The following is a 112,700-nucleotide window of genomic DNA, read 5'->3' on the forward strand; positions in this document are numbered from 1 at the left end:
GGCCACACCACGCACACCTCACAACCCCGTCCGAAACAGGCTGCCCTCGCAGCTACCCCGCCCGGAGACCGCCCTAATTCAGCAGTCTCCTAGGGCTGGTAGAGCCTGCGCTTGGTGATGTACTGCACCACCCCGTCGGGCACGAGGTACCAGACCGGGCGGCCCGCGGCGACGCGCTCGCGGCAGTCCGTGGAGGAGATCGCCATGGCGGGGACCTCGACGAGGGTGACCGAGCCCTTGGGCAGGTGACCGTCGACGAGCTCGTACCCCGGCCGCGTGACGCCGATGAAGTGCGCCAGCTCGAACATCTCCTCGACCTTGTGCCAGGACAGGATCTGGGACAGGGCGTCCGCGCCGGTGATGAAGTAGAACTCGGCGTCCGGCAGCCGGGAGTGCAGGTCGGTGAGGGTGTCGGCGGTATAGGTGGGCCCGCTGCGGTCGATGTCCACCCGGCTCGTGGAGAACCGCGGGTTCGACGCGGTGGCCACCACCGTCATCAGGTACCGGTCCTCGGCGGGGCTGACGTCCTTGCCGGACTTCTGCCAGGGGTCCCCGGTCGGAACGAAGATCACCTCGTCGAGTGCGAAGCGGTCCGCCACCTCGCTCGCGGCCACGAGGTGGCCGTGGTGGATGGGATCGAAGGTCCCGCCCATCACGCCGATCTTGCGCTGCATCCGCGCAGAATAGTGCCCCCGCAGGTAACACCGTCGTCACGACGAGGCCGTAGCGTCCATTGAACCAACTGGTTCAGATGGAGGTCACCATGTCCTACGGTTCCGCCGCCGTCGTCCCGCGCCGCGTGACGTCGCCCGAGGAGGCCCGCGAGGTCGTCGACGCCGAAGGGGCCGCCCTGGTCTCGGGCATCGACTCCGAGGACGCCGCCATGGACTTCGGCCGCGCGATGATCGGGGACGAGCTGGTCCGGATCGGCCGCCAGATCGAGGCGACCCGCGCCCGCTCGGAGGTCGAGGGCGCGAAGGTCGAGCGCCAGCCCGCCGACGCCCGCGGTCGCAAGCGCATGCTCAGCAGCGACACCACCGTGCCGATGCCGCCGCACAACGACGGGTTCGCCTTCGGGGACGAGGCCCCGGACCGCCTGTTCCTGCTCCAGGCCCGACCCGCGGCGGACGGCGGCGACAACTTCCTGATCGACGGTCTCGCCCTGATGGACCTGCTGCCCGCACCGGTGGCCGAGTTCCTCCGCACGGTCCCGATCGACCACTCCGAACCGGGTTTCCGGCAGTCCGCGTTCTCGCCGGTGCTCCGCACGACGCCGGCGGGCCGCCCGCAGGTGCGCCACCACCCCTACCTCGCCCCCGTCCTGGGCCCGGACGAGGCCGAGCAGTGGCCGCACGTCCGCGCCTGGCTGGACGCCGTGATCGAGGCCCGGGACACCGGCACCCGGTTCCGGATGGAGTCGGGCGAGATGGCCGTGGTCGACAACTACCGGATGTTCCACGGCAGGCACGGCTACTCCGACCCGGCCCGGCTGCTCTACTCGATCTGGGGCTGGACCCGGTCGGCGGTGGCGGTGCCGCACCGGGTGCTGGACATCCTCACTCCGACCGACCCGGCGGCTCAGCTCGCGGGCTGAGCGACCCGGGCGCAGCGTTCGGCGAACGTCGCGGCGGCCGCCGAATGGGTGGCGGCGACCCCCTCGGCGTCCCCGGTGCTGAGCAGGTCGAACTGCAGGCCGCGCCACAACGCCACGATCTCGCGGCCCAGCCGCGCGGCGTCCGGGTCGGGCACCCCCTCGGCCCGGAGCTGCGCGGCGAGCAGGTTGGCCCAGTCGTGCCCGACCCGGGCCAGGAACCCGTCGAAGCGGCCCGGCTGGTGCAGGGCCACCCCGTAGACCTCGAAGAAAAGGCGATGGAAGGGGTGGTTCTCGGCTGCCGCGATGCCCGCCCAGCAGCGCTCCAGGCGCTCCTGCAGCGGACCCGGGTCGTCCAGCCCCCGCATGGCGGCCGCGAACAGCGGGAACCGCCCGGACGCCGCCATCAGGGACTGCTCGACGAGCTGCTCCTTGGAACCGAAGTAGTACAGCAGCATCCGGTTGTTGGTCCCGATGGCCGCGCCGAGCCTGCGCAGGGTCAGCTCCGCGATCCCGTGTTCGAGCACGTAGTCGGCGACCAGCCCGAGCAGCCGATCGCGCTCGACACCCGTTCCCATGGCCCACACGGTACTCACGGCCCGGGCGGTTACCCGAGGGCGCCGCGCCGGCAACACCCTCGCAACGACAACTCCCTACCGTGGAGTGAACCGACTGATTCACCACGCACACGTCAGGGAGCCCGATGTCGCAACCTGCGATCGCTCTGCAGTCCGTCGTCAAGGAGTTCCCGTTGCGTCGCGGAACCGCGGTGCGCGCGTTGGACCGGTTCGACCTGCAGATCGCCGACGGCGAGTTCGTGGCCGTGCTCGGCCCCTCCGGATGCGGCAAGTCGACGGTCCTGAGGCTGGTCGCGGGACTGGACACCCCGTCCGAGGGGACCGTGACGATCGAGGGCGCCAGGCCCGCCGACCTGGTCCGCGGGCACCGCCTCGGCGTGGCGTTCCAGGAGCACGCGCTGCTGCCGTGGGCGAGCGCGCGGGCGAACGTGGAGCTGCCGTGGAAGGTGGCGGGCCGCCCCGTCGACACCGCGCGGGTCGACGAGCTGCTCGAGCTCGTCGGGCTGACCGGGTTCGCCGACGCGCGACCGCGCCAGCTCTCCGGCGGGATGCGCCAGCGGGTCGCGATCGCCAGGGCGCTCGCGCTCACCCCGGACGTCCTGCTGCTGGACGAGCCGTTCGGCGCCCTGGACGCGGTGACCCGGCGCCGGATGAACCTCGAGCTGGCCCGGATCTGGGCCGAGGAGCGGATCACCACCCTGCTGGTCACCCACGACGTCGACGAGGCCGTGCTGCTCGCCGACCGGGTCGTCGTGATGACCGGGCGCCCGGGTCGGGTGCGGCACACCGAATCGATCGACTTCCCGCGTCCCCGCCGCACGGAGGTCACCCGGGATCCGGCCTTCCACGAGATCGTCGACCGGCTCACCCGGCTGCTCGACGAGTCGGACGAGCCGGGCCACTCGGACGCGGCCGCATGAGCGCCCTGCTCGCCCGAGTACCCCGCCGGACCGTGCTGCCCGCGGTCGCGGGGATCGTCCTGCTGGTGGTCGCCGCGGACGCGATCGGCAGGCTGGGGCTCGCCGGGGCCGCGTGGCCCACGGTGACGGACGTCGTGGACTACCTCACGAGCCCGACCGCGCAGACCCTGCTCGGCCGCGCCCTGGCGGCGACCGGCACGGCCGCGGCGATCGGTTTCGTCGCGGGCGGGCTCGGCGCCCTGGCGCTCGCGCTGCTCGGCGCCCTGCTGCCCGCCGCGGGCCCCGGCCTGGACCGGCTGGCCGCCGTCGTCCACGCGGTGCCGCTGATCGCGCTGGCCCCGCTGCTGGTCACCACGGTCGGCCGGGAGGGGACGTCCACGGTGATCGCCGCCCTGGCCGCCGGGTTCGCCGTGTTCGTCGCGGCGACCTCCGCGCTGGCCTCCACGGCGCGGGCGGGCCGGGACGTCTTCGCGGTGCTCGGCGCCTCCCGGCTGAGCACGGTCCTGCGGCTGCAGCTGCCCGCGGGCCTGCCGACGATCGTCGACGGGCTGACCCTGGCCGCGCCCGCCGCCGTGCTGGGCGCGGTGATCGGCGAGTGGTTCGGCGCCCGCCGCGGGCTCGGGGTGCTGTTGGTCAGCGCGATGCAGAACGTCCAGATCCCGCTGCTGTGGTCGGCCGCGCTCAGCGCCGCGGCCCTGTCCCTCGCCGCCTACGTCCTGCTCGTCGCGCTGCGCGGGTGGGTCACCCGGAGGTTCACGTGACCCTCGCCGAGGAGTCCGAGCGGATCGTGCGCGCCCGGGCGGCCGCGCCCGTCCGCAGGCCCGCGCCCCGGACCGGCGGTGTCGTGCGCCGCGTGGTGTCGCGGTACTGGACGATCGCCGTGCTGCTGGTCGGCTGGCAGCTGTGGGCGTCGCTCAACGGCTACAACCGGATCGTGGTGCCGCAGCCGGGCGAGGTGGTGGCGGACGTCGTCGGGAACTCGGGGGCCTACCTGCCGGATCTCCTCGCCACACTCGGCATGTCCGCGGCCGGGCTGCTCACCGGGATGGCGGCGGGGGTGGCCCTGGCGGTCGCGGTGTGGACCTCGCCGCTGGTCTCCGGGATGACGACGCCGATCGCGCTGATCATGCGGTCCGTGCCGGTCGTGGCGATGATCCCGGTGCTCGCCAGGGTGTTCGGCTACGGATGGCAGACCGTCCTGGTCATCACGACGATCGTGTCCTTCTTCCCGGCCTTCGTGTTCGTCGCCGCCCGGCTGCGGGACGCGCCCCGCTCGACGTCGGACGTCTTCGCCGTGCTCGGCGCCTCCCGCGTCACCGTGTTGCGCAGGCTGCTGCTGCCGCACGCGGTGCCCGGGCTGCTGGTCGCGTTCCGGCTGACCGCCCCGTCCGCGGTGCTGGCCGCCATGCTCGCCGAGTACCTCATGGGCGGCCGCGGGCTCGGCGTGCTGTTCGCCCAGTCGGTGAGCTTCTACCAGCCCGAGCGGGCGTGGGGCACCGCGCTCGTCGCGACGGTGGTGTCGGTGGCCTGCTTCGTCGGGGCCCGCGCCGTCGAACGCCGCGGCCTCGCCCGGATGACCTGACCTCCCCCACCAGACAGGAGCTCCCTCATGGTCGACCTCATCGACCCGTCCCCCTGGTCGCGCCGCCGACTGCTGCGCACCGCCGGACTCGCCGGTCTCGGCCTCGCCCTCGGACCCTCGGTGCTCGCCGCCTGCGGCGGGGGCGACACCGCGGGCGGTGGGGGGACGACCTCGGTCCGGGTCGCCCTCGGCTGGATCACCAACGTCGAGTTCGCCGGGTTCTGGATCGCCCAGGACCGGGGGTACTACGCCGACGAGGGGCTCGAGATCGACTTCCTGCCCGGCGGCCCGAACGCCCCGCAGCCCACCGCCACCCTGGCCGCGGGCGGGGCCGACATCGCGGTCCCGGTGGCGATGCAGGCGTTCCTGTCCGCGGTGAACGAGGGCAACGACTTCGTGACCTACGGCGCCATGTTCCAGAGCGCCCCGTCCGCGGTGCTGTCGCTGGCCGCGCGGCCGGTCAGGTCGGCGGCCGACCTGGTCGGGGCCCGGGTCCTCGGCCAGCAGGGCGTCCAGCCCTACATCGAGGCCGCGATGCGGCTGGCGGGCGTCCCGCTCGACTACACCTTCATCCCGGCGGGGTTCGAGCCGAGCCCGCTGCTGGAGGGTCAGGGGGACGTCTACACCTGTTTCGCCACCAACCAGCCGATCTACCTGGAGCAGCAGGGCCTGGTCGCGGACCGGGACTTCTTCGTCACGACCTACGAGTCGATGGGGCTGCCGCAGTACGCCGGGATGCTCTGCAGCCAACGCTCGTGGCTGGACGCCAACCGGGACACCGTGGTGCGGTTCATGCGGGCCACCGTCCGCGGCTGGCAGGACAACGCCGCCGACCCGACCGTCGCGGCGAAGCTCGCCGTGAACGACTTCGGTGCCGACCTGGGCCTGAACCTCGACCAGCAGATCCGGGAGAACCAGCTGCAGATCGACTTCACCACCAGCGAGCTCACCCGATCCTCCGGGCTGATGCGCATCGACCCGGCGCGGGTGGCCGGGCCGATCTACACGGCGTTCCAGGCCGCGGGGGTCACGCCGCTGCCGGACGCAGGCCGGATCGTCGACACGTCCGTGCTCGACGACGTCTTCGCGGGAGGATCCACGGTATGAGCGCCGACCCTGCTGATCTCGCCGCGCTGCCGAAAGCGCACCTGCACGTCCACCTGGAGGGGGCGATGCGTCCCGCCACCCTCGCGGAGCTGGCCGCGTCCGCCGGGGTCGACGTGCCGCCGATCCGCGGCTACCGCGGCTTCACCGAGTTCGGCGACCGCTACAAGGCGGCGTCCGCCCTGGTCGACACCCCGCAGCAGCTGCGACGGCTGGTGACCGAGGTGGTCGAGGACGCGGCCGCCGACGGGGCCGCCTGGATCGAACCGCACTTCTACCCGCCGCGCTACGCGGGCCTGCCCAGCTTCGGCTCCGCCGAGGAGGCGCTGGAGCTGGTGATCGACGCCGGGCGCGCCGCGGCGGACCGGCTGGGCATCGGCTGCGGCATCATGGTCTCGGCGCTGCGGGAGTTCGATCCCGCCGAGGCCGTCGAGCTGGCGAAGCTGGCCGCGCGCTACGCCGACGCGGGGGTGGTCTCGTTCGGCCTGGCGGCGGACGAGTCCCTGTTCCCGCCCGAGCCTTTCGCCGAGGCGTTCGCCCTCGCGCGGGACGCCGGGTTGACCAGCGCCCCGCACGCGGGCGAGCTCGCCGGGCCCGCCTCGGTGCACGGTGCGATCGACGCGCTCGGCGCCCGGCGGATCTGCCACGGCGTGCGCGCCGTGGAGGACCCGGCCCTGGTGGAGCGGCTGGTCACCGAGGAGATCGTGCTGGACGTGTGCCCCACCTCCAACGTGATGCTCGACGTGGTGCCCGACCTCGACGCCCACCCCCTCGCCCGGCTGCTCGACGCCGGGGTGCGCTGCACGCTCAACGGCGACGACCCGCTGCTGTTCGGCCCCGGCGTGCTGGGCGAGTACGAGCTCGCGCGCACCGCGCTGGGCCTGTCGGACGCGCAGCTGGCGGGCATGGCCCGGACCTCGATCGAGGCGTCCGGCGCCCCGGCCGAGATCCGGGAGCCCGCGCTGGCGGCCGTCGCGGCGTGGGGTCAATAGAGGTGGCGGAACTGGACGCTGATCCGGGCCGCGGCGGTGCGCACCTTCGGCACGCCGTGCTGCCAGGTGCGCTGGCAGGTCCCGCCCATGACCAGCAGGTCCCCGGGGCCGGGGAGGAACCCGACGGACGCGCCGCCGCCGTGCGGGCGCAGCCGGAAGGGCCGCACCCCACCGAGTGAGACCAGGGCGACGACCGCGGTGTCCCGCTCCCGGGCCACCCGGTCGCCGTGGTAGGCCACGCTGTCCGCGCCGTCCCGGTAGAGGTTCGCCCCGACCTGGGTGAACTCCACCCCGTACCGGGCGGACAACAGGGCCGCGGCCTCCGCGAGCACCGGCTCCGGGGCCTCGCTCCAGCGGTGGGTCAGCCGGGGCTCGGGCAGCGTGCGGTCGTACATCCGCACCTCGCGCCGCCCCCAGGGGGTGTCGCGCAGGAGCCGGTCGAACAGCTCGTCCGCGCCCTGGAGCCAGCCGGGCGCGATGTCGACCCAGGCTCCGGCGCCGAGCTCGTGGCGGACCAGGCCGCCGAACGCCCGGTCCACGGCGACGGCGGGGCCGTCGAGCAGCGAGGGCTGCCACGCCAGATCCATGGGGCCGACCCTACGCGCACCGATCGAACATCAGTTCGATATTTCATGATCTGGGATTGATTTCCCGGATCCTGGTACGGCGCAGTACCGTGCCGACATGCCTCCCTCCTCGCGCCGCTGGGCGGTGCTGGCAGTCGGCGTGCTCGCCCAGACCGGCGCGTGCGCCTTCGTGTACGGCATCCCGTTCCTGGTACCGACCCTGCGGGACACCCTCGGCCTGTCGCTCGCCGGGGTCGGCGTCTACGTCGCGGCCCCGACGACCGGCCTGCTGCTCACCCTGATCGCCTGGGGCGCGACCGCGGACCGCTTCGGGGAACGCCGCGTGATGGGGACCGGCCTGCTGCTCACCGCGGCGGCGGTCGGCGCGGTCGCGATCGGGCCGACCTCCCCCGCCGCGGTGCTCACCCTGCTGGTGCTCGGGGGTGCGGCCGCCGCCTCGGTGTTCGCGGCGAACGGGCGCATGATCATGGGGTGGTTCCCGCGCTCCGAGCGCGGGCTCGCGATGGGCATCCGGCAGACCGCGCAGCCGCTGGGCGTCGCGGTCGCCGGGCTGGTGCTGCCGGGGCTCGCCATCCGGGTGGGGCCGTTCGCGGCGCTGATCGTGCCGGCCGCGGTGTGTCTGGTGGCCGCCGTGCTCGTCGGGGTGGTGGTCCGGGACCCGGCGCGCCCGCCGCAGGACGCCGCCCACCCCGTCGGCACGCCCTACCGCTCGCCCGTGCTGTGGCGGGTCCACGCCGCGAGCGCACTGCTCGTGGTGCCGCAGTTCGCCATCGCCGCGTTCGGGACCGAGTACCTCGTGCGCCAGCAGGGCTGGGGCGTCGCCGCGGCGGGGGCGTTCATGGCGGTGGTGCAGATCGCGGGCGCGGTGGGGCGCATCGCGACCGGCGTGTGGTCGGACCGCGCGCGGTCGCGGCTGCGGCCGATGCGACAGCTCGCCGTGGGGGCCACCCTGGTGCTGCTGGTCCTCGCCCTCGGAGACGCCGTCGCACCCTGGCTCGCCGTGGTCGCGCTGGCGGTCGGCGGCGTGGTCACGGTGGCGGACAACGGGTTGGCGTTCACCGCCGTCGCGGAGATCGCCGGTTCGGCCTGGTCGGGCAAGGCGCTCGGGATCCAGAACACGGGGCAGAACGTCGTGTCGTCGCTGACCCCGGTCGTGCTCGGCGGGCTGATCGGGGTGACGGGGTACGCCGCCGGGTTCGCGCTGGCGGCGGTGGCGCCGCTGCTCGCCGTCGGGATCACGCCGGTGCGGGACGAGACTCCGCCGACCTGGTGAGCGCGCGGGCCAGGAACCGCAGCTCGGGGGCCATGTCGACGCGCTGCGGGGCGTGCCGGTCGACGGAGTGCCGGTAGCTGACGGCCGAGGCCAGGAGCAGGGCCGCGCTGTCCACCTCGCCCGCGGCGCCCGCGTCGAGCAGGACGCCGCGGATCTCGCCGACGATCCGGTCGAACCGCTCGTGCAGGGCGTCCCGGACGGACGGGTGGGTGTCGGCCTCGCGCCAGAGCAGGTGGGACAGGACGGCGGAGGAGTCCAGCAGGTCGTCGAGCGCGGCGACGAGGCGGCACAGGCTCTGCTCCACGTCGCCCGCCACCACCACGGCCGCCCGGTCGACCCGCTCCACGGGAAGCCGCTCGACCAACGCGGACAGCAGGTCCACCTTGCGGGCGAAGTAGTAGTGCACGAGCCCCTTGGGCACCTCGGCCCGGGCGGCGATGCGCGAGGTGGGCGTGGCGTCGAAACCCTTGGCGGCGAAGAGCTCCTCCGCGGCGTCGAGGATCCGGTCCCGGGCGTCGGTCATCGCGCTCCCTGGAATGACGGAGGGATCCCGCCTCCGGTGTCACCGGAGGCGGGATCCTTCACTCGGTCGCCGGCACTCAGTGGGCGATCACGCCGCGGTGCGCGGCGGTGGCCGCGGGCAGCGCGGTGGCGGCGACGATCACCGCGAGCGCACCCCCGACCCAACTCGTCCACGACGCGCCCGCCAGGTCGCTGTAGCCCATCACCCACGGGGCGATGAACAGCAGCACGCCGAGCACGCCGTGCCCGTACTCACTGGCCACCGAGCCCGGCTGCGCGAGCGACCAGAGCCCGGTCAGCGCGAGCACCACGCCGAGCACGACGAGCGTCCACGCCGCCGCCGTGCTGACGGTCACCACGATGGGCGACAGCGCCACCAGGACACCGATCACCAGAGCGGCCCAGTCCTGCCACCGCGTCCACGCCTTCATCGCGATCACTTCCCTCCAGAGGTTCTTCCCTGATGACTCCGGTCTACGCCTGACTGGCCGCCCGGTCAAGAATCGTCGCAAGTTCGTGACAAGTGAGACCCAAGCGGGGTGCCGCACGCTTGCGACACCGACCACGAAGGAGCCCACCATGTCCTGCCCCACGACGACGCCGAACCTCCTGGGGCTGCGCGTGCTGCACCGGACGATGCGCGCCGACCTGCACCGGCTGACCGCCCTGGTGGAGCGGCTCGCGGACCTGCGGGCCGCGATCGGGACCAAGCGCGCCAAGGCGCTCGACGCCTGGATCCGGGGGCTGTGTGCGGAGATCCACCACCATCACCTGGCCGAGGACGAGATCGCCTGGCCGGTCATCGAGCGGCACGCGGGTGCGGCGGCCGACCTGACCGGGCTCTCCGACGACCACGCCGCCCTGGGCCCCCTGCTCGCGGACGTCCGGAAGGCGTCGACGGCGCTGGTCCGCGGCCCGTCGGCGGAGCTGCCCGCACAGGCGGGCGCGCTGGCGGGGCGGCTCGCTCGGCTGCGCGACACCCTCGACGAACACATCGCGGACGAGGAGCGCGAGATCTTCCCGATCATCGAGCGCTACGTGCCCGCCGCCGAGTGGGACGCGGTGACCAGGGGCGTCGCGCGGATGGCGGGCGGGCCCGGGCCCGCGTTCCAGGTCCCGCGGATCCTCGACGTCGCCACCCCGGAGGAGCTCGCCGCCCTCCGCGCGGAGGCGGGCCCGCTCCTGCCGATCATGGCCGCGGCCCTGCGCCCGGGCCACCGCCGCCGCGAACGCCTGGTCTTCGGCTGACCTGCGGCGCTCGTGCGTGGTAAGTGGTGCTCTGGCACCACTTACCACGCACGGGCGCCGGAGGCGCAGGTCAGCGGCGGGAGCGGGTGGCGGCCTCGGCGAGGATCGGCAGGTAGTCGTCGAGCACCCAGGGGATGGACAGGACCGAGGGGCTCGAGCTCGCCGCCACCCGGTCCGCCCCGACGATCGGCGCGTAGCCGTCCGCCCGTACCGCGGGCATGGTCGCGACGGCGGGCTCGGCCCGGAACGCGGCGTCGAGGTCCGGGGAGCCGAAGAAGCCGACGAGCAGGTCGGACTGCACGCGCGGGAGCAGCTCGCCGCTCACCGTGTAGTAGACCGCGTCCCCCGCGGGCGCGTTCTCCTCGACGAACGGGGCCGTCCGCAGGCCCATGTCCTCCAGCAGCCGCACCCGGACGTCGGTGGGCCGGAAGACACCGAGCTGCCCGGAGTCCATCCCGCCCGTGTAGACGAACGTGGCGCCCGCGAGCTGCGGGTACTCCCGGGTCGCGGCCGCGAGCCGGGCCTGGGTGGCGACGACGAGCTGCTCGGCCTCCGCCGTCCTCCCCAGGGCGCGGCCCGCGATCCGGGTCTGGTCCTGCCAGCTCGTGGCGTACGCCGCGTCCGGGTAGGCGACCACGGGTGCGATGCGGGACAGGGTGTCGTACTGGGCCCGGTCCAGCCCCGAGTAGGTGGCGAGGATGAGGTCCGGGGCCGCGGCGGCGGTCTCCTCGAACGCGACGGGCTCCAGCGCGCGGCCCGCGATCCGGGGCATCTCCTTGCCGCGCAACGCATCCCGCACCCAGGGCAACACGCCCTCGGCGTCCCCGCCGTACTCGAAGAACGGCATCACGACGGGGACCACGCCCAGCGCGATCGCCACGTCCTGGTTCGCCGCGCTCACCGTCGCGACGCGCTGCGGCGGCGACTGAATCGTCGTGGACCCGAAGGCGTGCGGGATCGTCACCGGGTAGCCGGCGCCACCGGGCCCGCCCCCGGTCGTCGACCCGCCGGAGCAGGCCGCGAGGGCGAGCGCCGACGCGGCCAACGCGCCGGTGCCGAGGAACGAGCGGCGGGACAGGACGGACACGAGCGACTCCCCGATCGACGACGAAGCAAGGAGACCCTAACTCGGACATCTCCCCCACCGGCCCACCCGGGTCCCCGCCCCGGCCATACTGGGGAGGTGTTCGGACGCGGCCGGGAACGTGGCAGAGAGCGCAAGGCCGTGCAGGAGGCGCTGGACCTGCTGGAGCAGCGTGCGCTGTTCGCCGAGAAGGTCGACTGGAGCACCGTGCGGGACGAGGTGACCGCCGTCGCCGAGGACCCCGAGCAGCTGGAGCTGAAGCTGTTCCACCTGGTCCGGGAGGTGGGCGGACCGCACAGCGGGGTCCGCAGGCCGCGGCGCGCGCCGGGTGACCCGGAGCTCCCTGCGGTCGAGATGCAGGGCGAGGCCGCGGTCGTCACGCTGCCCGCCTGTCACGAGCGGGACGCCGGGGTCTACCTCGAGGCGGGCCGGGCGGCGCTGGCCGAGGTCGAGCCGGAGCGGTGGATCGTGGACCTGAGCGGCGTCGGCTCCGGCTCGATGTGGCCGCTCCTCGCGGCCGCCGCGCCGCTGCTGCGCGGGGACGGGGAGATCGGCGCGTTCGTCGACCGGGCGGGCGGGTCGCAGCCGTGGGCGCTGGCCGAGGGCGTGCTCGCCCGCGGTCGGACCCCGGTGCTCCCGGTGGATCCCGTCCGGCGGCAGGGCGCGGTGTCGGTGCTGACCGACGGGTACACGGCGAGCGCGGGCGAGGGCGTCGCCGTCGCGTTCCGGGGGCTGCCGGACGTCCGCTCCTACGGCGCGCCCACGCTGGGTTTCAGCACCGGGACCGAGACCGCGCTCCTGCCGGACGGCCTGGTCCTCACCGTCGCCACCAGCCGCTTCGCCGATCGCACCGGCGAGGTCTACGGCGGCCGGATCGCCCCGGACGTGCAGACCGACGACCCGCTGAGCATGGCGCTCTGGGACCTCTGACCTCGGCGCATTATGGAGCCATAATGGCTGTTTCGGGGCCTCAGAACGGCATCATGGTTCCATAATGCCCCGGGTCAGACGGGGAGGAGCGCCTCCACCACGTCCGCGAGCTGGCCCGCGGTGCGGCACTCGTGCATGGGGATGACGTCGGCGTAGCGCGTGGCGGCCGAATCCCCTGTGCCCCATTGGCGTCTCGGCTCGGGGTTGAGCCAGTGCGCGTGCCGGGCCACACCGATCATCCGGCGCAGGGCGGTGAGGTTCGGGTCGCGGTAGTTCGTCCGCGCGTCGCCCAGGATCAGCAGCGAGGTCTTGGACGTGATCGCCTCGCCCCAGTGCTCGGCGAAGCTGCCGAGGGCGTGGCCGTAGTCGCTGTGCCCGTCGAAGGCCGTGAGGTCGGCCTCGCGCAGCACCCGCTGCATGACGCCGGACAGCTCGGCCCCCGGCTCGAACAGGTGCGTGACCTCGTCCGTCTTCTCCACGAACGCGAACACGCGCACCTTGGAGAACTGCTCGCGCAGCGCCTGGACCAGCAGCAACGTGAAGTGCGAGAACCCCGCGACCGAGCCCGAGACGTCACACAGGATGACCAGCTCGGGGCGCCCCGGGCGGCGGGTCCGGTAGGCGGGCTTCATCGGCACGCCGCCGGTGGACATGCTGCGCCGCAACGTGCGCCGCATGTCGAGCTGCCCGCGCTTGGCGTGCTTGCGGCGCACCGCGAGCCGGGCGGCGAGCCTGCGCGCCAACGGGTGCACGGTCCGGCGCAGCTGGGCGAGCTGCTCGGCGTAGGCGGACAGGAACTCCACCTGTTCGGCCTGCTTCGGGACGGCGGTCTTGGCCACCTGGTCCCGCCCGCGCTGCTCGGCGGTCCGGCGGCGGACCTCGTCCTGCACGAGCTGCCGGAACCGGGCGATCCGGTCCCGGATCTCGCGGCGGCGGACCTCGTCGGTGAACGCGTCGTCCCCCGGCTGCGACAGCGCCGCCATGATCTGCGCGAGCAGCGTCTCCGGCGACATCAGCCGCAGCGCCTGGTACGCCGACCAGCTCGGCTGCGTGTTCATGCCCTGCACGCCGGTGCCGGTGGCCCCCGCCGTGCCCAACGCGTCGACGGCGGCGCGGGCGAGCTCGCGCAGCCGCTCCTCGTCCCCGTCCCGGAGCAGGTCGGCCAGCAGGTCACGGAGCCGGTCGACGTCGACCGGGCCGCCCTCGCCGTCCCGCGGGACCTCGATCGAGCCGGTCGCTGCGCCGAGCGCGGGTGGGAAGTACAGGTCGAAGAGCGTGTCGAAGACCTGACGCTGTCCGGACCGGCGCAGCAGCGCGGCGGCGAGCCCCTCGCGGAACTCGGTGCGGCGCAGCAGGTCCAGGGCGGTGATCACCTCGGCGGCGTCCACGGTCTCCCCCGGTCCCACCGCGACCCCGTGGGTCCGCAGGGCCCCGACGAACGCGACCAGGTGGCCGGGGATGCCGTGTTCGGGCGCCTCGACGGTCATCAGTTCAGCCTCAGCTCCGCGGTCGCCTTGGTCTGGTCCGAGTGGTGCTTGAGCACGACGCCGAGGGTGGCCCGCACGGCCTCGTCGTCGAGGGTGTCCATGCCCAGGGCCAGCAGTGTCCGCCCCCAGTCGATGGTCTCCGCCACCGAGGGGACCTTGCGCAGCTCCATGGCCCGCAGCACGCGCACGGTGCGCACGAGGGAGTCGACCAGGGACTCCGGCAGCTCCGGGACGCGGGTGAGCACGATCCGGCGCTCGAGGTCCGGGTCCGGGAAGTCCAGGTGCAGGAACAGGCAGCGCCGCTTGAGGGCCTCGGACAGCTCCCGCGTGGAGTTGGAGGTGAGCAGCGCGAAGGGCTTGCGGGTCGCGGTCACCGTGCCCATCTCCGGGATGGAGACCTGGTAGTCCGACAGGACCTCCAACAGCAGGCCCTCGACCTCGACGTCCGCCTTGTCCATCTCGTCGATCAGCAGGACGGTCGGGTCCTCCCGGCGGATGGCCGTGAGCAGCGGGCGCGGGAGCAGGAACTCCTCGGAGAACACGTCGTCCCGCGTGGCGTCCCAGTCCTCGTTCCCCTGGCCCGCGGTGATGCGCAGCAGCTGCTTGGCGTGGTTCCACTCGTACAGTGCGCGGGCCTCGTCGATGCCCTCGTAGCACTGCAGCCGGACCAGCCCGGACTCGGTCGACGCGGCGACCGCCTTCGCGAGCTCGGTCTTCCCGACGCCCGCGGGGCCCTCCACGAGCAACGGCTTGCCGAGCCGGTCGGCGAGGTACACGGTCGTCGCCACGGCCGTCGAGGCCAGGTAGCCGACGCTCGCCAGGCGCTCGGTGACCTCGTCGACGGACCCGAACAGCGGTGACTGGGTGGCCTTCACCGTCTCATCGTGCCTGGTGCACCCCGACTTCGCCCAGAGGATCCGATCGAGCGTTCGGTAATGGGCGTCACACCTTGACGCAACCAACCGATTGCCATACTTTGAGTCGCAACCCTACAGTTGCTACCCGGAGGAGGTCCGATGGGTTTCCCGGACCGCATCGCCCGCACCGTCGACGTCGCCCGCCCGCCCGAGCGGGTCTGGACCGCGCTGACCACGCCCGAGGGGCTCGCGGCCTGGTTCGGCCGGCAGGCCCGGATCGACCTGCGTCCCGGCGGGGCGGGCAGCCTGAGCTGGGAGGACCACACCACCGACTTCCGGGTCGAGCGGATCGAGGAGCCGCACGTGTTCGGCTTCACCTGGCGCATCCACGGGCTGCCGGACGCCGATCCCCGCCGCACGTACGTCGAGTTCACCCTCGAGCCGACCGGCACGGGCACCCGGCTGACCGTCGTCGAGACCGGGTTCGCCCAGCTCTCCCCCGCCGAGTACGAGGTCTCCTACAGCGGGAACGTCAAGGGGTGGGCGGCCGAGCTGGACGAGCTGGTGTCCTACCTCGATGGTGTCTGACGAGGAGGTCGCGGAGCAGGTCTTCACCGCGCTCGCCGACCCCACCCGGCGGCAGCTGCTCGCCGAGCTCGCCGCGGGCGGGCCCGCCACCGCCACCGACCTCGCCGGTCGGCTGCCCATCAGCAGGCAGGCGATCGCCAAGCACCTGGGCCTGCTCACCGAGGCGGGCCTGCTCACCGCCGAACCCGGCGAACGCCGCCGGGTCCGGTACCGCGTGCGGTCCGCACCGATGCGGATCGCCCAGCGCTTCCTCGCGGCCCTCTCCCGGGACTGGGACGACCGCCTCGACGCGCTGACGAGGCACCTGGAGGAGTCATGATCGTCTCGACCCGGGAGTGGGAGACCGCTCGGCAGGAGGTGCTGGTGCGGGAGAAGGAGGTCATGCGCGCGCACGACGCGCTGGCCGCCGCCCGGCGCCGCATGCCCTGGCACGCCGTGGGCGACTACACCTTCGACGGACCGGAGGGACGGGTGTCGCTGGCGGACCTGTTCGCGGGGCGCTCGCAGCTCGTGCTCTACCGCGCGTTCTACGAGGAGGGGGTCTTCGGCTGGCCCGAGCGACCCTGCCGCGGCTGCTCGATGATCGCCGACCACATCGGGCACCTCGCGCACGTGCACGCCCGGGACACCACCGTCGTCTTCGCCTCGCGCGCCCCGCAGTCCGACATCGCGGCCATGAAGGCGCGCATGGGCTGGACGGTCCCCTGGTACACGATCACGGACTCCTTCGACCGGGACCACGGGGTGGACGAGTGGCACGGCACCAACGTCTTCGTGCGCGGCCCCGAGGGGGTGTTCCGCAGCTACTTCGTCCAGAACCGCGGCGACGAGTCGCTGGGCACCACCTGGAGCATCCTCGACCTGACCCCGACCGGGCGTCGGGAGGAGTGGGAGGACTCCCCCGCCGGGACGCCGCAGGGCAAGCCGTACGAGTGGTGGGACTGGCACGACGGCTACGTCGACGCGGCGCCGCCACCGGAGTGGCTGGAGAAGGTCGAGGGCGGGATCGCGGCGTTCCGAGGCTGTTCCTGTGGACGACCCGGGGGTTCCGGGACGGGCTGAGGCGGGACCGTCGGTGCCTGCGTGCACCATGGCGGGCATGACGGACCTACGGGAACGCGCCGAGGAGCTCCTGCAGACCCTGGCGGGCGAGGGCGCGCGGCTGCGCGAGGACCAGTGGACGGCCATCCACGCCCTCGTCGCCGAGCGCCGCCGCGCCCTGGTGGTGCAGCGCACCGGATGGGGCAAGTCCGCGGTGTACTTCCTGGCCACGGCCCTGCTGCGCGAGCAGGGCGCGGGCCCCACGGTCATCGTGTCGCCGCTGCTGGCGCTGATGCGCAACCAGATCGACGCGGCGACCCGGGCCGGGATCGTGGCCGTCACCGTCAACTCCGCGAACCTCGACGAGTGGGAGCAGACCTACGCCGACATCGCGGCGGGCGAGGTGGACGTGCTGCTCGTGAGCCCGGAGCGGCTGAACAACCCGGACTTCCGGGACCGGGTGCTCCCGTCGCTCACGGCGTCCGCGGGCATGCTCGTGGTGGACGAGGCGCACTGCGTCTCGGACTGGGGGCACGACTTCCGGCCGGACTACCGGCGGCTGCGGAACCTGATCGCGGAGCTGCCCGCGGGCATCCCCGTGCTGGCGACCACGGCCACGGCGAACGACCGGGTCGTCACCGACGTGACCGAGCAGCTGGGTCTGCAGTCCGGGCAGCCCCTGGTGCTGCGCGGCTCGCTGGACCGGTCGTCGCTGCGCCTCGCCGTGGTCGACATCAAGTCCCCGGCCGAGCGGCTGGGTTGGCTGGCCTCGCGGCTCGACGCGCTGCCCGGCGCCGGGATCGTCTACACGCTGACCGTGCAGGCCGCCGAGGAGGTGGCGGAGTTCCTGCGCTCGCGCGGGTTCGCGGTGCGGGCCTACACGGGCAAGACCGAGGCGGAGGAGCGGCTCGACGCGGAGGGCGACCTGCTCGCGAACCGGGTGAAGGCCCTGGTGGCCACCTCGGCACTGGGGATGGGGTTCGACAAGCCGGACCTGGGCTTCGTGGTCCACCTCGGGGCGCCGTCCTCGCCGGTGGCCTACTACCAGCAGATCGGGCGTGCGGGGCGGGCGCTCGACCGGGCCGAGGTGATCCTGCTGCCGGGCCAGGAGGACCGGGAGATCTGGGCGTACTTCGCCTCGCTCGCGTTCCCCCCGGAGCCGCTGGTGCGCCAGACCCTCGCGGCCCTGTCCGACCACCCGATCTCCACGGCGTCCCTGGAGACGCGGGTGGACCTCTCCCGCACCCGGCTGGAGATGCTGCTCAAGGTCCTGGACTCCGACGGCGCGGCCAAGCGGGTCAAGGGCGGCTGGATCGGCACGGGCGCGGAGTGGGTCTACGACGCCGAGCGCCACCAGCGCATCGCCGCGGCCCGCAAGGCCGAGCAGCAGGCGATGCTGGACTACCAGTCGACCGCCGAGTGCAGGCTGGTCTTCCTGCGCCGCCAGCTCGACGATCAGGACTCCACCCCGTGCGGGCGGTGCGACGTCTGCTCGGGCGCCGTCTGGTCCGCGGACGTGTCGGCGGAGGTCGCGGCCGCGGCGGCGGAGCAGCTGCAGGAGCCGGGCGTGGAGATCGCGCCGCGGAAGATGTGGCCCAGCGGGATGAAGGAGCTCGGGGTGCCGCTGTCGGGGCGGCTCAAGGCGGGCGAGCTCGCGGAGCCCGGCCGGGCCGTCGGGCGGCTGTCGGACATCGGGTGGGGCACGCGGCTGCGCGAGCTGCTCGCGGGTCCCGACCAGCCCGTCCCCGCCGACCTGCTGGACGCGGTGGTGCGCGTGCTGAAGGGGTGGAACTGGGCGGAGCGGCCGGTCGGGGTCGTCGGGATCGGATCGCGCACCCGCCCCGGGCAGCTCGAGCACCTGGCCCGGCGGATCGCGGAGATCGGCAGGCTGCCGCTGCTCGGCACGATCGAGCCGGTGGGCGAGCGGCCCGCGCGGGCGGAGAACTCGGCCCAGCGCCTCGCCGCGGTGTGGCCCGCGCTCGGCCCGGCGCCGGCCGTCGAGGGCCCGATCCTGCTGGTGGACGACGTCGTGGACTCGGGCTGGACGATGACCGTCGCCGCCCGCGCCCTCCGCGAGGCGGGGGCGAGCGCCGTACTCCCCCTCGCGCTGGCCCAGGCGGGCTGAGCGTCACAGGACCGCGGTCGCGACTGCGCTCCCGTCACGCTCGCCACGATCGGCACCGGGCGAGGGGCCGTATACCGGGCGGGGGTCGCGGCGTCGGGTACGGGGGGTGAGCGAGCGAATCACATCCGTGTACTACTTTCGCGCCGTTCCCCCCGTCGGACCGCGGCCCCGACCGCGGAGAGGAGAGACCCCGTGAGCCTCGAGACGATCCTGACCGACCCGGCCCGCCGCCCCGCCGTCGTCGCCGACCTGAACGAGCTGGTCGGGCAGGAGGTGAAGGACAAGGGCGGGATGTCCGGCGCCGCGGTCAAGCTCGGCTACCAGACCGTGTCCAAGATCCGCCCGGGTGTGGTCCCCGCCGCCGTCGACCGGATGCTGCCGCAGTTCGCGGGCGCGCTGCAGCCCTTCTACGCCGACTACCGGTCCGCGCCCGGCGCGGGCTTCGGCGCCTACCTGGTCTCGCGCGAGAGCGAGGCGGCGGACGCGCTGCTGGCCGTCACGGACCGGCGGGCCGAGGGCTCGTCGTCGGAGGCGCTGAAGAAGGCGTACGCGAAGCTGCGCCCGAACGCGCAGAAGAACGTCGCCGAGGCGCTCCCCCGCCTCGGCAGCCTGATCGAGAAGCACGCGGGCTGAGCCGGATCTCCGGAGCGTCGACGACGCCGCTCCGGAGCCCTGTCAGGCGGGGTCCGCCAGGAGCTCGGCGACCAGGCGCTCGCTGAGCCCGGCCGGGGCGCCCCGCCAGCCCTGGTCGGCGTAGGCCACCAGCGTGGCGGCGAGCAGGTGGCCGACCGGGCCGGGGTGGCGGTCCACCGCGACCGCCGCGGCCCGCCGCACCCGGGCGAGATGCTCGGACACCGCCGGCTCCGAGACCACCGGCTCGGAGCAGCCGGGCCGCAGGGCGCGCACGAAACCCGAGGTCCAGCCCTGCGCGGGCGGCTCCACCAGGGTCTCGGGGACAAGGCTCATGCCCGGGGGTCGGCACGTCCCGCACGGTCGTTAACCTGGCGCTCGTGCCGAGTGACCGATTCCTCAAGGCCATGAACGCGGTGCACCGGGCCGTGGTGCGGGTGAGCGGCGGTCGCGTCGGCTACTCGGCGGGCGCGATGCCCGTCCTGGAGCTCACCACGATCGGCCGCCGGTCCGGCGAGCCCCGCTCGGTCCTGCTGACCGCGCCCGTCGCCGAGGGCGACACCTTCGTGGTGGTCGCCTCCCGCGGCGGGGACGACCGGCACCCCGCCTGGTTCCTGAACCTCCAGGCCGACCCGACGGTCCAGGTCTCGGTGCGGGGCGGGTCCCCGCGCCCGATGCGGGCCGAGGTCGTCGGGCCGGACGAGCGGCCCGCGCTCTGGTCGGAGATCGCGGGCCGCTACCGGAACTACGCGGGCTATCAGAAGCGCACGGAGCGGGAGATCCCGCTGGTCAGGCTCACTCCTGCGTGATCGCCGCGGCGGCCGGGCCGAGCGGCGGCACCCACTCGCGGATCTCGACGTTCGCGATCACACCCGCCTCGGCGTACGGGTCGGCGTCGAGGATCTTCTGCACGGCGGACTTGTCCGCGGCCCGGAAGATCAGCAGCCCGCCCGCGGGCTCGCTCGGCGACCAGGCACCGGCGACCACCAGCTCGGGGAGCGCGGCGAGGTAGTCGCGGTGCTTCGGGCGGGCCTGCATCCGCGTGTCGGTGTCGTCGGTGTAGGTGTAGATCACGGCGAAAGTGCTCACCGCCGCACACCAGGCCGCACGGTCGTGCGTGGTAAGTGGTGCCAGAGCACCACTTACCACGCACGGGTGATGATGAGACGGGTGTGCTCCTTCTCCACGACCACACCGGGCCCGGGGAGGTCGGCGCCGCTGGGGACGGCGAGGATCCGCAGGTCCGACGCGTGCGGGCGACCGGCGGCCACCCAGCCGTCGAGACAGCCGACGAGACGGCGGGCGACGGCCGCGCCGCCGGGCCCGAACCCGCGGACACCCGGCGGGTCGACGACGAGCGCGGCGCACCCACCCGGCCCGGTGAGGGCGACGGTCGAGCGGCCCGGGCCGGTCGGCACGAACCAGGATCCCGGCGGGGCGTCGGCCCGGTCGGTGAGCAGCCGCACGGTTCCCGGCGCGGTCAGCATCAGCCACAGGCCGACGCCGTCCCAGACGTCCGCGCCGGTCAGCGGCTCGCCGATGGGCAGGAGGTCGCCGGGGTCGGTGAGGTGCCGGGCGAGCAGGCCGAGGTCCGGGGTCGCGCCCTCGGCGACCTGCGCGGTCCAGCCGGGCCCGATCTCCTCGGTCGCCGCGGGGCCCGCGCCGAGGCCGCGGAGCCGGATGAACGCGCAGCCGACCACGGAGTCGCTGCCCAGCACGCCGTCGGGCCCGAGGTCGAAGGCCACGGACAGCTGGCTGCCGCGGACGGTCAGCGGGAGCAGCAGCCGGCCTCCGGGGGCGAGCTGCGCGACCCACTCGGGGCGGACGTCCCAGCTCCCCACGGTGAGCACGATCCGGTCGTAGGGGGCCGCGTCCGGCACGCCGAGGGCGCCGTCGCCGACCCGCAGGTCCACCTCCGCGATCCCGGCGAGATGGTCGGCGGCGGACGCCACGAGCTCCTCGTCGATGTCGATCGAGGTCACCCGGGCGCCGAGGTGGGCGAGCAGGGCGGCGTTGTAGCCCGTGCCGGTCCCGATCTCCAGGACCCGCTGCCCGGGCCGCACGTCCAGCTGGTCGAGCATGATCGCCACCATCGTGGGCTGGGAGGCCGAGCTGGTCGCCGCGCCGTCGACGATGCGGGTGGGCACGGCGTCGTCGGCGTAGGCGACGGCGACCGGGTGGTCCGGCAGGAAGCGGTGCCGCGGGACCGCGGCGAAGGCGGCCAGCACGGCGTCCCCGCAGCCGGTGGCGCGCAGGGCCTCGACCAGCCCCGCCCGCGCCCGCACCGGATCCGTCATCCCGGCGAGTGTGTCACCGCCTCCCCAATGCCCGCGACGCCGAGTCCGCGGCCCGCCGCAGCAGGCCGAGGTGCTCGTCGCGCTCGGACTCGGGCAGGTGGACGGTGAGTCCGCTGATGCTCAGCGCCGCCACCGTGGCCCCGGTGTGGTCCCGGATCCCGACGCCGAGGGCGCTCACCCCGAGCTCGACGTCGTCCTGGCTGGTCGCGTACCCGACCTGCCGGATCCGTTCGAGCTCGTCCCGCAGCTGCTCGGCCGGGACCCGGGTCGGCGAGGAGCGGCGCTGCAGCGGACCCGCGAGGTAGGCCTCGACCTGCTCGTAGGGCATCGCGGCGAGCAGCAGCCGCGGCCCCGCGCCGAGGTGCAGCGGCAGGGTCCCGCCGACGCGCAGGGTGTGGGTGGAGGCGTACCGCCCGTCCAGCCGCTCGATGCAGACCGCCTCGTCCCCGCGCGGCACGAGCAGGAACACGGTCTCGCCGGTCGCGCGGTAGAGCTCCTGCATCGCGGGCAGGGCGCGCTCGCGCACCCCCATCCGCCGCGCCATCGCGCTGCCGATCCGGAACGCCCCGATGCCCAGCCGGTAGGTGCCCGGCGCGGGCCGCTCGACGAACTCGCCCGCCGCCAGCGTGGTGAGGATGCGGTGGCAGGTGCTCTTGTTCAGCTCGAGCCGGGCGGCGATGTCGCCGAGGCTCAGTTCCTCGGCCTCCGCCAGGAGGTCCAGCACCGCCATCGCCTTGACCAGCACGCGGACGGGCTCGGGCCCCGCCTTCTCGGTCATGTCGCCCCTCCCGGACCCGGTCACGCTACCGAGGCGTCCGCGCCGAGCAGCCGCAGCGTCGACGGCAGGTCGACGATCCCGGCGTCGGAGCCGAGCCCCTGGGCGACCAGGGACGCCGCCGCCGTGCCGAGCCGCGCCGCGTCCGCGAGGGTCCCGCCGCGGCCGAGCCCCACCAGGTAGCCGGCGGTGAAGGCGTCCCCGCAGCCGGTGGTGTCGACGACCGGGACCGGGCGGGCGGGCAGCGCCTCGGCGCCCGCCGCCGAGACGACGAGGCAGCCGTCGCCGCCCCGGGTCACCACGACGGTGCCGACGCCGCGCTCCCGCAGCACCGCGGCGGCCTCCCCCAGGTCCGAACCCGGGTCCGTCCGCCCGGTCAGGCTGCGGAGCTGGTCGTCGTTGGGCAGGAGGTGGTCGACCAGCGGCCACAGCGCGCCGAGCCGGTCGAGCAGCGCGGGGCGGGCGGTGCTGAGCAGGTCGACCGAGACGACCGTGCCGTGCGCGCGGGCGTGGCGGAGCAGGTCGGGCAGCACGTCGACGGCGAAGTCCCCCAGCACGTCCGGTCCGCCGACGTGCAGGACGTCCGCCCCCGCGACGAGGTCCGGGTCCAGGTCCCCGGCCGCCAGCAGCGGCATCGCCCCGGGCGCGTGCAGCGCGGGCCTGCTGCCGTCCGGGCGGATGGGCAGCATCGTGGTCGGGGTGGCGGCCGGCTTCACGACCAGCCCGGAGGTGTCGACGCCGTGGTCCTCCAGCAGCGCGCGCAGCATCCGGCCGCTCGCGTCCGCGCCGACCGGTCCCACGCTGACCACGTCGGCGCCGAGCTTGGCCAGGTCGACCTTGGTCCCGCCCGCGGTGCCCGCCGCGGTGATCCGGATCTCGTCGAGCACCCGGCGGCCCTGCCCGGCGGGGATGTCGACGACCGGCCTGCCCAGCACATCGAGGATGTGGGCCCCGAGGCAGACGACCCTCACGATCCCTCCATCCGCCGCACCACCGCGGCCAGCTCGTCGGGGCCGAGCACCCGGGGCGTGCCCAGGCGGGCCGCCTCGGCCCACATCGCGCACAGCCACTCGACGAGCTCGGCGCGGTCGTAGGCCTCCTCCGGGGTGGCGCCGTAGGCGACGGCGCCGTGGTTCTGCATCAGCGCGGCGCTGCGGCCCTCCAGCGCGGCCTGGACGGACGCGGCGAGCTCGGGGGTCCCGTAGGTGGCGTACCGCGCCACCCGGGGCGCCCCGCCGAGCTTCACCACGTAGTAGTGCACGGCGGGCAGGTCGTCGCACACGGTCGACACCGCCGCGCTGTGGAGCCCGTGGTGGTGGACCACCGCACCCGCGTCCGTGGTCGCGTACACCGCCAGGTGCAGCGGGGCCTCCGACGACGGCGGGTGCGGGCTGCCCCGGTCGGTGCCGTCGAGCCCGAGGACGGCCACGTCGTCCGGCGTGATGTCGGCGTAGGGCATGCCGGACGGGGACACGGCGACCAGCTCCCCGCTGCGCACGCTGACGTTGCCCGCCGTGCCCACGACGAGCCGGTCGGCGGCGAGCCTGCGCCCGAGGTCGACGACGGCCTGCTTGGCGGCGGCGAGGCTCATGCGGGCACCGGGTCGTCCAGGGACTGCGCGGCGGCGGCCCCGGGGGTGTCGGCGACGACCACCCCGGCCTCCGCGGCCCAGCCGACCTCGACCCGGTCCCCGGCCTGCACGGGGGTGGTGCCGGTGTCGCGGACCTGGCCGGTGCCGCCGGCGTCGAAGGCGACCAGGACGCGTCGGAACGCCCCCTGGTAGACGACGTCGGTGACCGTTGCGGACAGCGTGTTCTCCCCCTCCGCGCCGAGGTGCATCCGCTCCGGGCGCACCACCAGCGCGCACGCCCCGTCCGGCCCGGCGGCGCGCAGGTGCGCGGACCCGGTGTCCAGCAGCCCGCCGCGCAGGGTCCCGCTGAAGACCGTCGAGTCGCCGAGGAAGGTGGCGACGAACCGGCTCACCGGCGTCTCGTACAGCTCGGCCGGGGTGCCGACCTGCTCGATCCGCCCGTCCCGGAACACCGCGATGCGGTCGGACAGGGCGAGCGCCTCCTCCTGGTCGTGGGTCACGAACACGAACGTGATGCCCAGCTCGGAGTGCAGCCGGGCGATCTCCAGCTGCAGGGACTCGCGCAGCTTCTTGTCCAGCGCGCCGAGCGGCTCGTCGAGCAGCATGGCCCGCGGCGCGAAGACGAACGCGCGGGCGAGCGCGACGCGCTGTTGCTGGCCGCCGGACAGCTGGCTGGGCAACCGGTCGCCGTGTGCGTCGAGGTGCACGAGCTCGAGCGCCTCCCGGACCCGCCGGGCGGCCTCGGGTTTGGCGACCTTGCGCTGCCGCAGCGGGAACGCGACGTTCTCGGCCGCGGTCATGTGCGGGAACAGCGCGTAGCTCTGGAACACCATGCCGAGGTCTCGCCGGTGGGGCGGCAGGCGGGCGATGTCGGTGTCGTCGAGCAGGATGCGCCCGGAGGTGACCGCCTCGAAGCCCGCGATCATGTTCAGCGTCGTGGTCTTGCCCGAGCCGCTGGGGCCGAGCAGCGTCATGAACTCACCGGGCCGCACGTGCAGGTCCACGGCGTCGACGGCGGGCGCCGGGGCGCCCTTGAAGACCTTGGTCAGCGCCTCGGCGCGGATGCTCGCGCCGGTGGGGGTCTCAGGCATGGCGGCGGTTCCTCCGGGTGACGCTGGCGAGCCCGAGCAGGGCGGTGGACACGACGAGCACGACGGTGGAGGCCGCCGCGATGGTGGGGTCGACCTCGTTGGTCACCGAGGTGAACATCCGCACGGGCAGCGTCTGCAGGTTCGGGGACTGGAGGAACATCGAGACCACCACCTCGTCGAACGAGGTGACGAAGGCGAACAGGGCGCCGGCGAGCACGCCCGGGCGGATGATCGGCAGCGTCACCGAGCGGAAGGTGGCCCACGCCGACGCGCCGAGGCTCGCCGCCGCCCGCTCCAGGGTCCGGTCGAACCCGCTCAGCGCGGCGGTGACGTTCACGGTGACGAAGGGCAGGGCGAGGACGGTGTGCGCCACCACGAAACCCGTCGGAGTGCCGATCAGGCCCCAGCCCAGGAAGGCCGCGTACATCGCCACGGCCACCACGATGCCCGGCACGATCAACGGCGCCAGGAACAGCCCGTCGACGGCACCCTTGGCCCGGAACCGGCTGCGGGCCAGCGCGAACGCGGCCATGGTGCCCAGGACCGTCGCCACCACGGTGACGATCACGGCGAGCTGCAGCGAGACCAGCAGCGCGGTCAGCCAGCTCTGTTCGGTGAAGAACGTGACGTAGTGCTGCACGCCCCAGCTGCGGGGCGGGAAGGCGAAGCTGTCCTCGCCGGAGAAGCTCAGCGGCACCACGATCAGCGTGGGCACCACCAGCCAGACCCCGACGAGGACGCCGAGGACCGCGAGGGTGCGGCGCAGGACGGGCGAGCCGGTCACACCAGACCCCCCGCCACGCCGGCGCCCGCGGACGACCGGGTGCCCCGGGTCCGGGTCAGCAGCGCGACCCCGCCGAGCAGGACCAGCGTGACCACCAGCAGGGCGACGGCCAGCGCGCCCGCGGCGCCGAAGTTCACCAGCTGGTTGACCTGCACCGAGATGAACTGCGCGAGCATCGACTGCTGCGGGGAGCCCACCAGCGAGGGCGTGACGTAGAAGCCGAGGGACAGCACCATGACCAGCGTGGCCCCGGCGGCGACGCCCGGGAAGGACAGCGGCAGGTAGACCTGCCGGAACGCGGCGACGGGCCGGGCGCCGAGGCTCAGCGCGGCGTCCACCAGCTTGCGGTCGATGCCGCGCATGGTGGTGTAGACGGGCAGCACCACGAACGGCAGCATCACCTGCGCCATCGCGACGGTGACCCCCGCCGTCGTGCCGAGCATCCGCAGCGGCCCGATCCCGACCGCGCCGAGCACCGTGTTGACCAGGCCGTTGTCCTGCAGCAGGACCACCCAGGCGAAGGTGCGGGCCATCAGCGACGTCCAGAACGGGATCAGCACCACGGCCAGCAGGACCGCCCGCCAGCGCCCGGAGACGATCGTCATCAGGTAGGCGTAGGGGTAGGCGACGAGCAGGCAGACGACCGTCACGATCGCCGCCATGCCCAGCGTGCGGAGCACGACGGTCAGCGAGACCTCGTCGGTGAGGATGGCGGTGTAGTTCCCGAGCCCCGGCTCGGGCGTGGTCACCGACAGCCAGAGCAGCCGCAGCGCGGGCACCACGAAGAACACCACCAGCACGACGACGGCGGGCACCGCGAGCAGCAGCGTCGCCCGGGCGAGCAGTCCGCGGCCACGACCCGGTGGCCTCGCGGACCCGGGCTCCGTGGGAGCGCGGGACGCCCTCCGCGGCGGGGTGCTGACGGCCATGACCGTCCCCTTCCGTTCTCGCTATTCGACACGCATTTCACGAAGCGAAATCACACGGTGGCGCTGACGAGCCGTCCCTGTCAACCCGCGACGAGCAGGTGTAACACCCCGGAAATCGGACACGCGGCCGGTCGGGCCAGGGCTTGACGACACGGGAAACGAGTGTTCATGCTTTCTGCGATACGAAGTGCATTTCATATTCTGAAATCCTCCTCCCCTGAAGGTGGTCCCTGTGCGATTCCCGAGAGGTCTTCTGCACGCCGTCGCCCTGGCCGGTCTGGTGGGCTTCGGCGCCACCGCGTGCTTCGGCCCCGTCGGCGAGTCCGCGGGCGGTGGCGCCCAGTCGGTCGTGTTCGCCAACACCGGCGGCGCGCTCGCCGAGATCTTCAAGGCCAACGCCTACGCCGACCTGGCCGCCGAGGGCGTCACGGTCGCCGAGGAGTCCCCGAACAACGAGGCCAAGCTGACCGCCATGGTCCAGGCGGGCAACCCGACGTGGGACGTCTTCTACTCCACGCCGTACACGGCGATGGGCAAGTGCGACGTGCTCTTCGAGAAGATCGACTACAGCCGGATCCAGACCGCGGGGCTCGAGCAGAGCCAGCTGTCCGAGTGCGGCGTCCCGATGATCAACTCGTCCTTCCTGCTCGTGTACAACAAAGACAAGTACGGCGCGAACCCGCCGACGAGCTGGGCGGACTTCTACGACACCACGCGGTTCCCCGGCAACCGCGGGATCATGAACTACGCCAAGGACGCCGGCATGGAGACCGCCCTGCTGGCCGACGGCGTGCCCGGTGACCGGCTCTACCCGCTCGACTACGACCGCGCCTTCGCCACGCTCGACGGCATCCGCTCCTCGCTGCGCTTCTTCGACACCGGCGCCCAGCAGACCCAGGCCCTGCAGTCCGGCGAGGTCGACATGATGCTCGCCTGGCCCGGCCGCGCGTACGACGCGCTCAAGAGCGGCGCCCCGCTCGCGGTGGTGTGGAACCAGCCGCTGAAGTACTACGACGTGGTCGCGATCGTGAAGGGCGCCCCGCACCAGGAGCAGGCCTACCAGCTGATCAACAGCCTGATCGCCCAGAAGAACCAGGAGGCCATCGCGAACCGGCTGCCCTACGAGCCCGCCAACACCCAGGCCGCCAAGAGCTCCGACCCGCAGATCGCCGAGTTCGTCGACGGACCCCGGTCGCAGGGCACCACCGTCGTGCGCGACAACGCCTGGTGGGCGGCGAACCTCGACGAGGCCACCCAGCGCTGGACGGGCTGGGTCAACCGGTGAGGCTGGTCGGGTACGGCGACCGGCTGTCCGTCGCGGCGGGCGGCGAGGTCGCCTTCCGGATCTCCGCGGAGCACCCGCAGGTGCGTCCGGAGATCGTCCGGCTCCGGCGGGGCGGCGGGCCGCGACACGGCTCCGCCCTGGTCGAGGAGCCCGTCGCGGCGGACCTGCCGGACACCGTGCCCGGCCGCGTCCAGCACACCACCTCGGGCTCGTTCGTCGAGACCGACCCGGTCCCCGCGCGGGCGCGGGTGGGCCTGGCCCTGTGGTTCCGCCCGACCCTGCTCGCGGACGAGCGGCCGCTGATCGCGGTCGGTCCGCTGGTGCTCGCGGTGTCCGCGGCGGGGCTGGTCCTGCGCCACGGCGACACCGTGCTCGCCGCACCCGCCGCACCCGTCGTCGAGCGGCAGTGGGCCTTCGCGGCGGCGGTGGTGTCCGGGTCCGGCACCCGGCTCACCCTGCACCGCCCCGGGGCGGCGGTGGTCGAGGCGCTCGCCGAGACCGGGGCGGTGCCGGTCGGCGGCCCGCTGCGCGTCGGCTCGTCGGGCCCCTCCGGGCCCGGCCTCGGCCGGACGTTCAACGGCGGTGTGGCCCGTCCCGTCGTCGGGGACGCCTGGTCGCCCGACGTCACCGAGGCGTTGGCGGGCGGGGCCGACGCGCTCGCCCTCCTCGACCCCGCCACCACCTGCGCCCTGGACCTGGGCGCGGAGCCCGGGGGCACGCACGTCCCGGACCGCGGCGGCCTGACGACCGGCGGCACCGTCCACCACCTGCCCACCCGCGGTGTGCCGGGGCCGTTCTGGACCGGCGCGGAGCGGGACTTCCGCGCCTCCCCCGCCGAGTTCGACGCCCTGCACCTGCACGACGACGACCTCGCCGACGCCGGCTGGGACACCGACCTGACCTGGGCGGTCCCGGCCGCGCTGCCGAGCGGGGTGTACGCCCTCAAGATCACCGCGGGGGCGGACGTCGACCGGATCCCGGTCGTGGTCACCCCCGCGGAGCAGCCGGAGCACCCGGCGCACCCCGCCCCGGTGCTGGTCGTGTTGCCGACCTGGACCTACCTCGCCTACGCGAACTGGCGCACCTACGCCGAGTACGAGACCGAGCGGCTGACCCTCTACGGCGAGGACCGCGGCATCGACGAGCGGGACCGGTGGCTCGCGGCACACCCCGAGCTCGGCCGCTCCCTCTACGACGTGCACTCGGACGGCTCCGGGGTCTGCTACTCGACCCGGCTGCGCCCGATCGTCAACATCCGGCCGGACTACTACACCCCGACCACCCGCGGGTTCCGCCACTTCGCGCAGGACCTGCTCCTGCTCGACTGGCTGGACGGGCGCGGGGAGGACTACGCCGTCGTCACGGACGACGAGGTGGAACAGCAGGGTCTCGCGCTCCTGTCCCGCCACCGGGTCGTGCTCACCGGCGGGCATCCCGAGTACTGCTCGGCCGGGATGCTGGACTCCTACCTGGCGTACACGCGGACCGGCGGGCGCCTGATGTACCTGGGCGGCAACGGGTTCTACCAGGTCACGGCCCGGCACCCGGGGGTGCCGGACGCGCTGGAGATCCGCCGCGGGCACGCCGGGGTGGCCACCTGGGTCTCCGATCCCGGCGAGGAGCACCTCTCCGCGACCGGGGAGCCCGGCGGGCTCTGGCGGATGCGCGGGCGCGCGCCGAACGTGCTGGCGGGCGTCGGGTTCACCGCGCAGGGGTTCGACAAGGGCTCGGGCTACCGGCGCAGCGAGGCGAGCGCCGACCCCGCCGTGTCCTGGGTGTTCGACGGGGTGAAGGCCGGTGTCGGCGAGGTGTTCGGCGACGAGGGCCCCGGGCTCGGCGGCGCCGCGGGCGACGAGCTGGACCGCGCCGACCTCACCCTCGGCACCCCGGCGGACGCCGTCGTCCTCGCCTCGTCGGTCGGCCACTCGGCGAAGATCGCCCTGGTCCCCGAGGAGGTCGACCACGGCTACGCCGCTCCCCCGCCCGGGCTGCACCCGAAGATCCGTTCCGACGTCGTGCTGCTGCACCGCCCCGGCGGCGGCGCGGTGTTCTCCGTCGGGTCCATCGCCTGGTCCACGGCGATGAGCCACGCCGGCGGCGACAACGACACCGCCCGGGTGACCGGGAACGTCCTCGACCGCTTCAAGGAGTCCTGAGTGCCCACCACCCGCGAGCTCGCCGAGAAGGCGCGCTTCGTCCGCACCGAGACGGTCCGGCTCACCCGGATCGCCGGGGCGGGCCACTACAGCGCGGTGTTCTCCTGCGCGGAGATCCTCGCCGCCCTCTACTACGCCGAGCTGCGGCTCGACCCGGCCCGACCGGACTGGCCGGACCGGGACCGGTTCGTGATGAGCAAGGGCCACGCGGCGATCGGCCTCTACCCGGTGCTCGCCGACCTGGGCTACTTCGACCCGGCCGAGCTGGACTCCTACACCCGGCTCGGCAGCCCGTTCGGCGACCACCCGGACATGAAGCGGATCGCCGGCGTCGACTTCTCGTCGGGGTCGCTGGGCCACGGCCTGTCCGTCGGCGTCGGGATGGCGCTCGCGGGCAGGCTCGCCGGGCACGACCACCGCACCTGGGTGCTGCTCGGCGACGGCGAGCTGGCCGAGGGCCAGATCTGGGAGGCGGCGACGTCCGCGAGCCACTACGGCCTCGGGGACCTCGTCGCGGTCGTCGACGCGAACCAGCTGGGCATCGACGGGTTCGTCGCGGACGTCATGGGCGCCGAGCCGATCGACGCCCGGTTCGCCGCGTTCGGCTGGGGCGTCCAGCGGGTCGACGGGCACGACCTCCCGGCGCTGCTCGCCGCGTTCGCCGCGCTGCCCGCCCGCGGCGGAACGGTCCCGCAGGTGATCGTCGCGGACACGGTGAAGGGGAAGGGCGTGGCCCGGATGGAGCTGAGCCCGGACTGGCACGTCGGCAACCTCGCGGGCGCCGACTACGACGACGTCCTCACGGAGCTGGCCCGATGACCGAGACCCAGGCCCCGGCGGAGTTCTTCGGCTTCAAGGACTCCCGCTCGGTCGACGGCACCGACACCCGCGCGATCCCGGCCTTCGTCTTCGGCGAGGAGCTGGCCGACCTCGCCGAGCAGGACGACCGGATCGTCGTGCTCACCGCCGACCTCGGCCGGTCCAACCGGGCCACCGACTTCGGGGCGCGCCATCCCGAGCGGTTCGTGAACGTCGGGATCGCCGAGAAGAACATGATCACGACGGCGGCGGGGATGGCCGCGAGCGGGTTCGTGCCGTTCGCGGCGACGTTCGGCTCCTTCGCGGCGCTGCTGTGCGCCGAACAGATCCGCACCGACTGCGCCTACCCGAACCTCCCGGTGCGGGTGCTCGGGCACCACTCGGGCATGTCGATGGGCTTCTACGGCACCAGCCACCACAGCCTCGAAGACCTCGGCATGATGCGCTGCATCGCCGACCTCACGGTCGTGTGCGCCACGGACGCGAACCACCTCCGGGCCCTGCTGCGGCTCTCGCTCGACCATCCCGGCGCGATGTACCTGCGGCTGGGCCGCGGGCGCGACCCGCAGGTCTACGACGTGGTGCCGGACCTGGCGCTCGGCCGGGCGGAGACGCTGCGGGACGGCTCGGACCTCACGATCGTCGCGACGGGTTCCGAGGTCCACCCGGCCCTGCGGGCCGCCGAGGAGCTCGCCCGCGACGGGATCACCACCCGCGTGCTCGACATGTGGACGATCTCGCCACTGGACCGCGAGGCCGTCGTCGACGCCGCCCGCACCACCGGCGCCGTGCTGACCGTCGAGGAGGCCAACGTGACCGGCGGCCTGGGGTCCGCGGTCGCGGAGTGCCTGCTCGACGCGGGCCTCGCCCCCCGCTTCCGCCGCCACGGCGTCCCCGACGAGCACGTGCCCGTCGGACCGCCGGCCGCGCTCTACGCCCACTACCGGCTCGACGGCCCCGGAATCGCCGCCGTCGCCCGCGAGCTGCTCACGAAAGGCACGACGCCATGACCATCGCTGACACGACTCTCGGCGCCCGGGAACAGGCCCTGCGCGGCCGCGCGGACAAGGTGATCCCCGGCGGGATGTACGGGCACATGGCGGTCCGGGCGTTCAGCGGCGCGCACCCGCAGTTCACCGTCTCCGGTGCGGGTGCCCGGGTCAAGGACGCCGACGGCCGCGAGTACCTCGACCTCATGTGCGGCTGGGGGCCGGTCGTGCTCGGCCACCGGCACCCCGCGGTCACCGCCGCGATCGTCGACCAGCTCCAGCGCGGGGACTGCCTGGACGGGACCGCCCCCGTCGCCGTCGAGTACGCCGAGCTGCTGGTGGACACGATCCCGGCCGCCGACTGGGCGCTGTTCTGCAAGAACGGCACGGACGCCACGACCACCTGCGTCACGACCGCGCGCGCGGCCACCGGCAAGCGGAAGGTGCTGGTCGCCCACGGCGCCTACCACGGCGCGGTGCCGGGGTTCGCGTTGCGCGGGGCCGGGGTCACCGAGGCCGACCAGGCCCACCTCGTGCGCTACGAGTACAACGACCTGGCCTCCGCCGAGGCGGCCGCCGCCGAGGCCGGGGACGATCTCGCGGCGATCCTGGTGTGCCCCATGCGCCACGACATCAAGCAGGACCAGGAGCTCGTCGACCCGGCCTTCGCCCGCGGGCTGCGGGCGCTGGCGGACCGGACCGGTGCGGTGCTGATCCTCGACGACGTCCGGTGCGGGTTCCGGCTGGACATCGGCGGCAGCTGGGAGCCGCTCGGCGTGCGCCCCGACCTGGCGGCCTGGTCGAAGGCGATCGCCAACGGGCAGCCGCTGGGCGCCGTCACCGGGACCGACGCCCTGCGCGACGCCGTCCGGTCGATCTACGTGACCGGCTCGTTCTGGACGGGCGCCGTGCCCCTCGCCGCCGGTCTCGCCACGCTGACCGAGCTGCGCAAGGGCGAGGCACTGCCGCGGATGGCGCAGTCGGGGACCCGGCTGCGCGAGGGCCTGGCCGCGCAGGCCGCCGCCCACGGGTTCGCGATCGCCCAGACCGGCCCGGTGCAGATGCCGATGCTGTCCTTCGCCGGGGACACCGACTTCCGGCAGGTCACGGCCTGGGCGGAGGCCTGCGTCGAGCGCGGGGTGTACCTGCACCCCTGGCACAACTGGTTCCTCTCCGCCGCCCACACCGACGCCGAGATCGACGCGGTCCTGGAGCGGACGGACGAGGCGTTCGCCGCGCTGCGTTAGACGATCACCAGGTCGTCGGCGTGGACGATCTCGCGGCGGTAGGCCCGCGGGAGGTCCTCCGAGCGCTTGCCGATGATGCCCGGGAGCTCGGCGGCGTCGTAGTTCACGACGCCCCGGGCGACCACGACACCGCCGGGGCCGAGGAGGTCCACGACGTCTCCGGAGACGAAGTCGCCCTGCACGCCGTGCACGCCCGGGGCGAGCAGCGACCGGTGCCGGTCGACGACGGCGGCCACCGCGCCCGCGTCGAGGTCCAGGCTCCCCCGGACGTCCGCCGCGTGCTTCATCCAGAACCGGCGCGCGGACATCCGCCTGCCCGACGGCCGGAACGCCGTGCCGACCTTGGGCCCGTTCGGGTCGAGCGCGTCCGCGACGTCTTCCGCGGCCGCCAGCAGCACCGGGATGCCGGACGCGGTCGCCATCGCCGCGGCGGTGATCTTCGTGGCCATCCCGCCGGTGCCGAGGCTGCCCTGGCCGGGCTTCGCGACCGTGACCGCGGCCAGGTCCTCCGGCGCCGCCACCTCGGGGACCAGCGTCGACCCCGGCCGGCGGGGATCGCCGTCGTACAGCCCGTCGACGTCGCTGAGCAGCACCAGCGCGTCGGCGCCCACGATGTGCGCCACCAGCGCGGCGAGCCGGTCGTTGTCACCGACCCGGATCTCGTCGGTGGCCACGGTGTCGTTCTCGTTGACCACGGGCAGGACGTCCAGGCCGAGCAGCCGCTCCAGGGTGCGCTGCGCGTTCTTGTAGTGCGAGCGGCGGATCATGTCGTCCGCGGTGAGCAGGACCTGCCCGATCCGCTGGTCGTGGCGCAGGAAGCTGGCCGAGTAGGCGTGCGCCAACAGCAGCTGCCCGACGCTCGCCGCCGCCTGCTGGGTCGCCAGGTCCCGCGGCCGCCGGGCCAGCCCCAGCGGTGCCAACCCGGCCGCGATCGCCCCCGAGGACACCAGCACCACCTGCGAGCCCGACGTCCGGCGCGCGGCCAGGGCGTCCACCAGCCGGTGCAGCCGGGCCAGGTCGAGCCCCCCGGCCAACGAGCTCAACGACGACGACCCCACCTTGACGACGACCCGCCGCGCCCCCGCGATCGCCGCCCGCGTGTCACTCACCGCGCCACACCCACTGCGCCTCACTCACTGCGTCTCACTCACTGCGACCGTCCGACTCGCGTGTCCAGGACGAGTCCCCCACCTCACACACGCGAGTCCGACCGTCATCGGGCGCGGTCCTCGTCGGCCCAGACCTCCAGCTCGTCGTCGCCGAGCTCGAAGTCCTCGTCGGTCTCGGCGTCGTTCGTCCACTGCGCCTCGTGCGCGTAGCCGGCGCCCTCGGCGAGCTCGGCGTCGGACAGGTGCTTGCGGCGGGCGAGCTTGGCGAGCTTGCGGTCCGCGGCGCTGACCCGGGCGGTCTGGTTCTCCACCCGCGCGTCCGTGCCGCGACCGGACATCACGCGGGCGATGCCCGCCGGCGTGCTGGGCTGCCAGTCGAAGGTGATGTCCCCGATCGTCACCGGGCAGCCGGGCCGGGCGCCCGCCTCGGCCAGGCCCTCCTCCACCCCGAGCCGGGCGAGCCGGTCGGCCAGATAGCCGACGGCCTCGTCGTTGTCGAAGTTCGTCTGGCGGATCCAACGCTCGGGCCGCGAACCCTTGACCAGGAACCCGCCCTCGAGCAGGGGGTCCGGCTCGATGGTGAAGCCCTGGTCGTCCACGGCGGTGGGGCGCAGCACGATCCGCGTGGGCTCGAGGATCGGCTGGGCGGCGCGGTAGGCCGCCACCTGCTCGGCCATCGCGAACGACAGCTCGCGCAGCCCCCGGCGGGACGCGGTGGAGATCGGGTAGATCGGCCAGCCGAAACGCTCGGTGAGGTCCGCGGTGACGATCTCGACGAGGTCCGCGGCGTCCGGCACGTCGATCTTGTTCAGCGCGATGAGCCGCGGCCGGTCGGCGAGCTCGCCGCCGAGCGCGGGGACGTAGCGGGCGAGCTCCTCCTCGAGGGCCTCGACGTCCGCGACGGGGTCCCGGCCGGGCTCGAACGTCGCGCAGTCCACGACGTGGACCAGCACGGAGCAGCGCTCGATGTGCCGCAGGAAGTCCAGCCCCAGGCCCTTGCCCTGCGAGGCGCCCGGGATCAGGCCGGGGACGTCCGCGACGGTGAAGATCTCGTCCCCGGCGGTGACCACGCCGAGCTGCGGGACGAGCGTGGTGAACGGGTAGTCGGCGATCTTGGGGCGGGCCTCGGAGAGGGCCGCGACCAGGCTCGACTTGCCCGCGCTCGGGAACCCGACCAGCCCGACGTCCGCCAGCGAGCGGAGCTCCAGGGTCAGGTCCCGATGCTCCCCGGGCTCGCCGAGCAGCGCGAAACCGGGCGCCTTGCGCGCGGACGAGGACAGCGCGGCGTTGCCGAGCCCGCCGCGGCCGCCCTCGGCGGCGACGAACCGGGTGCCCGGCCCCACCAGGTCGGCGATGATCTCGCCACGCTGGTCGAAGACGACGGTGCCGTCCGGCACGCGCAGCTCCAGGTCCTCGGCGTTCGCGCCGGCCCGGAACCCGCCCTGCCCCTGCTTGCCGTTCTTCGCGTCCGCGTGCGGGCGGTGGTGGAAGTCGAGCAGGGTGTGCACGCCCGGATCCACCACCAGCACGACGGAACCGCCGCGGCCGCCGTTGCCGCCGTCCGGCCCGCCGAGCGGCTTGAACTTCTCCCGGTGGACCGACGCGCAACCGTTGCCGCCCGCCCCCGCGGTGGCGTGCACGACGACCCGGTCGACGAACCGCGACATGTCCCTACTCCTTCACACACGAACGGCGGACCCCGGAACCCGGGGCCCGCCGTGTCGTGAAACCGAGTGGTCGGGCCTCAGGCCTCGACCGGAACCACGTTGACGACCTTGCGGCCGCGTCGGTGGCCGAACTCGACAGCACCCTCGACCAGGGCGAACAGCGTGTCGTCGCCACCGCGACCCACGCCCTCACCCGGGTGGAACCTGGTGCCGCGCTGGCGGATCAGGATCTCGCCCGCGTTGACGGTCTGGCCGCCGAACCGCTTGACGCCCAGCCGCTGCGCGTTCGAGTCGCGCCCGTTACGGGAGCTGGACGCACCCTTCTTGTGAGCCATGGCGCAGGTCTCCTTACGCGCTGATGCCGGTGACCTGGACCTTCGTCAGCGGCTGACGGTGGCCCTGACGCTTGTGGTACCCGGTCTTGTTCTTGAACTTGTGGATGCGGATCTTCGGGCCCTTGGTGTGCTCGACGACCGTGGCGGTCACCGAGGCCTTGGCCAGCGCATCTGCATCCGTGGTCAGCTTGTCGCCGTCCACGAGCAGCACGGCGGGGAGGCTGATCTCGGCGCCGGGCTCACCGTCGATCTTCTCGACGGTGACCACGTCGTCCACAGCCACCTTGTACTGCTTACCGCCGGTCTTGACGATCGCGTACATCGTTGACGCACGACTCCTGAAACTCTCGGGGGACTCATGGGCGCGCTCCAGAGCACGCACGCCGAGGCATGAGCCACGGCTCCTTGACTCCCAGGGTACGGAAGGGGGATTCAGCGGGTCAAACCGGGTCCCCGGTCTGGTCCCCGCCCTGATCGGAGGCCTGTTCCGGCGCTCCGACGGTCACGGTGACGGCGGCGCCGTCACCCTCGGCGGGCGGGCCCGCGGGCCGGGACGCGGCCCGCCGCGACCGGCGCGGACGGCTCACGACGACGGTGTCCACCGCCGTGTCCGACTGCTCCGGCGCCGCCGGCACCAGCGGCTCGGCGGGCTCCACCGCGGGGGCGGTGAGCACGACCGGCTCGGCCGCCGCGCTCGGCGCACCCGCCGACCGGGTCACCCGGCCGCGGCGCCTGCGCGGGGCGGGCGCCTCCTCCGGGGTCTCGGCCGGCTCCGCCGGGGTCTCGACGGGGGCCGCCGAGTCCTCTGCGGTGTCCTCTGCCGTGTCCGTGGCCTCCGCCGTGTCCGTGGCCGTGTCCTCGGCGGTGTCCGCCGCGACCCGGTCCGCGGCCAGCGGCGGGGTGCCGTTCGCGGGCAGACCCGTGGCGGGCTCGCCCGTCACGGCGGCCTGCTCGATCTGCTCGGCCTGCTCCTCGACCGCCTCGGGGGCGATCTGCGGGGCGACCGCGTCCGCGACGACCTCGGTCGCCACGTCTTCTGCCGCCGCCTCGGTCGCCACGGCCTCGACCGCCACAGCCTCGGCGGGTGCCTCGGCAGCGCTCTCGGCCGGGCTCTCGGCAGCGGTGTCGACCGTGGTGGCCTCCGGCGCGGCCGGGGCGGTCCCGCCCTGCGGCGCGACCGCCTCCGCCACGACGCTCTCGGCGGCCTCCGTCGTCACGACCACCGGCTCGGCCGACCCGGTGCCCCCGGCGGGGCGCTCGACCCGCCGCCTGCCCCGGCGCCGGGCGGGACGGCCGGTGTCCGGCTCGTCCATCCCCACGGGGGCCTCGGGCGCGTCCGTGACCGGAACGGGGTCGGCGACCGCGGTGTGGCCCGCCGCCGCGGCGACCATGGCCAGGGCCGCGGCCGCGGAGGCCCGCTCGTCCGTCTCGGTCTCGACGGCGGACTTGTCGTCCCGGCCCCGCCGGTTGCGCCGACGTCCGCCGTTGTCCGCCTGGCCGCCCGCCTGCCCGTTGCCCTGGTGCCCGTTGCCGGAACCGTTCTGGCCGTGGTCGTGCTTCGGCTCGACCCCGTCGACGTTCACGATGACGCCGCGGCCGCGGCAGTGCTCACACGTCGTGGAGAAGTGCTCGAGCAGCCCGCCGCCGACCCGCTTGCGGGTCATCTGGACCAGGCCGAGCGAGGTCACCTCGGCGACCTGGTGGCGGGTGCGGTCCCGGGCCAGGCACTCGGTGAGCCTGCGCAACACCAGGTCCCGGTTCGCCTCGAGCACCATGTCGATGAAGTCGACGACGATGATCCCGCCGATGTCCCGCAGCCGGAGCTGGCGGACGACCTCCTCGGCCGCCTCCAGGTTGTTGCGGGTGACGGTCTCCTCGAGGTTCCCGCCGGAGCCGGTGAACTTGCCGGTGTTGACGTCAATGACCGTCATGGCCTCGGTGCGGTCGATCACCAGCGTGCCGCCCGAGGGCAGCCACACCTTGCGGTCCAGCGCCTTGAGCAGCTGCTCGTCGATCCGGTACTCGGCGAAGACGTCCTTCGGGCCGACGTGGCGGTGCATCCGCTCGGCGAGCTCGGGGGCCACGTGCGAGACGTAGTCCGACACCGTCTCCCACGCGGAGTCCCCGGACACCACGAGCGAGGCGAAGTCCTCGTTGAACTGGTCCCGGACGACCTTGACCAGCAGGTCCGGCTCCTCGTAGAGCAGCGTCGGCGCCTTGGGGGCCTTCGGACCGGTCTTCGCGGCCTTCTCCTTGACGACCTCCCACTGCGCCTGCAGCCGTCGGACGTCCCGCTCCAGGGCCTCGTGCGAGACCCCCTCGGAGGCGGTGCGGATGATCACCCCGGCGTCGCTGGGGACGATCTCCTTGAGCATGTCCTTGAGCCGCTTGCGCTCGACGTCCGGCAGCTTGCGGGAGATCCCCGCCGCGCCCCCGCTCGGCACGTAGACCAGGAAGCGGCCCGCGAGGCTGATCTGGGTGGTCAGCCGGGCGCCCTTGTGCCCGACCGGGTCCTTGGTGACCTGGACGAGCACGCTGTCGCCGCTGCTCAGGGCCTGCTCGATGCGGCGCGCCTTGCCGTTGAGACCGGCGGCGTCCCAGTCCACCTCGCCGGCGTAGAGCACGGCGTTGCGGCCGCGGCCGATGTCGACGAACGCGGCCTCCATGCTCGGCAGCACGTTCTGCACGCGGCCGAGGTAGATGTTGCCGACCATCGACTCGCTCTGCCCGGAGCCGCCCGCGATGAAGTGCTCCACGAGCACGCCGTCCTCGAGGACGCCGATCTCGTTGCGTTTGCCGGTCTGGCGGATGACCATCGTCCGCTCGACGGACTCCCGGCGGGCCAGGAACTCCGACTCGCTCAGGATCGGCGGGCGGCGGCGGCCCGCGTCCCGGCCGTCCCGGCGGCGCTGGCGCTTGGCCTCCAGGCGGGTGGAGCCGCGGACGGACTGGACGCCGTCGTCGCCGGTGTCCCGCTCACGGGGGGTGCGCACCCGCGTGACGGTGTTCGGCGGGTCGTCGTCGCTCCCGTCAGCGCTGGAGTCGCCGGCGTCTCCCGAGCCCTTGCGGCGCCGCCGGCGACGACGACGGCGCGAGCCGCCCTCGTCCGCGGAGTCCTGCTCCTCGTCGGAGTCGTCCGTGTCGTCCGACTCGTCGGTGTCGCTCGAGTCGTCGGCGCCACCGGCCTCGGCGGACTCGGTGTCCTCGCCGCCCTCGGCACCGTCCTCGCCGTTCTCCCCGCGGCCGCGGCCGCGACCACGGCGGCCCCGGCGACGGCGGCGGCGACCGCCCGCCTCGTCGTCCTCGTCGTCGTCGGAGTCCGCGTCGGTGGCGTCGGTGGCGTCGGCGCTCTCCGTGGCCTCGGTGGTCTCCGCCGTGTCGTCGGGCTGCTCGGTCTCGTCCTGGGCCGCGGCGCGCCCACGACGACGGCGGCGGGGCCGGTCGGGCTCCTCCGCGGGCTCGTCGGCGGTGCCGGTCGACTCCGCGGCGGCGGTGTCCTCGGCCTGGTCGCCGGCGCGGGCCCGGCGGCGGGTCCGGGTGGGCTCGGCCGGCTTGAACAGGGGCGCGGGCGGGGCGAACAGCGGCGAGAGGCCGGTGTCGGCGGGCGCGGTGGCGGAACCGGTGGCGGAACCGGTGGCGGAACCGGTGGCGGGCTCGGCGACGGACCCGGTGGCGGGCTCCGCCGGGGCGGACTCCGTGGCGGTGCCGGTCGGGGTGCCGGTGGTGGTGCCGGTGGTGGCGAGCTCGGCCTGCTCGTCCGGGGCGCCGGCCTTGCGGGTGGCCTTGCGGCGGGTGCGCTTGGCCGGGGCGGGGGCCGGGGTGTCCGTGACGGTCGCGTCCGCGGCGGTCGGGTCCGCGGCGGTCGGGTCCGCGGCGGTCGGGGCCTCCGTGCCGTCCGCGCCGTCCGCGGTGCTCGGGGCAGCGGCCGTGATGGGCGCCGGGGCGGACTCGGCCTGCTCGGCGGGCGCGCCCGCCTTCCGCGTCGCCTTGCGGCGGGTGCGCCGGGCCGGGGCCTCGGCCTGCTCCTGCGCGGGCTCGCCTGCGTCCGACTCGGCGGCCCCGGGCTCCGGGGTCTCCGCGGTCTCGGCAGGCGCGGGGGCGGCGGCCTTGCGGCGGCGGGTGCGCGCGGGCACGGGAGCCGGCGCTGCGGCCGCCTCCGCCTGGGACGGAACCGGGGACGCCGGGTCCTCCCCCGCCTCGGCGGCCGTGCCGGGCGCCGTCTCCGCACCCGTGCCCGCAGTCGTGCCCGCAGTCGTGCCCGCGGCCGTGCCGGGGGCCCCGAGCAGGCTCGTGACGACCTGCTCCGCGGTCTTGCGGTCGACGCCGGACTGGGCGCTGCCCACCGGGCTGCCGAGCTCCGCGAGGGCCGCGAGGACCTCCTTGCTGGTCCGGCCGATCAGCTTGGCGAGCGCGTGCACGCGCAGCTTCTCGGGCAGATCCGACACGGAGAACAGCCCGCCGGTCTCACCGGCGGGCGCATCGTTGACTGACATTCAACTCCTTCGCCCCCGGGCGCCCCGGGGAGGGGCGGCCGCGCAGGGGCCTGACTACGTCTCTCCCGTTCCACGGTGCGGAGCGGGCAATCCTGGTGCGCTGTGTGGCTCGGCGACGCGCTCTGCGAGGGTCCACAGGCCCCGCTCCGCGGCGGTCAGGCCCGGGTGGTGACCCGGTCGGATCCGAGCGGATCGGTGAGGCGACCCGAGTCGTCGAGCAGGCCCTGGGCCAGCCGGGTCGATTTCGCGGGCACCGGCGGCTTCAGCCCTGCGACAACGTCGAGCGCGCCCAACACGTCGTCGGGTCGAACAGCGGGTGTCGTCTGCCGTACGACCGCCGTCAGTATCGCACAGACTGCGGCGCCACCGGTCTCCTCCGGTGTGACACCGCCCGGCGAGTCCTCCCCCGCCTCGGCCCACGCCACCGCCGCCCGGACGTCGATCTGCCGCTTCCCCGAGGGCATGATGCGGTCCACGACCAGGGAGTCCTTCGCCATGAGCCCCTCGACGGCCGCCCTCAGATCGGCGCCCGAGACGCCCGGAAGCGCGATCCGCCACAGGCTCGCGTCCACCCGGTCGGCGAGCGCGGGCGGCGTGGCGACGACCGCGTCGAGGATGTCGAGACCGTCGGGGAGCACCGCGTCCAGCGCCGTTCGGACGACGTCCGGCTCCATCTCCCGGGTGAGCCCGATCTCGAAGTACTCGGCCTCGCTCGCGGTGCCCGTGGGCGCGGCGCCGATCCACGAGATCCGCGGGTGCGGGGAGAACCCGTGCGAGTGCGAGACGGGCACCCCGGAGCGCCGCACCGCCCGCTCGACGCTGCGCGCCACGTCCCGGTGGGAGAGGAACCGCAGCCGGCCCCGCTTGGCGAACCGCACCCGGATGCGCTGCACCGTCGGTGGAGCGGGGTTCGCAGCCTCGCCGGGGCGCACACGTGCCATGCCCCCAGCGTAGAACCCGTCCCCGACACCCCGAACGAGGCGGGCTACTCCGGCTCGAGGACCAGCAGCGTCTCGCCCGCGGGTCGGAAGCCCGCGCGGCGGTAGAAGGCGGTGCTGCGGGCGGTCGGGGCGAGGACCAGCCGCCGGAAGCGGCGCTCCCTGGCGTGCGCCACGACCGCCTCCAGCAGCGCCTGCGGCACCCCGCGGTCGGCGAAGGCGGCCAGGACGAACGCGTTCCCGACCTGCCCGATGCTCGCGGCGCGCGTCCCGGGCCGGGGCATCGGGACGATCTCGACGACGTTGATCGACCCGATCGGCGTCCAGCCGGCCCGTTCGCTGCCGATCTCGGCCAGCCAGAAGGTGCGCCGCGGCTGCTCGGTGCGCGCCCACTGTGCGAAGGCGGCCTCGAAGGCCGGGTCGTCCACCGGGCGCCCCGCCCGCTCCTCGGTCCAGGCGCGGCGGAGCCTGCCGAGTGCCTCGACGTCCCGCTCGTCGGCGACCCGGACGGTGATCTCGCGCGATCCCGCCGAGGAACCGGAGTCAGGCAAGCTCCCGCCCGACCGGGTTGACGACGGTGAGCGGGATCAGCGTCGTGCCGCTGGGGCCGACCTCGATGTCCGTGCCCGTCGAGGGGCACACACCGCAGTCGAAGCAGGGGGTCCAGCGGCAGTCGTCCTGCTCCTGCTCGGCCAGGGCGTCCTGCCAGTCCTGCCACAGCCAGTCGCGCTCGAGACCGGAGTCGAGGTGGTCCCAGGGCAGGATCTCGTCCTCGCCGCGCTCCCGCGTGGTGAACCACTCCAGCGACACGCCCTGCGGCTCCAGCACCTCGGCGGCGGCGGTGACCCAGCGGTCGTAGGAGAAGTGCTCGGACCAGCCGTCGAGCCTGCCGCCGTCTCGCCAGACCCGCTCGATCACGCCGCCGACGCGCCGGTCGCCCCGGGCGAGCAGGCCTTCGATCAGCGAGGGCTGGCCGTCGTGGTAGCGCATGCCGATGTTCTTGCCGAGCTTGCGGTTGCTGTTCACGGCCTCGCGCAGCTTGCGCAGCCGGGCGTCGACGACGTCCGGGTGGGCCTGGGCGGCCCACTGGAACGGCGTGTGGGGCTTGGGGACGAACCCGCCGATGGAGATCGTGCAGCGGACGTCGTTGCGCCCGGAGGCGGCCCGGCCCGCCTGGATCACCCGGTGCGCCATGCCCGCGATCTCCAGGACGTCCTCGTCCTCCTCGGTGGGCAGCCCGCACATGAAGTAGAGCTTGACCTGCCGCCAGCCCTGCGCGAACGCCTCGGAGACGGTGCGGATCAGGTCCTCCTCCGACACCATCTTGTTGATCACCTTGCGGATCCGCTCGGACCCGCCCTCCGGGGCGAAGGTGAGCCCGGAGCGGCGGCCGTTGCGGGAGATCTCGTTGGCGAGGTCGATGTTGAAGGCGTCCACGCGGGTGGAGGGCAGCGACAGCGAGGTGTTCGTGCCCTCGTACCGGTCGGCGAGGCCCTTGGTGATGTCCGCGATCTCGGAGTGGTCCGCGCTGCTCAGCGAGAGCAGCCCCACCTCGTCGAACCCGGAGGCCCGGACGGCGGAGTCGACCATCTCGCCGATCCCCTGCAACGACCGCTCCCGCACCGGGCGGGTGATCATGCCCGCCTGGCAGAACCGGCATCCCCGCGTGCAGCCGCGGAAGATCTCCACCGAGGCCCGCTCGTGCACGGTCTCGGCCAGCGGGACCAGCGGCGCCTTGGGGTAGGGCCACTCGTCGAGGTCCGACGTCGTGCGCTTCTGCACCCGCTCCGGCGCCCCGTCGACCGGGGTGACCGACCGGATCTCCGGCCCGTACTCCACCTCGTAGCAGGAGGGGACGTAGCAGCCGTCGGTGTGCGCGAGCCGACGCAGCAGCTCGCGGCGGGTGCCGCCGGCGGACTTCCACTCCCGCACGACGTCCGTGATGTCCCCGACGACCTCCTCGCCGTCGCCCAGCACGGCGACGTCGATGAAGTCGGCGATCGGCTCCGGGTTGAAGGCCGCGTGGCCGCCCGCGACGACGACGGGGTGCGTCTCGTCGCGGTCCGCGGCGTGCAGCGGGATCCCGGCCAGGTCCAGCGTGGTCAGCAGGTTCGTGTAGCCGAGCTCGGTGGAGAAGGACACCCCGAGCAGGTCGAACGCGCCCACCGGGTGGTGGGCGTCGACGGTGAAGGCGGGCACCCGGTGCTCGCGCATCAGCTTCTCGAGGTCGGGAAAGACGGCGTAGCACCGCTCGGCGAGCGCGTCGAGGCGCTCGTTGAGCACCTCGTAGAGGATCATGACGCCCTGGTTGGGCAGCCCGACCTCGTAGGCGTCCGGGTACATCAGCGCCCAGTGGACGTCCACGGACTCCCAGGGCTTGGCCTGCGCGTTCAGCTCGCCGCCGACGTACTGCACCGGTTTCGAGACGCGGGGCAGCAGGGGTTCCAGGGCGGGGAAGACGGACGCGGGGCTCACGCGGGTCAAGGGTAGGCCCTGTGCACCGGACCCGCGGCACAGGGCCGACGCACACGCTCCGGCACACGGTCGGCGCGCAGCCTTTCGGCATGACCACCACAGACCCCCTCCGCACCATCGGACCCAAGCACCGTGCCCTGTGGGCCTCGGGCTCCTACGCGACCGTCGCCGCGGACCTCATCCCCACCCTCGGCGCCCGGCTCGTCGAGGCGGCCGAGATCCGGCCCGGCGAGCGGGTGCTCGACATCGCCGCGGGCACGGGCAACGCGTCGGTGCCCGCGGCGGCCGCGGGGGCGTCCGTCGTCGCGTCGGACCTCACGCCGGAGCTGCTCGCCGTCGGCCGCGCCGCCCATCCCGAGATCGAGTGGGTGGAGGCGGACGCGCAGGCGCTGCCGTTCGAGACCGGGGAGTTCGACGTCGCGCTGTCCTGCGTCGGGATCATGTTCGCCCCGTTCCACGAGCGCGCCGCGGGCGAGCTGCGGCGCGTCGTGCGGCCCGGTGGGCGGATCGCGCTGCTCAACTGGACGCCGCAGGGTTTCGTCGGGCAGCTGTTCGCGACCATGAAGCCCTTCGCGCCGCCGCCCCCGCCCGGCGCCTCGCCCGCTCCGCTCTGGGGCACGGCCGACCACGTCCGGACGCTGCTGGGGACCGAGGTCGTCGCGACGACCGGCACGATCACGTTCGACGTCACCCGCGACCCGGTGGCGTTCCGGGAGTGGTGGAAGGCGAACTACGGCCCGACCATCGCCGCCTACCGCGCCCAGGAGGACCCGGCCGCGCTCGACGCGGCGTTCCTGGAGTTCCTGCGGCGCACCCAGGACCCCGCCGGGACCTGGACGGCGGAGTACCTGGTGGTGACGGCGGTGCGGCCCTGAGGAGCGCGGGAGCCGGCAGGAGGCACCGGGGCCCGAACGGACGTGTCCGGGCGTATCACCGGTGCCATCCTGGGCTCTCTCCGTGAGGAGGGGTGATGGGGACCGTCGTCCGCTTGTTGGGGCCGCCGCGCGTGCTGGGAGCCGACCTGCCCGGGCCCCGGGGCCGCAAGCCCTGGGCGCTGCTCGCGCTGCTGCTCACGAGCACCGGCCCGGTCCCCCGCAGCCGCGTGCTGGAGCTCCTGTTCCCGGACGCGGAGGACCCCCAGGCCGCCCTGCGCTGGACGCTCAGCCAGGCGCGGCGGGCCGTCGGGGCGGCCCTCACCCTCGGCGGTGACCCGCTGACCTGCGAGGTCGCTGCGGACGTGCGGGTCGACGTGCGGGACGTCCTCGCCGGGCGCGCGCCCGCCGGCTGGCCGCTCGGCGAGGCGACCCTGCCGTTGTTGGAGGGCGCCGAGCCGGACGTCCCGGAGTTCGCGGCGTGGCTGCACGGGCGCAGGCAGACCCTCGCGGTCGCCGGTGCCCGCCTGCAGCGGGCGCACCGACGGGGCACCCCGGCCAGCCGGGTGGCGGTGCGGGAGCTCGTCCGGGTGGGCGAGCAGGTCATGGACGCGGGGGCCGCGCGGGACGGGACGGCGATCCTGCGCGGCGCCGTCGAGCGGGCCCGGGGCCTGGGAGACGACGTGGTCCTGGCCGAGGCCCTCGCCCACTACGGCCGGGCGTACGTCCATGCCGTGGCCAGCACCGATCCCCGCGCGATCGCGGCGCTGCGCGAGGCCGACCGGCTCGCCACCCACGAGGGCCGCGCCGAGGTGGCCGGGCTGGCCCGGCGTGAGCTGGGCTTCGTCGCGACGGCGACCGGGGACCAGGCGGGCGCGCTGCGGATGTTGGCCCGGGCCGAGGCCGCCGCGGCGGACCTGCCCGACGACCTCGCCGCCGTCGCCTACGGGCGCGGGTTCGCGCTGGTGGACACGGACGGCTCGGCGCACGCCGAGGCGCAGCTGGACACCGCCGTGGCGATGACCGGCGGGCGGGACCGCCCGCGCGCGCACGCCGCGGCCCTGGCGATGCGGGGCCGCGCCCGGCTCGCCACCGGGGACGACGAGGGCGCGGCGACGGACGTCGACGCGGCGCGCGCCCTGGCCACCGAGCTCGACTGGACCCCGATGCGGCCGTGGATCGACTCGTTGCACGGCGAGGTGCTGCTCCGCGCGGGCCGGGCGCGGGAGGCGGCGACGGTCCTGGCGGACGCCCGCACCCTCGCCGAGGTCGTCGGCGACGCGTGCTGGGTCGCGCTGACCAGCCGCGGCCTGGCCGCCGCGCAGGCCCGGCTCGGCACCCCCCGCGAGGCCGCCGCCTCCCTCGCGACGGCCACCGAGACCCTCGTCGCCGACGCGGACGTCTGCTGCTGGATCGAGCTGCACCTGCGGGACACGCTCTGCAGCATCACCGCCGAGTTCGACCCCGCCCGGGCGAGCCGCCAGGCCGAGTACCTGCACGGCCGCGCGGTGGCGACGGGTCTGACGATGTACGCCTCCCGAGCCCGCCCCCGCATCATGTCGTGAGGGCGGAATCGCATTATGGAACCATATTGTCCGTTCAGCGGCCCGAAACGCGCATTATGGTTCCATAACGCCTGTTCAGGGGCTCGAAACCGGCGCGCTCAGTTCTCGAGCAGGCCCGCCATGCGCAGGGCGGCGCGGACGTCCTCGTGGTGCCACTCGTCGAGCTCGACGAGCGGCAGGCGGATGCCGCGCTCGATCAGCCCCATCTCGGCGAGCGCCCACTTCACCGGGATCGGGTTGGCCTCCACGAACAGGGCCCGGTGCAGGCCCGCGAGGTCCGCGTCGATCGTCGCGGCCTCCTCGGCGTCACCGGCGACGGCGGCCTTGCACATCCGCGCCATCTGCTCGGGCGCCACGTTCGCCGTGACCGAGATGTCGCCGTGGAACCCGGCGAGCATCGAGGCCCGGGCCGTGGCGTCGTCCCCGGAGTAGAGGGCGAAGTCCGGCAGTCCCAGCGCGACGAGGTCCCGCACCCGGTCCAGGTCGCCCTTCGCCTCCTTGAGCCCCACGATGTTCGGCACCTCGGCGAGCCGCTCCACGGTCGAGGGGAGCATGTCGCAGGCCGTACGGCCGGGCACGTTGTAGAGGTACTGGGGCAGGTCGACGGCCTCGGCCACCTTCGTGAAGTGCTGGAACAGGCCCTCCTGCGGGGGCTTGTTGTAGTAGGGCGTGACCAGCAGGGCCCCGTCCGCGCCCGCCGCGGCGGCGGCCTTGGTGAGGTGGATGGCCTCGTCGGTGTTGTTCGCGCCGGTGCCCGCGATGACCTGCACGCGCCCGCCCGCGGCGTCGATCGTCCGCCGGATGACGTCCGTGTGCTCGGCCACGGTCAGCGTGGACGACTCGCCGCTGGTCCCGACCGAGATGATCGCCGCGGTCCCCGCGAGCACCTGGCGCTCGACCAGGCGCTCGAGGGCCTCGAAGTCGATCGCGCCGTCCGCCTTCATCGGCGTGACGAGGGCGACGAGGCTTCCGGTGATCATGTTTCCGCCTTTCGGTGAGTGCCGACCGGAGACGGTAGCAAGTGTGGTGGTCGCACCACCCCGGTTTCGGATGCTCGCACGGGTCCGCCGCGGTCCGGCGGTCCCTAGCGTCGACCACCATGACACGTCCGCTGCAGGTCGGCCTCGGAGCGGTCCTCGTCGCCGTCGCGGCGCTGGGCCTGCCGTGGTGGTCGACGCCGGTCTCCGCCGTCCCGCTCGACGAGCTCGCGAGCTGGCACGCCTCCACCCTGCTCGGCGCGGACCTGATCGGCGGCGTTCCCGCGCTCGTCCTGGTACTGCTCGCGGTGGCCGCGCTCGCCACGGGTCTGCTGGCGGGCGCGGGCAGGCTGCCCTCCGGGGTGCACGCCGCCGTCCTCGCCGCCGCCGGTGGGGCGGCCGTGGCGGCGGGGGCGTCCGCCCTGCCGGGCGCCGGGCCGTGGCTCACCGCGGCGGGCGGCGCGCTCGCGGTGCTCAGCACGCTCACGGCGGTGACGCCCGGCAGGCGCGTGGCCCTGGCGCTGGTCGCCGCGCTGCCCGTCCCCCTGGTCCTCGCGCTGCTCGGCGCCGGTCCGCAGCCGCGCACCGCGGGCCCGTTCGTCCGACTCGCCCCGCTCACCTACACGGGATCCCTGCGGTCGGGTGCGGTCGCGCTCGCCGGACCCGCCGGGACGGCGCTGGCCGTGCCCCTTGCGGGAACGGTCGGCTACGCGGGCCCGGGCGGCCTCGCGACCGTCGACCCGGACGGGCGGGTGGTCGTGCGCGCCGCGACCGACGGCCGGGACCCCGGCCGGGACCCGTACCGGATCTCCGGGCTGTGGGACGGGCACGTCGTCTACTGGACCGGGCCCGACACCGTCACCGTCCGCGCCCTGGACCGCGACACGTCCGCGCAGGTCACCGGCGTCTCCCTGGTCACCCGCCCGGGACCCGACGGCTCGGTGTGGCTGCGCCCCACCGCCGACCCCGACGCGATGCGCCGCCTCGACCTGCGGACCGCGCACGGCACCGTGGACGCGGCGACCCTGCCCCGGCCCGCCTCCTCCCCCGCGCGCTCGGAGGTCGACCCGTTCGCGATGCTGCCGGTCGAGGGCGGCCTCCTGGCCCTCGGCGGGCTCGACGGGCAGTGGCGGCTGCGGCTCTACGGCCCGGCCACCCCGGTCGACCTGCCCGCCTGCGTGACGTCCGGTGGCCGGTTGGCCGCGGACGCGGACGGCGTCTGGTTCACCCAGGGCCGCGCAGACGGCAGCCGCCTCGTGCACCTCGCCCCGGACGGCACCCGCACCACGGTCGACGCCCGCCTGCCCGGCCAGGTGGAGTCCCTCGCTCTCGGCGCGGGCGGCACCCTCGGCCTGCTCGTCGGCCCGGTCGGCGGCGGCGCGGGCCTGTGGTCGCTGCCCGCACCCGAGACCCACCTGACGCCGGCGCCGTGCGCGTAGGTCATCGGAGCAGGAGGGCGTGCAGCCTGCGGGCTGCGAACACCACCCCGACCAGGGCCATCACGACGAAGTAGGCGAGGTGACCGAGCATCCCCCAGTGCACGGCCCCGGTGGTGAGTCCGCGCATCAGCTCCACCGCGTGGTAGAGCGGCAGGCACTCCACCACCACCTGCACCACGGGCGGGTAGACGCTGAGCGGGTAGAACGTGGTGCCGAACAGGAACATCGGCAGCACCGCGAGGGTGACGAAGTCGAAGTCCTGCCAGGAGCGCATGAACGACGTCGCCGCCATGCCCACGGCGGCGAACGCGAAGGCCACCAGCAGCGCCACCGGCAGCGCGAGCAGCGCCCACGGCGAGGTGACCAGCCCGGCGACCGCCATCACGCTGAGGAACCCGGTCGCGTAGAGCCCGCCGCGCAGCAGCGCCCAGCCGATCTCCCCGAGCGCGATGTCCACCGGGCCGAGCGGGGTGGCCAGCATCGCGTCGTACAGCTTGGAGTCCCGCAGCTTGAAGAAGACGTTGAACGTCGCGTCGAACACCGCGCCGTTCATGGCGCTGGCGGCCAGCAGCCCGGGCGCGATGAAGGCGGCGTAGCTCAGCTCCCGCCCGTCCGGGCCGGGGAGGGTGCCGACCAGCGCGCCGAGCCCGGTGCCCATCGCGAGCAGGTAGAACACCGGCTCGGCGAAGCCCGAGACCACGGCGGGCCACGTCCGCCGCGACGCCGTGGCCGAGCGGAGCAGCAGCATGCGGGCGCGGCCCGCGTAGCTCCCGGCGGGCAGCAGCCACGTGAGTCCCGAGATCGGGGCCGTCATGCCGTCAGCCTCCGGGTGAAGAACCGCATGGACAGCCCGCTCCCGATCCCGACCAACACCAGCAGGTAGGCGAGGTGCAGGAGCACCAGGTCGGACGCGCCGACGCCCGCCGCCCAGCGCGCGAGCTCGGTCCCGTGCCACAGCGGCGACACCCAGGCCAGCGGCTGCACCCACCCCGGCAGGGTCGCGATGGGGAAGAACGTGCCCGAGAACAGCGTCATCGGCAGCACGACGAAGCGGAACACCGCGTTGAACGCCGTGCCCTCGTCCTGCCGGGTCGCCGCGAACGCCATGACCAGCGCCGCCACGGCGGCCCCCGTGAGCACCGCCGCGACCAGCGACCCGAGCACCCCCACCGACCGCACCCCGCCGAACAGCGCGATCACCACCAGCGACACCGCGCCGGTGAGCAGGGACTTCGCGGTGACGAACGCCAGCTGGCCGAGCGCGACCTCCCCGGGCTCGACCGGGGTCGCCGTCATCGCCTCGTAGGTGCGCCGCCACTTGAACCCGGCGAGCACGGGATAGCTCATCTCGAACGCGCCGGTCTGCACCGCGGACATCGCCAGCAGCGCGGGCGCGAGCCACACCAGGTAGTCCGCCCCACCCGTCGCCTCCTGCGCCCGGGCGCCCACCAGGCTCCCGAACCCGAGCCCGAACGCGAGCAGGAACAGCAGCGGCTGCAGCACCGACGAGATCGCGGTGGCCCGCCAGTTCCGCCGGTACCAGCGCAGGTGGGCCTCCAGCACCCGCGCGACCCCGTGCACCCGGACCATCAGTCGACCAGCGTGCGGCCGGTGAGGCGGAGGAAGACGTCCTCCAGCGACGAGCGCCGCACCAGCGCCGACAGCGGCCGGACGCCCGCGGCGTGCACCGCCGCCTGCGCGCGCTCGCCGTGCGGCACGTAGAGCAGCACGCGGTCCGGCAGCAGCTCCACCCGCTCGGCGTGCGGCTGCAGCTCGGCGACCGGCGGGGCCGCGTCCGAGGGGAACCGCAGCTCCAGCACCTCGCGGGTGGACCAGCGCTCGATCAGGCCCGCGGGCGAGCCCTCCGCGACGATCACCCCGCCGTCCATCACCACGAGCCGGTCGCAGAGCTGCTCGGCCTCGTCCATGTAGTGCGTGGTGATGATCTGGGTGACGCCCTCGCGTTTGAGCCGGTAGAGCCGCTCCCACAGCAGGTGCCGGGCCTGCGGGTCCAACCCGGTGGTCGGCTCGTCGAGCAGGAGCAGGTCGGGGTCGTTGACCAGGGCGCGGGCGATGGTGAGCCTGCGCTTCATGCCGCCGGACAGCGCGTCCACCTTCGCGTCCGCCCGGTCGGTGAGCCGCGCGAACTCCAGCAGCTCGCCGGCCTTGGCGCGCACGTGCCGCCGCGACAGCCCGAAGTACCGGCCGTAGACCTCGAGGTTCTCCCGCACCGACAGCTCGATGTCCAGGTTGTCCAGCTGCGGCACCACACCCAGCCGGGCCCGGATCCGCGGGCCCTCCCGGTCGGGGTCTCGCCCCAGCACGCTCAGCTCCCCCGCCGAGCGCGGCGACACGCACGCGATCATCCGCATGGTCGAGGACTTGCCCGCGCCGTTCGGCCCGAGGAAGCCGAACACCTCGCCCTCGGCGACCTCGACCTCGATCCCCCGCACCGCCTCGAACGCGCCGAAGCTCTTGCGCAGCCCGCGCGCGACGACCAGTCCCTCCCCCATGCCCGGCACACTAACCACCTCCTCCGACACTTCCGGTGCCGTCAGAGGTCGAGCTGGAACCAGTGCTCGTCCCGCCAGTCCGCCGGGCCCAGGCGCAGGGCGCGGGGGAACCGGCCGACCTCCGTCCAGCCCAGGTGACGGTAGAACGCGGGCAGGCCGGTACCGCCCCGGGCGGAGAGCAGGAGCTGGGTCAGCCCCAGCGCGCGGGCCCGGTCGACGGCGGCCGCGAGCAGCAGCCTGCCCAGGCCGCGGCCCTGCCGTTCGGGGTGGACCATGAGGCGCAGCACCGTCGCCCGGTGCTCGACGACCGGTCCGCCGCCCGGCTGCAGGAACACCACGCCGTCGAGGTCTTCGGGGCCGCCGAGGGCGATCATGTGCAGCCGCCCGGCCCGGACCTCGTCCAGCGAGCGGGCGGCCAGGCCGCGGATCTCCGCCTCGGGCGCGTCCGGGGCGAAGCCGACCGCCCCGCCCGCCCGGATGACGGCGACCCACAGGTCGGCGAAGGGCGTGTCCAGCCCGGCCGGGTCGAGCACCGGCCGGGCGGTCACGTCAGAGATCGGGGAACCAGAGCTTGATCTCGCGGGCGGACGACTCGGGCGAGTCCGAACCGTGCACCAGGTTCGCCTGGGTCTCCAGGCCGAAGTCGCCGCGGATGCTGCCGGGCGCCGCCTTCTCGACGGGGTCGGTTCCACCGGCGAGCTGGCGCCACGCCGCGATCGCACGCGGCCCCTCGGCGACGGCCGCGAGGACCGGGCCGGAGGTGATGAACTCGAGCAGGGACTCGAAGAAGGGCTTGCCGTCGTGCTCCGCGTAGTGCTGCGCGGCGAGCGCCCGGTCGACGGTGCGCAGCTCCACGGCGACGAGCTTCAGGCCCTTGCGCTCGATGCGCGCCAGGCACTCCCCGATCAGGTTGCGGGCGACGCCGTCCGGCTTGACGAGGACGAGGGTGCGTTCAGTCACGCCACGCAGCGTATCGGCGGGCTCAGCGGGCGAGATCGGCAGCCCCGAACGAGACGGCGAACCGCTCGCACCAGATGCTGACGCTGGTCAGGCCGGTGAGGTCGGTCCCCGGCGGGACCGGATAGTTCGCGCTGCCGAGGTTGCCCTTCAGGTCCCCGAGGTCCAGCACGCGGCCGTCGTCGAACACGTGCCAGCCGGCGCGCCCGGGCAGGACGGGGGCGTCGGTCAGCCACACCTTGAGTTTCGGGCCGTTGCTGGTGACCAGGTCCGCCAGCCGCACCACGAAGGTGTCATCCGGCAGCCGCAGGAGCGTCGCCGTCCCCCTCGTCTCGTGCTCGTGGCTGATCAGCTCGCCGCGGGCGACGACGACGGGTTCAGCCGGTGCGGCGGGCGCGGCGGGCTGGGCGGGCCGGGCCGTGGGGGCGGGCTCCGCCACGGCCTCGTCGACCACGAGCTTCCACGGCTGGAACCAGAACGCCGCGGCCGCGAGCAGCACGACGACACCCGCCACCGCCGGGAGAACCACACGACGACGGCGCCACCAGGACCGGGGCGGAGAGGAGTGCACGCCGGTCAGCCTCGCGAACCGGACGGACCGCCGCCAGGGGCACGGACCTGACGAAACGCTTACGGCTCGCCGCGCTGCGCGGGCAGCTCGCCGCGCGACATCCTCCGTGCGACGTCCTGGCGCATCCACAGCAGGGTGCCCCAGACCAGCGCGAAGAGCGCACCGACGATGAACAGCGAGAAGTGCAGGAACCCGCACAGCAGCAGCGCCACCTGCAGCCCGACGGCGACCCGCAGCCCGTACGGCCGCCGCTGCACCCCGGAGGCGAGGATCATCAGCACCCCGAGGACCGAGACCACGGTCAGCGCCAGCGGGGTCGCGGCGGCCCCGTCGAACCGGGCGACCACCAGGAGCGCGAGCACCACCACGATCGCCTCGAGGATCAGCACCCCCGCGCAGATCCCGCGGAAGCCCTTCATGGGGTCGACCGGCGCGGGCCGGGCCGCGGGCTCGGTCATGCCGGTTCCTTCCCGTACAGGGTGCGGGTCTCCCCCGCGGTCACCACGGAGCCGGTGACGATCACGCCGACGCCGGAGTCCCCGGCCTCCTCGGCCAGCTCCACGGCCTGGTCGATCGCGGCCTGCAGGTGCGGCTCCACGCTCACCCGGTCCCGCCCGAACACCTCGACGGCGAGCTCGCCCAGCTCGTCGGGGTCCATCGCCCGCGGCGACGAGTTCCGGGTGATCACGACCTCGTGCAGGGCGGGCTCGAGGGCCTCGAGCAGCCCCTTCGCGTCCTTGTCCCGCATCACGCCGATCACGCCGACCAGCCGCGCGAACCGGAACTCCGACAGCAGCGCCGCTGCGAGCGCGCGGGCGCCGTGCGGGTTGTGCGCCGCGTCGATCAGCACCGTCGGCCGCCCGACGCCGCCGTCCATCGGCTCCAGCCTGCCGGGCGAACGCACCCCCGCGAACGCGGCGCGCACCGCCTCCGGGTCGAGTGGCTGCTGCGGGCCCGCACCGACGAGGGCCTCGGCCGCGGCGAGCGCGATCGCCGCGTTCGACGCCTGGTGCTCGCCGTGCAGCGGCAGGAAGATCTCGTCGTAGGTGCCGGACAGGCCCTGCAGGGACAGCCGCTGCCCGCCCACGGCCAGCTCCCGCTCCCGCACGCCGAACTCGGCGCCCTCGCGGGCCACCTGCGCGTCCACCTCGGCGCAGCGCTCGATGAGGACCTCGGCCACGTCCTTGTCCTGCGCGGCCAGCACCGCGACCGAACCGGGCTTGATGATCCCGACCTTCTCGCGGGCGATGCCCAGCAGGTCGGTGCCGAGGAACTCCGCGTGGTCCAGCCCGATCGGCGTGATCACCGCGACCGCGGCGTCGACGACGTTCGTGGCGTCCCACCGGCCACCCAGCCCGACCTCGACGATCCCGGCCTCGACCGGCGCGTCCGCGAAGGCCGAGTACGCCATGGCGGTGAGCACCTCGAACTTGCTCAGCGGCGTGGGCTGTTTCGCGTCGATCAGCTCAAGGAAGGGCTCGACGTCCCGGTACGTCGACACGTACTTCTCCGGCGTGATCGGCCGGTTGTCCAGGTTGATCCGCTCGGTGGCCCGCTGCAGGTGCGGGCTGGTGTAGCGGCCCGTGCGCAGCCCGATCTCGGACAGCAGCGCGTCCACCATGCGGGAGACGGACGTCTTGCCGTTGGTGCCGGTGATGTGGACGACCGGGTACCCCCGCTGGGGGTCGCCGAGCACGTCGACGAGGGCCTGGATCCGATCCAGCGACGGCTCCATGACCGTCTCCGGCCAGCGCCGGTCCAGCACCGCGTCCACGGCGAGGAACTCGGCATACCCCGCGACGGTGGACTGCGCGGGCACGACGTCCGGCGACTCGCCGCCGCGGATCTGCTCCAGGACCGCGGAGATCACCGCGTCCTCCGCGCTCTCCTCGGGCGAGCGGACCCCGCCCTCGCCCTCGGGCGGCTCCTCGGGGTGGTCGGGGTACTCCTCGGGGTACTCGCCCCGCTCGTCGTCCGGTCCCGTCATGACGCGGGCAACCCCGCCAACCGGGCCTCGACCCGCTCGATCTCCGCGACCGCGGCGGCCCGGCGCTCGCGGATCCCCGCGACCACCTTCTCCGGCGCCTTCTCGGTGAACTTGGGGTTCCCGAGCTTCTTGTCGGCCTGCTCCAGCTCCTTCTGCGCAGCCGCCAGGTCACGCCCCAGCCGGGCCCGCTCGGCGGCGACGTCGATCGCGCCGGAGGTGTCCAGCTCGACGTGGACGGTGCCCGACCCGAGCGCGACCTCGACCGTGGCCGTGGGCGCGAACTCCGCGCCCGCCGGGTCCAGCCGGGTGAGGAACCGCGCCGCCCGCTCGTGCGCGGACAGCCCCGCCGCGTCCAGCCCGACCAGCCTGGCCTCGACCGACTTGCGGTCCGGCAGGCCCTGCTCGGTGCGGAACCGGCGGACCTCGGTGATCAGCTTCTGCACGGCCTCGACCCGCGCGACCGCCGCGGGGTCGACCGGGCGGCCCGCGCCCGTCGGCCAGGCCGCGGTCACGACCGTCTCACCGCCGGTCAGCGCCGTCCACAGCACCTCGGTGACGAACGGGGTGATCGGGTGCAGCAGCCGCACCAGCGCGTCGAGGACGTGCCCCAGGACCGCCCGGGTGCCCTCCGCCGTGGCCGGGTCGTCCAGCTGCGGCTTGGCCAGCTCCAGGTACCAGTCGCACAGCTCGTCCCACGTGAAGTGGTAGAGCCCCTCGGTGGCCTTGGCGAACTGGAAGTCCTCCAGCAGCGCGTCCGTCTGCTCGCGGACCTCGCGCAGTCGGCCGAGGATCCACGTGTCGGCGTCCGTCGGCTCGGCCGGGAGCGGCAGGGCCGGGTTCGCGCCGTGGGCGAGGGCGAACCGGGTGGCGTTCCACAGCTTGGTGGTGAAGTTGCGGGAGGCCGCGACCCAGTCGGTGGACAGGGACATGTCCGTACCCGGGTTGGAGCCGCGCGCGATGGTGAACCGCAGGGCGTCCGCCCCGTAGGTGTCGATCAGCTCCAGCGGGTCGATGACGTTGCCCTTGGACTTCGACATCTTCTTGCCGTGCTCGTCCCGGATCAGGCCGTGCAGGTAGACGTCCCGGAACGGCGTCTCCCCCATCGCGTACGTGCCGAACATCATCATCCGGACGACCCAGAAGAAGAGGATGTCGTAGCCCGTGACCAGCACGGAGTTCGGGTAGTACCGCTCCAGGTCCGGCGTGCGGTCCGGCCACCCGAGCGTGGAGAACGGCCACAGGCCGGAGGAGAACCAGGTGTCGAGGACGTCCTCGTCCTGGTGCCAGCCCTCGCCCGTCGGCGGCTCCTCGTCCGGCCCGACGCAGACCATCTCCCCGTCGGGGCCGTACCAGACCGGGATCCGGTGGCCCCACCACAGCTGCCGCGAGATGCACCAGTCGTGCATGTTGTCGACCCAGTCGAAGAACCGGGACTCCATCTCGGCCGGGTGGATGCGGGTGTCCCCGTTGCGCACGGCGTCCCCCGAGGCCTTGGCCAGCGACTCGACCTTGACCCACCACTGCAGCGACAGCCGCGGCTCGATGATCACGCCGTTGCGCGAGTCGTGGCCGACCGAGTGCAGGTAGGGCCGCTTCTCCGCGACGATCCGGCCCTCGGCGCGCAGCGCCTCGGTGATCGCCTTCCGCGCCTCGAAGCGGTCCAGCCCGTCGAACCGCGTGCCCGAGCCCGCGATGACGCCGGACTCGTCCATGATCGTGGGCATGGGCAGGTCGTGGCGGCGGCCCATCTCGAAGTCGTTCGGGTCGTGCGCCGGGGTGATCTTGACGGCGCCGGTGCCGAACCCGGGGTCGACGTAGGGGTCCGCGATGACCGGGATGTCCCGCCCGGTGATCGGCATCCGGACGGTGCGCCCGACGAGGTGGGTGTAGCGCTCGTCGTCCGGGTGGACGGCGATCGCGGTGTCCCCGAGCATCGTCTCGACGCGGGTGGTGGCGACGACGACGGAGTCCTCCCCGTCCCCGTACCGCATGGAGACGAGCTCGCCCTCGATCTCCTTGTGGTCCACCTCGATGTCCGAGATGGCGCTCTGGACGGCCGGGGACCAGTTGACCAGGCGCTCGGCGCGGTAGATCAGCCCGTCGTCGAACATCTTCTTGAACACCGCGCGGACGGCGCGGGACAGCCCCTCGTCCAGGGTGAAGCGCTCGCGGGACCAGTCGACCCCGTCTCCGAGGCGGGTCATCTGGCCCAGGATCGCGCCGCCGGACTCGGCCTTCCACTCCCAGACGCGCTGGACGAACGCCTCGCGCCCCAGCTCGCGGCGGGTGGGCCCGCCCTCCTCGGCGAGCTGTCGCTCGACGACGGCCTGGGTCGCGATGCCGGCGTGGTCCATGCCGGGCAGCCACAACGCGTCGAACCCCTGCATGCGGCGCCGCCGCGTGAGGATGTCGATCAGCGTGTGGTCCATGGCGTGCCCCAGGTGGAGGCTGCCGGTGACGTTGGGCGGGGGGATGACGATGCAGTACGGGTCCTTGCCGGACTCCGGGTGCGCGGTGAAGTACCCCTTGTCGACCCAGCCCTGGTAGAGGGCACCCTCTACCTCCGCCGGGCTCCACTTGGTGGGGAGTTCGGCGCGGTGTTCAGGCAGGGTCTCGGTCACGCCGTCGAGTCTACGAGGCCCTGCCGACGGGATTCCGCCCGCCCGCGGCCCCTGTGGATGGCGGACCCGGGCTGGGGATGAACGCGACGTGCAGGCGGTCGAAACCGAGGACCGGTCCGAGCGTGCCGGTACGGATGAGCCCGGGATCGAGGGCGCGGACCTGCCCGCTGGTGGGCTCGTAGACGCGCCAGGTCCCGTCGTCCGCGATCCGGAGAGCGAGGGTGTAATGGCGGGGAACCAGCGTGCCGACCAGCAGGGGCACCGGCCGCCGCGCGGCCAGCGCCGCCTCGACCTGTCGGATCACCAGGTCGGTGTCGTCGACGGACGCGTCGTCCACCCAGCGGAGCCGGTAGCGGCCCGCGTCCGGAACGTGGCGGTGCAGCCAGCGCACGAAGCCCCACGGCGAGGTCCCCAGCGCCTGCGGCCACAGGCGGTTGGTCTGGCGGTGGATCTCCTTCTGCCGGGCGTCGAACCGGGCGGCGAACCCGCGGGTCAGCCCCGCCGCGTTCACCTCCCGCACCTCGAGCTCGGCGAGCCGGTCGGGGTCCGCCCAGGTCTGCATGGCCAGCAGCACCGCGGAGCCGCAGGTGGTGCCGTCCACCTGGTCCAGCCGGGCGCCCGCGTGCCGTTGCTCGCCGAGGGCCTCGGCGATGAGCGGGCGCCGCTCGCCGGAGAGCGCCGAGACCGCGGCCACCGGCACCACGACCCGCCGCGTCGTGAGCCGTTGCCAGGCCCGTCCGAGCGCCGAGACCGTCCGCATGGGGTCACCCTAGAGCGTGACGGCCCAGAGCTCCCGGCCGCGCTGGTCGCGCAGGGAGACCCGCGGGGATGTCGATGTCGCCCTCAGTGCTGGGAGCCCTCGGCGGGCGAGGTGGTCGGGGCGGCGGGGGCGCTCACGACCACCTGCTCGGGCCCGACGGTCGCGTCCAGCGGTCACCTCCACCCGTCCGGATGAACGGACCATGACGAAAGGCCCGACCCGTCGGCACTCGTGGGCGCGCTCACGCCACGATGGCTCTCATGAGCACCCCGAGCGCAGACCTGACCCCCGAGGTCGTCGAGTTCCTCAACCACGGCACCCGCACCGGCATCCTGTGCTGGACCGCCAAGGACGGACGGCCGCTGGCCGCGCCCGTCTGGTTCCTCGCCGAGGACGGCACCCTGGTCTTCAACACCGGCAGGGACACCGCGAAGGGGCGGGCGCTGACCCGCGACCCGCGGGTCGCGCTCGTCGTGGACCTCCCCGAGCCGCCGTACGCCTTCGTGCAGGTCCAGGGCACGGTGGAGCTGTCGGAGGATCCCGACGAGCTGCTGCGGACCGCAACCGAGCTGGGCGGCCGGTACATGGGTGCGGACCGTGCGGAGGAGTTCGGCCGCCGCAACGGGGTGCCGGGCGAGCTCGTGGTGCGGATCCGTCCCACGAAGGTGGTGTCCTCGCTCGACGTCAGCGGCTGAGGTTGCGTCGAAGTGTTACCGGCGGTAACGTTACCGCCGGTTACACCAGCGAGCGCAAGGGAGCGATCTCATGGACGCCGCAGTGCGGGGCGATGTGCGGAGCGATGTGCGGAGCGAGCGGCGAGACGGTGTCGTCGACACCGAGTCCGTCGCGGCGCGCCTGCTCCGCTCCTCCGAGCAGCTGTCGTACGACCCGGTCGTCGAGGTCGACTGGGAGACCCCGCTCGATCCGTCCCACCACGGGACCAGCCCGGAGTGGTCCACCCTCTACGGCACGGCCTACTGGGACGAGCTGACCGAGGAGCAGCGCCGCGAGCTGACCCGCCAGGAGTCGGCCTCGGTCGCGAGCACCGGGATCTGGTTCGAGATGATCCTGCAGCAGATGGTGCTGCGGGACTTCTACGCGAAGGACCCCACCGACCCCGCCTTCCAGTGGGCGCTGACCGAGATCGCGGACGAGTGCCGCCACTCGATCATGTTCGCCCGCGGCGCGGCCAAGCTGGGCGCTCCCGCGTACCGCCCGAAGCGGCACGTCGTCGAGCTCGGACGGGCCTTCAAGACCCTCGCCGCCGGGGAGGCCGCCTACGCGGCGATCCTCGTCGCCGAGGAGGTCCTGGACGTCATGCAGCGGGACTGGATGCGAGACGACCGGGTGGCCCCGTTCGTCCGCACGATCAACAACATCCACGTCGTCGAGGAGTCGCGCCACATGCGCTTCGCCCGCGACGAGGTGCTGGCGCGGATGAAGGGCAGCGGTCGGCTCTCCCGCGAGTGGAACGCCTTCGTGATCGCCGTGTCCGCCTACGCCATCGTGACCAGCATGGTCAGCCCGCAGGTGTACACCCACGTCGGTCTCGACCGGGCCCGGGCGCTGCGCGAGGCGAAGGCGAACGAGCAGCACCACGCGATGCTCCGGTCGAGCTGCACCGGGCTGATGGAGTTCCTCGGCTCGGCGGGCCTGCTCACCAAGGCCGCCCGCGCGATCTACCGCCGCGCGCACCTCCTCTGAGCCGAGCATGCCCTACGCGATCACGCAGACCTGTTGCACGGACGCCTCCTGCGTGGCGGCCTGCCCGGTCAACTGCATCCACCCCACGCCGGACGAGCCGGACTACGGCAAGACGGACATGCTCTACGTCGACCCGCGGACCTGCATCGACTGCGGGGCCTGTGCCGACGCCTGCCCCGTCGACGCGGTGTTCCCGGCCGAGACCCTGGTCGGCGGGCTGGCCGAGTACCCGAGGCTCAACGCGGACTACTTCGCGGACAAGCCGGTGGCGCCGCGCTCCGGCCCGACCTTCCACCAGTGGGGCCCGCCCCGGTTCGACCGGGTGCTGCCCGCGGACTTCCCCCGGCTGGACGTCGCGGTGGTCGGGACCGGGCCCGCGGGGATGTACACGGTGCAGGACCTGCTGCTGCACACCCCCGCCCGGGTCACGGTCTACGACCGGCTGGCCGAGCCCGGCGGGCTGATCCGCTACGGGGTCGCGCCCGACCACCAGGCCACGAAGCGGATCGGCGAGACCTTCGCCCGCCACCACGTGCACGAGCGGGTCCGGATGCGGCTCGGCGTCGAGGTGGGCCGGGACGTGAGCGCGGAGCAGCTCCGCGCCCGCCACGACGCGGTGGTCTACGCGACCGGTGCCTCCGAGTCCCGCACGCTCGGCATCCCCGGCGAGGAGCTGACGGTGCCCGCCACGACCGTCGTCGGCTGGTACAACGGCCATCCCGAGGTCCCCGCCGACGCGCTGGACGTCTCCGGCGAGCGGGTCGTGGTCGTGGGCAACGGGAACGTCGCGCTGGACATCGCGCGCATCCTCACCGCCGATCCGGCCGCTCTCACCGGGGTGCCGCCCGCGGTGCGGGCCCGGCTCGGCGCCGTACGCGAGGTCGTGCTGCTCGGCAGGCGCGGCCCGGAGTCCGCCGCCTACACGCGACCGGAGCTGATGGCGATCTGCAACCGCGCGGGCGTCGAGTTGGTCGTCGACGACGCCGACGAGCGGGTCGGGCAGGCCGTCGAGAACGGGGTCGCGCCGCTGCTCGCGGGCGTGCGGCGGGAGCGCCTCGACTGGGCCGCCCCCGTTCCGCCGGGCCGCCGGATCGTGCTGCGGTTCCACTCGGCCCCGGAGAAGTTCACCGGCTCGCTGCTGCACACCGGCGGCGCGGACATCCCCACGGACCTGGTGGTCAAGGCGATCGGGCACCGCGCCCGCCCGCTGCCCGGTCTGCCGTTCGACGAGGCCACCGGCACCGTCCCGAACGAGGCGGGACGGGTGGCGCCGGGGACCTACGTCGTCGGCTGGATCAAGCGCGGCTCCACCGGCGGGATCGGCGCCAACCGCCAGGACGCCGCCGAGACCGTCGCCACCCTCCTGCAGGACGTCCGGGCGGCAACAAGATAACCGCACTATGGAACCACAACGCGCTTCAGTACCCCCAGAAAGCGCATTATGGCTCCATAATGCCGGTTTGGGGGCCTCAGAACGGACGTTGTGGCTCCATAATGCGGGGTCAGGCGCGCTGGGACTGGTCGTTCGAGGCGACACCGCGTTCGGTGTCGGCGTTCCAGCCCTGGGCCAGCGCCGCGATCTTCCGCGCGTAGTCCGTCGCGGCCACCGACGGGTCGTCCGCCCGGCCCGCCGCGATCCCGATCAGGAACGCCGTCACGGGCGCGGCCGGGCGGCTGACGCCGTGCGCGACGTCCGACGTCAGGTCCAACACCGTGTCGACGACCGCATCGCCGCCGACCTCGATCCCCAGCTCCCGGGTCACGGCCGTGACCCACTCCGACATGGCCTTCGCGTCGTCACTCACGGCCGGAGGCTACCCACCGCTCTGCCTTATCCACCGAAGAGCGCGGGAATCTTCACGATCAGCTGCATCAGGCCGTAGAGGAACGGGATCCCCACCCACAGCCAGGCGACGACGACGAGGGCGACCGGCGCCTTCCCGGTCTCGTCCCGAGTGCTCATGCCGCCACCTCCTTCTCCTCGGCGGGCTCGTGCCAGCGATCGCTCACCGGGCGGACCAGCTCGTTCGCGACGAACCCGAGCACCAGCAGCACGATCATCACGATGAACGCGGGGGTGTACCGCGCGGGCCCGGCGACGTCGGCGCGGGAGTCCGCGATGGCGTTGACGATGATCGGGCCCAGCACGCCCGCCGTGGACCACGCCGTGAGCAGCCTGCCGTGGATGGCGCCGACCTGGTAGGTGCCGAACAGGTCCCGCAGGTAGGCGGGGATCGTGGCGAAGCCCGCGCCGTAGAAGGACAGGATCAGCATCGCGCAGATCAGGAAGACGGCCTTGTTGCCCTCGCCGATGAAGGTCAGGGCGATGTAGAGCAGCGCCCCGACGCCGAGGTAGATCCGGTAGATGTTCTTGCGCCCCACCACGTCCGACAGCGACGACCAGACGAACCGGCCGAGCATGTTCGCCAGCGACAGGATCGACACGAACGCCACGGCGGCGGAGGTCAGCGTCTCGGCCGTGGTGGAGTCGCGGAAGAAGTCCTGGTAGATCGGGTTGGCCCGCTCCAGGATCCCGATGCCGGCGGTCACGTTGAAGCACAGCACGATCCAGAGCAGCCAGAACTGCGGGGTCTTGATCGCGTTGGCCGCGGAGACGCCCGCAGTGGTGACCATCGCCCGCGTCTTCTGCACCGCCGGGTCCCACCCCGCGGGCTTCCACCCGTCGGCCGGGACGCGGATCAGCAGCCAGCCCATCGTCATGAACACCGCGTAGACCACGCCGTGGATGAGGAAGGCCAGCGCGATCCCGTTCGGGTCGGGGTCGTTCCCGCTCGCGCCGAACGCCGTCAGCATCGACGCCGTCCACGGGTTCGCGATGAGCGCGCCGCCGCCGAAACCCATGATGGCGATACCGGTCGAGAGGCCCGGGCGGTCCGGGAACCACTTGATGAGGGTGGACACCGGCGAGATGTAGCCGATCCCCAGCCCGATCCCGCCGACGCCGCCGTACCCCAGGACGACCAGCCAGTACTGGCCGAGCCAGATCCCGAGCGCGGAGATGAGGAAGCCCGCGACGAAGCAGGACGAGGACACGACCATCGCCCAGCGCGGACCGTTCGCGTCCACCTTCGTGCCGAACACCGCGGCCGAGAGCCCCAGCATCACGATGCCGAGGGTGAAGGGCAGTGCGGAGGCGACGCCCCCGATGTCCATGCCCTTCTCGAGCGCGCCCTTGAACGCGCTCCACGCGTAGACCTGACCGATCGCGAGGTGGATCGACAGCGCGGCCGGTGGGACGAGCCAACGGCTCCATCCCGGCGGCGCGACGATCCGTTCTCGCGAGAGGAATCCCGCCATGTGCTTACCTCCCCGACGTTCGCGGGGAACCTAAGCCGGGCCGGTCCGGTCCGCAATCGCTGGGTCGTCCGACTCGCGTGTCCGGACTGGGCGACTCGCGGGAACGCGACGGCGCCCGCCTCCCGGTCGGGAGACGGGCGCCGTCAGGGCCTTCTCAGGCGGAGCGTTCGCCGCGCTCCCGGCGCTGCGGGCGGCGCGGGACGATCGTGGGGTTGACGTTGTTGCGGACCGTCTCGCCCGTGACCACGACCCGTGCGACGTCGTCCCGGCTCGGGATGTCGTACATGACCGGGAGGAGGACCTCCTCCATGATCGCGCGCAGCCCTCGGGCGCCGGTGCCGCGCAGGATCGCCTGGTCGGCGACGGCCTCCATGGCGTCGTCGCTGAACTCCAGCTCGACCCCGTCCATCTCGAAGAGCTTGCGGTACTGCTTGACCAGCGCGTTCCGCGGCTCGGTGAGGATCTTGACCAGGGCCTCCTTGTCCAGCGAGGTCACCGAGGCCACCACGGGCAGACGCCCGATGAACTCCGGGATCAGGCCGAACTTGATCAAGTCCTCGGGCATGGTGTCCGCGAAGGACTCCGCACCCTCGAGCTCGTTCTTCGAGCGGATCTCCGCGCCGAAGCCCAGCCCACGGCGGCCCACCCGGTCCGAGATGATCTTCTCGAGACCCGCGAAGGCACCGGCCACGATGAACAGCACGTTCGTCGTGTCGATCTGGATGAACTCCTGGTGGGGGTGCTTGCGCCCGCCCTGCGGCGGCACCGAGGCGGTGGTGCCCTCCAGGATCTTCAGCAGCGCCTGCTGCACGCCCTCGCCGGAGACGTCCCGCGTGATCGACGGGTTCTCCGACTTGCGCGCGATCTTGTCGACCTCGTCGATGTAGATGATCCCGGTCTCGGCGCGCTTCACGTCGTAGTCCGCGGCCTGGATCAGCTTGAGGAGGATGTTCTCGACGTCCTCACCCACGTAGCCGGCCTCGGTGAGCGCCGTGGCGTCCGCGATCGCGAACGGCACGTTCAGCAGCTTCGCCAGGGTCTGCGCGAGGTAGGTCTTGCCACAGCCGGTCGGGCCGAGCATGAGGATGTTCGACTTGGCCAGCTCGACGCCGTCCCCGTCGCCCCGGGACCGGTCGCCCGCCTGGATGCGCTTGTAGTGGTTGTAGACGGCCACGGACAGCGTCCGCTTCGTCTGCGCCTGCCCGACGACGTACTGGTCGAGGAACTCGTGGATCTCGGCGGGCTTGGGCAGCTCGTCGAGCTTCACGTCGCCGGTCTCGGCGAGCTCCTCCTCGATGATCTCGTTGCAGAGATCGATGCACTCGTCGCAGATGTAGACGCCGGGACCGGCGATGAGCTTCTTGACCTGCTTCTGGCTCTTCCCGCAGAAAGAGCACTTGAGCAGGTCACCGCCGTCACCGATGCGTGCCATGGCCCCAGTCCCATCCGGCGCGCCCGGGTCGGGCGAGCCCACGTCGTCACAGACGGTACCTGCCGAGACCGGGCCCCGCGACGGATCGAAGGTCCTGTCGCGAATCCCGTCGGCAGACGGTCGTTATCGGTGCGCCTTGCAAGAGCTCCGCCGGTGGTCGGGCGAGGCCCGACCACCGGAGGGTGATCAGCCGACTGCGGACAGCTTCCGGCTCTGGATGATCTCGTCCACGATCCCGTACGCCTTGGCCTCGGTGGCCGTGAGGATCCGGTCCCGCTCGATGTCCTCGTGCACCTGCTCGGGCGTGCGCCCGGAGTGCGAGGCGAGGGTGGTCTCCAGCAGCTTGCGCATGCGGGTGATCTCCGCGGCCTGGATCTCCAGGTCGGACACCTGGCCGTAGAAGCCCTCGGTGGCGGGCTGGTGGATCAGGATCCGCGCGTTCTGCACCGCGAGCCGACGCCCGGGCGTGCCCGCGGCGAGCAGCACCGCCGCGGCCGACGCCGCCTGCCCGAGGCAGACGGTCTGGATGTCGGGGCGGATGAACTGCATGGTGTCGTAGATCGCCATCAGCGACGTGAACGAGCCGCCGGGCGAGTTGATGTACATCGAGATCTCGCGGTCCGGGTCCGCCGACTCGAGGCACAGCAGCTGCGCCATCACGTCGTTCGCCGACGCGTCGTCGATCTGCACGCCGAGGAAGATGATGCGCTCCTCGAACAGCTTGTTGTACGGGTTCGACTCCTTGACCCCGTACGAGGTGCGCTCCACGAAGGACGGCAGCACGTAGCGCGACTGGGCTCCCTCGTGGGCTCGCCCACCCGGCATCTGGAAACCACTCATCACGAGCTCCCGTTCTCACTCGGGTGCGGGAGGTCGCCCGCCCGCGACACGACGTGGTCGACGAAGCCGTACTCCAGGGCCTCCTGCGCGGAGAACCACCGGTCACGGTCGAAGTCCTGGGTGATCTTCTCGACGGTCTGGCCGGTGTGCCCGGCGATCAGGGCCGCCATCTCCTCCTTGTGGCGCCGGAACAGCTCCGCCTGGATGCGGATGTCCGACTCCGAACCGCCGACGCCCGCCGACGGCTGGTGCATGAGGATCTGCGTGTGCGGCAGCGCGTACCGCTTGCCGGGCGTGCCCGCCGACAGGAGGAACTGCCCCATCGACGCGGCCAGGCCCATGGCCGTGGTCGACACGTCGCAGGGGATGAACTCCATCGTGTCGAAGATCGCCATGCCCGCGGTGACGGAGCCGCCGGGCGAGTTGATGTACAGCGAGATGTCCGACTCGGCGTCCTCCGCGGCGAGCAGCAGCATCTGCGCGGCGATCCGGTTGGCGATCTCGTCGTCCACCTGCTGGCCGAGCACCACGATGCGCTGCTGCAGCAGCCGCTCGTAGACCGAGTCGGAGAGCGTCATGCTCGAGGGGCCCGAGCGCATCTGCAGCGCCCGGCGGTCCTCCACGAGACGGTCCGCGGTGGACCGCGGGCCGGTGTCCTGCTGGGTCACTTCACCCTGCCTTCGCATTGGTTGACTCGGGGTCTGGACCCGACCCTACGCGGACGCGGGGTCGGAGGACCCGCAACGGACGGCGTGTTCGCCGACAGCGCAGCGACCACCCGTCCGTGCAGGTCAGCGGGATGTGATCAGGACTTGGCGGGGGCGGGCTCGGCGGTCTCGTCGGCCGGCTCCGCGGCGGTCTCCTCGACCGTGCCCTCCACCGTGCCCTCGACGACGGCGCCGTCCTCCGGGGTCTCCGCCGAGTCGTCCTCACCCAGGAGGTCGGACAGGTCGACGGGCTCGCCCGCCTCGTCGGTCACCGTGGCCGCGCGCACCGCGACGATCAGCGCCTTGCTGCGCCGGACGTCCTGGTAGATGGAGCCGAGCTGGCCCGCCTGCTGGATGCGCTGGACGAACTCCTCCGGCGCCATGCCGTACTGCTGGGCCTGGTAGACGATCCGCTCGGTGAGCTCCTGGTCGCCGACCGAGACCTCCTCGGCGTCCGCGAGGGCGTCGAGCACGAGCCGGGTCTTGACCGACTTCTCGGCCTCCTCCTTGGTCTCGGTGTCGAACTCCTCGCGGGTCTTGCCCTGCGACTCGAGGTACTCGTTGAACTTCTCGTCGCTGTGGTCGAAGGCGTGCACCGCGTCGTGGTGGCGGGACTCGATCTCCGCCTCGACGATCGACTCGGGCAGCGGGACCTCGACGGCCTCGACGATCTCGTCGAGCACCTTGTCGCGGGCCTGCGTGACCTGCTCCATGCGGCGGACCCGGCCGAGGCGCTCGGTGAGGTCCGCGGTCAGCTCCTCGAGGGTGTCGAACTCCGACGCGAGCTGGGCGAACTCGTCGTCCGCCTCCGGGAGCTGGCGCTCCTTGACGGCGGTGACCTTGACGGTCACCTCGGCGTCCTTGTCCGCGTACTCGCCCGCGACGAGCTTCGAGGTGAAGGTGGCCTCCTCGCCCGCGGAGAGCCCGGTGATGGCCTCGTCGATGCCCTCGATCAGGCCGCCCTGGCCCACCTGGTAGCTGAACCCGGTGGTCTGGGCCTCCTCGACCTCCTCGCCGTCCACGGTGGCCGACAGGTCGATCTGGACGAAGTCGTCCGCGGCGGCGGGGCGGTCGACGCCGGTCAGCGTGCCGAACCGGGCGCGCAGCTGGTCGAGCTGCTCGGTGACCTGCTCGTCGGTGACCTCGACGTCGTCGACGGTCACGGTGATGCCGTCGAGCTCGGGGAGGGTGATCTCGGGCCGGACGTCCACCTCGGCGGTGAACGCGACCTTGTCGCCGTCGGCGAGCTCGGTGACCTCGATGTTCGGCTGGCCGATGGGCTTGACGTCCTCGGCGGCCGACACGGCCTCGCTGTACTTGGCCGGGACCGCGGCGTTCAGCACCTCGTCCAGCACGACACCGCGGCCCAGCCGCGCGTCGAGGATCCGGGCCGGGGCCTTGCCCTTGCGGAAACCGGGGATGTTGACCTGCTGCGCGATCCGCTTGTAGGCGCGGTCGAACTCGGGCTTGAGCTCGTCGAACGGCACCTCGACTGTGAGCTTGACGCGTGTCGGGCCGATGTGCTCGACGGTGCTCTTCACGGTGGGACTCCTCGGACTGCTGCTTCGCTTCTGGTGCCCACGGCATCGACCCGCTCAGGTCGTGCGGGAACGGGTTCCGGGCACGTGTCCGGGCGAGTCTAGGCGAGAGGCGGCGAACCGGTTTCGGCCGGTCTCACCCGCGACCGGTGTCGAGCTCGGTGTCGGCGACGGTGACCTCCACCTCACGCTCCCCCACCACGGCGCGCACCACGTCGACGATCTGCGCGGCCACCTCGGTCAGCGGCGCGGCCGACGGCCAGCGCAGCACCACGGCCACCTCGACCGGCTCCGGCGCCACCCCGAGCCGGACCCCGACCACGCGGTGTCCGGGCAGGTAGGAGGCCACCGTGCCGAACGGTCCGCCGTCCAGCCGGACGACGGCGGGGTGGGCGAGGACGGCGTCCGCGACCTGCTGGGGCTCCACGCCGCGAACGTAGCGGACGGCGGCACCCGCGAGGGGTGCCGCCGTCCGCCGAAACGAGGGGTGGGGCTCAGCTCTTGAAGACGTCCTTGATCTTCTCGCCCGCCTGCTTGAGGTTCGCGCCCGCCTGGTCGGTGCGACCCTCGGCCTCGAGCTGCTCGTCGTCGGTGGCCTTGCCGGTGGCCTCCTTCGCCTTGCCCTTCAGCTCATCGGCCTTGTTCTCGAACTTGTCCGACGTGCTCATCGCTGACCTCCCGTGTCGGCGGGCGGACGGTGGTTCCGACCCACTACCGTTCGACTCGTGGGACGGGGTACCCCGGTCTCCGACCGGTACACATCGCGGCCGGACCTCGACGACACGACCCTGGTCGTCCGGGCCCGGGAGGGTGACGTGGGGGCGTTCGCCCAGCTCGCGGAGCGCCACCAGGCCGCGCTGTACCGCGTGGCGCTGCGCCTGCTGGGCAACACCGCGGACGCCGAGGACGCCCTGCAGGACGCCCTGCTCGACGCCTGGCGGCGGCTGGACCGCTTCCGCGGCGACTCCGCGTTCAGCACCTGGGCCTACCGGATCGTGACCAACCGCTGCCTGGACCTGCTGCGCGCCCGCCGGGCGACGGTGGGCCTGGACGCGGTGGAGGAGCCCGCCGCGCCGGACACCACCGAGCACGCCGCCGAGGTCGACGCCGGGCTCGCGGCGGTCGGCGCCGCGCTGCGCACCCTGCCGGACGACCAGCGCGCCTGCTTCGTGCTGCGCGAGCTGGAGGGGCTGGGCTACACCGAGATCGCGCAGATCACCGGGGCGTCGGAGACGGCGGTGCGCGGTCGGATCCATCGGGCACGGACGACGTTGGCGGGAGTGCTGCGCGCATGGCGATAGATCCGGAGCCGATCGAGCCCCTCGCCTGCGGCCGGGACGCGGCGCAGGTCTGGGACCACGCCGTCGCGGGCACCCTCGACGAGCACGAACGGACCTGCCCGCACTGTCGGGCCGCGGCGGCGGACGCCCTCGGCCTCGACGGCGTCGTGCACCGGTTCGCCGCGCAGCGGCCCACTCCCCCGCCCACGGTGCTCGACGCCGTGCTGGGCAGCGTGCGGGACCTCGTGGCCGCCGAGCTGCGCCCGCAGGACCTGATCCCCCTCGACTCCCCCGAGGGACCGGCCCGGCTCGCCCGGCCCGCCGCCGCCCGGGTGCTGCGGCACCTGGTGGACGGGATGGAGGGGGTGCGGGCGCGCAGCTGCCGGGTGGGGACGACCGGTGTGACGATGACCGTGACCGCGCGGTTCGGGGTGGACCTGGCGAGTGTGACGGCGCGGGTGCGGCAGATGGTCGTCGCGGCGGCCGAGCAGACCCTCGGCCTGCCGGTGGGCCGGGTGGACATCACCGTCGTCGACCTCTGGGAGGAGGACCCGTGGCGCGCGTGATCTTCGGGGACGCGGCGGTCGCCCGGATCGCCGCGGCCGTGGCGGCCGAGGTGCCCGGCGTCGAGTCCCTGCGCCCGGACCTGAGCCAGGCCCTCCTCGGCCTGGTCGGCGCCGAGCCCGTCCGCGGGGCGACGGCGGCGGTGCGGGAGGGCCGCGCCGAGGTCGTCCTGACGGTGGTGACGACCCTGGGCCACAACCCCCGGGACCTGTGCGTCGCGGTGCAGCGCGCGGTGGCGGAGCGGCTCCGGCGGGAGACCGGCCTGGTCGCGACGGTCACGGTCACGGTGGCCGACATCCTCCTGTGAGCGAGGGGCTCAGGTCAGGGCGCAGTCGCTGCACTTCCCGCCCGCGGGCAGGCGGTAGTAGAGGCAGCAGGAGCGGCGGCGGAAGGTCCAGTCGAGGTCGGGCCGGACCGGCGGGCGCCGCTCGCCCGCCGCCGCCAGCAGCGGGTGGGCCAGGACCCGCTCGACCACCGCCGTGGCGCGCGGGTCGGCGAGCACCCGCTTCGCGCCCGCGACCGACGAGGCGACGTTCCCCCACAACAGCCTCGCCGACACCCGTCCGGCGGCCGCCGCGACGAGGGGTTCCGCCATCTCCTCCGCGACCAGGGCGGGCAGCTCGCCCGGGTCGCGGAACCCGTCGGTGTCCGTCCAGAGCGGCCACGGACCGGTCACCGAGACCCGCCAGAACAGGGAGTCCGGGCTCAGCGCGGGCAGCGTCCCGGTCAGCGTCACGGCGGCGATCGGCGCCGAGACCAGCCGCGCGGCGAATCCCTGCACGGCGATCGACGCGGCCACCCGGTGCTCCACCGGGGACCCCGCCTGCTCGGACAGCACGCGCTCCACGTGCGCGATGCGGGCGTCGACGGCCTCCGGCAGGGAGCGCAGCGGCCGCCAGGTCGGGTCGACCTCCTCGGCGGGGTCGGTGGACACCGTGAAGAAGGGGCCGAACCGGCCGACCTCCGCGAGCACCGCCGCCACCGATCCCGTCACGCCGACCATGCCCGCATCCTCCGCCCGTCACCCGCCCGGCGGTACTCCGGGCCCCCTCCGGCACCTCAACCTCGGGTGGGGTCGCGGGTGCGCTCGATCACGTCGCGGGAGCGGCCTGCGTCCGACCGGGTGCCTCCGACCTGCCCGAACGGACGTGACGGCGATCTCGAAGGGGCGCTTTCGTCCCAGCTCACACCGCTGATCGCGGCTATCCCTGGCGAAATGCGGTCGTCGCATGTCACTCTTTGCGCGGCGAGTGGGCACCCGATGCCGCGTGCTGCGCGCCTGACGAGCACGACGAGCAAGCCGCCGGCCGGCCCCGCCCACGGGTACCGGCCGAGAACTGTGCGCCCGCACCACCACGAAGACGACAAGGCGCGACCGCGAAAGCGTTGACCCGATCGGACCAGTGACCAGGTTCCGACGGAGCATCGCTGTAGTCTGGACCCCCCTGTGGACCTGGAACTCCCACGGTTCACGTCGTCCCGATGCGAAGTCGGGGTGCGCACCGAGACGACAGGAGGAGCTGTTGGCTGCGACGAGCAACCGCCCCGGACCCACACCGCAGGCACCGGCACCCGGCGGGCTGTACGCGCCCGACCAGGAGCACGACGCGTGCGGTGTCGCCATGGTCGCCGACCTGCAGGGTCGCCGTGACCACGGGATCGTCGAGAAGGCGCTCACGGCGTTGCTGCGCCTGGAGCACCGCGGCGCCCGCGGCGCGGAGGAGAACACCGGCGACGGTGCGGGCATCCTGATCCAGATCCCGGACGCGTTCTACCGGGAGGTCGTGGACTTCGACCTGCCCGCGGCCGGGGCCTACGCCACCGGTATCGCGTTCCTCCCCCGGGACGAGGCGAAGGCGGCCGAGGCCGTCGAGCGGATCAACGTGCTCGCCGCGGAGGAGAACCTGCGCGTGCTGGGCTGGCGCGACCTGCCCACCGACCCGGTGAAGGCCGACCTCGGCCCGACGGCGCTCGCCGCCATGCCGAGCTTCCGGCAGCTGTTCGTGGCCGGCATCGAGACCGGCATCGTGAAGCCGCCGCCCACCGGCATCGAGCTGGAGCGGCGCACGTTCTGCCTGCGCAAGCGCGCCGAGCACGAGACGGGCACCTACTTCCCGAGCCTGTCCCCGCGGACGGTCGTCTACAAGGGCATGCTCGCCGAGCCCCAGGTCGAGGCGTTCTACCCCGACCTGTCGGACCAGCGCGTGACGAGCGCCCTGGCCGTCGTGCACTCGCGGTTCTCCACGAACACGTTCCCGGCGTGGCCGCTGGCGCACCCGTACCGGTACGTCGCGCACAACGGCGAGATCAACACCCTGCGCGGCAACCGCAACTGGATGAAGGCGCGCGAGGCGCTCCTGGCGTCCTCGAAGCTGCCCGGCAACCTGGACCGGCTGGTCCCGATCGTCACGCCGGACGCGAGCGACTCGGCCACCTTCGACGAGGTGCTGGAGCTGCTGCACCTGTCCGGGCGGTCGCTGCCGCACGCCGTGCTGATGATGATCCCCGAGGCGTGGGAGAACCACGCCGAGATGGACGCCAAGCGCCGCGCCTTCTACGAGTTCCACTCCAACCTGATGGAGCCGTGGGACGGGCCCGCGCTCGTCGCGTTCACCGACGGCACCCAGATCGGGGCGGTCCTCGACCGCAACGGCCTGCGCCCGGCCCGCTACTGGGTCACCGACGAGGGCCTGGTCGTGCTGGCGTCGGAGGTCGGCGTGCTGGACGTCGAGCCCGACCGCATCGTGCGCAAGGGCAGGCTCGAGCCGGGCCGCATGTTCCTGGTCGACACCGAGGCCGGGAAGCTGGTCGCGGACGAGGAGATCAAGACCGAGCTGGCCGAGGCGCTGCCCTACGAGGAGTGGCTGCACGCCGGCCGGATCACCCTCGAGGACCTCCCCGAGCGCCAGCGCGAGACGCCCTCGCACGTCGAGCTGACCCTGCGCCAGCAGACCTTCGGCTACACCGAGGAGGAGCTCAACATCCTCCTCAAGCCGATGGCGTCGACGGGCGCCGAGCCGATCGGCTCGATGGGCAACGACGCGCCGATCGCCGCGATCTCGGAGAAGCCGCGGCAGATCTACGACTACTTCATCCAGCTGTTCGCGCAGATCACGAACCCGCCGCTGGACGCCATCCGCGAGGAGCTCGTCACCTCGCTGCGGTCGCTGCTCGGCCCCGAGGAGAACCTGCTCGAGGCGGGCCCGGCGAACTGCAGGCGGATCGTGCTGCCCTTCCCGGTGCTCGCGAACGACGACCTGGCCAAGATCGTCCACGTCAACGACGACGGCGACATGCCCGGCTTCGCCAGCTACACCGTCAAGGGCGTGTTCAAGGCGGCGGACGGCGGCGAGGGCCTCATGCGCCGCCTGCAGGAGATCCGCGGCGAGGTGTCGGACGCGATCTCGGCGGGCGCGCGGCTGATCGTGCTGTCCAGCCGCGGCATCGACGCCGAGCACGCGCCGATCCCGTCGCTGCTGCTCACCGGCGCCGTGCACCACCACCTGGTGCGCGAGCGGACCCGCACCCGGGTCGGCCTGATCGTCGAGTCCGGGGACGCCCGCGAGGTGCACCACATCGCGCTGCTCATCGGCTACGGCGCCTCCGCGGTCAACCCGTACCTGGCCATGGCCACCGTCGAGGACCTCGCCGAGCGCGGGGACATCCCCGGCGTCGACGCGAAGACCGCGGCGAAGAACCTGGTCAAGGCGCTCGGCAAGGGCGTGCGGAAGACGATGTCGAAGATGGGCATCTCGACCGTCGCGTCCTACACCGGCGCCCAGATCTTCGAGGCCGTCGGCCTGTCGAAGGAGGTCGTCGAGGCCTGCTTCGCGGGCACCACGTCCCGGATCGACGGCGTCGGGTTCGACGTGCTGGCGGGCGAGGCGCTCAAGCACCACAAGCGGGCCTTCCCGGCGGACGGCACCCGCGCCTCGCACCGCGCGCTGGCGGTGGGCGGCGAGTACCAGTGGCGCCGCGAGGGCGAGCTGCACCTGTTCAACCCGCAGACCGTCTTCAAGCTGCAGCACTCGACCCGCTCCGGGCGGTACGAGATCTTCAAGGAGTACACGAACGCGGTCGACGACCAGGCCAAGCGCCTGATGACGCTGCGCGGGCTGTTCTCCTTCAAGGAGGGCGTCCGCCCGCCGGTGCCGCTCGAGGAGGTCGAGCCGGTCGAGTCGATCGTCAAGCGGTTCGGCACGGGCGCGATCTCCTACGGCTCCATCAGCCAGGAGATGCACGAGACCCTGGCCATCGCCATGAACCGGCTGGGCGGCAAGTCCAACACCGGCGAGGGCGGCGAGGACCCGGAGCGGTTCACCCCATTGCCCAACGGCGACAGCAAGCGCAGCGCGATCAAGCAGGTGGCGTCCGGCCGCTTCGGCGTGACCAGCAACTACCTGGTCAACGCGGACGACATCCAGATCAAGATCAGCCAGGGCGCCAAGCCCGGCGAGGGCGGCCAGCTGCCCGGCGGCAAGGTCTACCCGTGGATCGCGAAGACCCGCGGCAGCACGCCCGGCGTGGGGCTGATCTCCCCGCCGCCGCACCACGACATCTACTCGATCGAGGACATCAAGCAGCTCATCCACGACCTGAAGAACGCCAACCCGCGGGCCCGCATCCACGTGAAGCTGGTCAGCCAGGTCGGCGTCGGCACGGTCGCGGCGGGTGTCGCGAAGGCGTACTCGGATGTCGTGCTCATCTCCGGGCACGACGGCGGCACCGGCGCCTCGCCGTTGTCGTCGATCAAGCACGCGGGCGGCCCCTGGGAGCTCGGCCTGGCCGAGACCCAGCAGACGCTGCTGGCCAACAACCTGCGCGACCGGATCGTCGTGCAGGCGGACGGGCAGCTCAAGACGGGGCGCGACGTCGTCGTCGCGGCCCTGCTCGGCGCCGAGGAGTTCGGTTTCGCGACCGCTCCCCTGGTGGTCAGCGGCTGCATCATGATGCGCGTCTGTCACCTGGACACCTGTCCGGTCGGCGTCGCGACCCAGAACCCGGTGCTGCGCGAGAAGTTCGACGGGCGGCCCGAGTACGTCGTCAACTTCATGCGGTTCATCGCCGAGGAGGTGCGCGAGTACCTGGCGCAGCTCGGCTTCCGGACCCTGGAGGAGGCCGTCGGCCACGCCGAGATGCTCGACACGGACGCGGCCCTGCACCACTGGAAGACCCAGGGCCTGGACCTGCGCCCGATCTTCCACTCCCCGGAGCTGCCCGAGGGCGCGTCCCGCCACCGCACCCGCGGCCAGGACCACGGCCTGGACAAGGCGCTGGACAACACCATGATCCAGCTCGCGGAGGGCGCCCTGCGCAACGGCGACAAGGTCCGCCTGGACCTGCCGGTGCGCAACGTCAACCGGACCGTCGGCACCATGCTCGGCTACGAGCTCACCACCAAGTGGGGCGCCGAGGGCCTGCCGGACGACACGATCGACATCACGCTGACCGGTTCGGCCGGGCAGTCGCTGGGCGCGTTCGTGCCGAAGGGCATCACGCTGCGGATGGTCGGCGACACGAACGACTTCTTCGGCAAGGGCCTCTCCGGCGGCAGGCTCATCCTGCGCCCGGACCCGCGGGCGCCGTTCGTCGCCGAGGAGAACATCATCGCCGGCAACGTGATCCTGTACGGGGCCACGAGCGGCGAGATGTTCATCCGCGGCATCGTGGGCGAGCGGTTCTGCGTGCGGAACTCCGGCGCAGTCGCCGTCGTCGAGGGCGTGGGCGACCACGGCTGCGAGTACATGACCGGCGGCAAGGTGGTCGTGCTGGGCAAGATCGGCCGCAACTTCGCGGCGGGCATGTCCGGCGGCTCCGCCTACGTGCTCGACCTGAACGACGGCGTGCTGGACAAGCGCGTCAACCCCGAGATGGTCGACATCGACCCGCTCGACGACGCCGACCGCGAGTTCCTGCGCGAGGTCGTCGAGAAGCATCACGCGGAGACCGACTCCCCGGTCGCCCGCGCCCTGCTCGCCGACTGGGACAGTGCGGTGGAGCGCTTCGGCAAGATCATGCCGAAGGACTTCAAGCGGGTGCTCAAGGCCCGCGAGCAGGCCGAGAAGGACGGTCGGGACGTGAACGTCGCGATCATGGAGGCGGCACATGGGTGACCCCAAGGGCTTCATGACCACCGCGCGGGAGACCCCGACGCGGCGCCCGGTCGACCTGCGCCTGATGGACTGGCGCGAGGTGTACGAGGACTTCCCGCGCGACCACGTGGAGAAGCAGGCGGGCCGCTGCATGAACTGCGGCATCCCGTTCTGTCACCAGGGCTGTCCGCTCGGGAACCTGATCCCCGAGTGGAACGACCTGGTCTACCGCCACGACTGGCGCGAGGCGATCGAGCGGCTGCACGCCACGAACAACTTCCCGGAGTTCACCGGGACGCTGTGCCCCGCCCCCTGCGAGGCGGCGTGTGTGCTGGCGATCAACAACGACGCCGTGACCATCAAGCAGGTCGAGATCGAGATCATCGACCGGGCCTGGGACGAGGGCTGGGTCACGCCCGTCGTGGCGCAGACCAAGACCGGCAAGAAGGTCGCGGTCGTCGGCTCCGGGCCCGCGGGCCTGGCCGCCGCCCAGCAGCTGACCCGCGCGGGGCACGACGTCGTCGTGTTCGAGCGGGCGGACCGCATCGGCGGCCTGCTGCGCTACGGCATCCCCGAGTTCAAGATGGAGAAGTCGCGGCTGGACCGCAGGCTCGAGCAGATGGTCGCCGAGGGCACGCACTTCCGCGCCTCGGTGGACGTCGGGGTGGACGTCACCGTCGAGCAGCTGCGGTCCGACTACGACGCGGTGGTGCTCGCGGGCGGGGCCACCGCCTGGCGCGACCTGCCCGCCGAGGGCCGCGACCTCAAGGGCGTCTACCAGGCCATGGAGTTCCTGCCCTGGGCCAACCGGGTCCAGGAGGGCGACCTGGAGGAGCCCCCGATCTCGGCGAAGGACAAGCACGTCGTGATCATCGGTGGCGGTGACACCGGGGCGGACTGCCTCGGCACCTCGCACCGCCACGGCGCCGCGTCGGTCACCCAGCTCGAGATCATGCCGACGCCCCCGGAGCACCGCACCGAGGGCATGCCCTGGCCGACCTACCCGATGGTCTACCGGGTCTCCTCGGCGCACGAGGAGGGCGGCGAGCGGCTGTTCTCGGTCAACACGACCGCGTTCGTCGACGACGGCACCGGCCAGGTCAAGGCGCTGCGGCTGGTCGAGGTCAAGCGCGGCGACAACGGCTTCGAGGCCGTCGAGGGCACCGAGCAGGAGATCCCGGCGGACCTGGTCCTGCTGGCGATGGGCTTCGTCGGGCCGCAGCAGGAGGGGCTGGTCGCCGAGCTCGGCGTCGAGCTCGACCCGCGCGGGAACGTGGCGCGCGACCAGGACTACATGTCCAGCGTCGAGGGCGTCTTCGTGGCGGGCGACATGGGCCGCGGCCAGAGCCTGATCGTCTGGGCGATCAGCGAGGGCCGCTCCGCCGCCGCGGGCGTGGACAAGTTCCTGACCGGCCGGGAGGTCCTCCCGCGCCCGATCAACCCCACGGACCGCCAGATCGCCTGACCCACCCCTTCCCGCCCGAGCGGCACCGTGGGGACACGACCTGTCCCGACGGTGCCGTTCGTGCGTTCGGGGTGGGGGTTGCGTCCGATCTGTCCGCTGCGGTCTGTGGTCGCCCGGGCGCGTTCGGCGTGCATTGTTGCCTGCTCACACACTCATCGACCGGTTGTCGCGCCGTGTCCCACGTTCGGCGTGACGGGTGGGACTTGTGGTGATCGCACCGCACCTCCCGGCGGAGTCCCGCGTTGAACCGGACACCGGTACCGGTGGACTGGGGAGCCCCCACCGGTACCGGACAGCTTCCGGCCGGCAGGTCCCGGCCGACGTCTCGGCCGATGTCTCACGCGAGACGGAACACCGGGAAGCCCGGCGCGACCGCGGCCAGCTGCTCGTCGGTGGCGTCCTTGTCGAGGCCCTCGAAGAAGCGGCCGACCTCCCAGCCCCACTTCCGCAGGTAGTAGCGCAGGATGGGCGCCTTGTCCGCGTCCGCCAGCTCGACGACGTCGATCGTCTCGGCCCGGCGCCCCAGCCGCAGCTCGCCGCCGCCCGCGGCCCTGATGTTGCGCACCCACTGCGTGTGGCCGCGCGGGGCGACGAGGTAGCGGGCGCCGTCGACGGTCATCAGGTTGACCGGCGTCGTCCGCCACTCCCCCGACTTCCGCCCGCGCACCGCCAGGATGCGGCTGTCCGCGATGCTGATGCCGCGCCGCGCGAGCCAGGCGACGGTGGCGTTGAAGGCACGGTCGGCGGACTGCGGGACCAGGTATCGGGTGGCGTCGTTCACGAGGACTCCTAGTGTGAGCACTGCTCTCTGTTGAGAACAGTGAACCGCGCGCACCGCACGAAGTCAAGAGCAGTGCTCTCGTTCTAGGTGTCGAGCTCCAGCTCGAAGGAGTCGTCCCCGATCCAGACGCGCAGGCCGTCGGCGTCGTCGGTGAAGAAGCCGTCCTCCTCCTCACCCAGCTCGCGGGCGGCGCCGAGCGCGAGGGCGCTGTAGCTGATCCTGCCGTCGCCCAGGTCGACCGGGCGGTACTCCCGTGCCAACCTCGCCGTTCGGCTCTCTGTGGCCAACCAGGCCGCGTTCTCGGGTCCCACCTGACCGGTCCACGCCTCGTCGCGCATCCCCCCAGTCTCGGGCCGCACGGGCCCGGGCGAGGTCTCAGCGTGAGACGGGATCAGCGGACGACGGGGGCGACCACCGCGTCGGAGGTGGCCTCCGACACGGCGATCAGGGCGGCCGCGGCGCGGCGGGCGAGGATCCGGCGCCGCACGCGCCGGGCGATCTCGAAACCGCCCGCGGTGATCCCGGCCATCAGGATGCCCGCGGCCAGGCAGAGGATCGGGTTGCCCTTGGTGATGGGCCCGAGGATCGCCCCCACCAGCAGCATGTAGACGCTCCACACCGCGGAGCTGACCAGTGTGGCGGGCAGGAACATCCGCAGCGGCAGCCGCACCCGCCCGCAGGCGGCGGTGCTCACCAGGCGCCCGCCCGGGATCAGCCGGGCACCCACACAGGCCACGATCGGCCGGGTGTAGAGGTTCCGCCGGACCCAGGCGCCGAGCCCGTCCTCCTTCGTGCCCGCGCCCCGCAGGACCCGGTTGGAGGAGCGGCCCAGCGCGTAGACGAACAGGTCACCCAGGATCGACCCGACGACGGCGGCCACGAACAGGCCGGACACCTCGACCACGTCCCCGGTGCCGAACGCGGCGGCCGCGGCGACGGTGAGCAGGGTCTCGCTCGGCAGGACCGGGAACGGCCCGTCCAGGGCGATGAGGAAGGTCAGCACCGGCAACAGCCAGACGCTGTGCAACACGACGTCGAAGAACGTCGTGATGGCGTCCAGATGGTGCACCGGGCCTCCTTCCGCGCTCGCGCGGGGACTGGGTGTTCGCTGAGTACTCGTTCCACCCTGTCAGAACGTCACAGCGGGGTCACGGGGGACGTCCCGGAGACCGACTCGGGGGCATCCTGATGCGGTGAGCGGTCGACGCGGGTATGCGGTCCTGTTGCGCGGGGTCAACGTCGGGGGCAACCGGAAGGTGCCCATGGCCGAGCTGCGTTCGCTGCTGGAGGAACTCGGCTTCACCGAGGTCAGGACCCTGCTGCAGAGCGGCAACGCGGTGCTGCGCGGCTCCGGCGACGTGGCGGGGGACATCGAGCGGGCCCTGGCTCAGCGCTACGGCGTCGAGATCCGCTGCCTCGCCCTCACCCGCGAGGAGCTGCAGTCCGCCGCCGACGGAGACCCGCTCACCGACCGGGCCGACAACGGCTCGCGCGCCGTCGTGCTGTGGCTGTTCGACGACATCCCCGAGCCCGCGCTCGTCGAGGAGCTGGACCCCGGGCGCATCGCGGTCCGCGGGCGGCTGGTCTACCAGTGGTGCCCGGACGGCATCTCGAACTCCCCGGACGTCGCCGCGCTGATCCGCAGGAACTGGAAGGTCGCCACGACCGCCCGCAACCGGAACACCGTGGCGAAGCTGCTGGCGGCGATCCCGGACTGACCGGGGTGCTACCCACACCCCGGACCTCCGTGGTGCCTCGGGTGTCTCGGCGCCCGTTCCCCGCGACTCTTGTCCGTCATGAGCACCCTCACGGCAATCCCCACCCGGCCCACCGCCCGGACCGCCGCGATCGCCGCCCTGCCCGTGTCCTTCGCCGGGCGCGCGGTGGCCGGGTGGGGGCGCCGGCTCGCGGGCGCCGACCGCGCGGAGGTGTCGGCGGAGGCCATGGAGCGCAACGCCGAGCAGCTCTTCGCCGTGCTCGGCAGGCTCAAGGGCGGCGCCATGAAGGTCGGCCAGGCCCTCTCGGTGTACGAGCCGATGATCCCGGCGGGGTTCGCCGGGCCGTACCGCGAGGCGCTCGCCAAGCTGCAGGACTCCGCGCCGACCATGCCCGCCCGCGAGGTCCACCGGGTGCTCGCCGGGCAGCTGGGGCGGGACTGGCCGCGCCGGTTCCGGGAGTTCTCCGACACCCCGGCCGCGGCGGCGAGCGTGGGGCAGGTGCACCGCGCCGTCTGGCACGACGGGCGGGAGGTCGCCGTCAAGGTCCAGTACCCCGGCGCCGCCGACGCCCTCGACGCCGACCTGCGCACCCTGCAGCGCTTCACAGGCCTGTTCTCCCTGCTCGCCCCCGCACTCGACGCCCGCGCCGTCCTCGCCGAGCTCCGCTCCCGGATGCTCGACGAGCTCGACTACCGCGCCGAGGCCGACCGCCAGCGCATCTTCGCGGCGGGCCTGGAGGGCGACCTCGTCGCACCGCGGGTCGTCGCCTCGGCGCCCACGGTGATCGTCAGCGAATGGCTGGACGGCGTCCCGCTGCGGGACGTGCTCGGCGCGGGCGGGTGCGCGGCGACGCGCGACCGCTACGCCCACGCCATCGTCGAGACGGCGGTGTCCTCCCCCGCCCGGTTCGGGCTGCTGCACGCCGACCCGCACCCCGGCAACGTCCTGGTGCTGCGCGACGGCCGCCTCGCCCTGATCGACTTCGGCGCCGTGGCCGAGCTGCCCGACGGGTTCCCGCCCGGGCTGGCCCGCCTGCTGACCCACCTGGCCGACGGCGACGCCGCGGCGATGCTCTTCGAGCTCAAGGCGCAGGGCTTCGCCGGGCCGGGCGTGACCGCCGACGAGGTGCTCCGCTACGTCGGCGCGCTCGCGGACCCGTTGCGCCACCGACACTTCCACCTGCACCGCGAGTGGCTGCGGCGCGAGGGCGAGCGGATGGTCGACCCGCGGGGCCGGGCCTTCTGGGAGACCGGGCGCCGGTTGGCCCTCCCGCCGGAGCACCTGCTCGTGGTGCGGGTGCTGTCCGGGTGGCTGAACATCCTCGCCCAGCTGGACTGCACCGTCGGGTTGCGCGGCCTGGCGCAGCGGTGGGTGCCGGGGTTCACCCCGGTGGCGTAGGCCGTGTCCCCCGATCCGGCACCGCCGCCTGCGGCGTGGGCGCCGGGAGCGGTGGCGCCGGATCGGGAGACACGGCCTCGCGGTACGGTCCGAATCATGGACGGGGTTCCGCGCTTCGGGCGGTCCGCACGGCTCGCGTCGCTGCCGCTGAGCTTCGCCGGGCGCGCCGTCGGCGACTGGGGGCGGACCCTCGTCGGCGCGGAGGCGGACTCGGCGCAGACCCTGGCGCGCAACGCCGACCAGCTCTTCGCCGTGCTCGGCACGCTCAAGGGCGGCGCGATGAAGCTCGGGCAGGCGCTGTCGGTCTACGAGGCGATGATCCCCACGGAGATCGCCGGGCCCTACCGCGAGGCGCTGGCGAAGCTGCAGACCTCCAGCCCGCCCATGCCGACCGCGGACATGCACCGGATGCTCGCCGAGCAGCTGGGCCGCGGCTGGCGCGCCCACTTCCGCGAGTTCGCCGACGAGCCCACGGCGGCGGCGAGCGTCGGGCAGGTGCACCGGGCCACGTGGAAGGACGGCCGGGAGGTCGCCGTCAAGATCCAGTACCCCGGCGCCGACCTGGCCCTGGACGCCGACCTGCGCACCCTCGAACGCTTCTCCCGGCTCTTCGCCGCGATCTTCCCCGCCCTCGACGCCCGCGCCCTGATCCGCGAGCTGCGCGCGCGCACGATGGAGGAGGTCGACTACCGCATGGAGGCCGACCGCCAGCGCGCCTTCGCCGCGGGCTTCGCCGACTGGCCGGGGCTGCGCGTCCCGCGCGTGATCGCGTCCGCACCGAAGGTGCTGGTCAGCGAGTGGCTCGACGGGGCGCCGCTGCGCGAGTCGTTGGGTGGCAAGGGGTCCGTGGCCGACCGGGACCGCTACGGCACCACGATCGTCGAGACGATGTTCGCCTCCCCCACCCGGGTCGGGTTGCTCCACGCGGACCCGCACCCGGGCAACTTCCTGGTGCTGGCCGACGGCTCCGGGCTCGGCATGATCGACTTCGGGGCGGCCGCGACCCTGCCGGACGGCATCCCGCCCGTGCTCGTCGCGATCCTGCGGCTGACCGCGGACCGGGACGCCGAGGCGCTCGACGCCCTGCTGCGGGCCGAGGGGTTCCTGGCTCCGGGCGCCGAGGCCGCGGACGTCCTGCGCTGGGTGGGCGCCCTCGGCGACCCGCTGCGCGAGGAGTCCTTCCACTTCACCGAGGAGTGGATCGCCCGCCAGGGCGCCCGGGTGGCCAACCCGACCAACCGTGCCTACCGCGAGACCGGCCGTGCGCTGAGCTTCCCCCCGGAGTACGCCCTGGTCATGCGGGTCCTCTCCGGCTGGATGAACATCCTGGCCCAGCTGGACTGCACGGTCGCCGCGCGCGGGCTCGTCGAACGCTGGGTCCCCGGCTTCCGCTGAGCCTCATGATCCGTGCCCGGGGAGACACGCGGTCGATTCCCGACCGTTCCGCTCCCGACACGGGGATCACCGGTGACGACGGCGGTGAGCAGCACCCCGGCGACGCCGATACCCGACCATGAGCGTCGCGGAGCGCACCGCTGCTGCGGACCCGACGCCCGGCCACCGCGCCGACCCGGCGACGTGCGTCACGGGTCCCGTAACGAGCGCGCGCACGGTCCCGATGGTCCGGCGTGAGCACGCCGTCCGAGAGCACCACGTACCTGTCCATCCCACCCGCGGACGAGCCCACCCCCGCGCCCGCGGCGGCCGAGACACCCGCCGAGCCCTCCCTCGAGTCCTCGGACGCGCCCTCCGACACGCCGTCGGACGCGGGGCGGCCCGAGCCCGCCGACGCGCGGGAGGCCGGGCCCTCGACCGTCGTCCTGGAGCCGGTCCCCCCGCCGCCCACGATCCCGGCGCTCCCCCTCGCCCCGCGCGCCCCCGCCGACCGGCCCTTCGCGGCGCCGCAGCGCTCCGTGCCCGGCCGACCCGACGCCTGGTGGCGCCGCCTGTTCCGCCGCTGACCCGGCGAACGGCGCGTTCGCTCACACCTGGTGAGCCGACGCGCCGTTCGCCGTCGAGAGCAGCCGGTTGTCAGGACGCGGCGAGGCGGCCCAGCCGTCCGTGCACCTCGGCGACGACCTGCCCGGCCTCCGGGTCGGTGAGCCGGGAGCCCGCGGCGACGAGCCGCCCACCCACCCACACCTGTTCCAGGTTGCGCAGCGAGCAGGCGAGGACGTAGGTGCCGTAGGCGTCCCAGACCGGGCCGGTGTCCGGGTCCCGGGGGTCGACGACGAGGAAGTCCGCGAACCGCCCCACCCGCAGCGACCCGACGTCGTCGGAGATCCCCAGGACCTCGGCCGAGCCGAGCGTGTGCAGGGTCAGCATGTCCCGCACCGGCATCACCGCGGGGTCGCGGTGCGTGGCCCGCAGCAGGTAGATCCCGAAGCGGCAGTTGGAGAAGGGGTCCGCGACGTCCGTGCAGGACTGGTCGTCGAGCCCCACGCCGACCCGCATCCCCGCCGCCCGGATCTCCGGGATCGACGCGACCCCGGACGCCAGGCGCCCGTTGGACATCGGCTGCCAGCTCATGCCGCAGCCTGCCGCGGCCGCCTCGGCGATGATCTCCGGGGTGGTCTGGATGAAGTGGCCGAACACCAGGTCCGGGCCGAGCGCGCCCGCCTCGCGGTACCAGGCGAACTTCTCCTGCTGCGCCTCCACGCCGTAGGCCGTCTCCAGCAGGTGCGGCTGGTTGATCAGCCCGTGCTTGCGCATGGCGGCGACCTCCAGCTCGGCGGTCGCCTTCGACTCCGCCCACTGCACCGTGCCGCTCACCGCCACCCCGAGGTGCAGGTCCGACTGTACCGACGCGGCCAGCGCCACCGTCTCGTCGACGTGGTCGAGCGCCTGGTCGAGGGAGAACGCCCCCTGCGCCAGCATCACCGAGTGCACGTGGCGCAGCCCGGCGTCGACCTTCGCGCGCAGCTGGGCGTGCTGGTACTCCACCGGCGGGATCGTGCCGACGTAGGCGGACGACGTGGTCGACTGCGCCTCGAACCGCAGCCCGACGTCCGTGAAGTCGTAGGCCGTGGTGATCCCGTTGCGCAGGAAGTCCTGCGCCCCGTGCCGGGTCGTCCAGTAGACGTCCTGCGCATCGGCCTTCTCGGTGACGGCGGTCATCGCCTGGATCCAGCCGTAGAGCGCGAGGTCGGTGCCGAGCCCGCGGGACCCGGAGGTGAACAGGTGGCTGTGCGCGGAGACGAAGCCGGGCGCGATGATCCTGCCCGTCGCGTCCACCACCTCGGAGGCGTCCAGGCCTGCGGGCGGCGTGCCCTCCTCGACCGCGGTGATCCGCCCGTCCGCGCCGACGGTGAACCAGCCGACGAAGGGGTCGGGCCGCGCGGGGTCGATCGTCAGCAGGGTCGCGCCGTGCACGAGCAACGAGGTCACCGCGACAGCCTGCCCGTGCAGCGTTACCCCGACGTGAAATGGTCCCAGCCCGTCGGCCCGGCGTAGGGCTCGCCGTCGACGAGCACGTCGGCGCCCTCGGCCACGACCCCGATCTCCACGAAGCCTTCGGGGAGCGTCGCGTCCGCCGGGAAGGTGGCGGCCAGCGCGTGGTCCTCGCCGCCGGTGAGGATCCACTCGAGCGGGTCGACGCCGAGCGCGGACCCCACCTCGACGAGCCGGTCGGGCACGGCGAAGGCCTTGCGCGACAGGGAGATCCCGACATCCGAGGCGCGCGCCACGTGGGCCAGGTCGGCCAGCAGGCCGTCCGAGACGTCGATCATTGCGGTCGCCCCGGCCAGCGCGGCGGCCGGGCCCGCGGCGTACGGCGGCTCGGGCGACCGGTGAGCACCCACGACCGCCCCCGGGGACCGGAACCCCCTGGTCAGCACGGCGAGACCCGCGGCGGCCCAGCCCAGCCGCCCGCACACGGCCACCCGGTCGCCCTGCCGGGCCCCGGAGCGCAGGACGGGGGCCCGGCCCTCCAGCGAGCCGAGCGCCGTGACGGAGATCATCAGAGCGGGACCGGACGCCACGTCCCCGCCGACCAGCCCGACGTCGACGACCCCGGCCTCGGCCCACATCCCGTCGGCGATCCCGGTCAGCACCTCGACCGGCGTGTCGGCGGGCGCGGCGAGACCGCACAGCAGCCCGGTGGGGGCGGCGCCCATCGCCGCCACGTCCGCCAGGTTGGCGGCCACCGCCTTGCGCCCCACGTCCTGCGGGCGGGACCAGTCGAGCCGGAAGTGGACGCCCTCGACGAGGACGTCCACGCAGGCCACGACGCGGCCGTCCGGCTGGGCGAGGACGGCGGCGTCGTCACCCGGGCCGAGCAGCGTGGCCGCCCCGGCGGGCCGGTCGCGGGTCACCCGCTCGATCAGTCCGAACTCGCCGAGCGACCCCAGGCTCGGTGTGTCGCTCGCCTCAACGTGCGCCACGGAGGGGTCCTCCGGGACGCTCGACGATGGGGACACGGGCCCTCCTCAGGTACGTTGCCTTGCGACTTTCCTACCGGACGTCGCGTCCGGAGGACCGAGCGAGTGAGAAAGGGAGGCACGCCGTGGTGCAGGCCTACATCCTGATCCAGACAGAGGTCGGGAAGGCGGCGGCCGTCGCCGCCGAGATCGGTGCCATCGCGGGCGTGGTGAGCGCGGAGGACGTCACCGGTCCGTACGACGTGATCGTGCGCGCCGAGGCGGACGACGTCGACCAGCTGGGCAGGCTCGTCGTCGCCAAGATCCAGGGGATCATCGGGATCACCCGCACCCTGACCTGCCCGGTGGTCGACCTGGGCTGAGCGGATCCCCGGTGAGCACCTCTGATCTGCGACGGCCGGCGGTGGTCTTCGCGATCGCGTTGCCGCTGGTCCTCGCCCTGGTCGTGGCCGGGCTGGCGCTCTACGCGCGGGCGGGCGGGTTCACCCCCGCCCCGCCCGCGCCGGAGACCGGCCCGCTCGCCGTCGCCCCGGTCGTCGCGCCGGACGCCGGGTCGCAGGCGTGCACGGACCTGCTCGCCGCGCTCCCGCCCGACCTGCCCGGTGACCCCGCGCTGGTCGGGCGGCCGGTGACCGAGCCGGGGGTGGCGGCCTGGGCCGCCGCGCCGCGCCCGGTCGTGCTGCGCTGCGGTCTCCCCCGCCCGCAGGAGCTGACCCCCACCTCGACGTTGACCGAGGTCAACGGTGTCAGCTGGCTGACGATCACCGACGGCACCCCGGAGCCGAGCCTGGTGACCTACGTCGCCGTGGATCGTGGCGTCTACGTGGCCCTGACGACCCCGACCCAGGGCGGCAGCGCCCCCGTCCAGACGATCAGCAACGCGATCACGCAGACCCTCCCCGAACGCCCGGTCCAGGTCCGCTGACGCCCCGTGAGTGGCGATGGTCGCCAGAGCGACCATCGCCACTCACGACCTCAGCGCAGGCCCACCCCTCGCGCCAGGGCGGTGTCGACGAGGGTGCTCAGCAGGGTCGGGTAGTCGACGCCGGTCTCCGCCCACATCCGCGGGTACATCGAGATCGGGGTGAAGCCCGGCATGGTGTTGACCTCGTTGACGGTCAGCTCGCCGCCGTCGCCGACGAAGAAGTCCACGCGCGCGAGGCCCTGGCAGTCCAGCGCGCGGAAGGCGGCGATCGCCATCTCCTGCACGGCGTCCGAGGTCGCGTCGTCCAGCTTGGCGGGGATGTCGAACTCGCAGACGTCCTCGAGGTACTTGGCCTCGAAGTCGTAGAACTCGCTGGTCCCGCCCACCACCCGGATCTCGGCGGGCAGCGAGGCGCGCAGCGTGCCGTCCGGGAGCTCCAGGACGCCGCACTCCACCTCGCGCCCGACGACGGCGGCCTCCACCAGCACCTTCGGGTCGTGCTCCCGAGCGGCCCCGATGGCCGCGTCCAGCGCCGCCCAGTCCGTGACGCGGGTGATCCCGACCGACGAGCCCGCCCGGGCGGGCTTGACGAACACCGGCAGCCCGAGCCGCTCGCGGTCCGCCGCCGACAGCGACTCGCCGCGCCGCAGGACCGCGAGGGTGCCCGCCGGCAGCCCCTCGGCCATCAGCAGCTTCTTGGTGAACTCCTTGTCCATGCCTGCGGCGCTGGCAAGCACGCCCGCGCCCACGTAGGGCAGGCCCGCCATCTCCAGCAGGCCCTGGATGGTGCCGTCCTCGCCGAAGGGCCCGTGCAGCACCGGGAACACGACGTCGACGCCCGCGAACACCTCCGCCGTGTCCAGGCGCAGCAGGCCGCCGCGGGTGGGGTCGCCGGGCAGCGCCAGCGGGGTCGCGGTCGCGTCCACGGCGGGCAGGGCGCGCTCCCGGATCCGCAGCTCGGCGGGGTCGTCGGTGCCGAGGACCCAGGCACCGTCCGGGGTGATCCCGACCGGCACGACGTCGAACCGCGTGCGGTCCAGGTGGGTCAGCACGCTGCCCGCGGACACGCACGAGATCGCGTGCTCCGAGCTCCGTCCGCCGAAGACGACGGCCACTCTGATCCGGTCACCCATGCCCGGGGACTCTAGGGCGTGTCTCCCACTCCGCCACCACCGCTCCCGGCGCCCACGCCGCCACCGGCGGCGTTGCCGGACCGCCCGAATACGCCCCGTATGAGGGCGGCCCGGCTGCCTTGCCGGCGACGACGTGGATCACCGGGCCCGGCGGCGCCGGAGTGGGAGACGCGCCCTAGTCAGCGGTACCGCTGCTCCAGCTCCCGCACCTCCGGCAGGCCCACCAGGTCGGTGAACTCGTCGAAGGCGGGCAGGCCGGGCAGGGCGGACGCCGGGGTGCCCTCCCGGCGCAGCGTCTCGAGCAGCGCGCGGATCCCCGCGGTGGCCGCGAGCAGGGTGCCGATCGGGTACAGCACCAGCGAGAAGCCGAGCTCCCCCGCGCGCTCCAGGCTGACCGGCGGGGTCTTGCCGCCCTCCGCCCAGTTCAGGACGAGCGGCGCGACGCCGCGCAGCCCGGTCGCCACCCGCTCGAGGTCCGCCTCCGAGGTGGGGGCCTCGACGAACAGCAGGTCGGCGCCCGCGTCGGCGAAGGCCAGCGCGCGCTCGACGGCGGCGTCGACGCCCTCGACCGCGACGGCGTCGGTCCGGGCGATGATCAGCATCTCGGAGCGCGCGTCGGTCGCGGCGCGGATCTTCCCCAGCATCTCCGGCAGCGGCACGATCTCCTTGCCCGCCATGTGCCCGCACTTCTTCGGTGCCACCTGGTCCTCGAGCTGGATCGCGGCCACGCCCGCCTGCTCGTAGGTCTGGACGGTGCGGATCACGTTGAGCGCGTTGCCGTAGCCGGTGTCCGCGTCGGCGATCACCGGCACGTCGACGGCGGCGACGATGCGGCGGGCGTTGTCCGCCATCTCGGTCCCGGTCAGCAGGCCGACGTCCGGGCGCCCGGTCAGCCCGGCCGTCGTGCCGAACCCGGTCATGTAGACGACGTCGAACCCGGCCTGCTCGACGAGCCGGGCGGACAACGCGTCGTAGGCGCCCGGCGCGACCAGCGGCGCGGGCCCGGCGAGCAGGTCCCGGAGGGGGCGACGGTCACGGGAGGACAACAGATCGGCCACGGCCCGAGGGTACGAGGAGACTGCCCCCCATGAGCGTCGATCTCGAGCCCGTCCGCCGCATCGTCACCCAGGAGCACGGCCTGTGCTCGGTCACCGTGGTCCGGGCGGACGGCACCCCGCACTCCTCGCTGGTCAACGCCGGCGTCCTCGACCACCCGCGGACCGGGGCACCGGTCGTCGCGTACGTGACCTACGGCCCGGTGAAGCTGCGCAACCTGCGCGCCCGACCCGCGACCTCGGTGCTGTGGCGCTCGGGGTGGCGCTGGGCCGCCGTCGACGGCACGAGCGAGCTGATCGGCCCCGGAGACGTCGACGCCGAGGAGCTGCGGCTGCTCCTGCGCGCGGTGTTCACCGCGGCGGGCGGCACGCACGACGACTGGGACACCTACGACCGTGTGATGCGTGAGGAGGGTCGCGTCGCGGTCCTCGTCGCTCCGACCAGGGTGTACGGCAACGGGTGACGCTTCCCACGCCCGCCGCGGGAACCCTCGGCTCGACCGATGCCTCACGCAACAGTTAGCCTGAGTCAAATAGTTTCGCCGCGCAACTGGAGGCTGGGTGTCCGTCGAACAGACCACCGCGCCGGGTCCGGGCTACAAATGGATCGCGCTGTCCAACACGACGTTGGGCATGCTCATGGCCACGATCAACTCCTCGATCGTGCTCATCGCACTGCCGGACATCTTCCGCGGCATCGGCATCAACCCCCTCGAGACGTCCAACACCAGCTACCTGCTGTGGATGATCATGGGTTTCCTGGTCGTCACCGCGGTGCTGGTGGTCGGCTTCGGCCGCCTCGGCGACATGTTCGGCCGGGTCCGGATGTACAACCTCGGCTTCGCCGTCTTCACGGTCTCGTCGATCCTGCTCGCCGTCACCTGGCAACAGGGGGACGCCGCCGCGATCTGGCTGATCGGCTGGCGGATCGTGCAGGGCGTCGGCGGCGCGTTCCTGATGGCCAACTCCAGCGCGATCCTCACCGACGCCTTCCCGGTCCACCAGCGCGGCATGGCCCTGGGGATCAACGGCGTCGCGGCCATCGCGGGCTCGTTCCTCGGCCTGGTCGTCGGCGGCCTGCTCGGGCCGGTCAACTGGCACCTGGTGTTCGTGGTGTCGGTGCCGTTCGGCCTGTTCGGGACGTTCTGGGCGTACTTCAAGCTGCACGACGACGGCCGCCGCACCCGCGCCAAGATGGACTGGTGGGGCAACATCACCTTCGCGGTGGGCCTCATCGCCCTGCTGGTCGGCATCACCTACGGGATCCAGCCCTACGGCGACAGCGTGATGGGCTGGGGCAGCCCGCTGGTGCTGAGCTGCATCATCGGCGGGATCGTCGTGCTGCTGGTCTTCGCGTTCATCGAGACCCGGGTGGCGACGCCGCTGTTCGAGCTCTCGCTGTTCCGCAACCGGCCCTTCACCCTCGGCAACATCGCGAACCTGCTGGCCTCGCTCGGCCGCGGCGGCCTGCAGTTCGTGCTGATCATCTGGCTGCAGGGCATCTGGCTGCCCCAGCACGGATACAGCTTCGAGCAGACGCCGCTGTGGGCCGGCATCTACATGCTGCCCCTGACCATCGGCTTCCTGGCGTCCGCGCCGCTGTCCGGCGTGCTCTCGGACCGCTGGGGCGCCAAGTGGTTCACCACCGGCGGCATGCTGATCACGGCCGTCAGCTTCGTGCTGCTCGAGATCCTCCCGGTGAACTTCGGCTACTGGGGCTTCGCGGCGATCCTGCTGGTCAACGGCATCGGCATGGGCCTGTTCGCCTCGCCCAACCGGGCCGAGATCATGAACGCGCTGCCCGCCGGGAGCCGCGGGGCCGGCGCGGGCATGACGGCGACGTTCCAGAACTCCGCGATGGTCCTGTCCATCGGCTTCTTCTTCAGCCTGATGATCGCCGGGCTGTCCACGAACCTGCCGTCGGTCATGCAGTCCGGCCTGCTGCAGAACGGGGTGCCCGCGGCGGACGCCGCCCGGATCGCCGACCTGCCGCCCGTGGGCGTGCTGTTCGCGGCGTTCCTCGGCTACAACCCGATCCGGGAGCTGCTCGGGCCGGTGCTGAACCAGCTGCCCGCGAACCAGGCGGACTTCCTGACCGGCCGCAGCTTCTTCCCGAACCTGATCTCCGGCCCGTTCTCCGAAGGCCTGACGGCGGCGTTCTGGTTCGCCGTGGTGGTGTGCGTCGTCGCGGCGGTGGCGTCCCTGTTCACCGGACGGCGGGCCGTCGTGGCGGCCACCCCGGAGACGGTCGGGGCGGAGCTGGCCGCCGAGGGCGGGGAGCTGGTCGAGGTGTCCGCGTTCGAGAGCGCGTTCGAGGGCGCCTTCGACGGGTTCCCGGACGTCCCGGCCGCGGGCACCGTCTCCGGCGCCCTGCGCACCCCGCACGGCACGGCGATCCCCGGCGGCGTCGTCACGGTCACCGCGCCGGACGGCCGCCAGGTCGGCCGCGCCGAGGTCGACGCGGCGGGCGGGTACTCCCTCGCCGGGCTGCCGTCGGGCGACTACACGGTGATCGCGACGGCCCCCGGGTTCCACCCCGAGGTCGCCGCCGTGCACCTCAACGGCCGCGGCACGGCACAGGACTTCGACCTGCGCGGCGACGGCGGCGTCCACGGCCGCGTCCGGGTGGGCGACCGCCCGGCGGCGGACGTCGCGGTGCTGGCCCTCGACCGGACCGGACGGCTCGTCGGTCGGGCGGTCACCGGACCCGACGGCCGCTTCCGGCTCGACGGCATCCCCCTCGGCCCGACGACGGTGACCGCCACGCTCGCGGGCCACGAGCCCGCCGCCGTCACCGTGACCGACGGGCAGCCCGCCGATCTCGTCCTGGCCGCGGGCGGGGCGCTCGCGGGGACGGTTCACGGCCCCGACGGCATGCACCTGCCGAACGCCCTGGTCACGGTGGTCGACGGCGCGGGTGAGGTCGTCGCGACCACGACCAGCGGCCCCGACGGCCGCTTCGCGGTCTCGCAGGTCGCCCCCGGCTCGTACACGCTCACCACGAGCGTGCACCTGCCCGCGGTGGACCAGGTCGAGGTCGACGGCTCGGGCTGCGCCGTGGTCGAGCTGCGGCTCGGCGCCGTCGGTCCCGCCCGCTGACTGTGAGCGGCGATAGTCGCCAGAGCGACTATCGCCGCTCACGGGTCCTGAGCTGGAGGGATCACGTCGCCGCGCGCACGAGGTCCGCGACGACCGGGAGCGCCGCCGCCAGCTCGGCGCGCGTCGGGCCCGCGTAGCCGAGGACCACGCCGTGGCCCGGCCACACGTCCAGCTCGACGCCGCGCGCCGCGGCCGCCGCGCGGAGCCCGTCGGTCCGCGCCAGCGGGACGACGACGTGGGCGCCCGCCTGGTCGCCGCGCACCGGGGGCAGGGCCCCGACGACGAGGGCCCGCCGCTCGCCCAGCTCGCGGCGCAGCCTGCGCAGGTGCCGCGCGAGGTCGCCGGCCTCGGCGAAGGCCGCGAACACGCGTTGCCCGGCGACCCCGGGCCTGCTGCCGGTCCGTTCCCGGGCGGTGAGCAGCGCGGCCCGGACGGCCGGCGGGGCCACCAGCCAGCCCGCGCCCAGGGTCGGGGTGAGGATCTTGCTGACCGTGCCGAGATGCACGACGACGTCCGGGCCGAGCGCGGCGAGCAGCGGCAGCGGGGCGACGTCGTAGCGCAGCTCGCCGTCGTAGTCGTCCTCCAGCACGAGGAACCCCTCGGACCGGGCGCGCTCCACCAGCGCGATCCGTCGCTCCGCGGGCAGCCGGGCGCCGAGCGGGAACTGGTGCGCGGGCGTGCAGTAGACGGCCACGACGTCCGGCGGGATGTCGGACACCCGCAGGCCGTGCTCGTCCACCGGCACCGGCACGGTCTCCAGCCCCGCCGCCCGCAGCGCGTCGACCGCCCGCCGGTACCCCGGGTCCTCGACCGCCACCCGCCCGCGGGGCAGCACCCGGGCCACCTCGGCGAGCGCGCCGGTGCTGCCCCCGGTCGCGACCACGGCGCCCGGCTCGGCGGGGACCAGGCCCCGGTGGCGCAGCAGGTGCTCGGCCACCGCGGTCCGGAAGGCGGGCACCCCGGCGTAGACCGGCAGCAGGTCGGGCTCCGGTTCCGCCCCCGCGCGCCAGGCCCGCCGCCAGGCCGACCGGTCGATCGCCTGGGTGCACGGCACGCCCGGCCGCAGGTCGATCCCGCCGGGCTCGGCGGCCGGGCGGGCGGGCTCGGCGACCCGGGCCGGGGACAGGGCGGGCGGCACGGCCCGCACGAAGGTCCCCGCGCCCACCCGGCCCTGCACCCAGCCCTCCGCGAGCAGCTGGTCGTAGGCCGCGGCGGTGACCGTCCGGCTCACACCCAGGACCCCGGCCAGTGCCCGGGTCGACGGCAGCCGGTCCCCCACCCGCAGCGCACCGCCGACCGCCGCCGCGCGCAGCCCGTCCGCCAGCTGCCCGGCCAACGGCCGGGTGCGGTCCAGGGGCAACGGGGGCAGCTCCACGAATGGCCTTCCGAGATCTCGTCGAAATGGCCGTTCCAGGATGCCACCCGTGGGTCCGACACTCGACCCGTGACGCTCTCGACCACACCCCGCACCACGCTCGGCAGGCTCCGGGAGCGGGGCGCGACCGACCGCACCGCCCTCCACGACGTCCTCGACGCCGGCCTGGTCTGCCACGTCGGCCTGGTCCGCGACGGCGCCCCCGTGGTGCTGCCCACCGGCTACGGCCGCATCGGCGACACCCTGTACCTCCACGGCTCCACCGGGGCGCGCTGGCTGCGCGCGGGACCGGTCTGCGTGACCGTGACCCACCTCGACGGGCTCGTCTACGCCCGCTCGGTCTTCCACTTCTCGATGAACTACCGCTCCGCGGTCGTCTTCGCCGAGGCCCGCACCGTCGCCGACGAGCAGGAGCGGTGGGCGGCCCTCGAGGCGATCGTCGAGCACCTCGCCCCCGGCTCCTGGGGCTACGCCCGGGTGCCGAACAGGCGCGAGCTGGCCGCCACCGTCGTGCTCGCCGTGGATCTCACCGAGGCCAGCGTGAAGGTCCGCACCGGCCCGCCCGGAGACGACCCCGAGGACGTCACAGACGCGGTGTGGGCCGGCGTCGTCCCGCTGACCGGCGGCTACGGCACCCCACAACCCGACGCGCACGTCCCCGCCGGCACCGAACCCCCACCCCACGTCCGCACGCGCTGACGCGCCCGTGCGCGGTAAGTGGTGCCAGAGCACCACTCACCACTCACGACCCCGGGGCGGGGCCAGGCCGTGTCCCGTGGATCACCGGCGCCCACGCCGCCCTCGGCGGTGTGGCCGGACCACCCGAATACGCACGGTACGAGGGCGGCCCGGCGCCTCACCGAGAGCGGCGTGGATCACCGGGCCCGGTGGCGGTGATCCACGGGACACGGCCTAACGTCGCGCGGCGTGAGCACGTCCTCCCCACCCGCCGAGCGGCTCGACCTCGTCGAGGAGCTGCACGGCCACCCCGTCGCCGACCCGTACCGGTGGCTGGAGGACCCCGAGGACCCGCGCACGAAGGCCTGGTCGGCCGCCCAGGACGAGCTGGCGCGCACCGCCCTGGACGCCCTGCCCGGGCGCGCCGCCCTCGCCGACCGGCTGCGCGGCTACCTGTCCGCCGGGTCGGTCTCCGTGCCGCTGTGGCGCGCGGGCCGGGCCTTCTTCAGCCGCCGTGCCCCCGGCCAGGACTTCGCCGTGGTGTACGTCCGGGAGGCCGACGGCTCCGAGCGCCCGCTGCTGGACCCCATCGCCTGGGACGCAGGCGGCCGCACCACGCTGGACACCTGGGTGCCGGACCTGGAGGGCGCGAAGGTCGCCTACCAGGTCAGCCACGGCGGGGACGAGCAGTCGGTGCTCTTCGTGCTGGACGTCGCGAGCGGCGAGATCGTCGAGGGCCCCATCGACCGGTGCCGGTACTCGTCGGTCGCGTGGCTGCCCGGCGGGGAGGAGTTCTTCTACGTCCGCAAGGTCGCCCCGGGCGAGATGCCCCCGGGCGAGGAGGACTTCCACCGCCGCGTCTGGCGTCACCGGGTCGGCTCCGCCGAGGACGTGCTGGTGGAGGCCCCGGGGCTCTACACGGACCACACCTACTACGGCGTGCGCGTCTCGCGAGACGGGCGCTGGCTCGTCGTGTCGGCGAACGTCGGCACCGCGCGCCGCGACTCCGTCTGGGTCGGCGAGGTCGGCGGCCCGCTCGTCCCCGTCCTCACCCAGGCCGACGACGTCCAGGCCACCTGCTGGGTCGAACGCGACGCCAGGCTCTACGTCCACACCACCGACGGCGCCCCGCGCGGGCGGCTGGCCGTGGCGGACCCGGCGGCGCCGCAACGGGAGCACTGGCGCGAGCTCGTCCCCGAGGATCCCGGCTCGGTCCTGCAGGGCGTCCGGTACCTCGAACCCGGCACCCTCGTGCTGGCCCGTTCCCGCCACGCCGTCGCCGAGCTGACCCTGCACGCGCTCGACGGCACGCCCACCGGAGAGATCCCGTTGCCCGGCACCGGGTCCCTCACCGGGCTGACCGTCGCGGACCGGGACACCCCGCAGGAGGGCGGGAAGGTCTGGATCGGCTGGACCGACCTCGTCACGCCCCCGCAGGTGCACCGCTACGAGCGGGGACGGACCGTGCTGGAGTCCACCGCGCCCGGCCAGGTCGAGCTCCCCGCGGTGCGCTCGGAGCTGCGCGAGTTCACCTCGGCGGACGGCACGACCGTACGGATGTTCACGGTCACCCCGGACTCCGACGGGCCCTTCCCCACCCTGGTGACCGGGTACGGCGGCTTCGCGCTCGCCCGCGAGCCCGCCTACACGTCGTCCGCCCTGGCCTGGGTCGCCGCGGGCGGCGCCTACGTGCTGGTCGGGCTGCGCGGCGGCAGCGAGGAGGGCGAGGCCTGGCACCTGGCGGGCAACCGGGCGCACAAGCAGAACGTGTTCGACGACCTCCACGCCGCCTGCACGACCCTGCTCGCCGACGGCACGGCCTCGCGCATCGCCATCCAGGGCGGGTCGAACGGCGGGCTGCTGGTCGGCGCGGCGCTCACCCAGCGCCCGGAGCTCTACGCCGCCGTCGCGTGCTCGGCGCCGCTGCTGGACATGGTCCGGTACGAGCGGTTCTCGCTGGGCCGCACCTGGAACGACGAGTACGGCACGGCCGACGACCCCGTCGAGTTCGGCTGGCTGCTCGGCTACTCGCCCTACCACCACGTGCACGAGGGGACCGCCTACCCGCCGACCCTCTTCACGGTCTTCGACTCCGACACCCGGGTCGACCCGCTGCACGCGCGCAAGATGTGTGCGGCGCTGCAGCACGCCACCACGGGCGGGCCCGTCCTGCTGCGTCGGGAGTCCGACGTCGGGCACGGGGCCCGCTCGATCTCGCGCACCGTCGCGCTGTCCGTGGACACCCTGGCCTTCCTGGCCCACCACACCGGACTGGAGCTGACCATGAGCGAGCGTGCGAGCGAATCATCGGCACAGCGTCTGCGCGCTCAGCCGAATCCCCCTGGGCCGGCCGAGCGAAGCGAGGACGAGCAGTGAGTGTGATCGCCCCCGAGGCACCGGCCTGTGCCGCGGAGGCGGGGTCCTGGTGTGCCCGCCTCTGGTCCTGGACCCACGTCGACTTCCTCGCCGACTCCGCGGACGCGCTGATCGGCGGCGGCCTGCGCATCCTGCTGATCGTCGTGATCGCGCTGTTCGTGCGCTGGCTGCTGCACCGCACCATCCACCGGGTCGTGGACGGCGCGGGGACCGGCCGGGTCTCCCGGCTGCTCGGACGCGCCCCGAAACGGCTGCGGCCCAGCGCCCAGCTGTCCGCGCGCCGCGAGCAGCGGGCCAAGACGATCGGCTCGGTGCTGCGGTCGATCGTCTCGGCCGTCGTCCTGCTCGTCGCGGCGATCATGGTGCTCGCCGAGTTCGGGGTGAACCTCGCGCCGATCCTGGCCAGCGCCGGGATCGTGGGCGTCGCGGTCGGCTTCGGCGCCCAGAACCTGGTAAAGGACTTCCTGTCCGGCATGTTCATGCTGCTGGAGGACCAGTACGGCGTCGGGGACATCGTGGACACCGGTGAGGCGAGCGGCGTCGTCGAGGCCGTGGGGCTGCGGATCACCACGCTGCGCGATCACCAGGGCACGGTCTGGTACGTCCGCAACGGCGAGATCCTGCGCGTCGGCAACAAGTCGCAGGGGTACGCCGTGGCCGTCGTCGACCTGCCGCTGGCCCACCAGGCCGACATGGCCCAGGCGACCGAGCTGGCGGGCCGGATCGCCCGCGAGCGGGTCCAGGACCCCGAGATCGCGGCGGACGTCCTGGAGGACCCGGAGGTGCTCGGGATCGAGAAGGTGAGCGCGGAGGGCGTCACGCTGCGGATCACCGTGAAGGTCGCGCCGGGCAAGCAGTTCGGCGTGCAGCGCGCCCTCAACGCCGCGATCACGGACGCCTTCGACGAGGAGCACGTGCCGCGCCCCGCTCCGGTGTCGGGGAGGATGGGACCGTGAGCTCTCCGCAGAACTTCTACGCCGAGGTGGGTGGCGAGAAGGTCTTCCACCAGATCGTCCACCGCTTCTACGAGCAGGTGGCCGAGGACGAGATCCTGCGGCCGCTGTACCCGGAGGAGGATCTCGGCCCGGCCGAGGACCGGCTGCGGATGTTCCTGGAGCAGTACTGGGGCGGCCCGCGCACCTACTCCGACCAGCGCGGACACCCGCGGCTGCGGATGCGGCACGCCCCGTTCAAGGTCGGCCCGCTGGAGCAGGCGGCCTGGCTGCGCTGCATGCGCGTCGCCGTGGACGAGGCGGATCTGGACGAGCCGCACCGCGCTCAGCTCTGGCAGTACCTGGAGTATGCGGCGGCGAGCATGGTGAACTCGCCGTTCTGACCTACGATGGACAACCGTGCGTGCTGACTGGTGGGCGGAGGCCGTCGTCTACCAGGTGTACGTCCGCAGCTTCGCGGACTCGGACGGCGACGGCGTCGGTGACCTGGCGGGTGTCCGGTCCCGGCTGGGGTACCTGGAGCTGCTCGGCGTCGACGCGCTCTGGCTCTCCCCCGTCTACCCGTCGCCGGGGGTCGACCACGGCTACGACGTGAGCGACCCCCGAGACGTCGACCCCCTGTTCGGCACCCTGGACGACTTCGACGGCCTGCTCGCCGACGCCCGCGCCCACGGCCTGCGCGTGGTCATCGACCTGGTGCCCAACCACACCTCCGACCAGCACGAGTGGTTCCGGGCGGCCGTGTCCGCGGCGCCGGGGAGCCCCGAGCGCGCCCGCTATCACTTCCGCCGCGAACCGAACAACTGGCAGAGCGTGTTCGGCGGGCCCGCCTGGACCCGGGTCGCGCCGGAGGACCCCGAGTACTACCTGCACCTGTTCACCCCCGGCCAGCCGGACCTCAACTGGGCCAACCCGGAGGTCCGCGAGGACCTGGAGAAGACGCTGCGGTTCTGGTGCGACCGGGGTGTCGACGGCGTCCGCATCGACGTCGCGCACGGGCTCGCCAAGGCCGACGGCCTGCCGGACGACCCCCGCCAGCCCGGCTGGACCGTCCTGGAGCAGGACACCCCGGACCCCCGGTTCGACCAGGACGGCGTGCACGAGGTCCACCGGGCCATCCGCGGCGTCCTCGACCAGTACCCGGGGCGGATGGCGATCGGCGAGGTCACGGTGCGAGACGACGCGCGCTGGTCGGCGTACGTGCGCCCGGACGAGCTGCACCTCGCCTTCCACTTCGGCCTGCTGCACTGCCCCTTCGACGCCGAGGAGATCCGGGCCTGCATCGACCGCACCCTGCTCGCGGCGGGCAGCGCCCCCGCGGTGTGGACGATCGCGAACCACGACAACCCGCGCCCGCCCACCCGCTACGGGAGCCTGGAGCGGGCCCGGGCGATGGCCCTGATCGCCCTCGCGCTCCCCGGCACCGCCTATCTGTACAACGGCGAGGAGCTCGGCCTGCCGGACGTCGAGCTCCCCGCGGCGGTCGCCCGCGAGCCGGGCGGGCGGGAGGGCTGTCGCGTCCCGTTGCCGTGGGAGGGCAAGGGCCCGGGGTACGGCTTCACCAGCGGCGAGCCCTGGCTGCCCATGCCGGAGTCCTACGGCGCGCTGACCGCCGCCGACCAGCTGGAGGACCCCGACTCCACCCTGTCGCTCTACCGGCAGGCCCTGGAGCTGCGCCAACGGCACCCGGCCTTCCGGGGCGACCGGGTGGAGTGGTTCGGCGCTCCGGACGGCTGCCTGGCCTTCCGCCGCGTCGGCACCACCCTGGTCTGCGCCCTGAACGCGGGAACCCGCCCGGTCCCCCTCCCCCCGGGTGACGTCCTGCTCACCAGCGGTCCCCTGACCGACTGCGGCGACCTCCCCCCGGACACCGCCGCCTGGCTCGCCTGACCGCACCCCGCCGCGAGTCCCCCACCCCGACCACGCGAGTCCGCCGGTGGCCGCCGAGTCGTCAGGCCGCGGCGCGGCGGTGCAGCTCGGGGTGCGGCACGACCCGGTAGGCCTGCACGGACGCCACCGCCAACCACACCCAGCCGACGACCACCGCGATCCACAGCAGCGCGATCCCCGCGCCGCCCGGCGACAGCGCCGCCCCGCCGACGAACCCGAGCACGACGACCACCCCGGCCACCCGCGAGAACGCCGCACCGGGCAACGCTGCAGCCACGACCAGCGCGGACGCCGCGAGCGCGAGGAACCCGACCGCCCCGAACGCGAGATGCAGGATCCCGCTCGTCGACGCCTGCGGGGCCGCGCCGGGCGGGAACCCGTTCACCGGGTCGGGCGGGAAGACCGCGCTGAGCACCAGGCAGAGCGCGTACCCACCGAGCAGGACCCCGGCGGTCCGACCGACCCGCCCCCACGGTGCCCGGCCGAACCCGACCGCCGCCGCGGCGACCATGATCCCGGTGAGGATGAGGTTCACCGCCTGCAGCCACCCGCCGGGCCCGAGCAGCAGTGCGCTGAGCGGGTGCCTCGCCAGGTCGAACCCGGTCCGGGTCAGCGCGAGGACCAGGCCGAACACCAGGTAGAAGGGGCCTGCGACCACACCCCAGCCGAGCAGTGACCGCGTGACCGCGGCGCCGGCGTCGAATCCCTCGCGACCCATCAGACCCCCAGATCATGCACTCAACGGTGCAGAAGTACACGCTAGAGTGCAGCAGGTGTCAACCGTCGAGGATCCGCGCATCACCCGCTCACGCGCGCTCATCCTGACCGCGGCACACGGCCACTTCGTCGAGCACGGGTACGTCGGCGCCAACGTGGACGTGATCGCCGCCGAGGCGGGGGTGTCCAAACGGACCGTCTACAACATCTACGCCTCGAAGGAGGCCCTGTTCCGCGCCGTGGTCGACCAGGCGATCGCGATCGCAGAGCGCTTCTCCGCGCAGCTCGCGGCGGACGTCGCGACCGACGACCTCGAAGGGATCGCGGAACGGCTGGTCGCGTCGGTGCTCAGCGAGCGGGTGATCCCGCTGCGCCGCCTGCTGATCGGTGAGAGCCGCCGCTTCCCGGAGCTCGCCCGCGAGTACTACGACCGCGCGCCCGGTCTGGTGCTCCGCACCCTCGCCGAGCACCTCCCCACCCATCCCGGCCTGCGCATCGACGATCCGGTGGCCGCCGCCGAGCACTTCGCCTTCCTCGTCCTGGGCCCACCACTGGACCGGGCCCTGTTCGACGACGAGGCCCCCACCCTGCGCACCCGGGCGGCCGTCGCCGCCTTCCGCCGCGCCTACGCCCGCTGACCGACCCGTCCGACTGGCGTGTCCGGAACGAGGGACTCGCAAGATCAGGTCAGGAGGGGCAGGCTCATGACCCGGCGCCGCACCACGGCGCCGAACCTCGCGTCCAGGCGCAGCCAGCTGCCGGTCGCCGAGACCCGGACCACGCCCGTGCCGTCCGCGCCGGTGTCGGCGCCGCCGAGGAATCCCATGCCCGACAGGGCGAACAGGGCGCGCATGGGCACCGTGACCGTGCCGGGGACGTTCCCGGACACCTTGAGCACGGTCTGGTCCAGCAGGGAGGCGGGCGGGCCGAGCGGGCCGCCGTGTTCGCGGGCGAGGGTCAACCCGCGGTCGGTCAGGGCCTCGAGCTCACCGGCGGGCACGTCCTCGATGCGCACCCAGCCGTCGTCCGGCGGGAGCTCACCGAGCCACGGGGCGCCGCCCGCGCCGAGGTCGACCTCCGCGGAGCGTTCGATCTCCAGCGCCGTGAGCAGCGCCGACCCGAGCACGGTGAGCTCGGCGGCGTCCAGCACCGCGTCGACCGACCGGGTGGCCAGGGTCTCGAACGGGGTCTCCGCCCAGGCCGTGACGCGGCCGCGGGCCGCCCGGAGCCGGACGGCCGCCGTGGCGTCCAGCCGCACCAGCCGCGCGGTGAACGCGCCGAGGTCCGCCCGGGCGGACGGGTCGGCGAACCGGAGCGTCACGACACCCGCTCCGCTCCGATGGCGGGCTCCGCGGCCCAGCGCAGCAGGTACTCCCGTTCGGCGGCGGAGACCCGACGGGGCCGCCCGGCGGCCAGGTCGTAGAGCGCCATGCGGGTCTCGGCCGTGATCGCCACGGGATCGTCCGCGTCCGGTCCCTCGTGCAGCAGGTAGTCGATCGTGAAGGAGGCCGCCCGCACGTCCCGCACGGTCATGGCGACCCGCAGCGTTCCCGCCCGGTAGGGGATCTGCCGTCGGTACTCCACCGCGAGGCCCGCCACCAGCAGCCCCTCGGCGAAGCTCGGCAGGCCGGACCCGGTGAACATCAGGTCGATGCGCGCCTCCTCCAGGAGCGTGACCGCGCGCGCGTGGTTCACGTGCCGGTAGGAGTCCTGGTCGGTCCACCGCAGCGGGACCTGCGCGACGAAGCAAGGCACGCCGCACAGCCTGTCAGACCACCGCGGCCAGGGCGGCGGCCACCTCCGCCGGGTAGGACAGCGCGTTGAGGTGACCGCCCGGGACCTCGACGACGCCGAGGCCGAGCCGCTCCCGCGCGACCCGCTTCTGCAGGGCGAGCGGGAACAGCCGGTCGTCCGCCGCGGCGACCACCGTGGTGGGCACGTCCGGCCAGGCGCGCAGCGGGTACGGCGCGGCGAAGGACCGGTCGGACTGCGGCCGTCCGCCCGCGAGCAGGTCGGCGCGCAGGAAGTCCGGGATGTCGTGCAGGAAGTCCCGCTCCATGTCGAAGCCCTCGTAGCCGGCCTCGCGCCGGGCCTGCTCCTGCCCGACCGCCTCCCACCACTGTCCGGCGGTCTCCCCGGGCGCGGGGATCATCGGGTTGAGCAGCACGAGGTGCCGCACGGGGATCTCCGCGGCGATCAGGGCGCCGGTGAACGCCCCCATGGACTGCGCGACGACGACCGGAGACGGCCTGTCCCCCAACGCCTTCAGCGCCAGCGCCACGTAGTCCGGCCAGTCGAGGGACTCGTCGTCCGCAGGCAGGTCCACCGCGACCGGATCGTGCCCCCGCGCGCGCAGCTCGGGCTCGACGCGGTGGAAGAACCAGGGTTCGCCGCCGGCACCGGGGATCAGCAGGAAGGTCGCCATGTCCTCACCGACTCCCCGGAGCCGGGAAACTCATCGCGCGAGGCTGCGCAGCTGCCGCGACACCACCGACAGCGTCGCCAGGTCGAGCTCCGGGGCGGAGGCGATCTCCTGCAGCGCGGTCCGGGCCCGCAGCAGCCGCGACGCGTTCGCCTTCTCCCACTGCGCGATCGTCTCGGCCACCGGGGTCCCCGGGTCCGCGACGCGCAGCGCGTCGAGGGTGATCGCGCGCAGCGAGCCGTAGAGGTCGTCCCGCAGCGCCAGCCGGGCGAGCTGGTGCCAGCGGTCCCCGCGGGGCAGCGCGTTGACCGAGTTCTGCGCGATGTCCACGCCCAGGTGGTCGCTGAGCGCGAAGTACACCCGCGCGACCTCCTCCGGCGAGCGGGGCTCGCCGTCCCGTTCGGAGAGCTCGACGAGGTCCACGACGTCGAGCAGCGCGTAGGCCGGGATCTGCGTGGCCGCGCGCACGGCCAGCCACTCCGGCACGCCCTCGGCGACGAGGCGGGCGGCGTGCGCCCGCACGGCCTCGGCCTCGCGGCCGGCCAGCAGCTCGGTCAGCCGGTCCCGCAGCTCCCGCACCTGCGCCCCGAACCGCGCGGTCTCCGCGCCGACGGCCAGCGGCTGGGGCCGGTTGCCGAGGAACCACCGAGACGCCCGGTCCAGCAGCCGCCGCGACTCCAGGATCATCCGGTCGGACACCGCCACCTCGACCGGCGCCTCCCGCATCTCCCGCCAGCGGCCCGGCAGCCCGTACACGTCCGTCACGACGGCGTAGGCGCGCACCGCGTCGGCGGGCCCGGCCGCCGTCTCCTCGGCCAGCCGGAACGCGTAGGTGATCCCGGCGCCGTCGACCATCTCGTTGACGAGCATCGTCGCGAGGATCTCCCGGCGCAGCGGGTGCTCGCGGACCTCGGCCGGGAAGCGCTGCCGCAGCGGGTGCGGGAAGCGCTGCCGCAGCGGGTGCGGGAAGTACTCCGGCAGGCGCGCCGCGAACGCGGCGACGTCCGGCAGGTCGGTGTCCAGCAGCCGGTGGGTGAGGTCGAGCTTGACGTGCGCGATCAGCGTCGACAGCTCCGGCCCGGTCAGCCCCTGCCCGGCCTCCTCGAGCGCGGCGAACCCGGCCGCGGTCGGCAGCACCTCGAGCGCGCGGTCCAGCCCGGTGCGCTCCTCCAGGTCGGCGACCAGCCGCGCGTGCACGTTGGCCATCTCCGGGGCGTGGCTGCGCGCCACCCCGAGCACGGAGTTCTGGTCGACGTTGTCCGCCAGCACGAGGTCCGCGACCTCGTCGGTCATCTCGGCCAGCAGCGCGTTGCGGGCCGCGGGCTCCAGCGCGCCCGCCGCGACCGTGCGGTCCAGCAGGATCTTGATGTTGACCTCGTGGTCGGAGCAGTCCACGCCCGCGGAGTTGTCGATGGCGTCGGTGTTGACGCGCCCCCCGGAGCGGGCGAACTCGATGCGCCCCTTCTGGGTCAGGCCCAGGTTGCCGCCCTCTCCGACGACCCGGACCCGCAGCTCCCGCCCGTCGACGCGGATGGCGTCGTTGGCCTTGTCGCCCGCGTCCGCATGGGTCTCGGTGGAGGCCTTGACGTAGGTCCCGATGCCGCCGTTCCACAGCAGGTCGGCGGGGGCGAGCAGGATCGTGTGGATCAGCTCGGGCGGGCTCAGCGCCGTGACGTGGTCGGGGATCCCGAGCGCCGCCCGCATCTCCGGGCCCACGGGCACCGACTTCGCCGTCCGCGGCCACACCCCGCCGCCGGGCGAGATCAGCGCCCGGGAGTAGTCGTCCCAGGACGAGCGCGGCAACGCGAACATCCGCGCCCGCTCCGCGAACCCGACCGCCGCGTCCGGTGTCGGGTCCACGAACACGTGGCGGTGGTCGAACGCCGCGACGAGGCGGATGTGCTCCGAGAGGAGCATCCCGTTGCCGAAGACGTCCCCGGACATGTCCCCGACCCCGACCACGGTGAAGTCCCGGGTCTGGGTGTCCACCCCGAGCTCGAGGAAGTGCCGCTTCACCGACTCCCACGCGCCGCGGGCGGTGATGCCCATGGCCTTGTGGTCGTAGCCGACCGACCCGCCGGAGGCGAACGCGTCCCCCAGCCAGAACCCGTACGAGGCGGCGACGTCGTTCGCGACGTCGGAGAACCGGGCCGTGCCCTTGTCGGCGGCGACGACCAGGTACGAGTCGTCCCCGTCGTGGCGCACGACGTTCTCCGGCGGCACGGTGCGGCCGTCGACCAGGTTGTCGGTGACGTCCAGCAGCCCGGAGACGAACGTCCGGTAGCAGGCCTCGACCTCGGCCGGGTCCGGCGCGGCCGTCCGCACCACGAACCCGCCCTTCGCGCCGACGGGCACGATCACCGCGTTCTTCACCGCCTGCGCCTTGACCAGGCCCAGGATCTCGGTGCGGAAGTCCTGCGGGCGGTCCGACCAGCGCAGCCCGCCGCGGGCGACCGGCCCGAAGCGCAGGTGCACGCCCTCGACCCGCGGCGAGTACACGAAGATCTCGAACCGCGGCCGCGGCGCGGGCATGTCCGGCACCGCGGTCGGGTCGATCTTCAGCGAGAGGAAGGGGCGGTCGCGGAACCAGTTGGTGCGCAGCGTCGCGATGATCATGGCGAGGTAGCCGCGCAGGATGCGGTCGGCGTCGAGCCCGGTGACCTCGTCGATCAGGGCCGTGACCTCGGCCAACGCCTCGTCGGTGTCCTTCGCCCGTTCCGCGGCCGCGGGGTCGAAGCGGGCACGGAACAGCCGCACCAGCCCACGGGCGACGGCGGGCTGGCTGCACAGCGTCTCCGCCATGTAGTTCACCCCGAACGTGCTGCCGACCTGCCGGGCGTAGCGCGCGTAGGCCCGCAGGACGGCCGCCTCCCGCCAGTGCAGCCCGGCCCGCAGGACGAGCGCGGAGAAGCGGTCCGCCTCGGCCTCGCCGGACCAGGTGGCCCGGAACGCCGCGCAGAAGGCGAGCTCCAGCTGCGACTCGTCCGCGTACCCGGAGTCGCCCACGATCCGCAGGCCGAAGTCGTAGAGCCAGCAGCGGCGCCCGTCGGGCCGGGTGAACTCCGACGGGTGCTCGTCGACGACCTCGACGCCGAGGTGCTGCAGGATCGGCAGGACCCGGGTCAGGGTGACCGGCTCGTCGAGGTAGAGGGTGAGCCTGCGCTCGTCGCCCGCGGGGTAGAGCCGCACGTCGAAGCCGTGCTCGGGCAGGGCGAGGATCCGCCGCAGGTCCTCGACGGCGCGGTCCGGGGACACCCCCGCCTTGTAGGAGTCCGGGATGCCCGCGAGCAGGCCCGGGACCGTGGTCGCCTTCGGCCCCAGGCGCGCGACGAGCCGGTCGTCCCAGGTCCGGGCGGCCTCGGTCAGCGCGTCGGTGAGCTCCTCGGGATCCGGCCGGGCAGGCTCCGCGTCCGTGTGCACCGTGAAGTGCACCAACGCGTACGTGGCCTCTGTGACGCGCGCGGTGTAGTCCACGACCGACCCGTGCAGCTGCTCGCGCAGCACCGCGGCCATGGCCAGCCTGCTCGTGGTGGTGTAGCGGTCCCGGGGCAGGTAGACCAGGCAGGACACGAACCGCTGGTGCGGGTCGAAGCGCAGGAACGGCCGCACCGCGCGGCGCCCGGACAGGCCGAGCACCCCGACGGCGATGTCGTGCAGGTACTCCTCGCTCGCGCTGAACAGCTCCTCGCGCGGCAGCCCGGAGAGGATCTCCAACATCTGCTGGCCGGAGAAGGACTCCACGGGGAACCCGGCCCGCTGGATCGCCCCCAGCACCCGCCCGGCGACGACCGGGATGTCCAGCACGCTCTCGTACAGCGCGGGGACGGTGAGCATGCCGAGGAAGCGGTGCTCGCCGGTCGGGGTGCCGTCCGGGGCGAAGGTCCGCAGGCCCACGAAGTAGGGGTGCACCGCCCGCAGCACCCGGCTGCGCATGCTCGCCCGGGTGAGGATCAGCTGCTCCGAGCCCCGGTCCGAAGCGAACACGCCCGAGCCCAGCGCGTCACCGCGCAGCACCCCCAGACCGGACGCGGGCTCGGCGGTCAGCACGCCGCCCGCGGCCGTGTAGTGCCGGTAGCCGAGGAACGTGTAGTGGTCGTCCGCCAGCCAGCGCAGGAAGTCAGCGACCTCGCCCGGCGGGAGCTCGTCCGCCAGCGACAGCGCCCGCCGCTCCATCCGGTCGCCGTCCTCGACGACCTCCCGCACGTCGTGCAGCGTCTCCCGCAGCGTGTGGGCCAGGCCCTCGGGATCGGCGATCCCGTCCAGTTCGAGCCGGATCCACGACTCGGCCAGCGCCCCGGGCGGCGGCTGCGCGGGATCGGCCTCGGGGAGCACCTCGAGCAGGTCCCCCACCGCGTCCCGCCGCACGACGACGATGGGGTGCAGCAGCCGCACCACGGTGCCACCCGCCCGGTCGACCGCGGCGAGCATGGAACCGACGAGGAAGGGCATGTCGTCGGTGACCAGCTCGGCCACCCGGCCCTCGACCCGCACGAGCGGCTCCCCGGCCATCCGGCGCGCGGCCAGGGCTCGGTGGGCGCGGGCGACCTCCCGCAGCGGCACCCCCTCGGCCGTCCCGCCGTCGGCGGGCGTGTGCCGGGCGTAGACCTCGGTCAACGCGTCGAGATCGAGTTCGGGATCGGCCAGCTCGCTCATCGCTCTCCCCCGCTGCGCGGGCTCGGCGCTTCGCGCAGGCGCCGTGTCAATGATTCGCTCGCAAGCTCGCTCATCCTGGGGCCACTTTCGTACTGCGCACGGGGGTGACGGACGGTGCGCAGGCCACCCTATCGAGCCCCGCCGCGGCCCTGGGCGGGCGCACCGCGTGCCCGGTCACGCGGTGCGCCCACCCGCGGGTCAGGCCTTGCGCTGCATGCTCTCCCGGGCGGGGTTGCCCTGCTCGGCGGCCTTCGGGTCGGTCTCCGAGGCCTTGGCCCGGACCCCGGCCTCGATCTTGTCCCCGATGCTCTTGTCGATGTTCTTCCAGTACTCGAAGGCCCGCTCGAGGATCGGCTCGGAGACCGCGTTGAGCAGGTGCCCGACGACGTTATCCACCAGGCGCTCGCGGGCCGCGTCGTCCAGGACCTCCCGGACGAGGGTGCCCGCCTGGCCCCAGTCGTCGTCCTCGGCGTGGTCGACATAGGCGCTGCGCATGATGGCGCCGTCCGCCTGCCAGGTCGGGACGTGCTGGGAGGTGTCCGCGGCCGGGCCGCCGTAGGAGTTGGGCGCGTACACCGGGTCGGAGACCTTCTGCACCCGCATCGCCCCGTCCTTGGAGTAGGAGTGCACGGGACAGACGGGCGCGTTGACCGGGATCTGCTGGTAGTTGCCGCCGAGCCGGTAGCGGTGGGCGTCGGCGTAGGAGAACAGCCGCGCCAGCAGCATCCGGTCCGGCGACGGGCCGATGCCCGGCACGAAGTTGTTCGGCTGGAAGGCGAGCTGCTCGATCTCGGTGTGGTTGTCGGTGGGGTTGCGGTCGAGCGTCATCCGCCCGACCTCCTGCAGCGGGTAGTCGCCGTGCGGCCACACCTTCGTCAGGTCGAAGGGGTTGAACCGGTAGTCCTCGGCGTCCGCGTACGGCATGACCTGCACGTACAGCGTCCAGGACGGGTACTCGCCGTCCCGGATGTGCTCGAAGAGGTCGCGGGTGTGGTAGTCGGTGTCCGCTGCGGCCATCTGGTCGGCCTCGTGCTGGGTGAAGAACTCCATGCCCTGGTCGGTCTTGAAGTGGTACTTGACCCAGAACTCCTCGCCCTGGGCGTTGATCCACATGTAGGTGTGGCTGGTGTATCCGTTCATGTGGCGCCAGGTGCGCGGGATCCCGCGGTCGCCCATCAGCCAGGTGACCTGGTGCGCGGACTCCGGCGAGAGCGTCCAGAAGTCCCACTGCATGTCGTGGTCGCGCAGGTTGTTGTCGGCGCGCCGCTTCTGCGAGCGGATGAAGTGCTGGAACTTCATCGGGTCCTTGACGAAGAACACCGGGGTGTTGTTGCCGACCATGTCGTAGTTGCCCTGGTCGGTGTAGAACTTCACCGCGAAGCCGCGGGGGTCGCGCCAGGTGTCGGGGCTGCCCCGCTCCCCCGCGACGGTGGAGAACCGGACCGCCAGGTCGGTGGTCGCGCCGGGCTGGAACAGCGAGGCCTTGGTGTAGGCACTCACGTCCCCGGTCACGGTGAAGGACCCGAAGGCGCCGCTGCCCTTGGCGTGCGGCTGCCGCTCCGGGATGCGCTCCCGGTTGAACTGCGCCATCTGCTCGATGAGGTAGCTGTCCTGCAGCAGGATCGGACCGCCCGGTCCGACGGTGAGCGAGTGCTCGTCGCTCTCGACCGGGGCGCCGGAGTCGGTGGTGGTGAAGTGACGGGTCATGACGAGGGCGTACCCAGCGCGCGCGCGTCGACACACTCGACGGTTGGGTTACTCGTGTCTCGGGTACATCCGGTCAAGCATCGACCGAAGTGGAGCCACAAATGATCATCCTCGGACTCGTCCTGCTACTCATCGGGTTCCTCACCGGCTTGTCCCTGCTCTACTACCTGGGCGGGATCCTGCTGGTCGTCGGCATCGTCTTCCTGGTGCTGGGCAGCACCGGCCGGGCGGTGGGAGGCCGAAAAGTCTGGTTCTGACCCCGGTCCGCCACGAGGGCACCTCCGCACCGCGGGGGTGCCCTCGGCGCGTTCGCGGGGCCTCGGTCGGGAGACACGGCCTATGGTCACGGTCCGACGACCGAGGGGGGAACCGTGAGCCTGCCCGTCCTGGACCTGTCCCGGCTCGACGCGGGCCCCGCGGAGGCCGCCGCCTTCCGCGCCGACCTGCTCGCCGCCACCCACGAGACCGGGTTCCTGTACCTCGTCGGCCACGGCATCCCGGACGACGTCGTGGCCGCGGCCCTCGCCGAGGCCGAGCGGTTCTTCGCCCTCCCGCTGGAGGACAAGCAGAGCGTGGAGATGCTGCGCAGCCCCCAGTTCCGCGGCTACACCCGGACCGGGGGCGAGCTCACCCGCGGCCGGGTGGACTGGCGCGAGCAGATCGACCTCGGGGCCGAGCGCGAGACCGTCGCGGGCGGCCCGGCCTACCTGCGTCTGGAGGGTCCCAACCTCTGGCCCGCCGCCCAGCCCGGCCTGCGCCGGGTCTTCACCGACTGGGAGCGGCGCTGCACCGCCGTGGCCGAGCGGTTGATGCGGGCCTGGGCGATCGCCCTGGGTGGGCCTGCCGACCTGTTCGACGCCGCGTTCGGCGACCGGCCGTCCACCCTGATCAAGCTCGTGCGCTACCCGGGCCGGGCGGAGCGCGGCCAGGGCGTGGGCGCCCACTCCGACCCCGGGGTGCTCACCCTGCTCATGATCGAGCCGGGCAGGGGCGGCCTCCAGGTGGACACCCCCGCGGGCTGGGTGGACGCCCCCGCGCTCCCCGGCGCGTTCGTGGTGAACATCGGCGAGCTGCTGGAGTTCGCCACCGACGGCTACCTCAAGGCGACCGTGCACCGCGTGGTCTCCCCGCCCGAGGGCGAGACGCGGCTGTCGATCCCGTTCTTCTTCAACCCCGCGCTGGACTCGACGATCCCCCACGTCACCCTGCCGCCCGCGCTCGCCGCGCACGCCCCGGGCGTCACCCGGGACCCGGACAACCCCATCTCGGGCACCTTCGGCGACAACATGCTCAAGGCCCGGCTGCGCGCCCACCCGGACGTCGCCGCCGCCCACCACCCCGACCTGTAGGCGCCGTCCGCACCGGGTAGCCACCGGACATGCATGCCGAGCTGCTCGTCATCGGCGGCGGACCCGCCGCCCTCGCCGCCGCCACCGCCTACCGCGACCATCGGGGCGGTGGTGCCGTCCTGCTCGTCTCGAACGACGACGTGCCGCCCTACCTGCGCCCACCGCTGTCCAAGGACTTCCTCCGCGGCCCCGACGACCCCGACGACCCCGAGGACGCCGACGGCCTGCTCCTGACCCCGGCGATGACCTACCCGGAGCAGGGCATCACCCTCCGGCTCGGGCAGACGGTCACGGATCTCGACGCGCGCGGTCGCACCGCGACGCTGTCGACCGGCGACCGTGTGACCTACGGGGACTGTGTGCTCGCCACCGGCAGCAGCCCGCGCCGGCTCGACGTGCCCGGTGCCGCGGACGCCCTCGTCCTGCGCACCCTCGCGGACGCCGTGGCGCTGCGGTCCGCCGCGACCGCCGCCCGGTCCGCCGTGGTCGTCGGCACGGGGTTCATCGGCTGCGAGGCGGCGGCGTCGCTGCGGGCACGGGGCCTGGCGGTCACCCTCGTCGGTCGCGAGCGGTTCCCGCAGCAGACCCGGCTCGGCCCCGAGGTCGGTGCGCGGGTCGCCGGCTGGCTGGAGGCCGACGGCGTCGTCCTGCGCGGGGAGGCGGACGTGGCCGCCGTCGAGCACGGGGTCCGGCTGGCGGACGGCACGGCGATCGGGGCCGACCTCGTGCTGCTCGCCTCCGGGGTCGAGCCGCAGGCCACGCTCGCGGCGGTCGCCGGGGCGGAGGTGGTGGACGGCCGGGTGGCCGTCGACGCGCAGCTGCGCGCGTCGGTCCCGCACCTGTTCGCGGCCGGGGACGTCGCGTTCGCACACAACGCCGCCGCCGGTCGCAGGCTCGCGGTCGAGCACTGGGGCGAGGCGGAGACCATGGGCGCGATCGCGGGCACCGTCGCCGCGGGCGGGGACGCGGCCTGGGACGCCGTCCCCGGCTTCTGGTCCGAGATCGGCGACCGCACCCTCAAGTACGCGGCCTGGGGCGACGGGTTCGCCCACGTCCGGGTGGTGGACCACGGCGGGGGCGCCTTCACCGCCTGGTACGCCGACGACGCGGGCCGCACCGTCGGCGTCCTCACCCACGACGCGGACGAGGACTACGAGCGCGGCGCCACGCTCGTCGCCGAGGCGGCGCCACTCCCCTGACGCCGGCGGGTCAGCGTTCCCGCAGGGTCTCCCGGGGCAGCTCCCCGAAGCGCTCCTTGTACTGCTGCGCGAAGCGGCTCTGGTGGAAGAAGCCCCACCGCAGCGCGACGTCGGTGACCCGGGTCGAGGCCGCGTCGCACCGCAGCAGCTCGGCGCGGACGTGGTCGAGCCGGATCCGCCGCAGGTGCCCCATCGGCGACTCGGACAGCTCCTGCTGGAAGGTGGCGTGCAGGGTCCGGACGCTCATGCAGCCCACCCGCGCCAGCTCCTGCGGCGTGATCGGCTCGTCCGCGTGCTGCTCCATGTAGTCCAGCACCGGCCCGAGCCGACCGCGGCGCACCGGGTCCGCGGGCGCGGTCAGCTCGTCGAGGTACCGGTGGTTGCCGACGTGCAGCAGCTGCGTCATCACGAACGCCTCGAGCTGCTCGCGGGCGATCGGCATCTCCGCGAGCCCGCCGGGGCGGTCCAGCTCGCGGACGAAGAACTCGACCGAGGACAGGAGGGTCCGGCCGGCCGCCGTGGTGAGGTCGATGCCGAAGTCGAAGTCCACGACGTCGTGCACCGGCCGGTTGAGCTGCTCGCTCAGGTGGGTCTCCAGGGTCAGTCGCGGGATCTTGAGGATCAGCTGCTCGGCGTCCGGCGACCAGCGGACGGTGTTGCGCTGGTCCGGACGGAGCACGATCCCACTGGCCCGCGCGCGGGTGGTGCGGCGCTCGCCGTCCGTGCGGTCGGCGGCCGTGCTCCCCCGCACCGTGAGGTTGATGTGGTAGTTGTCCTCGGTCGGCGGCATGACGAGGGTCGCCGCGGACTGGTAGGTCAGGTAGCCGAGGGTGAACAGGCGGTCCGTGGTCGCGTTGAGGGTCATCGCGAGGCGGTCCTGCGGCGCGGTCAGCTCGTGGTCGAGGTACACGCGGGTGACCGCATCCCGCGCCTCCTCCAGGCTGCGTGTGTCGAGCACGGGGTAGCGGGAGAGGGGCTCCACGTCGACACCTCCTCGTGTCTCCGCCCTGCACACTAAAGCGGGTCACCCGGGGTGGGGAAGCGATCGTGCACTCAGCGGATCAGCGGCTGCCGTGCGCGGATAGCGAGGGCACACTCGGAGCCCCTAGCGTCCGGTGCCACACCCACGACAGGAGAGGTCGATGACGACTCCTCTGGAAGAGCTCAAGCTGTTCATCGGCGGGAAGTCCGTGGACGCCCGCTCCGGACGCACCTTCGAGTCGCAGAACCCCTACACCGGCAGGCCCTGGGCGCGGCTGGCCGACGGTGGGCCCGAGGACGTGGACGAGGCCGTCGCGTCGGCCCGCGCCGCCTTCGAGGGCGAGTGGGGCTCGATGACCGGCTTCGCGCGCGCCGCGATCATGCGGCGGTGCGGGGACGCGATCGCCGCGAACGCCGAGCGGCTGGCCCGCCTGGAGGTCAACGACTCCGGCAAGCTGCTGCGCGAGATGTTGGGCCAGCTCAACGCCCTGCCGCAGTGGTACTACTACTTCTCCGGCCTGGCCGACAAGGTCGAGGGCCGCACCGTCCCGCCGGTGAACCCGAACTACTTCGGCTACACCACCCGCGAGC

The 112,700-nt window shown here is 73.6% G+C and carries 110 protein-coding genes (1 of these 110 running past the window's edge); 49 read left to right on the plus strand and 61 right to left on the minus strand.

The genetic code is table 11. From position 1 onward, the window contains the following. Positions 1 to 89: 89 nt before the first annotated feature. Positions 90 to 674: a nicotinate-nucleotide adenylyltransferase gene (gene nadD, locus BLS43_RS20295; protein ID WP_093087418.1), complete on the minus strand. Its 585-nt coding sequence runs from the start codon at positions 672 to 674 to the stop codon at positions 90 to 92. Between the two features lie 89 nt (positions 675 to 763). On the opposite strand from nadD, the gene BLS43_RS20300 reads away from it, so the two are divergent. Continuing rightward, positions 764 to 1,594 (plus strand): TauD/TfdA family dioxygenase, encoded by an 831-nt coding sequence (locus BLS43_RS20300; RefSeq protein WP_218129916.1) that lies wholly within the window; start codon positions 764 to 766, stop codon positions 1,592 to 1,594. On the opposite strand, the gene BLS43_RS20305 is transcribed toward BLS43_RS20300, so the two are convergent. Next, complete coding sequence (locus BLS43_RS20305; RefSeq protein ID WP_093087420.1) at positions 1,579 to 2,169, minus strand: TetR/AcrR family transcriptional regulator; 591 nt, start codon at positions 2,167 to 2,169, stop codon at positions 1,579 to 1,581. The genes BLS43_RS20300 and BLS43_RS20305 overlap by 16 nt on opposite strands. Before the next feature lie 125 nt (positions 2,170 to 2,294). Here BLS43_RS20305 and BLS43_RS20310 point away from each other — a divergent pair, with 125 nt between their 5' ends. From BLS43_RS20310 to add, 5 genes are read left to right on the plus strand one after another with little or no spacing between them, the layout of a single operon-like run. Continuing rightward, positions 2,295 to 3,089 (plus strand): ABC transporter ATP-binding protein, encoded by a 795-nt coding sequence (locus tag BLS43_RS20310; protein ID WP_093087422.1) that lies wholly within the window; start codon positions 2,295 to 2,297, stop codon positions 3,087 to 3,089. Beyond that, positions 3,086 to 3,850, plus strand: coding sequence for an ABC transporter permease subunit (locus BLS43_RS20315; RefSeq protein ID WP_093087424.1), 765 nt, complete (start codon positions 3,086 to 3,088; stop codon positions 3,848 to 3,850). Before BLS43_RS20310 ends, BLS43_RS20315 begins: the two co-directional genes overlap by 4 nt. Continuing rightward, the gene (locus tag BLS43_RS20320) at positions 3,847 to 4,671 is read left to right on the plus strand and encodes an ABC transporter permease (protein WP_218129917.1); all 825 of its coding nucleotides are present in this window, start codon (positions 3,847 to 3,849) and stop codon (positions 4,669 to 4,671) included. The genes BLS43_RS20315 and BLS43_RS20320 overlap by 4 nt, the downstream gene beginning before the upstream one ends. Positions 4,672 to 4,698: 27 nt before the next feature. Continuing rightward, the gene (locus tag BLS43_RS20325) at positions 4,699 to 5,778 is read left to right on the plus strand and encodes an ABC transporter substrate-binding protein (RefSeq protein WP_093087426.1); all 1,080 of its coding nucleotides are present in this window, start codon (positions 4,699 to 4,701) and stop codon (positions 5,776 to 5,778) included. Further along, positions 5,775 to 6,767 (plus strand): adenosine deaminase, encoded by a 993-nt coding sequence (gene add / locus BLS43_RS20330; RefSeq protein WP_093087428.1) that lies wholly within the window; start codon positions 5,775 to 5,777, stop codon positions 6,765 to 6,767. Before BLS43_RS20325 ends, add begins: the two co-directional genes overlap by 4 nt. On the opposite strand, the gene BLS43_RS20335 is transcribed toward add, so the two are convergent. Continuing rightward, positions 6,761 to 7,354 (minus strand): alpha-ketoglutarate-dependent dioxygenase AlkB, encoded by a 594-nt coding sequence (locus BLS43_RS20335; RefSeq protein ID WP_093087431.1) that lies wholly within the window; start codon positions 7,352 to 7,354, stop codon positions 6,761 to 6,763. The two genes, add and BLS43_RS20335, sit on opposite strands and share 7 nt — an antisense overlap. Before the next feature lie 97 nt (positions 7,355 to 7,451). Here BLS43_RS20335 and BLS43_RS20340 point away from each other — a divergent pair, with 97 nt between their 5' ends. Next, positions 7,452 to 8,627 (plus strand): MFS transporter, encoded by a 1,176-nt coding sequence (locus BLS43_RS20340; protein WP_093087433.1) that lies wholly within the window; start codon positions 7,452 to 7,454, stop codon positions 8,625 to 8,627. Here BLS43_RS20340 and BLS43_RS20345 read toward each other — a convergent pair. Further along, complete coding sequence (locus tag BLS43_RS20345; protein WP_093087435.1) at positions 8,590 to 9,150, minus strand: TetR/AcrR family transcriptional regulator; 561 nt, start codon at positions 9,148 to 9,150, stop codon at positions 8,590 to 8,592. The two genes, BLS43_RS20340 and BLS43_RS20345, sit on opposite strands and share 38 nt — an antisense overlap. 76 nt (positions 9,151 to 9,226) lie before the next feature. Beyond that, a complete protein-coding gene (locus BLS43_RS20350) occupies positions 9,227 to 9,580 on the minus strand; it encodes an SPW repeat domain-containing protein (protein ID WP_093087437.1) in 354 nt (117 codons plus the stop codon). A 148-nt stretch (positions 9,581 to 9,728) separates the two neighbouring features. Between BLS43_RS20350 and BLS43_RS20355 the strand changes: the two genes are divergently transcribed. Further along, a complete protein-coding gene (locus tag BLS43_RS20355; protein ID WP_176921443.1) occupies positions 9,729 to 10,397 on the plus strand; it encodes a hemerythrin domain-containing protein in 669 nt (222 codons plus the stop codon). Between the two features lie 70 nt (positions 10,398 to 10,467). Here BLS43_RS20355 and BLS43_RS20360 read toward each other — a convergent pair whose 3' ends face one another. Continuing rightward, positions 10,468 to 11,484, minus strand: a complete 1,017-nt coding sequence (locus BLS43_RS20360; RefSeq protein ID WP_176921444.1) for an iron-siderophore ABC transporter substrate-binding protein — start codon at positions 11,482 to 11,484, stop codon at positions 10,468 to 10,470. 96 nt (positions 11,485 to 11,580) lie between these two features. Here BLS43_RS20360 and BLS43_RS20365 point away from each other — a divergent pair, with 96 nt between their 5' ends. Beyond that, positions 11,581 to 12,411: a S41 family peptidase gene (locus tag BLS43_RS20365; protein ID WP_143030135.1), complete on the plus strand. Its 831-nt coding sequence runs from the start codon at positions 11,581 to 11,583 to the stop codon at positions 12,409 to 12,411. A 74-nt stretch (positions 12,412 to 12,485) separates the two neighbouring features. On the opposite strand, the gene BLS43_RS20370 is transcribed toward BLS43_RS20365, so the two are convergent. Both BLS43_RS20370 and BLS43_RS20375 read right to left on the minus strand, forming a co-directional pair. Next, positions 12,486 to 13,898 carry a vWA domain-containing protein gene (locus BLS43_RS20370; RefSeq protein WP_093087446.1) on the minus strand — a complete coding sequence of 471 codons (1,413 nt, stop codon included), beginning with the start codon at positions 13,896 to 13,898 and terminating at the stop codon, positions 12,486 to 12,488. Further along, the gene (locus BLS43_RS20375; RefSeq protein WP_093087448.1) at positions 13,898 to 14,773 is read right to left on the minus strand and encodes an AAA family ATPase; all 876 of its coding nucleotides are present in this window, start codon (positions 14,771 to 14,773) and stop codon (positions 13,898 to 13,900) included. The genes BLS43_RS20370 and BLS43_RS20375 overlap by 1 nt, the downstream gene beginning before the upstream one ends. Positions 14,774 to 14,914: 141 nt before the next feature. Here BLS43_RS20375 and BLS43_RS20380 point away from each other — a divergent pair, with 141 nt between their 5' ends. The 5 genes from BLS43_RS20380 to BLS43_RS20400 all read left to right on the plus strand — a co-directional run bounded on the left by BLS43_RS20380 (position 14,915) and on the right by BLS43_RS20400 (position 19,142). After that, the gene (locus tag BLS43_RS20380) at positions 14,915 to 15,343 is read left to right on the plus strand and encodes an SRPBCC domain-containing protein (RefSeq protein ID WP_093087450.1); all 429 of its coding nucleotides are present in this window, start codon (positions 14,915 to 14,917) and stop codon (positions 15,341 to 15,343) included. After that, positions 15,333 to 15,662, plus strand: coding sequence for an ArsR/SmtB family transcription factor (locus BLS43_RS20385; protein WP_093087452.1), 330 nt, complete (start codon positions 15,333 to 15,335; stop codon positions 15,660 to 15,662). Before BLS43_RS20380 ends, BLS43_RS20385 begins: the two co-directional genes overlap by 11 nt. Beyond that, entirely contained in the window at positions 15,659 to 16,405 is a 747-nt protein-coding gene (locus BLS43_RS20390; protein ID WP_093087454.1) for a DUF899 domain-containing protein, read from the plus strand. The genes BLS43_RS20385 and BLS43_RS20390 overlap by 4 nt, the downstream gene beginning before the upstream one ends. 28 nt (positions 16,406 to 16,433) lie before the next feature. Beyond that, the gene (locus BLS43_RS20395) at positions 16,434 to 18,509 is read left to right on the plus strand and encodes a RecQ family ATP-dependent DNA helicase (RefSeq protein ID WP_093087456.1); all 2,076 of its coding nucleotides are present in this window, start codon (positions 16,434 to 16,436) and stop codon (positions 18,507 to 18,509) included. A gap of 192 nt (positions 18,510 to 18,701) precedes the next feature. Next, positions 18,702 to 19,142: a DUF6918 family protein gene (locus BLS43_RS20400; RefSeq protein ID WP_093087458.1), complete on the plus strand. Its 441-nt coding sequence runs from the start codon at positions 18,702 to 18,704 to the stop codon at positions 19,140 to 19,142. A 42-nt stretch (positions 19,143 to 19,184) separates the two neighbouring features. Here the strand turns inward: BLS43_RS20400 and BLS43_RS20405 are convergent, their stop codons facing one another. After that, positions 19,185 to 19,475, minus strand: coding sequence for a hypothetical protein (locus tag BLS43_RS20405; protein WP_093087461.1), 291 nt, complete (start codon positions 19,473 to 19,475; stop codon positions 19,185 to 19,187). 44 nt (positions 19,476 to 19,519) lie between these two features. Between BLS43_RS20405 and BLS43_RS20410 the strand changes: the two genes are divergently transcribed. Further along, positions 19,520 to 19,948, plus strand: a complete 429-nt coding sequence (locus BLS43_RS20410) for a nitroreductase/quinone reductase family protein (protein ID WP_093087463.1) — start codon at positions 19,520 to 19,522, stop codon at positions 19,946 to 19,948. Here BLS43_RS20410 and BLS43_RS20415 read toward each other — a convergent pair. Genes BLS43_RS20415 through BLS43_RS20450 form a run of 8 tightly spaced genes read right to left on the minus strand, consistent with a single transcriptional unit; the run spans position 19,935 to position 26,606 of the window. Continuing rightward, the gene (locus BLS43_RS20415) at positions 19,935 to 20,228 is read right to left on the minus strand and encodes a YciI family protein (RefSeq protein ID WP_093087465.1); all 294 of its coding nucleotides are present in this window, start codon (positions 20,226 to 20,228) and stop codon (positions 19,935 to 19,937) included. The two genes, BLS43_RS20410 and BLS43_RS20415, sit on opposite strands and share 14 nt — an antisense overlap. A 53-nt stretch (positions 20,229 to 20,281) precedes the next feature. Beyond that, on the minus strand, positions 20,282 to 21,436 hold the full coding sequence (locus tag BLS43_RS20420; RefSeq protein ID WP_093087468.1) for a methyltransferase domain-containing protein: 1,155 nt from the start codon (positions 21,434 to 21,436) through the stop codon (positions 20,282 to 20,284). A 13-nt stretch (positions 21,437 to 21,449) separates the two neighbouring features. Beyond that, positions 21,450 to 22,214 (minus strand): IclR family transcriptional regulator, encoded by a 765-nt coding sequence (locus BLS43_RS20425; RefSeq protein ID WP_143030136.1) that lies wholly within the window; start codon positions 22,212 to 22,214, stop codon positions 21,450 to 21,452. A gap of 20 nt (positions 22,215 to 22,234) precedes the next feature. Further along, positions 22,235 to 23,182, minus strand: a complete 948-nt coding sequence (locus tag BLS43_RS20430) for a carbohydrate kinase family protein (protein ID WP_093087472.1) — start codon at positions 23,180 to 23,182, stop codon at positions 22,235 to 22,237. After that, positions 23,179 to 23,802, minus strand: coding sequence for a class II aldolase/adducin family protein (locus BLS43_RS20435; RefSeq protein ID WP_093087474.1), 624 nt, complete (start codon positions 23,800 to 23,802; stop codon positions 23,179 to 23,181). Before BLS43_RS20435 ends, BLS43_RS20430 begins: the two co-directional genes overlap by 4 nt. After that, positions 23,799 to 24,893, minus strand: coding sequence for an ABC transporter ATP-binding protein (locus tag BLS43_RS20440; protein WP_093087476.1), 1,095 nt, complete (start codon positions 24,891 to 24,893; stop codon positions 23,799 to 23,801). Before BLS43_RS20440 ends, BLS43_RS20435 begins: the two co-directional genes overlap by 4 nt. Then, positions 24,886 to 25,677 carry an ABC transporter permease gene (locus BLS43_RS20445; RefSeq protein WP_093087478.1) on the minus strand — a complete coding sequence of 264 codons (792 nt, stop codon included), beginning with the start codon at positions 25,675 to 25,677 and terminating at the stop codon, positions 24,886 to 24,888. The genes BLS43_RS20440 and BLS43_RS20445 overlap by 8 nt, the downstream gene beginning before the upstream one ends. After that, positions 25,674 to 26,606 carry an ABC transporter permease gene (locus BLS43_RS20450; protein ID WP_093087480.1) on the minus strand — a complete coding sequence of 311 codons (933 nt, stop codon included), beginning with the start codon at positions 26,604 to 26,606 and terminating at the stop codon, positions 25,674 to 25,676. Before BLS43_RS20450 ends, BLS43_RS20445 begins: the two co-directional genes overlap by 4 nt. 232 nt (positions 26,607 to 26,838) lie before the next feature. Between BLS43_RS20450 and BLS43_RS20455 the strand changes: the two genes are divergently transcribed. From BLS43_RS20455 to BLS43_RS20475, 5 genes are read left to right on the plus strand one after another with little or no spacing between them, the layout of a single operon-like run. After that, the gene (locus tag BLS43_RS20455) at positions 26,839 to 27,891 is read left to right on the plus strand and encodes an extracellular solute-binding protein (protein WP_176921445.1); all 1,053 of its coding nucleotides are present in this window, start codon (positions 26,839 to 26,841) and stop codon (positions 27,889 to 27,891) included. Further along, positions 27,888 to 30,047 carry a N,N-dimethylformamidase beta subunit family domain-containing protein gene (locus tag BLS43_RS20460; protein WP_093087484.1) on the plus strand — a complete coding sequence of 720 codons (2,160 nt, stop codon included), beginning with the start codon at positions 27,888 to 27,890 and terminating at the stop codon, positions 30,045 to 30,047. The genes BLS43_RS20455 and BLS43_RS20460 overlap by 4 nt, the downstream gene beginning before the upstream one ends. Next, the gene (locus BLS43_RS20465) at positions 30,048 to 30,866 is read left to right on the plus strand and encodes a transketolase (RefSeq protein WP_093087486.1); all 819 of its coding nucleotides are present in this window, start codon (positions 30,048 to 30,050) and stop codon (positions 30,864 to 30,866) included. Beyond that, positions 30,863 to 31,876, plus strand: coding sequence for a transketolase family protein (locus tag BLS43_RS20470; protein WP_093087488.1), 1,014 nt, complete (start codon positions 30,863 to 30,865; stop codon positions 31,874 to 31,876). The genes BLS43_RS20465 and BLS43_RS20470 overlap by 4 nt, the downstream gene beginning before the upstream one ends. Continuing rightward, positions 31,873 to 33,102, plus strand: a complete 1,230-nt coding sequence (locus BLS43_RS20475; RefSeq protein WP_093087490.1) for an aminotransferase class III-fold pyridoxal phosphate-dependent enzyme — start codon at positions 31,873 to 31,875, stop codon at positions 33,100 to 33,102. The genes BLS43_RS20470 and BLS43_RS20475 overlap by 4 nt, the downstream gene beginning before the upstream one ends. Here BLS43_RS20475 and proB read toward each other — a convergent pair. The 8 genes from proB to BLS43_RS20515 all read right to left on the minus strand — a co-directional run bounded on the left by proB (position 33,099) and on the right by BLS43_RS20515 (position 44,119). Beyond that, a complete protein-coding gene (gene proB / locus BLS43_RS20480; protein WP_093087492.1) occupies positions 33,099 to 34,211 on the minus strand; it encodes a glutamate 5-kinase in 1,113 nt (370 codons plus the stop codon). The two genes, BLS43_RS20475 and proB, sit on opposite strands and share 4 nt — an antisense overlap. Before the next feature lie 104 nt (positions 34,212 to 34,315). Continuing rightward, on the minus strand, positions 34,316 to 35,878 hold the full coding sequence (gene obgE / locus BLS43_RS20485) for a GTPase ObgE (protein WP_093087494.1): 1,563 nt from the start codon (positions 35,876 to 35,878) through the stop codon (positions 34,316 to 34,318). Between the two features lie 77 nt (positions 35,879 to 35,955). Continuing rightward, a complete protein-coding gene (gene rpmA, locus BLS43_RS20490; RefSeq protein ID WP_093087496.1) occupies positions 35,956 to 36,213 on the minus strand; it encodes a 50S ribosomal protein L27 in 258 nt (85 codons plus the stop codon). Positions 36,214 to 36,226: 13 nt separating this feature from the next. Next, positions 36,227 to 36,535 (minus strand): 50S ribosomal protein L21, encoded by a 309-nt coding sequence (gene rplU / locus BLS43_RS20495; RefSeq protein ID WP_093087499.1) that lies wholly within the window; start codon positions 36,533 to 36,535, stop codon positions 36,227 to 36,229. Positions 36,536 to 36,653: 118 nt separating this feature from the next. After that, positions 36,654 to 40,706: a translation initiation factor IF-2 N-terminal domain-containing protein gene (locus tag BLS43_RS20500; protein ID WP_093087502.1), complete on the minus strand. Its 4,053-nt coding sequence runs from the start codon at positions 40,704 to 40,706 to the stop codon at positions 36,654 to 36,656. A gap of 155 nt (positions 40,707 to 40,861) precedes the next feature. Continuing rightward, positions 40,862 to 41,647, minus strand: a complete 786-nt coding sequence (locus BLS43_RS20505) for a TIGR03936 family radical SAM-associated protein (RefSeq protein ID WP_093087504.1) — start codon at positions 41,645 to 41,647, stop codon at positions 40,862 to 40,864. Between the two features lie 44 nt (positions 41,648 to 41,691). After that, a complete protein-coding gene (locus BLS43_RS20510) occupies positions 41,692 to 42,195 on the minus strand; it encodes a GNAT family N-acetyltransferase (RefSeq protein WP_093087506.1) in 504 nt (167 codons plus the stop codon). After that, complete coding sequence (locus tag BLS43_RS20515) at positions 42,188 to 44,119, minus strand: TIGR03960 family B12-binding radical SAM protein (RefSeq protein ID WP_093087509.1); 1,932 nt, start codon at positions 44,117 to 44,119, stop codon at positions 42,188 to 42,190. The genes BLS43_RS20510 and BLS43_RS20515 overlap by 8 nt, the downstream gene beginning before the upstream one ends. A gap of 89 nt (positions 44,120 to 44,208) precedes the next feature. Here BLS43_RS20515 and BLS43_RS20520 point away from each other — a divergent pair, with 89 nt between their 5' ends. Further along, positions 44,209 to 44,994: a class I SAM-dependent methyltransferase gene (locus BLS43_RS20520; RefSeq protein ID WP_093087866.1), complete on the plus strand. Its 786-nt coding sequence runs from the start codon at positions 44,209 to 44,211 to the stop codon at positions 44,992 to 44,994. A 95-nt stretch (positions 44,995 to 45,089) separates the two neighbouring features. Further along, positions 45,090 to 46,556, plus strand: a complete 1,467-nt coding sequence (locus BLS43_RS20525) for an AfsR/SARP family transcriptional regulator (RefSeq protein WP_093087512.1) — start codon at positions 45,090 to 45,092, stop codon at positions 46,554 to 46,556. 98 nt (positions 46,557 to 46,654) lie between these two features. Here BLS43_RS20525 and dapA read toward each other — a convergent pair whose 3' ends face one another. Then, positions 46,655 to 47,536, minus strand: a complete 882-nt coding sequence (gene dapA, locus BLS43_RS20530) for a 4-hydroxy-tetrahydrodipicolinate synthase (protein WP_093087515.1) — start codon at positions 47,534 to 47,536, stop codon at positions 46,655 to 46,657. Between the two features lie 119 nt (positions 47,537 to 47,655). Here dapA and BLS43_RS20535 point away from each other — a divergent pair, with 119 nt between their 5' ends. Then, positions 47,656 to 48,972 (plus strand): hypothetical protein, encoded by a 1,317-nt coding sequence (locus BLS43_RS20535; RefSeq protein WP_093087517.1) that lies wholly within the window; start codon positions 47,656 to 47,658, stop codon positions 48,970 to 48,972. Between the two features lies 1 nt (position 48,973). On the opposite strand, the gene BLS43_RS20540 is transcribed toward BLS43_RS20535, so the two are convergent. From BLS43_RS20540 to BLS43_RS20585, 10 genes are all read right to left on the minus strand, one after another. Next, a complete protein-coding gene (locus BLS43_RS20540; protein WP_093087520.1) occupies positions 48,974 to 49,786 on the minus strand; it encodes an ABC transporter permease in 813 nt (270 codons plus the stop codon). Then, entirely contained in the window at positions 49,783 to 50,562 is a 780-nt protein-coding gene (locus BLS43_RS20545; protein ID WP_093087522.1) for an ABC transporter permease, read from the minus strand. The genes BLS43_RS20540 and BLS43_RS20545 overlap by 4 nt, the downstream gene beginning before the upstream one ends. After that, positions 50,562 to 51,485 carry an ABC transporter ATP-binding protein gene (locus BLS43_RS20550; protein ID WP_093087525.1) on the minus strand — a complete coding sequence of 308 codons (924 nt, stop codon included), beginning with the start codon at positions 51,483 to 51,485 and terminating at the stop codon, positions 50,562 to 50,564. The genes BLS43_RS20545 and BLS43_RS20550 overlap by 1 nt, the downstream gene beginning before the upstream one ends. 41 nt (positions 51,486 to 51,526) lie before the next feature. Beyond that, positions 51,527 to 52,033 (minus strand): GNAT family N-acetyltransferase, encoded by a 507-nt coding sequence (locus tag BLS43_RS20555; RefSeq protein ID WP_093087527.1) that lies wholly within the window; start codon positions 52,031 to 52,033, stop codon positions 51,527 to 51,529. Position 52,034: 1 nt separating this feature from the next. Continuing rightward, positions 52,035 to 52,445 (minus strand): nucleoside-diphosphate kinase, encoded by a 411-nt coding sequence (ndk, locus tag BLS43_RS20560; RefSeq protein WP_093087530.1) that lies wholly within the window; start codon positions 52,443 to 52,445, stop codon positions 52,035 to 52,037. 22 nt (positions 52,446 to 52,467) lie between these two features. Next, positions 52,468 to 52,971 (minus strand): DM13 domain-containing protein, encoded by a 504-nt coding sequence (locus BLS43_RS20565; RefSeq protein ID WP_093087533.1) that lies wholly within the window; start codon positions 52,969 to 52,971, stop codon positions 52,468 to 52,470. 101 nt (positions 52,972 to 53,072) lie between these two features. Next, positions 53,073 to 53,471, minus strand: coding sequence for a DUF4233 domain-containing protein (locus tag BLS43_RS20570; protein WP_093087536.1), 399 nt, complete (start codon positions 53,469 to 53,471; stop codon positions 53,073 to 53,075). Then, positions 53,468 to 55,000: a bifunctional tetrahydrofolate synthase/dihydrofolate synthase gene (gene folC, locus BLS43_RS20575; RefSeq protein ID WP_093087539.1), complete on the minus strand. Its 1,533-nt coding sequence runs from the start codon at positions 54,998 to 55,000 to the stop codon at positions 53,468 to 53,470. Before folC ends, BLS43_RS20570 begins: the two co-directional genes overlap by 4 nt. After that, a complete protein-coding gene (locus BLS43_RS20580) occupies positions 54,997 to 57,621 on the minus strand; it encodes a valine--tRNA ligase (RefSeq protein WP_093087542.1) in 2,625 nt (874 codons plus the stop codon). The genes folC and BLS43_RS20580 overlap by 4 nt, the downstream gene beginning before the upstream one ends. A 10-nt stretch (positions 57,622 to 57,631) precedes the next feature. Then, entirely contained in the window at positions 57,632 to 58,381 is a 750-nt protein-coding gene (locus tag BLS43_RS20585; protein ID WP_093087545.1) for a hypothetical protein, read from the minus strand. A 260-nt stretch (positions 58,382 to 58,641) separates the two neighbouring features. Between BLS43_RS20585 and BLS43_RS20590 the strand changes: the two genes are divergently transcribed. From BLS43_RS20590 to BLS43_RS20600, 3 genes are all read left to right on the plus strand, one after another. Next, positions 58,642 to 59,076 (plus strand): PPOX class F420-dependent oxidoreductase, encoded by a 435-nt coding sequence (locus tag BLS43_RS20590; RefSeq protein ID WP_093087548.1) that lies wholly within the window; start codon positions 58,642 to 58,644, stop codon positions 59,074 to 59,076. 70 nt (positions 59,077 to 59,146) lie between these two features. Continuing rightward, positions 59,147 to 60,085: an AurF N-oxygenase family protein gene (locus tag BLS43_RS20595; RefSeq protein ID WP_093087551.1), complete on the plus strand. Its 939-nt coding sequence runs from the start codon at positions 59,147 to 59,149 to the stop codon at positions 60,083 to 60,085. A gap of 7 nt (positions 60,086 to 60,092) precedes the next feature. Beyond that, a complete protein-coding gene (locus BLS43_RS20600) occupies positions 60,093 to 61,478 on the plus strand; it encodes an FAD-dependent oxidoreductase (protein ID WP_093087553.1) in 1,386 nt (461 codons plus the stop codon). 109 nt (positions 61,479 to 61,587) lie between these two features. Here the strand turns inward: BLS43_RS20600 and BLS43_RS20605 are convergent, their stop codons facing one another. The 9 genes from BLS43_RS20605 to BLS43_RS20645 form a co-directional block, all read right to left on the minus strand. Beyond that, a complete protein-coding gene (locus BLS43_RS20605; protein WP_093087555.1) occupies positions 61,588 to 61,890 on the minus strand; it encodes a DUF6457 domain-containing protein in 303 nt (100 codons plus the stop codon). A 26-nt stretch (positions 61,891 to 61,916) separates the two neighbouring features. Continuing rightward, positions 61,917 to 62,048 (minus strand): MFS transporter small subunit, encoded by a 132-nt coding sequence (locus BLS43_RS31715; protein WP_093087558.1) that lies wholly within the window; start codon positions 62,046 to 62,048, stop codon positions 61,917 to 61,919. Beyond that, the gene (locus BLS43_RS20615) at positions 62,045 to 63,403 is read right to left on the minus strand and encodes an OFA family MFS transporter (protein ID WP_093087561.1); all 1,359 of its coding nucleotides are present in this window, start codon (positions 63,401 to 63,403) and stop codon (positions 62,045 to 62,047) included. Before BLS43_RS20615 ends, BLS43_RS31715 begins: the two co-directional genes overlap by 4 nt. 154 nt (positions 63,404 to 63,557) lie before the next feature. Further along, positions 63,558 to 64,835 carry an ATP-dependent Clp protease ATP-binding subunit ClpX gene (clpX, locus tag BLS43_RS20620; protein WP_093087564.1) on the minus strand — a complete coding sequence of 426 codons (1,278 nt, stop codon included), beginning with the start codon at positions 64,833 to 64,835 and terminating at the stop codon, positions 63,558 to 63,560. 186 nt (positions 64,836 to 65,021) lie between these two features. Then, a complete protein-coding gene (locus tag BLS43_RS20625; RefSeq protein ID WP_093087566.1) occupies positions 65,022 to 65,675 on the minus strand; it encodes an ATP-dependent Clp protease proteolytic subunit in 654 nt (217 codons plus the stop codon). Next, the gene (locus tag BLS43_RS20630; RefSeq protein ID WP_093087870.1) at positions 65,675 to 66,274 is read right to left on the minus strand and encodes a ClpP family protease; all 600 of its coding nucleotides are present in this window, start codon (positions 66,272 to 66,274) and stop codon (positions 65,675 to 65,677) included. The genes BLS43_RS20625 and BLS43_RS20630 overlap by 1 nt, the downstream gene beginning before the upstream one ends. Positions 66,275 to 66,480: 206 nt before the next feature. Then, entirely contained in the window at positions 66,481 to 67,923 is a 1,443-nt protein-coding gene (gene tig / locus BLS43_RS20635) for a trigger factor (RefSeq protein WP_093087568.1), read from the minus strand. Between the two features lie 133 nt (positions 67,924 to 68,056). Next, complete coding sequence (locus BLS43_RS20640; protein ID WP_093087571.1) at positions 68,057 to 68,347, minus strand: hypothetical protein; 291 nt, start codon at positions 68,345 to 68,347, stop codon at positions 68,057 to 68,059. Between the two features lie 67 nt (positions 68,348 to 68,414). After that, complete coding sequence (locus tag BLS43_RS20645) at positions 68,415 to 68,588, minus strand: CsbD family protein (RefSeq protein ID WP_093087574.1); 174 nt, start codon at positions 68,586 to 68,588, stop codon at positions 68,415 to 68,417. Between the two features lie 57 nt (positions 68,589 to 68,645). On the opposite strand from BLS43_RS20645, the gene BLS43_RS20650 reads away from it, so the two are divergent. Genes BLS43_RS20650 through BLS43_RS20660 form a run of 3 tightly spaced genes read left to right on the plus strand, consistent with a single transcriptional unit; the run spans position 68,646 to position 70,071 of the window. Next, complete coding sequence (locus tag BLS43_RS20650; protein ID WP_093087576.1) at positions 68,646 to 69,221, plus strand: RNA polymerase sigma factor; 576 nt, start codon at positions 68,646 to 68,648, stop codon at positions 69,219 to 69,221. Continuing rightward, positions 69,212 to 69,766: an Asp23/Gls24 family envelope stress response protein gene (locus BLS43_RS20655; protein WP_093087579.1), complete on the plus strand. Its 555-nt coding sequence runs from the start codon at positions 69,212 to 69,214 to the stop codon at positions 69,764 to 69,766. Before BLS43_RS20650 ends, BLS43_RS20655 begins: the two co-directional genes overlap by 10 nt. Then, complete coding sequence (locus BLS43_RS20660; RefSeq protein WP_176921446.1) at positions 69,754 to 70,071, plus strand: Asp23/Gls24 family envelope stress response protein; 318 nt, start codon at positions 69,754 to 69,756, stop codon at positions 70,069 to 70,071. The genes BLS43_RS20655 and BLS43_RS20660 overlap by 13 nt, the downstream gene beginning before the upstream one ends. Before the next feature lie 9 nt (positions 70,072 to 70,080). Here the strand turns inward: BLS43_RS20660 and BLS43_RS20665 are convergent, their stop codons facing one another. Next, on the minus strand, positions 70,081 to 70,767 hold the full coding sequence (locus BLS43_RS20665; protein ID WP_093087584.1) for a (2Fe-2S)-binding protein: 687 nt from the start codon (positions 70,765 to 70,767) through the stop codon (positions 70,081 to 70,083). 520 nt (positions 70,768 to 71,287) lie between these two features. On the opposite strand from BLS43_RS20665, the gene gltB reads away from it, so the two are divergent. Together gltB and BLS43_RS20675 are read left to right on the plus strand one after the other, a co-directional pair. After that, the gene (gltB, locus tag BLS43_RS20670) at positions 71,288 to 75,877 is read left to right on the plus strand and encodes a glutamate synthase large subunit (RefSeq protein ID WP_093087586.1); all 4,590 of its coding nucleotides are present in this window, start codon (positions 71,288 to 71,290) and stop codon (positions 75,875 to 75,877) included. Then, entirely contained in the window at positions 75,870 to 77,321 is a 1,452-nt protein-coding gene (locus tag BLS43_RS20675) for a glutamate synthase subunit beta (RefSeq protein WP_093087588.1), read from the plus strand. The genes gltB and BLS43_RS20675 overlap by 8 nt, the downstream gene beginning before the upstream one ends. A gap of 337 nt (positions 77,322 to 77,658) precedes the next feature. Here the strand turns inward: BLS43_RS20675 and BLS43_RS20680 are convergent, their stop codons facing one another. The 3 genes from BLS43_RS20680 to BLS43_RS20690 all read right to left on the minus strand — a co-directional run bounded on the left by BLS43_RS20680 (position 77,659) and on the right by BLS43_RS20690 (position 79,171). Continuing rightward, a complete protein-coding gene (locus BLS43_RS20680) occupies positions 77,659 to 78,102 on the minus strand; it encodes a nitroreductase family deazaflavin-dependent oxidoreductase (protein WP_093087590.1) in 444 nt (147 codons plus the stop codon). Positions 78,103 to 78,185: 83 nt separating this feature from the next. Then, entirely contained in the window at positions 78,186 to 78,440 is a 255-nt protein-coding gene (locus tag BLS43_RS20685; RefSeq protein WP_093087593.1) for a hypothetical protein, read from the minus strand. 53 nt (positions 78,441 to 78,493) lie between these two features. Next, entirely contained in the window at positions 78,494 to 79,171 is a 678-nt protein-coding gene (locus BLS43_RS20690) for a DedA family protein (protein ID WP_093087596.1), read from the minus strand. A gap of 124 nt (positions 79,172 to 79,295) precedes the next feature. Here BLS43_RS20690 and BLS43_RS20695 point away from each other — a divergent pair, with 124 nt between their 5' ends. The 4 genes from BLS43_RS20695 (at position 79,296) to BLS43_RS20710 (ending at position 83,179) form a co-directional block, all read left to right on the plus strand. Further along, positions 79,296 to 79,820, plus strand: coding sequence for a DUF1697 domain-containing protein (locus tag BLS43_RS20695; RefSeq protein WP_093087598.1), 525 nt, complete (start codon positions 79,296 to 79,298; stop codon positions 79,818 to 79,820). 78 nt (positions 79,821 to 79,898) lie between these two features. Continuing rightward, on the plus strand, positions 79,899 to 81,218 hold the full coding sequence (locus BLS43_RS20700) for an ABC1 kinase family protein (protein ID WP_093087601.1): 1,320 nt from the start codon (positions 79,899 to 79,901) through the stop codon (positions 81,216 to 81,218). Between the two features lie 96 nt (positions 81,219 to 81,314). Next, the gene (locus BLS43_RS20705) at positions 81,315 to 82,613 is read left to right on the plus strand and encodes an ABC1 kinase family protein (protein WP_093087604.1); all 1,299 of its coding nucleotides are present in this window, start codon (positions 81,315 to 81,317) and stop codon (positions 82,611 to 82,613) included. Positions 82,614 to 82,846: 233 nt separating this feature from the next. Continuing rightward, entirely contained in the window at positions 82,847 to 83,179 is a 333-nt protein-coding gene (locus BLS43_RS20710) for a hypothetical protein (protein ID WP_093087607.1), read from the plus strand. A gap of 70 nt (positions 83,180 to 83,249) precedes the next feature. Here BLS43_RS20710 and BLS43_RS20715 read toward each other — a convergent pair whose 3' ends face one another. Both BLS43_RS20715 and BLS43_RS20720 read right to left on the minus strand, forming a co-directional pair. Then, positions 83,250 to 84,605: an amidohydrolase family protein gene (locus BLS43_RS20715; protein ID WP_093087610.1), complete on the minus strand. Its 1,356-nt coding sequence runs from the start codon at positions 84,603 to 84,605 to the stop codon at positions 83,250 to 83,252. Between the two features lie 23 nt (positions 84,606 to 84,628). Then, positions 84,629 to 85,600: a thiamine-phosphate kinase gene (locus tag BLS43_RS20720; protein WP_093087614.1), complete on the minus strand. Its 972-nt coding sequence runs from the start codon at positions 85,598 to 85,600 to the stop codon at positions 84,629 to 84,631. A gap of 122 nt (positions 85,601 to 85,722) precedes the next feature. Here BLS43_RS20720 and BLS43_RS20725 point away from each other — a divergent pair, with 122 nt between their 5' ends. Beyond that, positions 85,723 to 85,959 carry an Lrp/AsnC ligand binding domain-containing protein gene (locus tag BLS43_RS20725; RefSeq protein ID WP_093087617.1) on the plus strand — a complete coding sequence of 79 codons (237 nt, stop codon included), beginning with the start codon at positions 85,723 to 85,725 and terminating at the stop codon, positions 85,957 to 85,959. A gap of 11 nt (positions 85,960 to 85,970) precedes the next feature. Further along, the gene (locus BLS43_RS20730) at positions 85,971 to 86,522 is read left to right on the plus strand and encodes a DUF3515 domain-containing protein (RefSeq protein ID WP_176921447.1); all 552 of its coding nucleotides are present in this window, start codon (positions 85,971 to 85,973) and stop codon (positions 86,520 to 86,522) included. A gap of 50 nt (positions 86,523 to 86,572) precedes the next feature. On the opposite strand, the gene BLS43_RS20735 is transcribed toward BLS43_RS20730, so the two are convergent. Both BLS43_RS20735 and BLS43_RS20740 read right to left on the minus strand, forming a co-directional pair. Further along, on the minus strand, positions 86,573 to 87,655 hold the full coding sequence (locus tag BLS43_RS20735) for a D-alanine--D-alanine ligase family protein (RefSeq protein WP_093087623.1): 1,083 nt from the start codon (positions 87,653 to 87,655) through the stop codon (positions 86,573 to 86,575). A gap of 179 nt (positions 87,656 to 87,834) precedes the next feature. After that, a complete protein-coding gene (locus BLS43_RS20740) occupies positions 87,835 to 88,713 on the minus strand; it encodes an isocitrate lyase/PEP mutase family protein (protein ID WP_093087626.1) in 879 nt (292 codons plus the stop codon). A gap of 29 nt (positions 88,714 to 88,742) precedes the next feature. On the opposite strand from BLS43_RS20740, the gene BLS43_RS20745 reads away from it, so the two are divergent. Together BLS43_RS20745 and BLS43_RS20750 are read left to right on the plus strand one after the other, a co-directional pair. Then, positions 88,743 to 89,174 carry a TIGR03618 family F420-dependent PPOX class oxidoreductase gene (locus tag BLS43_RS20745; protein WP_093087629.1) on the plus strand — a complete coding sequence of 144 codons (432 nt, stop codon included), beginning with the start codon at positions 88,743 to 88,745 and terminating at the stop codon, positions 89,172 to 89,174. 169 nt (positions 89,175 to 89,343) lie between these two features. Next, positions 89,344 to 91,809 carry an MFS transporter gene (locus BLS43_RS20750; RefSeq protein ID WP_093087874.1) on the plus strand — a complete coding sequence of 822 codons (2,466 nt, stop codon included), beginning with the start codon at positions 89,344 to 89,346 and terminating at the stop codon, positions 91,807 to 91,809. 61 nt (positions 91,810 to 91,870) lie between these two features. Here BLS43_RS20750 and BLS43_RS31260 read toward each other — a convergent pair whose 3' ends face one another. Further along, positions 91,871 to 93,184 carry an aminotransferase-like domain-containing protein gene (locus tag BLS43_RS31260; RefSeq protein ID WP_176921448.1) on the minus strand — a complete coding sequence of 438 codons (1,314 nt, stop codon included), beginning with the start codon at positions 93,182 to 93,184 and terminating at the stop codon, positions 91,871 to 91,873. A gap of 69 nt (positions 93,185 to 93,253) precedes the next feature. Between BLS43_RS31260 and BLS43_RS31265 the strand changes: the two genes are divergently transcribed. The 5 genes from BLS43_RS31265 (at position 93,254) to BLS43_RS20780 (ending at position 99,081) form a co-directional block, all read left to right on the plus strand. After that, positions 93,254 to 93,883 carry a pyridoxamine 5'-phosphate oxidase family protein gene (locus BLS43_RS31265; protein ID WP_176921449.1) on the plus strand — a complete coding sequence of 210 codons (630 nt, stop codon included), beginning with the start codon at positions 93,254 to 93,256 and terminating at the stop codon, positions 93,881 to 93,883. 228 nt (positions 93,884 to 94,111) lie between these two features. After that, positions 94,112 to 96,238, plus strand: coding sequence for a prolyl oligopeptidase family serine peptidase (locus BLS43_RS20765; protein WP_093087637.1), 2,127 nt, complete (start codon positions 94,112 to 94,114; stop codon positions 96,236 to 96,238). After that, complete coding sequence (locus BLS43_RS20770; protein ID WP_093087640.1) at positions 96,235 to 97,194, plus strand: mechanosensitive ion channel family protein; 960 nt, start codon at positions 96,235 to 96,237, stop codon at positions 97,192 to 97,194. Before BLS43_RS20765 ends, BLS43_RS20770 begins: the two co-directional genes overlap by 4 nt. Next, complete coding sequence (locus BLS43_RS20775) at positions 97,191 to 97,574, plus strand: globin (protein ID WP_093087643.1); 384 nt, start codon at positions 97,191 to 97,193, stop codon at positions 97,572 to 97,574. Before BLS43_RS20770 ends, BLS43_RS20775 begins: the two co-directional genes overlap by 4 nt. 16 nt (positions 97,575 to 97,590) lie before the next feature. After that, positions 97,591 to 99,081 (plus strand): glycoside hydrolase family 13 protein, encoded by a 1,491-nt coding sequence (locus BLS43_RS20780; protein WP_093087646.1) that lies wholly within the window; start codon positions 97,591 to 97,593, stop codon positions 99,079 to 99,081. A gap of 61 nt (positions 99,082 to 99,142) precedes the next feature. Here BLS43_RS20780 and BLS43_RS20785 read toward each other — a convergent pair whose 3' ends face one another. Further along, positions 99,143 to 99,799: a DUF998 domain-containing protein gene (locus BLS43_RS20785; RefSeq protein ID WP_093087649.1), complete on the minus strand. Its 657-nt coding sequence runs from the start codon at positions 99,797 to 99,799 to the stop codon at positions 99,143 to 99,145. A 55-nt stretch (positions 99,800 to 99,854) separates the two neighbouring features. Between BLS43_RS20785 and BLS43_RS20790 the strand changes: the two genes are divergently transcribed. Continuing rightward, positions 99,855 to 100,436 (plus strand): TetR/AcrR family transcriptional regulator, encoded by a 582-nt coding sequence (locus BLS43_RS20790; protein WP_218129920.1) that lies wholly within the window; start codon positions 99,855 to 99,857, stop codon positions 100,434 to 100,436. A 44-nt stretch (positions 100,437 to 100,480) separates the two neighbouring features. On the opposite strand, the gene BLS43_RS20795 is transcribed toward BLS43_RS20790, so the two are convergent. From BLS43_RS20795 to BLS43_RS20815, 5 genes are all read right to left on the minus strand, one after another. Continuing rightward, positions 100,481 to 101,119, minus strand: coding sequence for a DUF8185 domain-containing protein (locus BLS43_RS20795; protein WP_093087655.1), 639 nt, complete (start codon positions 101,117 to 101,119; stop codon positions 100,481 to 100,483). After that, entirely contained in the window at positions 101,116 to 101,553 is a 438-nt protein-coding gene (locus BLS43_RS20800) for an acyl-CoA thioesterase (RefSeq protein WP_093087657.1), read from the minus strand. The genes BLS43_RS20795 and BLS43_RS20800 overlap by 4 nt, the downstream gene beginning before the upstream one ends. A gap of 13 nt (positions 101,554 to 101,566) precedes the next feature. Further along, complete coding sequence (locus tag BLS43_RS20805; protein ID WP_093087660.1) at positions 101,567 to 102,223, minus strand: alpha/beta hydrolase; 657 nt, start codon at positions 102,221 to 102,223, stop codon at positions 101,567 to 101,569. Between the two features lie 30 nt (positions 102,224 to 102,253). Beyond that, positions 102,254 to 106,873, minus strand: coding sequence for an NAD-glutamate dehydrogenase (locus tag BLS43_RS20810; protein ID WP_093087662.1), 4,620 nt, complete (start codon positions 106,871 to 106,873; stop codon positions 102,254 to 102,256). Positions 106,874 to 107,071: 198 nt separating this feature from the next. Further along, positions 107,072 to 108,580: a catalase gene (locus BLS43_RS20815; RefSeq protein WP_093087665.1), complete on the minus strand. Its 1,509-nt coding sequence runs from the start codon at positions 108,578 to 108,580 to the stop codon at positions 107,072 to 107,074. A 101-nt stretch (positions 108,581 to 108,681) separates the two neighbouring features. On the opposite strand from BLS43_RS20815, the gene BLS43_RS30135 reads away from it, so the two are divergent. From BLS43_RS30135 to BLS43_RS20830, 3 genes are all read left to right on the plus strand, one after another. Continuing rightward, entirely contained in the window at positions 108,682 to 108,837 is a 156-nt protein-coding gene (locus BLS43_RS30135; RefSeq protein WP_093087668.1) for a hypothetical protein, read from the plus strand. Between the two features lie 114 nt (positions 108,838 to 108,951). Then, complete coding sequence (locus BLS43_RS20825; RefSeq protein ID WP_093087671.1) at positions 108,952 to 109,929, plus strand: isopenicillin N synthase family dioxygenase; 978 nt, start codon at positions 108,952 to 108,954, stop codon at positions 109,927 to 109,929. Positions 109,930 to 109,958: 29 nt separating this feature from the next. Further along, entirely contained in the window at positions 109,959 to 111,128 is a 1,170-nt protein-coding gene (locus tag BLS43_RS20830; RefSeq protein ID WP_093087673.1) for an NAD(P)/FAD-dependent oxidoreductase, read from the plus strand. A 10-nt stretch (positions 111,129 to 111,138) separates the two neighbouring features. Here the strand turns inward: BLS43_RS20830 and BLS43_RS20835 are convergent, their stop codons facing one another. Continuing rightward, positions 111,139 to 112,110 carry an AraC family transcriptional regulator gene (locus BLS43_RS20835; RefSeq protein ID WP_245707632.1) on the minus strand — a complete coding sequence of 324 codons (972 nt, stop codon included), beginning with the start codon at positions 112,108 to 112,110 and terminating at the stop codon, positions 111,139 to 111,141. Between the two features lie 160 nt (positions 112,111 to 112,270). Between BLS43_RS20835 and BLS43_RS20840 the strand changes: the two genes are divergently transcribed. After that, positions 112,271 to 112,700, plus strand: partial view of an aldehyde dehydrogenase gene (locus BLS43_RS20840; RefSeq protein ID WP_093087679.1) — the 5' end (the start) only. It continues 1,049 nt past the right edge of the window; only the first 430 of its 1,479 coding nucleotides appear in the window; its start codon is at positions 112,271 to 112,273; its stop codon lies off the right edge, out of view.

This window comes from Pseudonocardia oroxyli (genome assembly GCF_900102195.1).
GTDB classification, from domain to species: domain Bacteria; phylum Actinomycetota; class Actinomycetes; order Mycobacteriales; family Pseudonocardiaceae; genus Pseudonocardia; species Pseudonocardia oroxyli.

Coding starts and splice junctions, on each gene's coding strand:
- BLS43_RS20310 (WP_093087422.1), top strand. CDS start 2,295: ATGTCGCAACCTGCGATCGCTCTGCAGTCCGTCGTCAAGGAGTTCCCG.
- BLS43_RS20550 (WP_093087525.1), bottom strand. CDS start 51,485: ATGGGGGAGGGACTGGTCGTCGCGCGCGGGCTGCGCAAGAGCTTCGGC.
- folC (WP_093087539.1), bottom strand. CDS start 55,000: ATGACGGGACCGGACGACGAGCGGGGCGAGTACCCCGAGGAGTACCCC.
- BLS43_RS20830 (WP_093087673.1), top strand. CDS start 109,959: ATGCATGCCGAGCTGCTCGTCATCGGCGGCGGACCCGCCGCCCTCGCC.
- BLS43_RS20390 (WP_093087454.1), top strand. CDS start 15,659: ATGATCGTCTCGACCCGGGAGTGGGAGACCGCTCGGCAGGAGGTGCTG.
- BLS43_RS20500 (WP_093087502.1), bottom strand. CDS start 40,706: ATGTCAGTCAACGATGCGCCCGCCGGTGAGACCGGCGGGCTGTTCTCC.
- BLS43_RS20380 (WP_093087450.1), top strand. CDS start 14,915: ATGGGTTTCCCGGACCGCATCGCCCGCACCGTCGACGTCGCCCGCCCG.
- BLS43_RS20450 (WP_093087480.1), bottom strand. CDS start 26,606: ATGGCCGTCAGCACCCCGCCGCGGAGGGCGTCCCGCGCTCCCACGGAG.
- BLS43_RS20525 (WP_093087512.1), top strand. CDS start 45,090: ATGGGGACCGTCGTCCGCTTGTTGGGGCCGCCGCGCGTGCTGGGAGCC.
- BLS43_RS20470 (WP_093087488.1), top strand. CDS start 30,863: ATGACCGAGACCCAGGCCCCGGCGGAGTTCTTCGGCTTCAAGGACTCC.
- BLS43_RS20685 (WP_093087593.1), bottom strand. CDS start 78,440: ATGCGCGACGAGGCGTGGACCGGTCAGGTGGGACCCGAGAACGCGGCC.
- clpX (WP_093087564.1), bottom strand. CDS start 64,835: ATGGCACGCATCGGTGACGGCGGTGACCTGCTCAAGTGCTCTTTCTGC.
- BLS43_RS20805 (WP_093087660.1), bottom strand. CDS start 102,223: ATGGCGACCTTCCTGCTGATCCCCGGTGCCGGCGGCGAACCCTGGTTC.
- BLS43_RS20520 (WP_093087866.1), top strand. CDS start 44,209: ATGACCACCACAGACCCCCTCCGCACCATCGGACCCAAGCACCGTGCC.
- nadD (WP_093087418.1), bottom strand. CDS start 674: ATGCAGCGCAAGATCGGCGTGATGGGCGGGACCTTCGATCCCATCCAC.
- BLS43_RS20665 (WP_093087584.1), bottom strand. CDS start 70,767: ATGGTCGGCGTGACGGGATCGGTGGCGGCGGTGCTCGCGGAGGTCGGC.
- BLS43_RS20345 (WP_093087435.1), bottom strand. CDS start 9,150: ATGACCGACGCCCGGGACCGGATCCTCGACGCCGCGGAGGAGCTCTTC.
- BLS43_RS20750 (WP_093087874.1), top strand. CDS start 89,344: ATGCTCATGGCCACGATCAACTCCTCGATCGTGCTCATCGCACTGCCG.
- add (WP_093087428.1), top strand. CDS start 5,775: ATGAGCGCCGACCCTGCTGATCTCGCCGCGCTGCCGAAAGCGCACCTG.
- BLS43_RS20505 (WP_093087504.1), bottom strand. CDS start 41,647: ATGGCACGTGTGCGCCCCGGCGAGGCTGCGAACCCCGCTCCACCGACG.
- BLS43_RS20700 (WP_093087601.1), top strand. CDS start 79,899: ATGAGCACCCTCACGGCAATCCCCACCCGGCCCACCGCCCGGACCGCC.
- BLS43_RS20615 (WP_093087561.1), bottom strand. CDS start 63,403: ATGGCGGGATTCCTCTCGCGAGAACGGATCGTCGCGCCGCCGGGATGG.
- BLS43_RS20405 (WP_093087461.1), bottom strand. CDS start 19,475: ATGAGCCTTGTCCCCGAGACCCTGGTGGAGCCGCCCGCGCAGGGCTGG.
- BLS43_RS20420 (WP_093087468.1), bottom strand. CDS start 21,436: ATGACGGATCCGGTGCGGGCGCGGGCGGGGCTGGTCGAGGCCCTGCGC.
- BLS43_RS20810 (WP_093087662.1), bottom strand. CDS start 106,873: ATGAGCGAGCTGGCCGATCCCGAACTCGATCTCGACGCGTTGACCGAG.
- BLS43_RS20625 (WP_093087566.1), bottom strand. CDS start 65,675: ATGAGTGGTTTCCAGATGCCGGGTGGGCGAGCCCACGAGGGAGCCCAG.
- BLS43_RS20545 (WP_093087522.1), bottom strand. CDS start 50,562: ATGGTCCGGGTGCACGGGGTCGCGCGGGTGCTGGAGGCCCACCTGCGC.
- BLS43_RS31715 (WP_093087558.1), bottom strand. CDS start 62,048: ATGAGCACTCGGGACGAGACCGGGAAGGCGCCGGTCGCCCTCGTCGTC.
- rplU (WP_093087499.1), bottom strand. CDS start 36,535: ATGTACGCGATCGTCAAGACCGGCGGTAAGCAGTACAAGGTGGCTGTG.
- BLS43_RS20350 (WP_093087437.1), bottom strand. CDS start 9,580: ATGAAGGCGTGGACGCGGTGGCAGGACTGGGCCGCTCTGGTGATCGGT.
- obgE (WP_093087494.1), bottom strand. CDS start 35,878: ATGTCGCGGTTCGTCGACCGGGTCGTCGTGCACGCCACCGCGGGGGCG.
- BLS43_RS20595 (WP_093087551.1), top strand. CDS start 59,147: ATGGACGCCGCAGTGCGGGGCGATGTGCGGAGCGATGTGCGGAGCGAG.
- BLS43_RS20395 (WP_093087456.1), top strand. CDS start 16,434: ATGGCGGGCATGACGGACCTACGGGAACGCGCCGAGGAGCTCCTGCAG.
- BLS43_RS20325 (WP_093087426.1), top strand. CDS start 4,699: ATGGTCGACCTCATCGACCCGTCCCCCTGGTCGCGCCGCCGACTGCTG.
- BLS43_RS20315 (WP_093087424.1), top strand. CDS start 3,086: ATGAGCGCCCTGCTCGCCCGAGTACCCCGCCGGACCGTGCTGCCCGCG.
- BLS43_RS20355 (WP_176921443.1), top strand. CDS start 9,729: ATGTCCTGCCCCACGACGACGCCGAACCTCCTGGGGCTGCGCGTGCTG.
- BLS43_RS20340 (WP_093087433.1), top strand. CDS start 7,452: ATGCCTCCCTCCTCGCGCCGCTGGGCGGTGCTGGCAGTCGGCGTGCTC.
- BLS43_RS20585 (WP_093087545.1), bottom strand. CDS start 58,381: ATGCGGACGGTCTCGGCGCTCGGACGGGCCTGGCAACGGCTCACGACG.
- BLS43_RS20300 (WP_218129916.1), top strand. CDS start 764: ATGTCCTACGGTTCCGCCGCCGTCGTCCCGCGCCGCGTGACGTCGCCC.
- BLS43_RS20600 (WP_093087553.1), top strand. CDS start 60,093: ATGCCCTACGCGATCACGCAGACCTGTTGCACGGACGCCTCCTGCGTG.
- BLS43_RS20645 (WP_093087574.1), bottom strand. CDS start 68,588: ATGAGCACGTCGGACAAGTTCGAGAACAAGGCCGATGAGCTGAAGGGC.
- BLS43_RS20745 (WP_093087629.1), top strand. CDS start 88,743: ATGAGCGTCGATCTCGAGCCCGTCCGCCGCATCGTCACCCAGGAGCAC.
- dapA (WP_093087515.1), bottom strand. CDS start 47,536: ATGATCACCGGAAGCCTCGTCGCCCTCGTCACGCCGATGAAGGCGGAC.
- BLS43_RS20385 (WP_093087452.1), top strand. CDS start 15,333: ATGGTGTCTGACGAGGAGGTCGCGGAGCAGGTCTTCACCGCGCTCGCC.
- BLS43_RS20475 (WP_093087490.1), top strand. CDS start 31,873: ATGACCATCGCTGACACGACTCTCGGCGCCCGGGAACAGGCCCTGCGC.
- BLS43_RS20535 (WP_093087517.1), top strand. CDS start 47,656: ATGACACGTCCGCTGCAGGTCGGCCTCGGAGCGGTCCTCGTCGCCGTC.
- BLS43_RS20735 (WP_093087623.1), bottom strand. CDS start 87,655: ATGGGTGACCGGATCAGAGTGGCCGTCGTCTTCGGCGGACGGAGCTCG.
- BLS43_RS20540 (WP_093087520.1), bottom strand. CDS start 49,786: ATGACGGCCCCGATCTCGGGACTCACGTGGCTGCTGCCCGCCGGGAGC.
- BLS43_RS20590 (WP_093087548.1), top strand. CDS start 58,642: ATGAGCACCCCGAGCGCAGACCTGACCCCCGAGGTCGTCGAGTTCCTC.
- BLS43_RS20705 (WP_093087604.1), top strand. CDS start 81,315: ATGGACGGGGTTCCGCGCTTCGGGCGGTCCGCACGGCTCGCGTCGCTG.
- BLS43_RS20785 (WP_093087649.1), bottom strand. CDS start 99,799: ATGGGTCGCGAGGGATTCGACGCCGGCGCCGCGGTCACGCGGTCACTG.
- BLS43_RS20630 (WP_093087870.1), bottom strand. CDS start 66,274: ATGCGCTCGGGCCCCTCGAGCATGACGCTCTCCGACTCGGTCTACGAG.
- BLS43_RS20435 (WP_093087474.1), bottom strand. CDS start 23,802: ATGAGCCTCGCCGCCGCCAAGCAGGCCGTCGTCGACCTCGGGCGCAGG.
- BLS43_RS20335 (WP_093087431.1), bottom strand. CDS start 7,354: ATGGATCTGGCGTGGCAGCCCTCGCTGCTCGACGGCCCCGCCGTCGCC.
- BLS43_RS20655 (WP_093087579.1), top strand. CDS start 69,212: ATGGCGATAGATCCGGAGCCGATCGAGCCCCTCGCCTGCGGCCGGGAC.
- BLS43_RS20675 (WP_093087588.1), top strand. CDS start 75,870: ATGGGTGACCCCAAGGGCTTCATGACCACCGCGCGGGAGACCCCGACG.
- BLS43_RS20425 (WP_143030136.1), bottom strand. CDS start 22,214: ATGACCGAGAAGGCGGGGCCCGAGCCCGTCCGCGTGCTGGTCAAGGCG.
- BLS43_RS20305 (WP_093087420.1), bottom strand. CDS start 2,169: ATGGGAACGGGTGTCGAGCGCGATCGGCTGCTCGGGCTGGTCGCCGAC.
- BLS43_RS20370 (WP_093087446.1), bottom strand. CDS start 13,898: ATGACCGTCGAGGCGCCCGAACACGGCATCCCCGGCCACCTGGTCGCG.
- BLS43_RS20815 (WP_093087665.1), bottom strand. CDS start 108,580: ATGACCCGTCACTTCACCACCACCGACTCCGGCGCCCCGGTCGAGAGC.
- BLS43_RS30135 (WP_093087668.1), top strand. CDS start 108,682: ATGATCATCCTCGGACTCGTCCTGCTACTCATCGGGTTCCTCACCGGC.
- rpmA (WP_093087496.1), bottom strand. CDS start 36,213: ATGGCTCACAAGAAGGGTGCGTCCAGCTCCCGTAACGGGCGCGACTCG.
- BLS43_RS20570 (WP_093087536.1), bottom strand. CDS start 53,471: ATGACCGAGCCCGCGGCCCGGCCCGCGCCGGTCGACCCCATGAAGGGC.
- BLS43_RS20440 (WP_093087476.1), bottom strand. CDS start 24,893: ATGCCTGAGACCCCCACCGGCGCGAGCATCCGCGCCGAGGCGCTGACC.